The organism is Microbacterium protaetiae (assembly GCF_004135285.1).
In the GTDB taxonomy this organism is placed as follows: domain Bacteria; phylum Actinomycetota; class Actinomycetes; order Actinomycetales; family Microbacteriaceae; genus Microbacterium; species Microbacterium protaetiae.
The window spans coordinates 2,911,025-3,025,579 of sequence record NZ_CP035494.1 but is presented as its reverse complement, the minus strand read 5'-3'; the positions used below and the strand labels follow the sequence as shown (position 1 = coordinate 3,025,579).

The window sequence follows — 114,555 nt, the reverse complement described above, 5'->3', positions numbered from 1 at the left end:
GTGCGGGCGACGAACATCCATGCGCCGTCGAACTCGCCCTGCCGCCAGGCATAGTAGCCCAGCTCATCCAGGTCGGGAATGTCGACACCGGCGGTCTCGCGAAGGATCCGCTCGGCAGCGGGCCCCTGCACGGCGATGAGTGCGAGCTCATCGGTGACGTCTTCGATGCGGGGCGCGTCGCCACCGGCCACGGGCGCGAAATCCCCCGGTTCCGCGCCGTCACGGAACGCGTGTGCCCAGGCCTCAAGCCCGCGCGCAAACGCCGCCGCGACGGCACCCCGATTGCCGGCATTGGCCACCACGAGAAAGTACTGCTCGCCGGTGCGATAAACGATGACGTCATCGATGATGCCGCCGTCGTCGGCGAGCACCAGCGAGTACTTGGCCTTGCCGATCGCCATCGCACTGATGCGCCCGGCCAGCACATCGTCGAGAAAGTCCGCTGCGCGGCCGTCATGCACCCAGAACTCGGCCATGTGTGAGATGTCGAACAGGCCCGCGGCTTCGCGCACGGCACGGTGCTCGCCGAGGTCGGAGGTATAGCGGACTGGCATGGACCATCCGCCGAAGTCGGTGAACGAGGCGCCGAGCGCTTCGTGCCGGTCGTGCAACGGGGTCTCGCGCAATGGTGTGGACATGGGTGCTTTCGAGTCGGCGACGCCATAAGCGCCGGTCGGACTCCCCCTCTGTCATGGGCCTGAGAGTTTCACCGCAGCGGGATGCTGCAGCTTTCACCGTCGGCGGATCTCGAGCGAAGCTCGAAAATCGCTTTTCAGAGTGGCCGGACGCTCGCGGTATGCGGACCTGAGAGATTGGCGGGGAGGCTTGCTCCTTCGGTGTCCGGAGAACCGGACTCTCCCGCGCGCGTCATGCGGCCTGAATGGTGTTCAGTTGCGCACCCAGCATACCGGGGTCACCTGCATGTGACGATCCTCATCGTCGCCGGTATCACCGCGCGCGCGAGCGTGCTCTTCCTCACTGAACGCAACCATCCGGTGGGGAGGACACCATGGCTGTTCGCGAAGAAGCGACAAGAGTCGGGACACGTCGCGCGGTGGTCGACATCGGCTCGGGCGTTGCGGAGTTCGCCCGCGGAGCACTGCCTCGGCTCGACCCGCTCGATCCCTCGGCGGCATCGCTCATCAAGGCACACCCCACGCTGGCCGAAGACGTTCTGCACGACCGTCTGCTCGCGGCCACGCACTTCTCCGACAGTCTGACCAAGATAATCGCCGATCCCGCGTTCGACATCGGTACGCTCGCCTCAGGTCGAGTGCCGGGCCAGCTCACCGGCATCGTCATGCAGCCCGAAGGCGTGCCGGCCACCCGGGTGCAGGTCTCGATAGCCCGCCCGTTCCCGAGCGGGCCGGGTGCGGGCACAGCCATCACCGGCACCGACGGGGTGTTCGCCATCGCGGTGCCCGCCTCGGTGCGATCGGCCGAGGCGCTGAAGACGATAGTGCTGCGCGTGGCGGGAGCCACCGCCACCGTCGACGTCGACATCGCCGTCGCCTCGCTGACCACCACCGGCTCGGTGGGGACGGTGACCCTCGAACGCCCGGTGGACGCGCTGCCGGTCTCGGTGATCAGCCAGCTGGGCACCATCGTGGCCGGGCTCGACGCGAACCTACCCGATCAACCCGCCCCCGACACCTCGGGCACCGCCGTGCAGCTCACGCTGGGTGCCGACACGTGCACCCAGCTGTTCCGCAGCGACTTCTCGGTGGATCGATTCCCCTACGGCGTCTTGGTGCGTCTGGTCGAACCGCGCCCGAGCATGGGGTCGATCGCCGCCGATCTGCACGGACGCAAGGTGTCGATAGCGAATTTCGCGGCCGTCGGATTGCAGGGCCTGGACTACCGCCACGTCGAGCGGGTGCCGGTCGACCAGCCGGTGAGCATCGACGCGTTCCGTGACGGGCTGGCCGGCATCTCGCCACGGGGCATCGGCACCGGCACCACGAACGTGCCGGTGGCCGGCACTCTCGGGCTCGGCTACATCGTTCATCTCGCACAGAGCTGGACGCCGAAGGGCCTGATGCTGGGCGACCTCGTCTATTCGCTGCCGCTGGCACCCGGCGAGCAGCAGCGCATCGCCATCGTCGACCAGCGCTCGACGACATCGGTGACCGAAACCGAACGCCTCGACGTGCAGGAAGCCGAGACATTCCGTCAGGGGCAGGATGCCTCAGCCCGGGCGACCTTCGAGTCCGGCATGTCGCAGTCCGCCTCCGGCGGCAGCAGTTTCAGCACCGAGGCGCACTCATCGTCGTGGGGTGCGGCAGGCGGCATCGGCTTCGCACTCGGCCCCATCGCGATCGGGGGCGGTGCCGCGGGCGGCGGCGGAAGTTCGGATGCCTCTGGCAGCACCAACAACTGGATGCAGGGTGTGAGCGGCTACACCTCCACGGCGGCACAGTCCTCGCACGCGTCCGTCGAGCGCGCCGCCAACGCGCAGCGCAGCCTGCAGCGCATGGGAATGCGGCTGGCGGCGGCATCCGAGCGCAGCGAAGTGGTCACCAAGGTGATCGCCAATCACAACCGCACCCGGGCTCTCACGATGCAGTACTGGGAGGTGCTGCGTGTGTTCGACGTGCGCTCGACGGTCGAGGGCGTCTCACTCGTGTGCTTCGTGCCACTGGACCCGGTGCGTTTCTTGCCCGTCGGAGAGCCCGACACCCTGCCCGACGCCACGCTGAGCCGCACCGACCTGCTGCACAGGTATGGGGAGCTGCTCGAGGCTGCGAGCGTGCTGCGGCGGGTGATCGAGCGGCCGTACCGCAAAGGCCTCGCCCTTCTCGAAGACTTCGCCGGCGACCCACGCGCCACCGTCGAAGCGCCCACCGACTCCGCCGCCGATGTCGTGACAGTGCAGGCCGAAGGCACCTTCCTGCCGTATGACGATGTGCGGGTGACCCTGCTGGCCGCCGGAGGACGCCGGGTCGGACCGTACCCGATGCCCACCACCGGACTGCCCGGCCTGCCCGAGCCGGGCGACCCCGCATCGAGCCTGGCCTCGGAAGCCGAACTCACCGCCTATCTGGCCGGCATGCGCACCGGCGGGACACAGCACGTGATCTCGCGCAGCATCGTCCTGCCCGACTGGCTGCCGCGCACCGACGTCGTCGGTGTCGAGCTGAGTCGGCAGTTCCGCGGCATCCACCATCACTTCCCCTCGACGGCGACGACCGAGTTCGCGCGCCTCGCCCAGGGCGGCTTCACCGCCACAGCCCTGACCGAACTGCTCTCCGGCGGAGTACCGGCGCACGACGTGTGGTTCGACCCCGATCGCCTTGAGCGCGAGGTGGGCGGCCCACGGCTCAATCGTGTGCGGGCTGCGCTGGTGGATGCCTCGACGACTTTGAATTCGCCCGCCCCGGCCGGCAAGACCTACTTCGACGAGCTGCTGGCCGGGGCCGAATTCACCCTCGCGCCCCAGCCGTTCGCCGCCACGCAGCTGCCACCCGAACTGCGGTACTCGGCCGTGCTCGAGATCGAGAAGACCCTGCAGCATGTCGTGGCCAACACGGCCACGTACTCGAAGGCGGTGTGGATGTCGTTGACCGCCGAGGAGCGCGTCATGCTGCTGGAGGGGTACACGATCGGGGTGCAGAACGGGGTGGGCGACGACACGCAGGACATACCACTGCTCGCCTGCGTGGCCAATCAGCTGCTCGGCTTCTACGGCAACTCGATGGTGCTGCCTTTCATGATCCCGGCCGAGCTGGTCGCCACGCGCAAGCCGGTGGATGGCGTGCCGTTCACGACCGCCTCGGTGCAGGATGCCCTCTCGAAGTACCACTCGAGCGCGTTCTCACCGCCGGTGTCGACGATCGCACTGCCTACGCGTGGGGTGCTCGGTGAGGCGGTGCTGGGTCATTGCCCATCGGCCGAGAAGATCGATCTGACCCGCTTCTGGAACTGGCAGGACTCGCCCATGGACGAGGCACCCCAGATCGACACGGTGACCGTGCCCACGGCATCCCTCACCGCCGATGCCACGGCTCCGTCGACCCTCACCGGCGTCGCGCCGATGATCCAGAACTTCAGCACCGCAGGCCCCGCCCAGGATGTGAGCCTGCTGGCCGACCTCATCCAAGCGGGCGCCGCCGCCAAGGGGTTCGACATCGCCTCGCTCACGGGGTCATCGGCGCTGGCCGATCTGGTGAAGTCGACGCTGTCGACCGCGGAGTCGGCGCGCAAGGACGCGCTGTCCAATGCCACCACCATGGCTACCAAGGCCATGGATTCGATTCCGAATGTCATCGCCGCGAAGGCGGCGGCCGGCAAGAAGGATGACGACAAGAAGACCGACGACAAGAAGGATGGCGGCAGCGGCGGTGCCGATGCACCCACGGTCACCGAGCTCTCGCCCACGCACGGCACATCGGGCGCCAAGCTCGCCATCACCGGCACCGGGTTCACCGGAGCCACCGGGGCCACGGTGGGCGGCAAGGCGCTGGCCGCCTTCACCGTCGTGAGTGCCACCCGCATCGAGGGGACCATTCCGGCGGGCCTGACCGCCGGCCAGGCCGTCGAGGTCGCCGTCACCGGCCCGAAGGGCACGAGCGCCCCATCGGCCAAGTCGAGTTTCACCGTGGACGCCTGAGGCGTGAGGGAGGACATCATGGCCGACACATCCGTCGACACCGCTGAGGACCGGGCGCTGGACGCACTCGTCTCTGTGATCCAGTCATCCGCGGGTCCCGGGGCGGCGCAGGCGCAGGCTCTGCTGCTGCGCCGCCTTGCCCTGGACGGCGACATCATCCCGACCCGCATGCCGGCGGTGCGCAACGTCACCGAGGCGGCCGGCTACCTCAATCTGCTGGACACGCTGGGACAACGCCAGACGATGCTCGACGTGCTCTCGGGCGCCCTGGGTGTGGCCAGTGCCTCAGCGCGATCGCTGGAGCAAGCCCTGCCGCCGTTGGCGATGTCGCCCCTGGCCAATGATCGACCGGTCGGCGATGCCGCCGCGACCGCGCCGTCGAACGTGCTGGTGCGCGCCGACCTCATTGCCGGGCTCGTCGCCGCGCGCGACGCCGTGCACGTCTACGGCGCCGTGCTGCCGCTCTGGTCACCACCGGCACCGGTTCCGCCGTCGTTGGCGACCGACGAACTCGACGCGGTGGGTCGCCGGCTGCGCCTCTTGCCCACTGCGGCGCTGGCCGACCCGACCACCGACAGTCTGCTGCTGGCGCGGCCGGTCGGTGGCCTGCCGGGTGCCTTTGCGGTGATGGCGCGTCCTGACCCGGCCGCTGCCGCCACCGCCTCGCTACCCGATGTGGAGTACGAGGCAGTGGTGCGCGACGCCGCGACCAGTACCGCCATGACGATGCCCCTCGGCATCGCCAAGTTGGTGCCCCTGGTGCCGGCCCTGTCGGCGGGCGGATGGCGCAGCCTGACCGTCGATGCGCTCCCGGCCCGGGCCTCCGACCTCGCCTGGGCCGCGGTGACCGCTATCTCGGGGCTGGTGCCGGGCGCGACAAGACTGCGTGACGAGCTGTTGCTGATGCACACGGCCGCCGACGTCGCCGACTCACCGTTCGCGGCCAAACTCGACTGGATCTGGGACGGCACCGCATTCGCCGCACCCGCACCCTGAGGTGTTGCCATGGACCGCGATGCCGCCCTCGCGTCAGCGAAACAGCACTGGTTCCGACCCACCGCCGACGGCGTTGTCTGGGCCAAGAGCTTCGCCATCGATGTCGCTGCCCGCAAGCAGCAGGCTCTGGCACGCAAGGCGATCGGAAGCGACTGGGAGGCCGTTTTCCTGCGCAAGCAGGTCACCGACCTGTCGACGGGCATCACGGGTGAGGCCGACGGCCTGTTCTTCGTCGCTCCCGCGCACGTCGGGGTGCATTTCCACGAGAGGGACATCCCGGCCGACGAACGGATGCTCTCGCAGGACTGGTTCGGCCCGCGCGGAGTGCCGGGCACCCCCGAGGGTCTCAACGACTGCACCGCGTACGTCTCGCACTGCCTCGTCGACGGCGGGGTGAGCTATCTCGGCCCCGCCCACAGCGGCGAGGTCTGGCCCACCCGCAGCGCACAGCAGATCTACCAGATTCTGTCGGCGCGGCCCGCGAACGACGTCAAACGCCTCACCGATATGTGCGCGGCCGAGGCGGCCGGCCGCGTGTTCGCCGCGCTCGCGCACATCATCAAGCCCGCCGACGTGCTGACCTTCGCCGCCGGCGGCCGGAACGGGCATGCGGGGATGCTGGTCACGGTCGACACGAGCACCGGGGAGGCCCGGATGACGTGCCATTCGACCATGGACCACCCCGACCTCGGCCCGAGCGAAGGCACGTGGCAGATCCGCACGCAGGGCGAGGAACACCCGTTCGTGAGCATCCTGCACTTCAGCGACGACGACCCGGCGCCCTCTGCCGCGTTGACCGCCCTGGCCGGCTGGTGGAAGCTCGCCCTGCTCGGCACGAAGACGCTCTACCTGCATCTCACGAAGACCGGCGCCGCCGCCTGGACAGCACGCAAGCCGACCGGAACGGGCGCGCCCTCGAAACCAGCCGCACGCGGGCACTGGTTCGCAGACGCCGCCGGCACCGGACTTGTCATCGTCTGGCAGAACGGCTCGGTCGATGCCCTGACGCCTGCTGCCGACGCGCAGTCGATGGTGGGAACCGAAGATGAGTGGCCGCTGCTGGCCACCCGCGATCTGGGTTGACCCTCACCGCCGCCGCAGCCGCGCTGCCAGCCGGCGACGGAGTGCGGCGACCACCTCACGAGGCGTGCGCTGCGGCGTGTGGATGACGCGCACGCGACCCGCGCGCGTGAGGTGGATGCGCAGGCGAGACCGCACAGAACCGAACTCCACGGCGTAGCGCCCCGGTCGCGGTCGCATCGCTCGTACGCTGGCACTCCCCCCGGCAGACACCAGTCGGCACGCAAGACGTTCGCCCCGGCTCGACACCAGCTCACCTGCCACGTCTGCCTCGGACAGCACAGCCACGTGCGGCAGCGTGATGACCAGCTCATTGCCGGTCAGGGATGCCGCCGCCAGCGGGTCGTCGACGACGGTGAACAGCGTCTGTCCGACGTCGACGCTCAGGCCGCCATCTCGTGCGCTGTACACCGCCACGGGTCGACCGTCGACGATCGCCCAGCTGCGCCCCTGCCATGCGGTGCGCACGCGCCGCACGATGCGCGTGCGCATCACGGCGGTGCGCACATAGAGATCCCACACACCCTCGTGTGCGGTGCCGTCGTCGGCGGCATCCCACATCAGCGGCAGTCGTGCGGCAGCATGCACCGGTCCCCCGTCGCTGCCGGGTCGGGGTTCGGCCCCGACACCGTGACCGAGCATCCAGTCGACCTTCTCGCCGCGCGAGCGGCGGTCCACCGCGTACTCCGCCGCGCCCAGGTCGTCGGTGACATCGATATCGAGCGCGTACTCGGTCGCGAAGCGCGCCACCTCGGGATCGAGATCGAGCATCGCCCGCCCGCCACGCCACACGACGAACCGCTCGTATCGCCAGTCGAGGTCGACCTCGACGGTCAGCCCCTGCTCCCTCCATCGCGGTTCACGTGCGCGGGGCGCACACTCCAGCGGCGGCCAGGTGGGCATGTGCTGTCCGATGAGATCGAACCGCCCCGCGCGCAGCAGTGCGACGCCGATGCGGCGCCACGGGTCGAGGTACTGGTCGGTGTCGGCCGGCACGCGGTCAAGAAGCGCGGCGGCGAAATCGCGGATGCGCGCGCGCTGCGCGTCGGTGCGCTTGTCCCACCGGAACAACGGCAGCAGGCGCATCCGCAGCTGATAAGCCCGAAAACGGGGCAGCAGCTCGGCGAAGCGCGGCTGGGTGAGCTCGTCATCGATCCAGGCGAACACCCGCGCGATAGCGTCCAAGTATTCGTCGAGCGAGTCGTGGAACGTGCCGCTGGTGGTCGCGTGCTCGGGACGGTTCCAGTAGTAGAACGGTGTCTCCACCATCAGCGAGACGACCTCGGCGCGCGCATGCGCGGCGATGTCGAAGCCGATGTCCTCCCAGATCTGCCTGCCGCCTTCGGGAAACCGAATGCCCTGTTCGTGCAGGAAAGCGGTGCGGAACATCTTGTGCGGATTCATCGGCAGCAAGGGATGCGGTTCGATCCAGTCGATGGCGTTCTCGACGTCGGTCGCGATGTCACGCATCGCCCAGCAGGGCGTGTCGCTCTTTGACTCCTTGCCGTCGAGTACGTCGGCGCCGGCACGCGTGGCCAGCGCATGGGCCGCCTGCAGCGCATCGGGAAAGAGGCGGTCGTCGTGGTCGATGAACACGGTGTATTGGCCGCGCGCCTGGTCGATCCCGTGGTTGCGCGGGCGCGATGGCCACCCCGAGGGCGGTAGGCGGAACACGCGATAGTTCGGCCGCGTCTTCGCGAACTGCGCGAGGCGTGCATACGTGTCGTCGGGTGAGCCGTCATCGATCAGCAGCACCTCGAAGTCGTCCTGCGGCATCGACTGGCGATCCAGGCTCGCCACGAGCTCGTCAAGGTGTGCGGTGGACCGATAGGTGGGCACGATGACAGAGACCTTGAGCATCTCGGGGTCCCGCACCCGATTCACACTACTGGGCGCCCGGCGAAACGGCGAGGGGTGGATGCCGCGGCATCCACCCCTCGCATCGTCAGCCCGCCACCCGGTCCCGGCGCGACTCCCCAGTCGCGCCATCCTCTGATGCGAGGCCGCCCCCAGAACGGCCTCACGAGAAGAGACGCGCCCGGTGCCGATCTATGACGCAGGTCGGAAAGACGACGCTCGATTTCCTGTTCTGGTCGCCGTGACTATAAGATCGGAGTCGAGGTTACAGTCACTATGACCAGAACATCCCCCGACATCCGCGTCGCCGTCTCCACGGTGATCTTCACGCTGCGCCCCGCTGCGGGCGGGGCCGCCCTGTCACTTCCCCTGGTGCGGCGCACACGCGATCCCTTCGAGGGGCGATGGGCACTGCCGGGCGGCTGGCTCGACCCCGACGAGGGGCTGGATGCCGCCGCGGCGCGCACGCTCGCCGAGACGACGGGTCTGGCCCCGAACTATCTCGAACAGCTCTACGCGTTCGGTGACGTCGATCGCTCCCCCTCGCGCGTCGTCTCGATCATCTACTGGGCGCTGCTGCGCCACGACCTGGTCGATCAGCAGCGCGCCGCGCACGCGGCGGCCGGCACCGCACCCGAGAATGTGCAGTGGTTCGATGCCGACAGCCTTCCCGAGCTCGCGTTCGACCACAACGCGATCGTCGACTACGCGCTGTGGCGGCTGCGCAACAAGGTCGGCTACTCCCGGATTGCGCACGGACTGCTGCCTGATGAGTTCACGCTCGCTGATCTGCGCGAGGTGTACGAGTCGATCCTGTCTCGCAAGCTCGATCCGGCGAACTTCCGGCGCCAGGTGGAAGCGACCGGCACCCTGATCCCCACCGACCGCTTCCGCACCGGAAGCCACCGCCCTGCCCGCCTGTACCGCTACGACGGCGCCGTCGAGCTCGCCGCCCGCGGCCCCATCTCGACACCAGATTCGACCAACCGGAACGAGGAGCGATGAACACCACACCCCTGCAGCTGACCGCGCCCGACCCGTCGGTCGACCACGTGCTGGCACAGATCGCCGCAGGCGCCAGCGACCAGGAAGCCTGCACGATGGACCTGGTCGCCGCCCCGTGGGACTTCGATCCGGTCCCCGGATACGGACCCGGAGCATCGATGGGCGATGTGATCCCGACCGGGGCGCCGCTGCAGGGTGGACTGCCGCAGGAGTACCGCGACGCGAGCCCCGCCGAGCTCGACGCCCGAGTGCGCGCGGCCAAGAAGGCCCTCGGCGATCGCGTCGTCATTCTGGGGCACTTCTACCAGCGCGAAGAGGTCGTGGTCCACGCCGACTACCTGGGCGACTCCTTCCAGCTCGCCGGCGCCGCCAAGGCCCACCCTGAGGCCGAGGCCATCGTGTTCTGCGGCGTGCACTTCATGGCCGAGACCGCCGACATGCTCTCCGGGCCCGACCAGGCCGTGATCCTGCCCAATCTGGCCGCCGGCTGTTCGATGGCCGACATGGCCTCGATCGACGATGTCGAGGAGTGCTGGGAGCAGCTGACCGAGCTCTACGGCGACCTCGACACGCCCGACGCCGAGGGGCTGCTGCCGGTCATCCCGGTGACCTACATGAATTCCTCGGCGGCGATCAAGGGTTTCGTCGGCCGACACGCGGGCATCGTGTGCACGTCGTCGAACGCCCGCACGGTTCTCGAGTGGGCGTTCGCGCGTGGTCGCCGGGTGCTGTTCTTTCCCGACCAGCACCTCGGCCGCAACACCGCGAAGGCGATGGGTGTGGATGCCGCGCAGATGCCGATGTGGAATCCGCGCCGCCCGCTGGGCGGGGCATCCCCTGACGAACTGCGCGATGCCCGCGTGATCCTGTGGCACGGCTTCTGCTCGGTGCACCGGCGGTTCACGGTCGATCAGATCGAGAAGGCACGCGTCGACTATCCGGGCGTGCGGGTGATCGTGCACCCCGAGTGCCCGGCTCCGGTGGTGGATGCCGCCGACGAGGCGGGCTCGACCGACTACATCCGCAAGGCGATCGAGGCCGCCACCGAGCCAACCGTGTTCGCCATCGGCACCGAGATAAACCTGGTGCAGCGGCTGGCGGCCGAACACCCGCAGCACACCATCTTCTGCCTCGACCCGGTGGTGTGCCCGTGCTCGACCATGTACCGCATCCACCCCGGGTACATCGCATGGGTGCTCGAAGGGCTCCTGGACGGCGAGGTGCGCAACCGCATCACGGTGCCCGAAGACGTCGCCACCCACGCCCGGGTGGCGCTGGAGCGGATGCTGGCTGCCAAGCCGCCGGCCGCGCCGGCCGCCGCCTGGGAGCAGGCCTCGTGACGCACGTCGTCGTCATCGGCAGCGGCATCGCCGGCATCACTGCCGCGCTGCACGCGGTCGCCGCGGGCTGCGAGGTGACACTGGCGACCAAGGCCGCCCTGGCCGACGCGAACACGACCCAGGCACAGGGCGGGATCGCCGCCGTGACGTTCGCCGACGACGACTTCGGCGCCCACGTGCGCGACACCCTCACCGCGGGCGCGGGAGCGAACGACCTCGCCGCGGTGCGGGCATTGGTCGCCGCGGCGCCGGCCCGCATCGACGAGCTCGTGGCCGCGGGCGTCGCGTTCGACCGCGCGCCCGACGGCACGTACCTGAAGGGTCTGGAGGCCGCCCACTCCTATCCCCGCATTCTGCATGCGGGCGGCGATGCCACCGGCCGAGCCATCGAACAGGCTCTGATAGCGCGCTTGCGGGCAAGCACGGCGCGCGTCATCGAGCACGCGTTCCTGGTCGACGTGGTCGTCGATGACCTCGCAGACGGCGGGAGCGGCCAGAACACGGCTCGGCGGGTGACCGGTGTCGACCTGCTGTTGACCGGTGGCCACCACGTCGTGACCGCCGATGCCGTCATCCTGGCCACCGGCGGCGCCGGGCAGCTCTATGCGCACACCACGAATCCGGCCACCGCCACCGGCGACGGCATCGCGGCGGCGCTGCGCGCGGGCGCCGCGATCGGCGATCTCGAGTTCGTGCAGTTCCACCCCACCGTGCTGGCCGCCGGCGGTGCGTTCCTCGTGTCTGAGGCGGTCCGCGGCGAGGGCGCGACCCTGATCGACGAGCATGGACGGCGGTTCGTGTTCGACACCCACCCCGACGGCGAACTGGCCCCCCGCGACGTCGTCGCCCGCGCGGTGGCCCGCCGCATGCGCGAGCAGGGCGGACGCCCGGTGCGCCTGGACGCCACCGCCGTGCGCGCGCACGGCGTGGCCGGGTTCCTCGCCCGGCGCTTTCCCTCGATCGATGCGGCCGTGCGCGAGCGCGGCCTCGATTGGGCACACGAGCCGATCCCGGTCACCCCGGCCGCGCACTACCTGATGGGCGGGGTGCGCACCGATCTCGAGGGCCGCACGAGCGTGCCCGGGCTCTACGCCGTGGGCGAGTGCGCATGCACCGGCGTGCACGGAGCGAACCGGCTGGCCTCGAACTCGCTGCTCGAAGGCGCCGTTTTCGGCGCCCGTGCCGGCGACGTCGTCGCCCGGGATGCGGCATCCGGAACCTGGCCGGTGACCATGTGGGCGCCGGCGATTCGCGCGGTCGCCGCGCCGATCGACGCGCCGACCTTCTCGCGTGAGGCGCTGCAGCAGCTGATGTGGACACAGGCGGGATTGGTACGGGATGCCGCGGGCCTGGCACGCGCCGCGGGGGTGCTCGACGCGTGGCAGACCCAGCCCCGCACCCCGCACACGGTGGCCGCACGCGAAGACGAGAACCTGCTGCAGCTCGCGCAGGCCGTCGTCGCGGCCGCATCGGCGCGCACCGCATCGCTCGGTGCGCACTTCCGGCTCGACGACGACGCGTTCAGAACTCCGTCTATTCGCAACGCCGAAGCCTCAAACCCGACCGAATCACCCCTTTTCGACGCGAACAGGCTGCGTTCTGAACGCGTGCTCACGGAGGCCCGCTGATGCTCACCCCGACCCTCATCGACCGCGCCGTATCGGCGGCCCTCGACGAAGACGCCCCGTGGGGCGATGCGACCAGTGCCGCGCTGCTCCCCGACTCCGCCACCGCGCGCGCCGATCTGATCGCCCGCGAGCCCGGTGTGCTCGCCGGCGGCGAGGTGTTCGCCGCCGCGTTCCGGCTCACCGATCCGAGCGTGCGCGTGGAGCTGAGCCGCGCCGATGGCCAGAGCTTCGCGCCCGGCGATGTGCTGGCCACCGTCACCGGCCCTGCCCGCGCGGTGCTGACCGCCGAGCGGGTGGGACTCAACTTCGTGCAGCGGATGAGCGGGGTGGCCACCCTCACTGCGCGCTACGTCGCCGAGGTCGCGCACACTGCTGCCCGCATCGTCGACACCCGCAAGACCACTCCCGGACTGCGCGCGTTCGAGAAGCACGCGGTCGTCTGCGGCGGTGGCCGCAATCATCGCCACTCGCTCTCGGACGCCGTGATGGCCAAGGACAACCACCTCGGCGTGCTCACCGCACAGGGCCTCAGCGTCACCGAGGCGCTGCGGCAGGCCAAGGCCCGGCTGCCGCACACGACGCACATCGAGGTCGAGGTCGACCGGCTCGACCAGATCGAGCCGGTGCTGGCCGCCGGGATCGGCACGATCATGCTCGACAACTTCTCACTCGACCAGCTGCGCATCGGCGTGGAACAGGTCGCCGGCCGCGCGATCGTCGAGGCGTCGGGCGGTGTGAGCCTCGACACGGTGCGGGCCATCGCCGAGACGGGCGTCGATGTCATCTCGGTGGGCGCCCTCACGCACGGCGCCCGGGCGCTCGATCTCGGGCTGGACCTGCGCATTCAGGGATGATGCTCTACCTCGACAACGCCGCCACCACCCCCGTGCGCCGCGAGGTGCTCGAGGCGATGACCCCATTCCTCACGCGCACATTCGGCAACCCGTCGAGCCATCACACCGTGGGTGAGGCTTCGGCCCGGGCTCTCGACGACGCCCGGGCCCGCGTCGCCCACATTCTGGGCGTGCGCGCCGGCGATGTCGTGTTCACCTCCGGTGGCACCGAGGCCGACAATCTCGCGGTCAAGGGCATCGCTGTGGCCGCGCACCTCGCACGCGGCGCACGACACCTCGTGACGCTGCCGATCGAACATGAGGCCGTGTTGCAGTCGGCCGACTTCCTCGCGCGCGTGCACGGCTTCGAGATCACGCTCGTGCCCGTCGACGGCGGCGGTCGCGTGTCGCCGTCGGCCATCGCCGACGCCCTGCGCGACGACACCGCCCTGGTCTCGGTCGGCTACGCGAACAACGAGGTGGGCACCGTGCAGGACGTCGCCGCCATCGCCGCCGTCTGCCGCGAACGCGGCATCCCGCTGCATCTTGACGCCGTGCAGGCCGCCGGCTGGCTGCCGTTGGGCGGCACCGGCGCCGACGCCCTTTCGATCGCCGGGCACAAGCTTGGCGCGCCGAAGGGCACCGGGGCGCTCGCGGTGCGCGGTCGCATTCCGCTCGAGCCGCTCGTGCACGGGGGCGGGCAGGAGCGCGGCCGGCGCAGCGGCACCGAGAACGTGGCCGGTGCCGTGGCACTGGCCACGGCCCTCGAGCTCGCCGAAGCGGAGCGGGAAGAGGATGCCGCCGCCGTCGCCGCGCTGCGTGACGCCTTCATCGCCCGGGTCTTGGCGGCGGTGCCGCGCGCCCGCCTGACCGGAGACCGTGTGCACCGTCTGCCGGGTACGGCGTCGTTCACCTTCGCGGGCACCAGCGGAGAAGCGGTGCTGCTCGAACTCGAGCGGCGCGGAGTGGTCTCCTCATCGGGCTCGGCGTGCGCGGCCGGCGCCGACGAGCCCTCGCATGTGCTGACGGCGATGGGCATCGACCGCGAAACGGCACAGACGGCCGTGCGTTTCACGTTTCCGCATGGGCTGCGGCAAGATCTCGATGCCGTGGCCGCCGCGGTCGCGGCATCCGTCGCCGCCGTCACCGGGTGAGGGTACGCGGCTCAGGCGCGCGGCTGCACGTCGCCGAGCGCGGGCGGCCACCGTGTGGCATCGGCGTCGGCCACCAGGCCAGCCGCGACGCGCAGCGGAATCGTGTCGGGCCCCGCTGATGTCGGCGCGGGGGCCTCGTCGTCGGGTGCCCGGTCAGCGCGTCGGCGCGGATGATCGACGGCGCCGGTGCGCTGATCTTCGTCCTCCGTCTCCAGCACCTTGTTGGCCGCGAGCTGCTGGGCGGCAAGCTCGGCGTACAGCCCGTTCTGAGCGATCAGCTCGGAGTGCGTGCCCGATTCGACGATGCGGCCGGCATCGACCACGTGGATCATGTCGGCCCCGATGACCGTCGACAGCCGGTGCGCTATCGACAGAGTCGTGCGGCCGCGGGCGGCGGCCTCCAGGGCCTCCTGCACGATGCGCTCCGAGACGGTGTCCAGCGCCGAGGTGGCTTCGTCCAGCAGCAGCACCGGGGGGTCCTTCAGCAGCACGCGTGCGATGGCGATGCGCTGCTTCTCGCCGCCCGAGAGCCGATACCCCCGCTCGCCGACGACGGTGTCGTAGCCGTCTTCGAACCCCTCGATGATGTGGTGGATGTTGGCTGCCCGGCATGCATCGACGATCTCTTCATCGCTCGCCTCGGGCTTCGCATACCGCAGATTCTCGCGGATCGTCGCGTGGAACAGGTACGTCTCCTGCGACACTATCCCGACATTGTCGATGATCGACTCCATCGTCAGCCGGCGCACATCGACGTCGGCGAACAGCACCTCGCCGCCGGATGCCTCGTACAGCCGGGGGGTGAGATACAGCACGGTCGTCTTTCCGGCGCCGGAAGGGCCCACGAATGCTATGTGCTGGCCCGGTTCGGCCACGAACGAGATCCCATCGAGGGTCGGCCGCGTCTCGGGTGCGGCATCCGGGTACCGGAAGACCACATCGCGGAACTCCACACGCCCTGCCCCGCCGGGCGGGACGGGCACGGCACCGGGGGCGTCGGCGATCGCCGGCACCAGGTCGAGGTACTCGAAGATGCGCGCGAAGACGGCTCCCGAGGTCTGCAGGTCGAGTGCGACGCGCATGAGTCCCATCAGCGGCTGCAGCAACCGCGCCTGCACGGTGGTGAAGGCGACGATGGTTCCGGCGGTGATGGCCCCGGTCCCGCCGGCGATGAGCCAGCCCGACACCAGGTAGATCACGGCGGGCACGCTGGAGATGAGCACCTGAACGAGCGCGAAGAACCCCTGCCCGCTCATCGCGCGGCGCACTTGCAGGCGGATCTGGTTGCGGTTCTCGTCGCGGTAGCGCGCCGACTCGGTGCGCTGCCGGTTGAACGACTTGGACAGCAGGATGCCCGAGACGCTGAGGGTCTCTTGGGTGATACTGGTCAGCTCTGACAGCGACTCCTGCGTCTGCCCGGCGATGCGCGCGCGCACCTGTCCGACCCGCCGCTGCACGAGGGCGAGGATCGGCATCAGGATGACGGCGATGATGGTGAGCCGCCAGTCGATGAGGATCATCGCGACCAGCGACGCGATGACGGTGACGATGTTGCCGATGATGCTCGTGACGGTGTTGGTGAGCACACCCGACACGGCGCCGACGTCGTTCTGCAGCCGCGATTGGATGACGCCGGTCTTGGTGCGGGTGAAAAACCCCAGCTCCATAGCCTGCAGGTGCTCGAAAAGACGCACCCGCAGGTCGCCGGTGACGCTGTTTCCCACCGTCGAGGTGAGCCACGTCTGCGCGATCCCCAGTCCCGCCGAGGCGAGGAAGAGCACCACCATGATGATCACGAGACGTAACAGCAGCCCCAGATCGGGGCCGCTTCCGGCGGAGGGGAACAGCGCGTCGTCGAAGACGCGCTGCACGATCAGCGGCGGCACGACGGCTATCGACGCACCGGCGATCACGAGCAGTCCGGTGATGATGATGCGCCCGAGGTAGGGGCGGAACATGGCGACGATGCGCCGGCCGAGGTGCGCGATGACGGGGGCTTGGGCGTTCTTCTTGCGCTGCGCCTCGAAGTCCACTCCGCGGGGTCCACCGCCGCCTCGGCCTGCCATGCTCACGCGGTCAGCCTAGTCAGGGGTGGATGTCGTTCACAGGCCGGCGAGCAGATTTATCACGGTACCCAGGATCACCGCGCCGAACAGGTACCCGAGCAGGGACTGACCGATCACGATGCGCCGCATCCGGTTGGTGGTGAGATTCGTGTCGGCCACCTGATAGGTCAGTCCCACACCGAAGGACACATACACGAAGTCGGTGTAGGCCGGGTCTTCGGCGAACTGGATGCCGCCGACCGGGCCTGCGTAGTACTCGTCGGCCAGCCGCAGCACATACGTCGTCTGAATCACCAGCCACGACGCGGCGACGCTGACCAGCGCTATCCCCGCCAGCACGAACGAGAGCCCGCCCTGCGCGGCACGCGTCTCGGTGAGCACTATCACCACCGCCGCGATGCTGGCCACGCTGCCCAGCAGCGCAATCAGGCGGCTCACTCGGCGGCCGGGGTCTTCCGAGGTGGCGTGCGATCGGGTCTGGGCGGCATCCATCGGCCACACGACCAGGAGCATCCATCCTGCGGCGACCGCGGCCGCGGTGCCCCACCCGGCCAGGAGCGCAGCGGCGATCCCGATGCCGCCCAGCGTGGCCAGTGCGACCACCGCACCGATGATGAGTGCTATCACGCCGCGCAACGCGACGCGCGCATGCCATGCCGGAGCTGTCATGTCGTCATGGTGGCACGCGCGCGGGAATGCCGTGTCGGACCTCGCCGTTATCCTGAGAGTTCGCTCAGGCGGGCCGGTGAGATCCGCGCCGTGCGCCCGCTTCCCTTCCTTTTCTCCGCCGCAGACCAGAGGAGCCCTCTCGTGGCCGTCACCGACGCGAGCACCACCGTCGCTTCCCCTTCCGACGTCACCCGCGAGCAGTCGCGCGTGATCTGGCTGCTGCTGGCGGCCGCCTTCGTCGCCATTCTGAACGAGACGACCATGGGCATCGCCATTCCGCATCTGAACGCCGACCTGGGGCTGCCCCCCGAGCTCGGTCAGTGGATGACGAGTGCGTTCATGCTGACGATGGCGGTGGTCATTCCCACCACCGGCTTCCTGCTGCAGCGGTTCACGACACGCCAGATCTTCATGGCGGCGATGATCGCCTTCTCGATGGGCACGCTCATCTGCCTTCTCGCGCCGGGCTTTGTCGTGCTGCTGGCCGGACGGGTCGTGCAGGCGGCCGGCACCGGCGTTCTGCTGCCGCTGCTGATGACGACGATCATGGAGGTCGTCCCGCCCGCGTCACGGGGCCGCATGATGGGCCGTGTCGGAATGGTCATCTCGCTCGCGCCGGCGATCGGCCCGGTCGCCGCCGGTGCGGTGCTCGACCACCTCAGCTGGCGATGGCTGTTCGGCATCGTGCTGCCGATCGCCCTTGTCGCCCTGGCCATCGGCACGAAGTGGATGACCGATCTGAACGAGACCCGCCGGCTTCGGCTCGACGTGCTGTCGATCCCCCTTGCCGCGCTCGGTTTCGGTGGCATCGTGTTCGGCCTGAGCCAGTTCGGCGGCGAAGCAAGCGGGGCGGTGACCGCCGGGGTGGTCGCGCTCGTGGTCAGCATTGTGGCCCTGGGGCTGTTCGTCTGGCGCCAACTCGTGCTGGCACGTGCCGACGACGCCCTGCTCGACCTGCGCGTGTTCCGGTCAGCGAACTTCACCGTGTCGGTGATCGTGATGTCGGTGCTCGCCCTGTCGATGTTCGGGACCTTGACCCTGCTGCCGCAGTATCTGCAGAACGTCGTCGGCCTCGATGCGTTCGAGTCGGGGCTGACGCTGCTGCCCGGGTCCATTCTGATGGGCGTCATGGCACCGCTGATCGGCCGGATCTATGACGCTCGCGGACCGAAGACGCTGCTGGTGCCCGGCACGATCCTCGTGGCAGGCTCGCTGTTCTTCTATGCCACCGTCGGCGCGCACACGCCGTGGTGGGTACTCATCGTCGTGCAGACGGTGATGTCGGTGGGGCTGGCCGCGTCGTTCACGCCGCTGTTCTCGGCGTCACTGGGCTCGCTCGACCGCCATCTGTACTCGCACGGCTCGGCCGTGCTGAACACGCTGCAACAGGTGGCTGGGGCCGCCGGCGTGGCGGTGCTCACCGTCACCTATGCGTCGCTGCTGCATTCCGGAGCGTCGGTCGGACTCGACATCGCGAGCGCCGGCGCGTCAGGTGCGCGGTTGGCGTTCTTGATCGCGGCGTGCATCTCGCTGGCGGCCGTGGTGCTCAGCTTCTTCATCCGCAAGCCCGACGAGAGCGGGGCCGACGCGCCGGTCGGCCACTGACGGGTACTCAGTCGATCGAGCAGCAGCCGTCGGCGCCGCAGCACGAGGCTGTCTCGTCGATCACCGTGAGCAGCTTCGCGTCGGTCGGCACGGGCTGCAGGGTCGGGGTGGGCAGGTTATCGGTGGCCATGAAGCCATCGTAATCCGGTCCACGGGGCACGGCTCCGACACGCGGGTGCACGCCGGAGCCGCGCCGTCAGGCGAAGCCGAACACGGGCGGGAAGACGAGCACGACGACAGCCGCCCACGCGGCATACACCGGCAGATATCCGGTCTGCCAGCGCTCGACGGCGGCGAACGTCGAGCGACGCATGATGAATCGCAGATGCCACCAGGCGCCGCCGGCGAGGTTCACGAACAGCACGAGGTTCACTCCGAGCGTCGCGAGCTTGTTGGCACTCGCACCGAACTCGCCGATCCGCCCCATGATGGCGACCAGCACGAGCACGTCGACCACGAGCGCTGCGACGATCATCAGCAGCTGCAGCCGGTCGAACCAGCCCACGCGCTGCTGCGGATCACGTGCCGAGATGGAGTACAGCAGCAGGGCGACAACGACGAGCAGCACGATGTCGAACATGATGAGAAGTTCCCGCCCCTCCTCAATGAAGCTGCCATGGATGCCGGCGGACACGATCAGCGCGAGCAGAAGCGCCGTGAACAACGGGGTGAAAACGCGGGTGAGCACGGGGGCGATGTTCTCGATGACGCTCTGCTTGATCTCCACGAGCCAGGCCGCGATCACGACGGCGCCGGCGGCGCCGCAGGGGATCATCCACTCGCTGACAAAGACGTCCAGGTTCGTTCCGACCGCTGAGAAGACACCCAGGGTGAGACCGGCAAGAAGACCACCGCCGAGCGCGATCAGCGCGAGGTAGACGAACCACTCCCCCGTGAATCGGAGGAAGTCCATGCGCGCGGTGTGCGAACGCCACGCGCCGTTCATGTACGCGATGCCGGTGGTGAGCCATAGACCCACGATCACGTGGATCGCCGCCAACACCAGCGTCGTGCCGTTCAGCGCGAACGGGAACACGTTCATCACCGTGAATGTCACGGCGAACGGCACGGCAACGATGATCCAGGTGCGTACCGAGGCCCTGCGCCGCAACAGCAGATAGCCGGCAAGGAAGACGAGCACGAGTGCGGGTGCGTTGCGCAGGATGAAGTCCGCCGAGTCGTAGCCCCACAGCCCGAGCAGCCACGGCAGTTTGACGGCCAGTCCCGCGCCCACGGCCATCGCGAGCGCGAGCACGAAACTTCGTCGCTCGCCCCGCTGCGCCGTTGCGGCCTGCTCATCCGGTCCGATGAGCTGTTTCCACAGCCGGTCGGAGTGCTCGCGCGCGTACTCGCGGGACACCTCGTCGATCTTGCCGATGCGACCCACGGCGATGAGGAACGCCTCGTCTTCGCTGAGTCCTCCAGACTGAAGCCCGTCGATCTGGTCGCGCAAGTGCGCCTCGAGCTCGCGGACGTCGTCGGGACGCAGCGCCGGGCGCCGCGAGAGATACCCGCGCCATTGGCCGATGCGGGTCTCGATGTCGGTGTCCATGTGCGTCATGCCTCCCCCAGTGCCGGCGACGGCCCGTTCTGCCAGACGTTGCGCAGCGCGTCGCTGACCACGCTCCATTGCCTGCGCTGTTCGACAAGCGCTGACCTTCCCTCGCGAGTCAGCCGGTACAGCTTGCGCGCGCGCCCGGTGGGCGACTGCGCCCAGTTCGATTCGATGTGCCCCAGCCTCTCGAGCCGGTGCAACAGCGGGTACAGCATCCCGTCGCTGAAGTCGAGCTGTCCGCCCGAGAGCTCACCGATCCGCTGCAGGATCGCGTAGCCGTACGATTCACCGTCGGCCAGGATGCCGAGAACCAGTGGTGTCGCGGACGCCGCGACGAGATCTTTGCCGATCCGCATTCCATACCTCTCAGTCTTAGGTATATAGAGCTGCAAGGTATCACGATTCTTCGCCCCGTTGAACTCGTCTGCGCGCGCGTCTAGCGTCGGAACATGCTCGTCATCGGCGCGGTCGTCATCCGGGTCACTGATCTCGAGGGTCAGATAGGGTTCTGGACGCGCGCGCTCGATTACGTCGTGCGCGAGCCGGTCGATGACGACTTCGCCCTGCTCCGCCCGCGTGAGGGCGAAGGACCGGCCGTCTCCCTCGACGCCCACCACTCCGAGCGGGTGCTCCCGCCGCGTATCCACCTCGATCTGTATGCCGAAGACCAACGCGCCGAGGTCGCCCGTCTCGCCGAACTCGGCGCACGCGAGGTGCCGTGGGATCGCCGTCCGGTCGACGCCGATTACGTGATCATGGAAGATCCCGAGGGCAACCGCTTTTGCGTCATCGACGCCGAAGGGTGGACGGGGTGGGCGGCGCGGCGGTTGCGCTGACCGCACACGTCACTCGAGCAGTTCGCCGCCGGTCTGGCAGGTCGGACAGTACTGCGCGCTCGTGCCCCCGAACCGGAAGTCGCGGACGATACCGGCGCAGACGGGGCACGCCGTGCCGCCGCGACCGTGCACCCGCATCGCGTCGGTCTTCGCCTGCGTGAGCTTGTCGATCGGGATGCCGCGGCGCGCCGCCGCCGCATCCCGCAGCACATCACGCATCGCCGTGAACAGGTCCGCCCGCTGCCGGGCCGACAGTCGGTCGCCGTGCACGACGGGCGACAGGCGTGCTCGGTGGAGGATCTCATCCGAGTAGGCGTTGCCGATGCCGGCGAACGACTCCTGTTCCTGGAGGATGGCCTTCAACTGCTTGCGCCGACCGGCGACCGCGGCATCCACCGCCTCCTGAGCGAAGCCAGGGTCGAGCGGGTCGGGGCCGAGCTTCGCGACGCCGGACACATTCGTCGGCTCATCGACCACCCACAGTCCGAGCGAGACCCAGGTGCCGGCGTCCGTGAACAAGATCGTGCCGGCGTCCACCGTGAGGCTCGCCAGCGCCGGAGCCTGCGCATCGACGACGACCGGCTCACCCTGGGCAACCCACTGCACCCAGCCATGCCGCCCGAGCGAGACCACCAGGTGCTCACGCTCCAGACGCACGTCGAGATACTTGCCCACGCGACGCACACCCTCGATCCGCTCCCCCACGAGAGTCGCGAGGCTGCGAGTGCGCGTCTTGACGGCCCGGAACTCGATGAGATCGACCTCGCGGATGCGGCATCCCGTCACCTGCTCGTCGAGCCACTCGGCGAGCGCCTGCACCTCCGGCGACTCCGGCATACCGTCATCCTGTCACTTTCGATCAGCGCACATCGCCGTCGACGTAGAACCAGCGTCCGTTCTCGCGCATGAACCGCGAGCGCTCCTGCAGCACGCCCACGCCCCCACCGTCGGCGAGATACGTCGCGCGAAACTCGACGATGCCGTCATGGTCGTCGGGGCCGCCACCGACCACATCGACGATCTGCAGTCCCCGCCAGCGGGGATTATCCGACAGGTCCATCGTGGCCGGACGAGTGCTCGGATGCCACGTCCGCAGCAACCACGCGGCATCGCCGTCACGGAACGCGGCGAAGCGCGAGCGCATGAGATCCTCGGCGGTTCGCGGCTCGTGCACACCCTCAATCTAGAGCCCGACCTCACACCGTCAACCCCGGGTCGGTGAGAAAGTGTTGATCCCCTCGGAATCCGATCCTCACCATGGCGAAACCGTCGGCGGCTTGTCTGGAGACCCGACGACCGCTGAGGGAGTGCCCGTGACCGCAGTCGAGACCACGACCGTGAAGTCCGCGTGCTCGTACTGCGGCGTCGGCTGCGGGATGCTGCTGCAGATCACCACCGATCCGCAGACGGGCCGGCGCAGGGTGACCAAGGCGATCGGCGACAAGCAGCACCCTGCCAACTTCGGCCGACTATGCACGAAGGGCGCGACCAGCGCCGACATGCTCGGCGCCGGCGGTCGGCTCGAACAGGCGCAGGTGCGGCCCGAGCGCGGCGCGCCCCTGGAGCCGCGGACGACGAGCGAGGTCATCACCGAGACCGGTCATCGGCTGCGCGCGATCATCGACGAGCACGGGCCCGATGCGTTCGCGCTGTATGTGTCGGGGCAGATGTCGCTGGAGGCGCAGTACCTGGCCAACAAGCTGGCCAAGGGCTTCATCGGCACCAACCAGATCGAGTCGAACTCCCGGCTGTGCATGGCCAGTGCCGGCACGGGATACAAGCTGTCGCTGGGTGCCGACGGCCCGCCCGGCTCGTACCAGGACTTCGACCACGCCGATGTCTTCCTGGTCACCGGCGCCAACATGGCCGACTGCCACCCGATCCTGTTCCTGCGCATGATGGACCGGGTCAAAGCCGGTGCCAAGCTCATCGTGGTCGACCCCCGGCGTACCGCGACTGCCGACAAAGCCGACCTGTTCCTGCAGCTCAAGCCCGGGACAGACCTGGCACTGCTGAACGGACTGCTGCATCTGCTCGTCGAGAGCGGTGACATCGATGCGGGCTTCATCGCGGACTGCACCGAGGGATGGGAGCAGATGCCCGCCTTTCTCACCGACTATCCGCCGGCGAGAGTCGCCGAGCTGACCGGGCTGCGCGAACAGGATCTGCGCACCGCGGCGCGGTGGATCGGCGAAGCCGGCACCTGGATGTCGTGCTGGACCATGGGTCTGAACCAGAGCACGCACGGCACCTGGAACACCAATGCGCTCATCAACCTGCATCTGGCCACCGGTGCTATCTGCCGCCCCGGCAGCGGACCGTTCTCGTTGACGGGCCAGCCGAACGCGATGGGCGGTCGCGAGATGGGGTACATGGGTCCGGGGCTGCCCGGTCAGCGCAGTGTGCTCGACGCCGAAGACCGGCGGTTCACCGAGCAGGCCTGGGGCATTGCACAGGGAAGCCTGCGCACCGATGTCAGCGGTGGCACGATCGACATGTTCCGCCGCATTGCCGACGGCGACATCAAGGCGTGCTGGATCATCGGAACGAACCCGGTCGCCTCGGTCGCCGGACGCGGTGTCGTCATCGAGGGACTCGAGCGGGCAGAGCTGGTGATCGCCCAGGACGTCTTTCTCGAGACCGAGACCAACGCCTACGCCGACATCCTTCTCCCGGGCACGCTGTGGGCGGAGTCCACTGCAGTCGCCGTCAATTCCGAGCGGAACCTCACGCTGCTCGAACAGGCTGTCGACCCCGTCGGCGAGGCGATGCCCGACTGGCGGATCATCGCCGACATCGCCGCCGCGATGGGATACGGCGAGGCTTTCGCCTACGACACCGTCGAGCAGGTCTTCGACGAGCTCACGCGGTTCGCGAACCCCCAGACGGGATACGACCTGCGCGGCATCAGCTATGACCGCCTGCGCCGCACGTCCGTGCAATGGCCGAGCGGTCCACAAGACGCGGGGCGGGATGCCGCAGACGACGACGGCCGCAACCCGATCAGGTACCTCGGCGACGGCCCACGCCCCCGGTTCGCAACCCCGTCGGGACGGGCCGTCTTCTTCGCGCGCCCCCACATGGACGCCAAGGAGATGCCCGACGACGACTACCCGTTCATCCTCAACACCGGCCGATTGCAGCACCAGTGGCACACCATGACCAAGACGGGCAAGGTCGCCGCGCTCATGAAGCTCAGCCCCGGGCCGTTCGTCGAGATCCATCCGCAGGATGCCGCGCGGCTGGAGGTCTGCGACGGCGATACGCTCGAACTCGCCTCACGTCGCGGACGCGCCGTGCTTCCTGCCGTGGTGACCGAGCGGGTGCAGGCCGGCAGCCTTTTCGCACCGTTCCACTGGAACGACAGTTTCGGCGAGTATCTCGCGGTCAATGCGGTGACCAACGACGCCGTCGATCCGCTCTCGTTTCAGCCAGAGTTCAAGATCACCGCGGTGTCGGTGACGCGGGTCGCGGCGCCGCCCACCTCCATCGGCGACGCACCCGGCGTCGAAGCGCACCCCCGCGCCCACGAACCGGCAGTCACGGTCGGTGCGACCGTGCTGGGCGCCCTCGCACCCGCGCGCGTCGACCCGCCGGTGCTCTCCAACGCCCAGATCCACTACCTGCACGGGCTGGTCTGGGCGCTGGAGCGCACCGCGACACCGGTGACCCCGACACTGCCGCACAGCGCCCCCTTCGACTCCCCAGTGCGCGAGTGGATCGACGGCATGCTCGCCGGGCTGTTCGCCGACGCGCAGGGCGGGTCTTCGCCCCGTGCAGCGACGCCGGCTGCGGCATCCTTCCCGCGCGCGCCCCGATCGAAGATCCTCGTGCTCTGGGCGTCGCAGACCGGAAACGCCGAAGAACACGCCGTCGCCTACGCCGACCGCTTGCGCGAGGGCGGATACGACGTCGACCTGGTCGGAATGGACGCGTGCGATCCGACCGCGCTGTCCACGGCAGGCGTCGTGCTTGTTGTCACCAGCACGTTCGGCGACGGGGACTCCCCCGACAACGGCGAAGCCTTCTGGGCGGCCCTGGCAGGCGATACCGCACCGGCGCTGAACGGCGTTCGCTACGCGGTGCTGGCGTTCGGCGACTCGAGCTATGACCAGTTCTGCGGTCACGGCAAACGACTCGACGACCGGTTGGCCGAGCTCGGCGCCCGGCGGCTGACCGCCCGTGCCGACTGTGAACCCGGCGACGAGGCACCGGCCGACGCCTGGCTTGAGCGCGTGCTCGAGCAGCTGCGCTCGACACAGCCGGCGTCGGCGGTCGTCGGCGCGCGCACGTCAACATCCACCCCGGCGACCGGGTACTCGCGGCGAGCGCCGCTCATCACCCGTGTCGCGCTCAATCGGGTGCTCAGCGCCCGCGGGTCGACGAAAGAGGTCCGCCAGTTCGGCTTCGCCACCGAGTCCGGCTTCTCCTACCGCGCCGGTGACGCGCTCAGCGTGCGACCACGCAACAGTGCCGACGCTGTCGCGTCGTGGCTGGCGGTCACCGGCCTCGACGGCGAGACCGTCGTCGAGCTCGACGGGGTGGGCACCCTCTCACTGGCCGAGGCGGCGACTCATCACCTCGAGATCGTCAACATCGGCCGCGACCTGCTGCGCTTCGTCAACGAGCATGCGGGTGACCGCGACCTGGCGACGCTCTTGCGCTCTGACAACACACTCAAGCTGCAGCAGTGGCTGTGGGGGCGTCAGGCCATCGATGTGCTCGCGGAGTATCCCGTCACCGCATCGGCCGACGCGTGGCTGACAGCACTCAAGCGTCTGCAGCCGCGGCTGTACTCCATCTCATCGAGTCCGCTGGCCCACCCCGACGATGTGCAGCTGACGGTATCGGCGGTGCGCTTCGCCTACGAGGGGCAGCAGCGCAACGGCGTGTGCTCGACGTTTCTCGCCGACCGCAGCGACACGGCAGAGGTTCCGGTGTTCGTGCAGCAGACCTCGCACTTCCGCCCTCCCGATGACCCCCGCGTGCCGATGATCATGGTGGGACCCGGAACGGGTGTGGCACCGTTCCGCGCCTTTCTGCAGGAGCGCCAGGCTCTGGGCCACACCGCGGCGAACTGGCTGTTCTTCGGCGAGCGCAACTCCGACACCGATTTCTACTACCGAGACGAGCTGCAGGGCTGGTGCGACGACGGCGTGCTCACGCACCTCAGCCTCGCGTTCTCGCGCGATCAGCGTCAGAAGATCTATGTGCAAGACCGCATGCGCGAGCAGGGCGCCCGACTCTGGTCGTGGCTGCAGGACGGCGCGCACTTCTACGTCTGCGGCGACGCGCGCCGCATGGCCAAGGATGTCGATCGTGTGCTGCACGATATCGCCCGGCAGCACGGCAAGCTCTCGGCAGAGGATGCGGCCGCCTACGTCACCGATCTGGCCAAACAGCGACGGTATGTGCGCGACGTCTACTGACCCGCCGGCCGCCTCTCGCTAGCATGCAGCTATGGCCGCGGCATCCCGATCCTCATCCCGCGGCGAGAACCGCGCCCTCGCGGTGAGCATGGCGGGCTCGGCTGTTCTCGGCACCGGAGGCGTCGTGTGGGGCGTGATCATCGGGTCGCAGATAGTGCTCTTCGACGGCGTCGTGACGCTGGCCGGCATCATGCTCGTGCTCGTCTCGATGATCGCCGCACGCGTCGCCGCTTCACGTCCGACCACCGACTACCCCTACGGGCGGCACGCTGCCACACCGCTGGCGGTGACCTTGCAGGGCGCGGCCCTGGTGGGCGCCCTCGTCTATGGAGCCAGCGAGGCCGTCACCGTGATCGTCGCCGGTGGGTCGGCTCCTGCCGGCGTCGCCGTCGCCGCCTACGGCGTGGTCGCGGCCCTGGCCAGTGTCGTGGTCATCATGCTTCTCGCGACGCACGCGAGATCATCGCCGTTGGCCCACGCCGAGCTGGTCTCTTGGCGGTCGGGCGCCTACCTCAGCGGGGTGGTCGTGCTCGGCGGGGTCGCATCGGCCGTGCTGACGGCGAACGACCTCGACACCGTGGCCGGATTCCTCGACCCGTCGCTGGTGCTGCTTGCCACGATCCTGATGCTGCCGATGGCACTGGGACTGGTGCGCGAGGGGGGACGCGAGCTTCTCGAGGCCGCCCCACCGCGAGAGTTGGCCGAGCAAGTGGATGCCGCGGTCGAACGCGTCCGCAGGCGTCATGACTTGCCCGTACCGGTCGTGCGCTCCACCAAGCTCGGTCGGCGGCTGTATGTCGACGTGGGCTTCGTCGTGCCCGATTCAGATTGGGATGTCGCACACGAAGACGAGGTGCGGCACGAGCTCACCGACGAGCTCGGCGGTTTGGATTACGACGTGATCGCCGGTGTGATCATCACCCGCGACCCTCGCTTGTTCGAGTGAACGATGAGGCCGGGCACGATCTTGCGAGACGATGAGGTCATGGCACGCATCGTGATTCTGCACCCGGGCGCCATGGGCGCCGCTGTCGGCCGCGCTGTGCACGACGCCGGTCACGACGTGGGCTGGATCGCCGAGGCACGCAGCCCCGCCACGGCCGACCGTGCCGCTGCGGCCGGTCTGCACGCGTGGTCCGGCGTCGATGAGGCGGACGTGGTCATCTCGCTTGTTCCGCCGGCGGTCGCTCTGGCCACAGCACGCAGCGTCGCCGGCTTCGCCGGTGTGTATATCGATGCCAACGCGATAAGTCCTGCACGCGCGGCCGAGGTGGCGGGCATCGTCCGCTCGGGTGGAGCGGAATACGTCGATGCGAGCGTCGTGGGCCCGCCGCCGGTGCAGGAAGGAACCACACGCCTGTACCTATCGGGGTCGGCGGCACCGCGCGCGGCCGAGCTGTTCGCCCAGTCGCGTCTGGAGCCCGTCGTCCTCGACGGGGTGGAGTACGCAGCGTCGGCGCTGAAGATGGCGTACGCGTCGTGGACCAAGATCAGCGCGGCCCTTGTCCTGGCCGCCGAGGGCACCGCTCGCGCACACGGGGTCGCCGACGCCCTGCACGCAGAGTGGCGCCGGTCGCAGCCCGATCTCGAGCAGCGCGGGGAACGCGCCGCCATCAGCGCCGAGCAGAAGGGCTGGCGCTGGGTGGACGAGATGCGTCAGATCGCCGAGACCTTCGATGCCGCCGGCGAGCCCGCCGGCTTCGGCGACGCCGCTGCGGCGGTCTACAAGATGTTTCCGCGACCCTGATCGGGTCTCGTGCGCTCCCGAGCACCCGGCGGCGATGCCGCGGATGGCGCAATCGTTGGTTGAGGAATGCTCGACGGTGCGACGACGGGCCCCGGATAGCATTGAAAGTCGTGCGCGATACATCTCGAACTCCTGGGCGAACAAGCGTCGTCGACGACGTGACGCTGCCCGGGCCGCGTGCGCGCCCCTCCAAGATGCCCGCACCCGACGCGCGGGCATGGACGCTGAAAGTCGCCCTCTCGCAGCGCCCGTGGAGCTTCGTCGCCTCGATCGGAATGGCGGCCTCTTTCGTCTGCAACGGCCTCACGCCGGTCATCGTCGGCAAGGCTGTGGACGAGGCCGTCGCCACGTCGTCGTTGATCCGACTCGTCATCTGGATAGCGGTGCTGGCGGGCGTCTTCTTGCTCGCCATCGCCACGAACTTGATCTCACGCTTCATGCTGGTGCGCTCCCAGCAGCTGGTGAGCCATGATCTGCGCACCATGGTCACCGATCGCATCCAGGACCCCCGCGGCATCGCCGGCCGAGACCGCACCGCCGGAGGGCTGCTGTCGATAGCGTCGGCCGACACCACCAGGGTCGGCGAGATCGTCATGATGACGGTGATGCCGGTCGGCGAGGCCTCGGCCATCGTGTACGGCGCCATTCTGATGTTCACCATCAACCCGTGGCTGAGCGTGGCCACGTTGCTGGGCGGCGTATACCTGGTGATCGTGGCTATCCGAGTGGCGCGGCCGCTGCAGCGCCGCTCGGTGGCACGCCAGCAGGCGATTGCCGAGGCCGCGGCGACCGCCACCGATGTCGTGCAGGGGTTGCGCATCCTCAAGGGACTGGGGGCGATCCTTACCGTTCGTGGCCGCTACGACGAGGTCTCCGACATCGCGTACCGCAAGACCATCCATGCCAACGCCGCCGAAGCGCGCCTCAACGGAACCACCGAGGCCATGGGCGCGTTGTTCGTCAGCGGCCTGGGCATCGCCGCCGGCGCTCTGGCGCTGAACGGGCTGATAAGTGTCGGCCAGCTCATCACGGTCGTCGGTCTGAGCCAGTTCCTCATCACGCCGATGACGATGTTCGGCAGGAACCTCGCTTCGCGCTGGGCGTCGGCCGAGGCATCCGGAAAGCGCATCCGCGAGCTGCTCGGCGCCGACTTCGAGAGCACTGCGCACGCGGACACCGCCAGCACCGATCGTCTGCTGCAGTCCCTTCCGACCGGCTTGAGCGTCGTACGCGGCACCGACCCCGAGCTGATGGCACTCCTGGAGTCACTGCCCCGGAACCGCGTCATCGTCACCCCGCACGCCGCCGATCTGTTCGATGGCAGCGTCGCCGACAACGTGCACCCGGTCTGGACCATCGCCGAGGAAGCCCTCCATGTCGCCAGCTGTGATGACATCCCCGAAGGCCCCGACAAGCGCGTGGGCGAGAACGGGCGGATGCTCTCGGGCGGGCAACGGCAGCGCGTTGCGCTGGCCCGCGCCATCGCGTTCGATCCCGAAGTGCTCGTGTTGCAGGATCCGACCACCTCGGTCGACTCGGTCACGGAGCAGATCATCGCCGAGCGCGTGGGCGCCCACCGGGGCGAGAAGATCACGCTCGTGTTCAGCCAGGCCCCGGCGTGGAACGCCGTGGCCGACCATCACTTCGAAGTGGCACAGGTGCGAGCGATGGCCGACGAGCATCTGATCGTGGTGAGCCGATGAGCAGCGTCCCACCGGACAAGGCCGCGACCGGTCTTCGGTTCCCGCTGGCGACCCTGCGGCAGGTACGCCGCGAGGTGAGCCGTCAGCTGAGCGGGGTCCGGTACGCGAAGCTGTTGTTCCTGCTCGCGCTCGTGCTGCTCGGGCTCGGCTCATATGCGGGCGTTCTGGTGCCGCAGCTGATGGGGCAGATCATCGACCTGGTGGCCGGTCACCCCGCCCGATCGCTGTGGCTCATCGGCGCGGAGCTGGTCGCGGCGGGTACGGTGGGCGCGGTCCTCAGCGCCGGCGGTTTCTACCTGGTGGCGCGGCTATCCGAGAGGGTGATCGCCAATCTGCGCCAGGACATGGTCGGCACCGCTCTGGGACTTCCCACTCATCGGGTCGAGGATGCCGGTGCGGGCGATCTTGTCAGCCGCTCCACCGACGATGTCGCCGAGCTGTCGGCTGCGGTGTCCGAGACCGTGCCGACCCTGGCCACCTCGCTGTTCACGATCATCGCGACGGTGGTCGCGCTGTTCACGCTCAACTGGCAGTTCTTGATCATCCCCCTGCTGGTTGCCCCGGTGTATTTCCTCGGCGCACGCGCCTACCTCGCCAAGGCGCCGCAGCGGTATGCCGACGAACGAGCCGCCATGGGCGAGCGCGCACGACGAGTGCTCGAGGCCATCCGCGGTCGCGCGACGGTGCGAGCGTTCTCGATGGAAGAGAAAATGCACACCGAGATCGGAAACGCCTCTTGGGGGGTGGTTCTGAAGGGTGTCAGAGCGCGCACCACGATGCTCGTCCTGAACATCTGGATGCTCGTCGCCGAGTTCTTGATGCTCGCCATCGCGCTGGCGACCGGATATCACCTGGTGGCCACCGGCTCGCTCACCGTGGGCGCTGTGACCGGGGCTGTGCTGATGATCATCCGGCTGCGCGGCCCCTTGAACATCTTCATGCGTGTGCTCGACGTGGTGCAGTCCGGTTATGCCTCGCTGGCGCGCATCGTGGGCGTCGTCTCCGATCCGCCTGCCCCGGTGCCCGACAGCGGCGCCGGAGTCCCGCAGGGGCGCGTTCAGCTGCGCGATGTCAGCTTCAGCTACGGCGGCGGATGGGCCGTGCGCGATGTCGATCTGACCATCGAGCCGGGCGAGACCGTCGCGATCGTGGGTGCGTCCGGCGCCGGCAAGACCACTGTGGCGGCGCTGCTGGCGGGGCTGCGCGTCCCCGACCAGGGCGAAGTGCTCGTCGACGGCTATCCCGTCTCGTCGCTGTCCGACCGTGAGCGCATCGCCCGTCTTGCCATGGTCAGCCAGGAGGTGCACGTCTTCTCGGGCACTCTGCGCCAGGACATGACCCTTGCCAAATCGGATGCCACGGACGACGAGCTTCTCGCCGTGCTCGACCGGGTTCATGCGGGCGCCTGGCTCAACCGGCTTCCGCGCGGACTGGACACCGTCGTCGGCGCTCGCGGCATTCAACTGGAACCTGTGGCCGCCCAGGAGCTGGCGCTGGCTCGTGTGCTGCTCCTGGATCCGGCCATCGTCATCATGGACGAGGCGACGGCCGAGGCCGGCTCTGCCGGAGCGGAGGCGCTCGAGGATGCCGCTGACGAGGTGACCCGCGGCCGGTCGGCCCTGGTGATCGCACACCGCCTGGATCAGGCATCGCGGGCCGACAAGATTCTCGTCATGGACGCCGGTCGGGTCGTCGAGCAGGGCAGCCACGACGAGCTGCTCGTGCGCGGGGGGATCTATCACCGCCTCTGGTCGGCCTGGAGCGCCGGTCGGAGTGCGGTCGGCGATGCCGACACCGAAGCGGTCAAGGACGAGGTCGACGAGATCATCGGGTGAACGCTCCCGCGCCGATCACGCGGGGCGGATCTGGATGCGGCACACTCGTCGTGTGGACGATCTGCACGTGGCCCCGGGGCCGGGCGCACCGCACGGACTGACCGTGCCGGCGGCCGAGCTCGTCGAGCAGTTCTCCCATGCCTCCGGCCCTGGTGGCCAGGGCGTGAACACAGCCGACTCCCGCGTACAGCTCAGCCTCGACCTGGCGACGACGACAGCGTTGACCGATCGACAGCGCGCACGCGTGCTCAAGGTCCTGGCGGTCAAGCTCGCCGGCACCGTGCTCACCGTCAGCGCCGCCGAGCATCGCTCGCAGCGCCGCAACCGCACCGCGGCACGAGAACGACTCGTCGCGCTGCTGCGTGACGCTCTCGTACCGCCTGCGCCCCGGCATCCCACCCGTCCCACGAACGCCTCGCGACGTCGGCGCATCGAGGCGAAGCACCGGCGCTCTGTGACCAAGCGCAACCGCGAGCGGCCCGAGCCGGAGTGATCGTCCCCGGCGCGGGCCCCGGCTGTGTCGGCCTGCTCAGTGCCCGAGGTTGACGTGCGCCCGGTGGTGTGCGCCGCGCTCGATCAGGTCGACGAACCCGAGGGCATAGTCCGCAGCAGAGATCGCCCCGCCATCGGGCTGAACCGCGACGTCGTCTCCGAGCCGATAACGGCCGAGCACTTCGCCGGGCAGATGCGCACCGAAGCGCAGCGCCGGGCTCACGAAGACCCAATCCAGCGTTGCGGGGGTGGCCGGCAGATCTTCGGTGATGAATGCAGCGCCCGAGCGGATCTCTTCGTGCAGCTCCTCGGGGATTCCGGTCAGATCCGAGACGAAGCGGGCAGCGCCCGGTGCAGGGCGCAGCGAGGACGCGCCGCCGACGATGTACAGGCGAACGCCTGCGGCATCGGCTGCGCGCGCAATGATGCGATGCACGTCACGCCAGCCGGCGGCTGCCGCGCCGCGCGGCGCAAGAGCGTCCACCACGACCTCGGCGCCTTCCAGGAGTGCCGGAAGTGTCGCCTCCTCGGTCGCATCGCCGTACACGTAGGTCACGTTCGGGACGGGTGTGTCGGTCGCCGAGCGACTCAGCACTGTGACCTGGTGGCCGCGCCCGGAGGCCTCCTTGACAATGGCCGAGCCGGCATATCCAGTGCCGCCGATGACGGTGATGCGAGACATGAAGTTCCTCTCCTCGAGAACAGTGGCGTCGAACGACGCCCCTGGTTACCATAAGAGAGCACGTCACCAATAGGAAGAAGGCACTTTGTGGTAACCACCTCGTCCGAGTCGCAACTCCCGAGCAGCCCCTACCGTGCCGACTGCCCGACCCGCCGCATCCTCGATCGCATCGGCGACCGCTGGACGGTGCTGATCGTGGGCGCTCTCTGGGACGGCAGCGCGCGGTTCTCCGAGTTGCGGCGGCGCATCGAAGGCGTCTCACAGAAGATGCTCACCCAGACCCTGCGCGCGCTCGAACGAGACGGACTGGTGCAGCGCACGGTCTACCCCGAGGTGCCAGTGCGCGTCGAATACACGCTCACCGAGGCGGGTCGTACCCTGCGCGAGCCGCTCCGCGCGCTCGAAGAGTGGTCGATCACTCACCTGAGCGATGTGTCCGCATCGCAGAAGGCCTACGACCGCGCCGCCTCGTAACGCACCACGGCGCGCCGACGCGCCCAGCGGATGCCGTGTGATGGCAGCCGTGACACCGCCGAGACTCACTCCAGCGCGCGAAACACTGCGCATTGCGGCGAGTCTCGCGCGCCACGGTGAGTCTCGCCCGCCCACCGCGCGCGTAGGCGCGCCGCGCCCGCATGCCGCAGCGGGCCGGACCTCCCCCGCGCCCCGTCTGTCATCCAGTACCAGAACCAGCCGGTCTTATTCCCCTCGTCGACCGTCACGCACACCAGCCCCACGAGCGCATCCCACTCGGTCACAGCCCACGCCTCGTGGCGTACGACGCGGCATCCGAAGCTCAGATGCCCCACGTGCCATCCACGATGTGGGTCTGATCAGACGACGTCAATCCCGACGGTGACGGCTTCGCGCAGCGCGTTGAATGTCTGGCCGACCAGCCGGTAATACGCCCACTTGCCGCGCTGCTCACGCGTGACCAGCCCAGCCTGCACCAGCAACCTCATGTGATGGGAAACCGTCGGTTGGCTCAGCCCGACCGGATCGGTCAATTCGCAGATGCATGCCTCGGCTCCCTCTGCCGCCGCGATGAGCGAGATGAGGCGGACGCGGGTGGGGTCGCCGAGCGCTTTGAACACCCGCGCCAGCTGCGCGGCCGAGGCGTCGTCGATCACGCCCGCCGTCAGCGGAGAGCAGCACGCTGCGATCCCGACGGGAGTGATCGGCAGCTCGGTCCTGGTGCTCATGAGATTCATCCTAGGTGACGCATTGACGAACGTCGATGGGTGCGGCAGGATCGATGCATCGACGTTCTTCAATAGGAGGTACGACCATGACCGACACCGGTGACGAGACCCGCGAGCGGGTGCGGGCCAGGTATGCCACGGCGGCCACCGCGGTCTCCCGCGGCAACCGCGACGCGTTGGCCCTGATCGATGCCGATCAATCCTGCTGCAGTCCGAGCGAGAACGCGTCCTGCTGCGGCGGTTCCGGCGAGCTGGACGATGCTTTCGGCGCGTCGCTGTACTCGGCAGACGAGCAGGGCGAGTTGCCGGCTGAGGCAGTCGCCGCATCACTGGGCTGCGGCAACCCGATGATGGTCGCCCGACTGAACGAGGGCGAGAAGGTACTCGATCTGGGCTCCGGAGGCGGCATCGACGTGCTGCTCTCGGCACGCCGCGTCGGCCCGACTGGCTTCGCCTACGGTGTGGACATGACCGACGAAATGCTCGAGTTGGCCGAAGCGAACAAGGCAAAGGCTGGTGCCGTGAACGTGGAGTTCCTCAAAGGCACCATCGAGGACGTGCCTCTGCCGGACGGGGCGGTGGATGTGGTGATCTCGAACTGTGTCATCAACCTTTCCATCGACAAGCCGACCGTGTTCGCCGAGATGTTCCGGGTCTTGGTGCCCGGTGGTCGCATCGGCATCTCGGACGTCGTTGCGGAGGACCACCTCACCCCGGCCGAGCGCGCCGAGCGCGGCTCCCATGTCGGCTGCATCGCCGGTGCGCTCTCGCGCACCGAGTACCTGGACGGGCTCGCCGCGGCCGGATTCATCGACGCGGCAGTGGAATTCACACACGAGGCAGCGCCGGGCATGCACTCCGCACTGGTCCGCGCGGTCAAGCCCGCCGCAGCCTGACCCGATGACCGACGCCGGCCTGCGTAAGCGCTGCAGCGCCGCCCCATCCACAGACCCCATCGAAAAGACCCATGACTGAGAAAAAGCCGTCGGTGCTGTTCGTCTGCGTTCACAACGCCGGCCGATCCCAAATGGCGGCGGGCTGGCTGCGCCACCTGGCCGGCGACCGTGTAGAGATCCGCTCCGCGGGCTCTCTGCCCGCCGACCGGATCAATCCCGTCGTCGTCGCCGCGATGAACGAGCAGGGCATCGACATCGCTGCCGAGCATCCCAAGATCATAACGACCGAGGCAGTACAGCATTCAGACGTCGTGATCACAATGGGCTGCGGCGATGCCTGCCCGTTCTTCCCGGGGAAGCGCTACGAGGACTGGAAGCTCGACGACCCTGCCGGCGGCGACCTCGGGGCCGTTCGTCAGATCCGTGACGAGATCCGGAGCCACGTGGAAGAACTGATCACCAGCCTGCGTGAGGACTGAGAGCGCGCCGCGGGTGGCAGAGGATCGGCGCACTCGCGCGGCCCGGTTCGTGCCGGTCTTGCTGACGATGGATGCTGCGCCAGTGACCATGCACTGCTTCTCCGATGATCTGCTGGTTACGCTCGATCGCGTCATCGTGGGTGAAGACGAGCAGCTCGGGCGTCCGGTCACACGTTGAAGCGGAACTCCACCGCGTTACGTCAGCGTTAGCGGTGTGCGCCTGCGAGCGGGCACAACCTGTCAAGCCGGTGTCGAAATATGCCGCGCCCGTTCGTGGTCCTGATAGCCGGGATGCAACGATTCCGGCCCGATCAGGAAGGGCATCCTCCATGTATATCGATCCGATGTGGACGATCACCCACCACCAGGCCGAGATCCAGCGGGCCATGGTCGAGGCGGAGCGGCGTCGCGTTGCCGCTGAACGCAGGGCGGCCGCCAAGGCCGAGGTCCCGCTGCGGAAGTCTTCCGACCGCACTCCGATTCTGCGGCTTTTCCGGAAGACTGTCGAAAGCTGAACGACCCGCTCGAAGAGCAGATGTAACGAGGAGATGATGACCATGCCCGAACCCCGGGACGACACTCGGGATGTCGCGACGGTGATCACGCGCACGCATCGCGAGGAGTGGGCGCGGATCGTCGCGGGACTCACGCGGCGGTTCGGAGACCTCGACCTGGCCGAGGAGATGACCGCGGAGGCGTTCGCGGCCGCCGTCGAGCACTGGCCGGCACACGGCATACCGCCGAACCCTGCCGGGTGGGTGACCACGACAGCGAATCGCAGGGCGATCGACCGGCTGCGACGTGAAGCGCGTCGAGACGAGAAGCACCGGGAGGCGCTGCTGCTGCACGATCCGGAACCCTCCGCCCCGACCGGCGCCATCGAGGATGATCGGCTTCGGCTGCTGTTCATCTGCTGCCATCCGGCACTCTCGCTCGACGCGCGCGTCGCGCTGACCTTGAGGATCGTCGGCGGGCTCACCGTCGCCGAGATCGCCCATGCGTTCCTCGTGCAGGACACGACCATGGGTCAGCGGATCAGCCGGGCCAAGGCGAAGATCAAGGCGGCCGGCATCCCCTTCGCGATCCCCGCGGCGGAGGACCTCCCCGCGCGCATCGATGCCGTCCTCGTGGTGCTGTACCTCGTCTTCAACGAGGGATACCTCGCTTCCGGTCCCGACACGCCCGCGATCCGGCGCGATCTGACCGCCGAGGGGATCCGCCTCACTCGGCTCGCACATGGACTGCGGCCTGACGATGCCGAGGTGGTCGGTCTGCTCGCGTTGATGCTGCTCACCGACGCCCGCTCTCAGGCCCGTGTCTCGGCCGACGGTGAGCTGGTGCGGCTCGATGAGCAGGATCGTGGGTCCTGGGACCGAGAGCTGATCGCTGAGGGTCTGCAATTGCTCGGATCACGGGAGGTTGATGAGCCCTCGGGCAGGTACCGGCTGCTCGCGGAGATCAATGCCGCCCACGTCACCGCCCCGCATCCGCGTGACACCGACTGGGCGCGCATCGCGAGCCTTTACTCCCGGCTCGAGGAGATCGACCCGAGTCCACTCGTCACCCTCAATAAGGCCATCGCGCTCTCCGAGCACGATTCACCCGACCTCGCTCTCGCGATCGTCGACCGACTCACCGACAAGCTCGACGGCCACCATGCCTTCCACGTCACCCGTGCGGAACTGCTGCGCGCGACCGGCCGCTCCGCCGACGCCCGAGCGGCCTATGACCGCGCAATCGATCTGGCCGGGAACACCGCCGAGACTGCTCACCTCATCCGCCGACGAAATCAGCTCGCACCATCGAATGGAGAACTCTCATGAGCAGCAAGTACCTCGTCATTCACATGTCCGACCCCACCGGCACCGATCTGACCCAGTCCGAGGACCAGGCGATGCTCGAACGCTGGGCTGCCGAGGGCGAAGCGGCGGGACGTCTCGGCGAGGGGGCACCTGTCGCGGGTCCCGAGCAGGCGAAGTCCGTCGTCGTCCGTGACGGCCGAGCCCTGATCACCGACGGCCCGTTCCCAGAGTTCAAGGAGTGGTTCGCCGGCTACGATCTCATCACCGCCGATTCGATCGACGAGGCCGCCGAGTACATGACGAAGCATCCGGTCGCGACCCTCGGCCGGATCTACATCCTGCCGCAGGTGAGACTGCCGTGGGATGAGGAGTGACCGGCAACAAGACACCCCGAGCCCTGTGGGCACTCTTCGGTGCAGTAAGCATCGATTGCGGAAGACCTCTCCGCATTTGACGGCCGAATGCCTGGGCGGCTTCGTACCACTCCCCGGGACGAGCGGAGCCCCGTGGTTGCGCGGCCAGGACACGTGGGAGCCTCGGAATGTCATACGGCAACTTCACGTTGCCGTGCGCGGACGAAATGGTCATGGTACCCGTATCTCTCTCGAGCGCACCGTTCAGTTGCAGCACCTGACGGGCCAATCCAGACTCGATGGATGAGCCTTTTCCGGACTCCTCAGATCGTCCTGTTCACGCGTGATATCGATCGTGCACTGGTCTTCTATACCGCGCTCGGCTTCGAGGAGGCGTTTCGCACGCCAACAGCAGGTACCCCGATCCACGTCGATCTCGTCCTCGACGGATACCGGCTCGGCCTCGCCGCCGAATCGAGCACGCGCAACGACCACGGCCTCGACCCGGTCACTGAAGGCCAGCGCGCAGCTGTGATCCTCTGGACTGACGACGTTCGTGCTGGCTATGCGCGGCTCGTCGAACTCGGCGCAAAGCCGATCAAGACGCCGGAGGCATGGCTCGGTCGCCTGCTCATCGCGTGGGTCGAGGACCTCGACGGACATCTGATGCAGGTCGTGCAAGCCGTCGGCTGACGAGATGTTGAACCGGAACGCGACTAGATGAGTGAGTCCTATTGGTTGATCGTCGTTGATCGGCGTGGGCGCTGTTAACGAGGGGCGGAGGGTGTTAACCCCAATGTGTGAAAACCGAGCTCAACACCCTCCTTGTCACACTCTACGTGCACCTCGATGACCGGATTCTCCCGGCGCTCGGGTTCACCAGGGACCACCGGCCGGGTCGTAAGCCCGCGCTCAACGATGTCGAGTTGCTGTGTCTACTGGTCGCGCAGCACCTGCTGGGCATCGCGTCCGACAGGAAGTGGATCCGTTACGCCCGCGCACACCTGCGGGGCATGTTCCCGAACCTGCCCGCCCAGTCCGGGTGGGGCAAACGCGTCCGTCAGGCGACCGGACTGCTCTCCGCTGTGATCACCGAGCTGGCCCGCGATACCCCTACCTTCGGTGAGGTGACCCGGCTTGTCGATTCCACACCGGTCCCTTGCGGCAAGTCCCGGGAGACAGTGAAACGCTCCGATCTGGCCGGGCATGCCGGCTACGGGTACTGCGCCTCCCACTCCCGGTTCTTCTGGGGATTCCGGCTCTACCTGATCTGCACGCCAGAGGGGATGCCGATCATCTGGGGGCTGGCCAACCCGAAGATCGGAGAGCGAGAAGTCACCGAGCAGCTGCTGCGTCACGATCGGCACCTGATCGCACCCGGGCAGGTGATCGTCGGCGACAAGGGCTTCGCCGGCCGCCAGTTTGAGACGTTCGTCACCGAGGAGCTGGGCGCTCACCTGATCCGTCCAGACCGCAAGGACGAGCACAAACGTTTCGGGAAACTCGGCGGCATCCGGCAATGGGTCGAGTCCGTGTTCGACACATTGAAGGGCCAGCTCACACTCGAAGAACACGGCGGCCGAACCGTCGCCGGCGTCTACTCCCGCGTCGCGGCCCGCCTACTCGCCCTCGCCGCCGGCATCTGGCACAACTGGCTCACAGGCGCACCCTCAAAGAGATCCCTCATCGCCTACGACCACTAAAGACAATCGGACTCACTCATCTAGACGTCAACCCGGAGCTCCACCGGGTTACGTCACGATTAGCGGTATCACTGGGTGTCCGGGACAATCTCGCCGAGACGCGCTCCGAACCCCGCACACAGCACGTGAGCCTGTTCGAATGGAATCCAGCGGAACGTCCACCGCTGAACATCACCGCCATCGGAAGGATATTCCTCACCGGCAGACCATCGCTCGGGTAGATCATCCTCCACAGGCGCCAGTTGGAAGAAATGCCGCTCGTGCACTTCGGGTTTCGAGGGCCGTATGTCGTATCGCGCCGTACCCAGGGATCTGACGACGCGAAGAGCAAGACCAGTCTCTTCCAGTACCTCACGCACGACTGCGGCGTCTGGCGCTTCCTCCTTCTCGATCGTCCCGGCTGGCACCTGGACTCCCGCAATCTCGAGCGGGACATCATCGTGAGTGAAGACGAGCAGCTCCTGGTCACGCATGACGTAGCCGACGACCTTGCGAACGAGTCGGCGTTCCGGGCCCCCGCTCACGCAACCTTCAGCGGGGTGATCGCGGCGATCTGCTCGGCGATCCGATCCTCGGCAAGGTCCAACTCGTAGCGCGTCTGCAGGTTGAGCCAAAACTGCGCCGAGACACCGAAGTAGCGCTCCAAACGGAGTGCCGTATCGGCCGTGATCCCGCGCTTACCGTGCACGATCTCGTTGATGCGGCGTGGCGGCACGCCGATGGCGACCGCGAGCTTGTTCTGAGTAATCTCGAAGCCCTCAATGAAATCTTCCATGAGGACCTCGCCCGGGTGAATCGGGGGAATCTTGTCAGTGATAGTCAACGATCTCCACCTCCTCCGGTCCGGCGGGCGTCCACACGAAGCAGATCCGCCACTGGTCGTTGATCCTGATGCCGTGCTGGCCAACCCTGTCACGTTTCAGCGCTTCGAGCCGGTTGCCGGATGGGACGCGGAGGTCATCGAGCGACTCAGCGGATCCGACCTGACGCAACTTGCGCAGCGCGACCCGATGGATCCCCGGATCGATCGAGCGCACACGTTCGCGTCGCCACAGCCGTTCGGTTTCCTTGCTACCGAACGATCTGATCACACGAGCACTGTATAACGCAGAGCGTCAATAACGTTATACGTTAAACCGGAACTCCACCACGTCGCCTTCCTGACATTACCTATGCGGTCCGGGACTCCATGTCACACTCAGAAGCATGACACTCCCCCTGTGGTTGCAGATCGTGGCACTGGTTATACCGGCGGCTGTTGCCATCTTCTCCGCGCTCTGGGCCTCAAAATCAGCCCGTCGCGCTCAACGCGCCGAACACGAATCGGCCAGACTTCGAGCGTTAGAAGACCGAGTCGCCCAGAAGAAGTACGAGCTCTACCAGCCGTTTCTACAGACTTTGGGCGACATGCTTACCCCCTCGCGCAATGCTGCGGCGACCAAGAAGCTTGAGGACGTGATCGCTGACTTCCAAACCTTCGTCACAGTTTGGGGGTCAGATGAGGTCGTTGAGGCCTTCTACAGGTATCGCACTGCAGCGAACTCGTCGCCCCCAACGTTGGTCATCATGCGACTCATGGCGGATTTCCTGGTTGCAGTTCGGCGAGATGTCGCCTGGCCTGAAACACACATTCTCAACCTTCACGCAATCGGCATGCGGATAAACGACCTCGCGGAACACCCGGAAATGGTCGAGGCGCTCGCCATGCCCCTGAATGAGCTCTTTGAGCGCGAGAAATGGGAAGCACCCTTTGACCTGCCCAGCGCACGGTAGCAGCGTGTCGCCTCTGCCAAATGCCTGACTGTGGCGGAACTCCACGACGTACTGTTCGTGCAGATAGATGTTCGACGCTGTCCGGCGGGGCAAGACCTGGGTCCGCCACCTACCAGGGGCGGAAAGGGATACCCGGCATCCCAACGCCAACGTGGTGGCCCATCTGGTTGATGTACTTCAGGAGTGCCGAGCTCGCAAGATCACCGTTCGGCCCCGGACCGACCCCGAACCCCACGATGACGCCGGAGTCTGCTTGCGGTAACGGGAACTCAAGATATGGCACTAGAAAACTCGCACCAGAGCGCCACTTGATCGCCGTCGGGTCAACGTCGGGCGGCGAGATCAAGCGCCACTCTTGCTCGGCATCGAATGCATCGTGCTTCAGAGTAGGAGCCACCTCGAACAGCACATCCTGGAACCCACGGAATGCAGACTCGGCGTCAGCGTATATGCCGTCGTCTAGCTTTCGAAAGGTGGCTTCAACCACGGCTGCGACCGCGCCGCTGCCCTCGTACTGGACCGGAACGAGGCGCCAGCCCAGAGCGTTTGCGTGGTCCCGGAGCTTCTCAGCGTCAAATAGAACCGTGTATCCGTCGCCGGCGCTTGTGTATCCCCGCCACTGACTGAGATCTTCTGTCTTCGTCGTCAGAGATGTCACGAAGACGTCCGGGAGACTCCCCCGCTCAAGGTGCGTGCTTTCGTGAGTGATGAGTTCGGCGAGCTTCGGATACCGCGGGGCCCAGTCTTCACGGAGCGAGTTGATTCTCTCGATGATCTCGCGAGCGAGAGTGAACGCGTACTCAAACTCCGAGGCATCATTGAGGAAGGCGACGTGGCTAGCCCACAGCGACTTTCCTTCGACGATGCCACGGACGCCAGTACCGCTGGTGTAGTGCGCAAGGACTGAGAACACTGCGACTCCCCTCTACCTGATGCCTAACTGTGGCGGAACTCCACCACGTCGCCATCCTGCATGACGTAGTCCTTGCCCTCCAGGCGCGCCTTGCCGTGCGCACGTGCCTCGACGACCGACCCCAGTGAGACCAGGTCTTCGAACGAGATGACCTCGGCCTTGATGAAGCCCTTCTCGAAGTCGGTGTGGATGACTCCCGCCGCCTGCGGCGCCTTCCACCCCTTGCCGATGGTCCAGGCGCGGGCCTCCTTCGGGCCGGCTGTCAGATACGTCTGCAGCCCAAGGGTGTCGAACCCGATCCGGGCGAGTTGGTCCAGCCCCGACTCGTCCTGCCCGGTCGACTCCAACAGTTCCTTCGCGTCCTCCGGGTCGAGGTCGATGAGCTCAGACTCGATCTTCGCGTCGAGGAACACCGCGTGCGCGGGAGCCACCAACGCCTCGAGCTCAGCCTTGCGCGCGGCATCCGTCAGCACCGCCTCATCAACGTTGAACACGAAGATGAAGGGCTTGGCCGTCAGCAGCCCCAGTTCCTTGATCGGGGCAAGGTCGACGCCCGCTGCCGAGAGCAGCACACCACGGTCCAGAGCATCCTTGGCTGCCACGGCAGCCTCGAGAACAGCAGGATCGAGCCGCTTGCCCTTGACTTCCTTCTCGTACCGCGGCAGCGCCTTCTCGATGGTCTGCAGATCGGCCAGCATGAGCTCGGCGCCGATCGTCTCGAGGTCATTGCGCGGGTTGACCCCGCCTTCGACGTGCACCACGTCGTCGTCCGAGAACCCGCGCACCACCTGCGCGATGGCATCGGCCTCGCGGATGTTCGCGAGGAACTGGTTGCCCAGCCCCTCACCCTCGCTCGCGCCGCGCACGATACCCGCGATGTCGACGAACGACACTGTCGCGGGCACGATCCGTTCGCTGTGGAACAGCTCGGCCAGTCGATCCAGCCGCGCGTCAGGCAGGTTCACCACCCCGATGTTGGGCTCGATCGTCGCGAACGGGTAGTTCGCCGCGAGCACCTGGTTGCGGGTCAGGGCGTTGAACAGGGTGGACTTGCCGACGTTGGGCAGTCCGACGATTCCGATGGTGAGGGCCACGGGCATCCAGTCTACGGGGGCGGATGCCGCGACCCGGCCTATGGCCGGAGCGCGCGGAACGCCGTGGTCACGTACGGCAGGTCAACCGGCGCATCGCCGACCGCTCCGATCCGGTCGAACAACGCACCAAGCTCACGGTCGATGCGCTCACGCTCGGTCGGCTCTGCCGTGATGACATAGCTGCGTGAATGCGCCATGTCGAAAAGCTGTTCTCGGGTCATCGGGCGCGCCCACCGCCACGAGCGGGACTCGAGACCATCGAAGGGAGCGCTCACTTCGGGCCCGCCCTCGGCCATCATGATCTCGGCGTTGCTGCCGTGCATGATCTCGCCGAGCTCGACCACCCACGGCACGTCAGTGTCCCGGATGTTCCACACGAGCCCGAGCACGCCGCCGTGTCGCAGTACGCGGCCCACTTCGGCTGAGGCTGCCACCGGGTCGACCCAGTGCCAGGCCTGGCCGAAGACGACTGCATCGAATGCGGCATCCGGTAGCGGCAACGACTCCCCCGTCCCCACATACGTCGTCACGCCCGGCAGGCCACCGCGCAGCGCGGCGAGCATCGCGGCATCCGGATCTGCGGCGACCACCTGGGCGCCGGCGTCGACGAGCGCACGCGTGAGCTTGCCGGTGCCCGCGCCCACATCGGCCACGCGCACCAGGCCATCGGCGCCGCGCACGGGCTGCAGCATCCACTCGACCGCCTCGGCCGGGTACTGCGGCCGCCCTGTCTCATACACGTCAGCAGCACCGCCGAACGACCGTGACATCTCTTCGCGCGTGGCCATGTCACGAGCCTACGACGCGCCCCGGCCGACACCGGCGCGCCTCACCGTCTGGCAGCGCGCGCCGGGCGAGAGTGGGGTCGTGGCCCTGGATTTCACTGCGATCGATTTCGAGACGGCGAACTCCAGCAGTGCGTCGGCGTGTGCGGTGGGCCTGGTGCGTGTGCGTGCGGGCGCCGTGGTGGCCAAGACCGGGTGGCTCATCCGACCGCCGGCCGGCCATGACCGGTTCTTCGACGTGAACATCGGCATCCACGGCATCCGACCACACGACGTCGCGCACGCCAAGACGTGGAGCGAGCAACTCGGCGACATCGCGGCGTTCGCGGGTGCCGACGTGCTCGTCGCGCACAACGCGGGCTTCGACATGTCGGTGCTGCGGCGCGCGTGCGAGGCCACCGGCCAGCTGTGCCCGCCGTACCGATACCTGTGCAGCCTGCAGCTGGCGCGCCGGGCCTACGACCTGCCCTCGTATCGGCTGCCCTCGGCGGCGGCTGCAGCCGGGTTCACCGATTTCACGCACCACGAGGCCACGGCCGATGCGATGGCGTGTGCTCACATCATCATCGATGCGGCACGGCGCGTCGATGCCGCCGACCTCCATGCGCTCGCCGGCGCGCACGGGCTGAGAGTGAAGACGATCGACGTTACGGTGCCCGCGCGCGAGCCGGTTTTCGCGGCATAAGACCTCGGCTCGGCCGAGGAGATTGGCCGAAGCGAGGGCCGAATCGGGCAGAACCCTCCTCTCCTGCGCAGATCTCCTCGGCTCGGCCGAGGGCTGGGCTGGGCTCGGCTCGGCCCGGCTCCCCGAAGCCCGACGCGAAAGCTCCGCTTTCTTGAAGGGCGAGAACGCGATGTCGGAGGCCTGGGTCATGATGTCGACATGGACTTCTTCTGGGCTGCGGTGATCGGTATTGGATGCCTCATAGCCGGGGTACTCGCCGGCGGGGCATTGCGCGCCTTACGCGGAGCGGATGAGCGCGCACAGCTGATCGCTCGCGCCGCAGCGGCCGAGAGCCGGGCACACAGCCTCGGCGAACAGCTCGCGCGGCAGGAAGATCTGCACCGTGGTTTCGCCGAGCAGGCCCGTGCCGATCAAGCCGCCCGCGATGAGCGCGAACGCCGCGAGCAGTCGGTTCTGCGTGCGCTCGAGCCGGTGCGCGAGACGCTGCAAGAGATGGGCCACAAGGTCGATGTGCTCGAGCGTGATCGACACAGCCAGTACGGCACCCTGGCCGAGCAGCTGCGTCGCACCAACGAGGTCGAAGAGGCCCTGCGCTCCACGACCGAGTCGCTCGCCGGCGCACTGCGCTCGGGCACCACGCGCGGTGTCTGGGGCGAGACGCAGCTGCGCCGCGTCGTCGAGGCGGCCGGTCTCATCCGTTTCGTCGATTTCGATGTGCAGACATCGATCACCTCCGATGCGGGCGCAGGGCGCCCCGACATGGTCATCCGCCTTCCCGGCGACAAGGCCCTGGCCCTCGATGCGAAGGTTCCCTTGGATGCCTACCTCGAGGCCAGCGCGATACCGGTGACCGCCGCGGGTGAAGAAGCAGCGCGCCGCGCCACGCTGATGGGTAAGCATGTCAAGGCCGTCCGTGCACACATCGACGCCCTCGCACGCAAGACGTACTGGGCGGGAATGACCTCAAGCCCCGAGTTCGTCATCTGCTTCCTGCCCAGCGAGTCGCTGCTCGCCGCCGCCCTGGATGACGATCCGACGCTTCTTGACTACGCCTTCGGCAAGCGCGTGGCGCTCGCCTCACCGGTCAACCTCTGGGCCGTGCTGAAGACCGTCGCGTACACGTGGACCCAGCAAGACGTCTCGCACGAGGCGCGGGCGCTCTTCGACCTCGGCAACGAGCTGTACAGCCGGCTGTCCTTGCTCGCCGGCCATGCCGACGATCTGCGCAAGGCCATCGAGCGCACCGTCGATACCTACAACCGCTTCGCCGGGTCGCTCGAGACGCGAGTGCTGGTCAGCGCGCGACGCTTTCCCGGCATTGATCAGACCAAGCTCGATGCGCTGGGCGAGGCATCCGTCATCGAGAAGACGACCCGGCGGCTCACCGCACCCGAACTCATCGACGGCGTGCCTCTGGCGCCCGCCGATCTCGGCGAGGTCCGCGAGCGACTCGAAGGCGTCAGCCGCCCGGAATGAAGCGGAAGAGCACGATGGCCACACCCGAGACGACGACGAAGGCGCCGATCATCCACCAGGCGCTGACCACCTCGCCCTCTTCTTTGCGCTTGCGAAACAGCACGTCGGGGCGACGGGCAGGGTCGACCTCGATCTTCGGATGCGAGCCGGTGCGCGACAGAGCGTCAGCGACGACGGCATGCGCGCCCGTGTGGGCGGGGGGTTCCGACGAGGGTGCGCCGCTGCGAACGTCCATGACCGGCTCCCTTTGCTGACGGATGCTGCGCCCGTGCGGGCGGCTCTATTCTCCCACGTCGAACCGGCGTTGCCCGGCAACGGCGCGGGCGCGCAGCACCCGGAGTCAGTTCAGAGCCACTTTGAGACGAGGTGCTCCGAGGAGATACGGCGCAGTGTTCCAGAGACTCCGCGCAAGACCACGCTCTCGGTGTAGACGTAATTCGCGTCACGACGTACCCCGGCCACCAGTCCGCCATCGGTCACGCCGGTCGCCACGAAGATCGTGTTGTTCCCCTGCACGAGTTCATCGGCCTCGTACACGTATCCGTCGACCTTCAGGCCGGCGTCCAGCGCGCGCTGCTTCTCGTCATCGTCGCGCGGCCACAGCCGCCCCTGGATGTGTCCCCCGAGCGCCTTGATCGCACACGCGGTGACGATGCCCTCCGGACTTCCACCGACTCCCACGCACATGTCGGTGCGCGCGTTGTAGCGGGCGGCGTTGATACCGCCGGCGACGTCACCGTCAGTCATCAACCGGGTGCCCGCGCCGGCCTCGCGGATCTCGGCGATGAGCTTCTCATGACGGGGACGGTGCAGGACCGAGACGACCATCTCGTCGACGGGCTTGCCGAGCGCCTTGGCCAGCAGCCGGATGTTCTCACCGATGGGCAGACGGATGTCGACGACGCCGACGCCGGCCGGCCCGGTCACCAGTTTGTCCATGTAGAAGACGCTCGAGGCGTCGAGCATCGTGCCGTGATCAGAGACGGCGATCACCGACAGCGCGTTGTTGCGTCCGGCCGCGGTCAGCGTCGTGCCGTCGATCGGGTCGACGGCGATGTCACACTTGGGGCCCCGGCCGTTGCCGACCTGTTCTCCGTTGAACAGCATCGGAGCGTGATCCTTCTCACCCTCACCGATGACGATGGTGCCGTCGCAGCTGACGGTCGTCATGAACGCGCGCATGGCGTCGACGGCCGCCCCGTCGGCACCTTCTTTGTCGCCCCGGCCGATGAAGGGCACCGCGCGGATCGACGCGGCCTCGGTGGCCCGAACGAGTTCGAGCGCAAGGTTGCGGTCGGGACGCAGCGGCGCTGCGTGCCCGGATGCATCGGAAGGAGCGGGATTGTTCATGTCGGCCGTGAGACTCACCATGTGCCCACCATATCTGCGTGCCGCGCAGAAATCGTCCCAGTTCACACCACACTCGGTGGAAGAAGATGCATTTCTTTCCGTCTTGTCACACGGACCTGCTCTGTGCACGCCGACGCCCCCTGCTCGCGCGCCAGCCCCTTCGCTAGAGTGAGGAGTCGACCCACCTACGACCAAGGAGCGCACGCCATGCCCGTCGCCACCCCCGACCAGTACGCAGAGATGCTCGACCGCGCAAAGTCGGGCGGCTTCGCGTACCCGGCCATCAATGTCTCCAGCTCACAGACGATCAACGCCGTCCTTCAGGGTCTGACCGAGGCCGGATCGGACGGCATTCTGCAGGTGACCACCGGCGGCGCCGACTACTTCGCCGGGCAGAGCGTGAAGGCCCGCGCCACCGGAGCCATAGCGTTCGCGAAGTTCGCCACCGAGGTCGCCAAGAACTATCCGATCACCGTCGCCCTGCACACCGATCACTGCCCGAAGCCGGCGCTGGACGACTTCGTGCTGCCGCTGATCGCCGCCTCCGAAGAAGAGGTCAAGGCCGGCCGCAACCCCCTCTTCCAGTCGCACATGTGGGACGGATCGGCCGTGCCGCTCGCCGAGAACATCGATATCGCCAAGGAGCTTCTCCCCCGCGTGAAGAACATCAACGCGATCCTCGAGGTCGAGATCGGCGTCGTCGGCGGCGAGGAAGACGGCGTCAAGCATGAGGGCTCGAACGAGGCGCTCTACACGACGACGGGCGACGTGGCCAAGGCCGTCGAGGCGCTCGGGCTCGGTGAGGCCGGCCGCTGGATCGCTGCCCTCACCTTCGGCAACGTGCACGGCGTCTACAAGCCCGGCAATGTGAAGCTGCGCCCCGAACTGCTCGGCGAGATCCAGGCGGGTATCGCCGAACGCTTCGGCACCGGCGCCAAGCCGCTCGACCTGGTCTTCCACGGCGGGTCCGGTTCGTCCGACGAAGAGATCGCCACGGCCGTGGCCCACGGTGTCATCAAGATGAACATCGACACCGACACCCAGTACGCGTTCACGCGCTCGATCGCCGGCTACATGTTCAGCAACTACGACGGAGTGCTGAAGGTCGACGGCGAAGTCGGCAACAAGAAGCAGTACGACCCGCGTGCCTGGGGCAAGGTCGCCGAGTCAGCCATGGCCGCCCGGGTCGTCGAAGCGACCAAGCAGCTGGGCTCGTTCGGCAAGAGCCAGTCCTGATCTGACGACGATGAAGGATGCCTCGGCGCGAGCCGGGGCATCCCTCATTTCAGCCGCGGATCTCCGTGCCGTCCGCGCCGAGCACCCACCAGATGCCGCCGACACCCTGCCCGTTCACGTCTCCGGCTCGGCGATCGCCGGCGTAGTAGTACAACGGCCAGCCGTCCAGCGTGACCTGCTTCTTCCCGGTGGCGGCGTCGATGAGACCGACCTGTCCGCTCACTCCTCGAAGCGACGGCACGCTCCCATCGGTGAGTACCGGCGGCCAATTCACGAGACATGTGCCCGTACACGCCGATGTGGTCGTGCCTTTCGTGTCGTCATCGAACATGTACACGGTCATCCCCGAGCCGTCGATGACGATCGTGCCCAGCGATGAGTCGGCGGTCGACAGGACGGCACTGCCCGAGGCGGACGACGACGTCGCCGGCCCATACGCATTCGCCCCTCCGCCACCCGCGGTATCCGCCGGCCCCGATGATCCCGCGCATCCGGCGAGCGCGAACAAGACGGCAAGACCCCCTGCCGTCGCCGCTGCTTTGATGTGGTGCATGGTCGCCCTCCGCTCTGTGCCGCCGTGGAGTGCGGCGTCGTCGGTGACACGAGAGCGGGTGGACTTCGGTTCACTCCGCCCCGCGATCGAGCGCGTGCTGCATCAACACGACGCCGTCAGCCGACCGGATCTCGATGGCGTCGATTCGCGACAGTGGAGTCGCCGTCGCCGCTCTCAGCCGTGCGTCTGACCCCGGACCGGCCCGCCAGGTGGACACCGTCGTCGTCAGCCCATCCGCGTCCACGACAGCCAGCACGTACTCCCGTCCCCCGGAGGGAACGTACCCGTCGGATCCTGCGGCGTACCGGCAGTCCAGATCGATCTGGGTCCCCCAGTCGGCGCGGGTGAGTCGCACCGAGGCGGTCAGCGGTACATCCCGCACCTCTTCCAGAGCGAACGTCGCCGCCGGAGACGAGACGGCGGCGATCGTCACCGGAGTGGCGACGGCGGCCACGACGAGCACGACCGCGGCCGCCGAAGCTATCCACCATGCGCGCCGACGGCGACGCTTGCGCGCGTGCGCGAGCGAGGCGAGGTGCGCTCGAGCGGCGGCATCCACCTCGACATCGGGGTCCTCCTCGTGACGCTCGAGTGCGCCGACCTCGCGCTCTGACAGACGCGGCAGCAGCGCCACCGTCGGTGCCAGGTCGGCGACCGCCTGCCGGCACCGCGCGCACCCCTCCAGGTGTGCCTCGAACTCACTGCGCTCGGCCACCGAGAGAGCGCCGAGGATGTACGCCGCGTCCCACTCCGCATAGCGCGTGTGCTCGCTGGTCATCGCATCACTCCCTTCTCCTGCAGCGCGAGCCGCAGCGCCCGAAGCCCGTAATGCAGGCGCGACTTCACGGTTCCTTCGGGGATCTCGAGTTCGGCGGCCGTCTGCGCCACACTGCGGCCGCCGTAATACGCGGCGATGATGACGGCACGGTGCTCGGCGCTCAGCGTGCGCAGCGCTTCTTCGATGAGAATGGCCTCGAGCAGCCGCTCCGTGTCGTCGGCGACCTGGCGATCGGGCGGGTCCGCCACCTGCCGCTCGTGACGGTGCCGAGCACTGCGCACGTCGTCGACGACGAGATGCCGGGCGACGGTGATCATCCACGCGCGCGCCGTCGCCGGGTCCTGCGCGAGGATGCGGGGGCTGCGCCAGGCACGCAGCAGCGTCTCCTGCACGATGTCGTCGGCACCCGACCGGTCGCCCGTCAGCGACACGACGTAGCGCCAGACGGGCCGCGCGTGGGCCTCGTAGAGTGCTGTGAGCCGTTCGTCCGCCGCCGACATCCCCACCTCCTCGTCAGGGGAACGACGCAGAACCGCCGTGGGTTCACCAGAACCGTCCAGGCCGCCGTGCCGTTGCTCCGAGTATGGGTGGTGGTCTGCCCCGCGGTCAGCGCCCGATGTCGGTGATGCGCTGCCCGTCGGGGGCGAGCAGCCACCACACGCCGCCGATCCCCTGCCCCTTGATCATCTTCGGCGCGGTATCGCCGTCGAAGTAGTACAGCGGCCATCCATCGAGCGTGACTTGGTAGCCGCCACCGGCGGCGGGGATCTCACCGATCTCTGCGGTCAGCCCGTCGCCCTGTGGGTCCTTCGACGATGTCGTCACCGCGGGCCAGGCCGCCAGGCACGTCCCCTCGCACGCGCTCTGCCCCGCCCCCTGCTCGTCGTCACTGTAGAGGTAGACCGCCCGCCCATCGGCGTCGGTGACGATCTCTCCCGCGCTGGTCTGAGCCGTGGCCAGCACCGTCGCGGGTCCGGCGTCGGCGCTGCAACCGCTGAGTGCGGTTCCGGTGGCCAGCAGGACGACGACGGCTGCCAGTGTGGCGATACGGAAAGAGCGCATGAGTCCAGTCTGCCGTGCCGTCGGCTATTGCGGATTCTCGAGAAGCCCCGACAGGTACTCCTGGAAGGCCGGATCGCCGTAGACGGGCACGGTCAGCAGCACCGAGACCACGGCGTAGGTCACCACAGCGCCGACCAGGGGGATCCACCAGGAGCGCCGTCCGGCGCGCATCGCCAGGACCGACACAAGTGCGGTGACGAGGTAACCACCGATGAGCACCACGAGAGATATCGTCAGCCAGGGCTGGACCGCCGACGTAGCGCTGAACGAGCCGGGCACGCCGATCATCCGGTACAGAGCGTCGTACGTCGCCGTCGGGTCGAGGAAGCCGAAAACGCTGCGCACCACTTCGAAGGCTCCGTACGCCAGCAGCGCGATCGTGATCATGCGGTTGACCGACTGCCGTGCGGCCGTCTTCTGCGCATCCGACGATGCCCACCTGGCCGGCGGCGTCAGGGCCGGGCGAACCGGGGCCGGCGTCGGTGATGCCGCCACGGGTTCGTCGTACAGCGGCGTGCGAATGCGTGCCCGCTGCTCCTGGGCGCTCGCGTATTCGCCGTACTGCGGACGCGGACGCTCCGGTCGTGGGGTCGAGTCACTCATCGACGTGCCCTCCCCGACCGCCCGCGGCTGCCCGGTCCGCGGCATCCGTTCGCAGTTCCTTGGGCAGGGCGAAGGTGAGGTCCTCTTCAGCGGTGTGCACTTCTTCGACGTCGACGTAGCCGGCGTCGGCGAGCGCAGCCAGTACCTCGTTCACAAGCACCTCGGGCACCGAAGCGCCGCTGGTGACCCCGATGGCCGCGGCCCCGTCGAGCCATTCCTGGGCGATCTCGTCGGCGTGATCGACCCGGTATGCCGCGCGAGCCCCGTATTCCCGGGCCACCTCGACGAGGCGCACGCTGTTCGACGAATTGGCCGAGCCCACCACGATGACGACATCGGCATCGGCGGCTACCTTCTTGATCGCGGTCTGCCGGTTCTGCGTCGCATAGCAGATGTCGTCGGTGGGCGGATCGGCCAGCTCGGGGAACCGCTCACGCAGTCGACGCACGGTCTGCATCGTCTCGTCGACCGACAGCGTCGTCTGCGACAGCCACACGACCCGCGACGGGTCGCGCACTTCGACGGTGTCGGCGTCTTCGGGCGAGTTCACGACAGTGACGTGTCGGGGCGCCTCGCCGGCCGTGCCCTCGACCTCTTCGTGTCCGGTGTGCCCGATGAGCAGGATCTCGCGGTCATCCCTCGCAAAGCGCACGGCCTCGCGATGCACCTTCGTCACCAGTGGGCACGTGGCATCGATCGTCTGCAGCTGGCGGGCCTGCGCGGCGTCGCGCACGGCGGGTGAGACCCCGTGCGCGCTGAAGACGAGGCGCGCACCGACGGGCACCTCGTCGACCTCGTCGACGAACACGGCCCCACGCTGTTCGAGCTCGCGGACCACATGAACGTTGTGCACGATCTGTTTGCGCACATACACCGGCGCGCCGTACTGCTCGAGCGCGCGCTCGACCACCGCGACCGCCCGATCAACGCCCGCGCAGAAACCCCGCGGAGCGGCCAGCAGCACGCGCTTGTGTCCGTCGACCGGGATATCCTGGAGCGGCGCACGACGCCGGGCGGCCCGGGGCGCGGGAACGCGCGGCACGGGCAGGCGGACCTCGGGGGTGCTCATCCCCTGATTGTACGGTCGCCCTCGCTGTGAGCGGCCTGCCCGCGACGGAAGGACTCCATGACCTCGTTCCTGCCCGACACGTCGGCGGATGCCGCGGCCGCACCGGTTCCCTCCGACTCGATCCATCCGCGCGATTCGTCCAGTGACGGCCCCACCTCGGTCTCACGCCTGAACGAGACCATCCACGGCTTCGTGCAGAAGTGGGGGTCGGTGTGGGTCGAGGGCGAGATCACATCGTGGAATGTGCGCGGCGGATCGGTCTACGGGCGGCTGAAAGACCTGTCCGGCGACTCCGTTCTGTCGTTTCGACTGTGGTCAAGTGCGCGCGCGCGCATCACCGACGATCTCACGGTGGGCGATCGGGTCGTCACCTGCGTCAAACCCGACTATTACGCCAAGGGCGGCGACTTCAGCTTCGTCGTCTCGCAGATGCGGCACGACGGCTTGGGTGCTCAGCTGGAGCGACTCGAGCGCCTGCGCGCGCAGCTGCGCACCGAAGGGCTCTTCGATCCCACGCGCAAGCGGCCGCTTCCGTTCCTGCCGCACTGTATAGGTCTGATCACCGGCGAGCTCAGCGACGCCGAGCGCGATGTCCACCGCAATGCGGAACTGCGCTGGCCGCAGGTACGGTTCCGCACCGTGCATGCCGCCGTGCAGGGTGACCGGTGCGTGCCTGAGATCCTCGCCGCGCTGGCGCAACTCGAGGCCGATCCCGAGGTCGATGTGATCATCATCGCTCGAGGCGGCGGCGACCCCCAGACGCTGTTGGGATTCAGCGATGAGCGACTCGTGCGGGCCGTGGCTGCAGCATCCACGCCGGTGGTCAGCGCCATCGGCCACGAGAATGACCGACCGCTGCTCGACGACGTGGCCGATCTGCGCGCATCCACGCCCACCGACGCCGCCAAACGCGTGGTACCGGATGTCGGCGAGCAACGGGCCCTGGTCGCCCAGCTGCGTTCCCGCCTGAGCACCCGCCTGACCACCCGCATCGCGCACGATGCCGCCCAGCTCGAGCAGCTGCGCAGTCGGCCGGTGCTGCGCGATCCCGAATCGCTCCTGATCCCACGCACACATGACCTGATGCTGCTGGCTGCGCGCGGGCGCGACACCGTCGACCGTCAGCTGCAGAGCCAGTCGCGTCACGTGGCCGAACTGCGCGCGTCGCTGCGCGCGCTGTCGCCGGCGTCAACCCTGGCACGTGGCTATGCCATCGCCCACCTGCACGATGGCACTATCGTGCGGGACGCCGCCCAGGCGCCGACGGGCACGCTCCTGACCGTCACCGTCGACCGCGGCTCGGTCGCTGCGGTCTCGGAGGGCGAGGTCTCGGAGTCGGCGCCCGCTGAAGGCGGAACTAAGCTGTAGAGCATGACGGATCCCACTCCCGCCGCCGCTGACGTCGCCGCTCTCACCTTCGAGCAGGCACGCGACGAGCTGGTGCGCGTGGTCACCGAACTCGAGCAGGGCGCCCCCACGCTCGAGCACTCGCTGGCGCTGTGGGAGCGCGGCGAAGCACTCGCGAACCGGTGCGAACAGTGGCTGCTGGGCGCCAAGCGCCGGCTCGACGACGCCCGTACGCACGTGGAGAACGACGGCTGATGTCGCCCTCCGAACGCATCGTCGCCGAACTCGGGCGCCCCGAGACGCCCGAGGAGACGGCCACCCGCAAGGCCGAATCCTCGCGGGTCTACCGATCCAGCCAGACGGTACGCAACCTCGCGGCCGCACTCATCGCGATCCTGGCCGTCGTCCTGCTGATAGTTCTCATCGTGCCGCGAGGCTCGATGGATGAATCCGCGCCGGTCGACGTCGCCTCCGTGGCGAACGAGGCGATGTCGTCATACGACCGTGCGATCGTCGTGCCGCAGGTGCCCGACACGTGGCGGGCCAACGCGGCCCGTGTCACAGGCGACGCCACGCCCACCTGGTCGATCGTGTACGCCACCGGCGAGAAGTCCGGCTTTCTGAACATCGCGCAGGGCTTCGATGCCGACAGCGCGTGGGATGCCCGGCTGCTCTCGGGCGCCACCGCCGACGGCACGGTGACCATCGACGGCCTCGAGTGGACGCACTATGCGATCCGCGATTCCGAGCGGGCCGGCAACGTCAGCTACGCGATCGCCACCGACGCCGGTACCGACCGCATCCTCGTCTACGGCGCCACCGATGCGAAGACCGCAGCGGTGGCAGCCACGGGCATGACCGATCAGATCGAAGCGATGCGAGAGGAAACGAAATGACATCGACGCGCGTGCAGCTGAACCCGCAGCAGGCCTGGGACAGGCTCGCCGAGGGGAATGCACGTTTCGTCGAGGGGACGGTCCTGCACCCCCGTCAGAGCGCCGACCGACGTCGCGAACTGACCGACGGCCAGCATCCCCACGCTGTCGTCTTCGGGTGCTCCGATTCGCGCCCCGCCGCCGAGATCGTCTTCGACGAGGGACTCGGCGACATGTTCGTGGTCCGCAACGCCGGTCAGGTCGTCTCCCCCTCGATGGTCGGCAGCATCGAGTTCGCCGTCGCGATCCTCAATGTGCCGATTCTGGTCGTGCTCGGGCATGAGGCGTGCGGCGCCGTGCGCGCCGCTATCGACAGCACGCGCCCTGACGCGCCCGAGCTGCCGGCGAAGATCTGGCGCCTGATCGCCCCCATCGTGCCCACGGTGCACCGTGTCGCCCGCACCCACCAGACGGTGCCGCACGATGCCGACGCCGATGCAGTGGGCATCGAGCACATCCGCGAGACCGTCGACGAGCTGTTGCAGGCCTCGAGCATCCTCGCCGCGGCCGTCGCCGAAGGCCGCGTGGGCATCGTCGGTGCGGTGTACCGACTCGGCGAGGGAACCGTCGTCCCGCACGTCGTCGAAGGCGCCGTGTCGATCCCCGGGCTGTGAGCCCGTTCATATTCAGGAGGAACGAAGAAGTGATTGAGACCGAGTACCGCGTCGAGCACGACACCATGGGTGAGGTGCGGGTTCCCGCAACGGCGCTCTACGGAGCCCAGACCCAGCGCGCCGTGGAGAACTTCCCCATCTCGGGCTCGGGGCTCGAGCCGGCACAGATAGCGGCACTGGCCCGCATCAAGAAGGCCGCCGCCCTGGCGAACAAAGAACTCGGAGTGCTCGACGGCGGAGTCGCTGACGCTATCGCTGCCGCCGCCGACGAGGTCGTCAGCGGCGCGTTCGACGACCAGTTTCCGGTCGACGTGTACCAGACGGGTTCGGGCACCAGCTCGAACATGAACATGAACGAGGTGCTGGCCACCCTGGCCACGCGCACGCTGGGCTCGCCGGTGCATCCCAACGACCATGTGAACGCCTCGCAGTCGTCCAATGACGTGTTCCCCACGTCGGTGCATATCGCCGTGACCCAGGCTCTCATCGACGACCTCATCCCCGCGCTGGACCACTTGGCGGTCGCCTTCGAGGCGAAGGCGGAGCAGTGGAAGGATGTCGTCAAGTCGGGTCGCACCCACTTGATGGATGCAACGCCGGTCACCCTCGGGCAGGAATTCGGCGGCTACGCGCGGCAGATGCGCCTGGGCGTCGAGCGCGTGCGCGCCGCCCTCCCCCGCGTCGGCGAGGTTCCCCTGGGCGGCACGGCCGTCGGCACCGGAATCAACACGCCGCTCGGCTTTCCGCAGAAGGTCATCGAACTGCTGGCCGCCGAGACCGAGTTGCCGATCACCGAAGCCAAAGACCACTTCGAGGCCCAGGCGAACCGGGACGGTCTCGTCGAGGCCTCCGGCGCACTGCGCACTATCGCGGTCTCGCTGACCAAGATCAACAACGACCTGCGGTGGATGGGGTCGGGTCCGAACACCGGGCTCGGGGAACTGCACATTCCCGACCTTCAGCCGGGCTCGTCCATCATGCCGGGCAAGGTGAATCCCGTTCTGCCCGAGGCGACCCTCATGGTGTGCGCGCGCGTGATCGGCAACGATGCGACCGTCGCGTGGGCCGGTGCGTCGGGCGCCTTCGAGTTGAACGTCGCCATCCCGGTCATGGGCACCGCTCTGCTGGAATCCATCCGGCTTCTGTCGAACGCCATGCGCACCCTGGCCGACAAGGCCGTGGACGGCTTGGAGGCCGACGTCGAGCGTGCGGCCGCCTATGCGGGCATGTCGCCGTCGATCGTCACGCCGCTGAACAAGATCATCGGTTACGAGGCCGCCGCCGCGATCGCCAAGCACGCGATCGCGAAGGGTATCACGATACGCGAGTCGGTGATCGACCTCGGATACGTCGAGCGCGGCGAGATCACCGAGGCGCAGCTCGACGAGAAGCTCGACCTTCTGTCGATGACGCACGCGGGCTGACGACCACCCGAATGCGTGAGATCGGGCGGCGGGGGCGATAATGGCACCGTGCACCGCTCGCGCCGACCGATCTCCGCGCGCACCCGGATTCTGGGGGCGATCCTCGCCGTGGCGTGCGTCGGCCTCTCGGTCGTCGGCAGCGTGACGTTCCTCGTCCAGCGCGAGCGCGTGCTCTCCGGCGTCGATGCTCGTCTGTACAGTCAGGTCGATGCGCTGCGCACGGTGGCTGCCGAAAATGAACCGGCCACTCCCGCCCCGACACCGAGCGCCACGATGACCACCGCGACCGAGCGACTCGACATCACCGACTACACCTCGGTGGCCGCCTACCTGCACGATGCCGTCGCTCGCCTGGTTCCGGCCCAGAACGAGGCATCCGTGGCCGTCATCGACGGCCGCGCCCGCTACCAGCCGCGCACGCTGAGCGGCTTCGACATCTCGAACAACACGGTACTCATCGACCGTGCCGTCGCCGAGGCAGAAGCGGCCGGAGAGGGCGTGCGCGGGACCGTCGCCACCCCGCAGGGATCGCTTCGCTACATCGCCATCCCGGTGACGATGCAGGGCGATCCCGCGCAGGGCGTCTACATCCGGGCCATCGACCTGGGCGCCGAGCTGCGGCCGGTCAACGCATCGATGCTCACGTACGCCATCGCCGCCCTCGTGGTGCTCGCCGCGATCGGCGGTGTCGGGTGGCTGGTCACCGGCCGGTTGCTCTCTCCGATCCGGCACCTGCGCGACACGGCCGATTCGATCACCATCGCCGATCTCGGAGCGCGCATTCCCACTCAGGGCAACGATGACATCTCCGACCTGACGCGCACCGTCAATTCCATGCTCGACCGTCTGGAGGGCTCCGTCGACGTGCAGCGTCAGCTGCTCGACGACGTGCGCCACGAATTGAAGACCCCGATCACGGTGGTACGCGGCCATCTTGAATTGATGGATGCCACAGACCCGGCCGATGTCGACAACACCCGCGCCCTCGGCATCGCCGAGCTCGACCGGATGACCCGCCTGGTGGCCGACATCGACATGCTCGCCTCGGTGGAAGGCGGAGACGCCGTGACCATGCGCGACATCGACGTGGCCGCTCTCACACGCCGTCTGGGCGAACTTGTCGAGGTCATCCCGGGCCACACCTGGCACATCGAGGCGGTCGCCGAAGGAGAAGTCCGAGGCGACCCCGACCGCCTGCTGCAAGCGTGGCTGCAACTGGCCGACAACGCGGCCAAGTACACCCCCACCGGTGCGCCCGTCGAGGTCGGCAGCAGCGCCGTCGACGGCGAAGTACGACTGTGGGTGCGTGACCACGGGGCCGGTATCGCACCGGCCGCGCGCCACCGCATCTTCCGACGCTTCGATCGTGGCGGCGGGCGCCGGTCGGTGGGCGGCTCGGGACTGGGGCTGGCCATCGTCGATGCCATCGTCAAGGCGCACGGCGGCACCTGCGACATCGCTGACACCCCCGGAGGCGGGGCGACCTTCGTGCTGCACATCCCGGTACGCGCATCCGGACCGTCGCTGCCGCAGCCGGTGCGGGCGGGCGATGTGGTCCTGCAACGAGAGGCGGCGGAATGACACGTATCCTGATCGCGGAAGACGAGCCACAGATCGCGTCGTTCATTCGGCGCGGCCTGGAGTCTGCCGGATATGAGGCTGTGGTCGCCGAAGAAGGCGACCGCGCGCTGGAGATCGCGCTCTCCGGCGACGTCGACCTCGTCCTGCTCGACATCGGTCTCCCCGAGATGGATGGCTTCGAGGTTCTCCGAGCGCTTCGCGGCGGCGGATCGACCATTCCGGTGATCATGCTGACGGCACGCACCAGCACGCGCGACACCGTCGAGGGTCTGGAGTCGGGCGCCAACGACTACATTCCGAAGCCTTTCGCGTTCGAGGAGCTTCTGGCGCGGGTGCGTTCACGACTTCGCGAATCCACGCCCAAGCGCGGATTCATGCTCGCCCAGGACGACGTCGAACTCGACCTGCTTGCCCGCCGCGCGACGGTGGGGGGCCGTGATGTGGAGCTGTCGGCCCGGGAGTTCACTCTGGCCGAGCAGTTCCTCCGGCACCCCGGCGAGGTGCTCAGTCGCGAGTGGCTGCTGCGCGAAGTCTGGGGTCTGAACTTCGACCCTGGCTCCAACGTCGTCGATGTGTACGTGCGATACCTGCGCAGCAAGATCGGACACGACCACATCGTCACCGTGCGCGGCGCGGGCTACCGCTGGGGCTGAATGCAGAAACCCCCGGCGCTGGGGGACGCCGGGGGTGGGGTGGTGAGCATGTGGGGTCGCTCGCCACATCAATCGCCACTGTCTGGGGAACTGTGCGATTGCCCTTTCTGCGATCCGGATCGAAGACGGGGATGCCCCGACCCGGAGTTCCACTCCGTCGAGTCGACGGAATTCTTCGTGACGTTGTTCGTGTACCGGGAATGCTCGCCCAGTCGCTCCTGCCACTTCTTGGCCAGCTGTTCCAACCGGTCGCGAATTCGTGCCGCGGTCGCATCGGACACCTTGCCGCCCGTGTGCGCGGTCTCGCGACCGGCAGCGGTCTGCTTCGCGGCCTCTGACTTCTTTGCCGCGGCCTCGGCCTTCGCCTGCGCCGCAGCCTTGCTCGCAGCCGCTGCCTTCGCCGCATCCGCAGCCTTCGCGTCGTTCTGGGCGGTGTCAGCCTTCTTCGCGTCGGACCTCGTGTCTGGGGCCTGGGTCTTCGTGGTCGACGTCTGCTCAGAGCGGGGTTGCGTCGTCACGGGCGGGGCGGCGATGTCTTTCGGGGCGGGGGCGGCAACGGTCTCGGGTGCGGTGGCGGCAGGTGCGGGTGCCGCCGTCGCATCGGGATGCCCGTGCACGATGATCACCGCGTCGGCCACCGGTGACCCGGCCTTGTCGGCCAGCGCGCTCGCGCTGGTGAGCGCGAAGCCACAGGTCATCGCCACTGCCGCCGCGACCGCGGTGCCGGTACCCACCAGCAACGCCGCTCGTGCGTCCACGATCCCTCCCGTTCACGGCAGACACTGCCGCACTTCCATCGTGCCCCGTCTCGGAGGGTTTGACTGCCTCAGCGGGGTGAGACTCTTCTCACGTTCGCTCTCAGGTCACGAGATCTCGCCGGCTTCGAGCAGGTCCGTGACCAGTGCCGCGATGGGCGAGCGTTCCGACCTGACCAGTGTGACATGTCCGAACAGGTCGTGCCCCTTCAGCGTCTCGATCACCGAGGCGACGCCGTCGTGCCGCCCCACTCGCAGGTTGTCGCGCTGCCCCACGTCGTGGGTGAGCACCACCCGGGAGTTCAGCCCGATCCGGCTCAGCACCGTCAGCAGCACATTGCGCTCCAGCGACTGGGCCTCGTCGACGATGACGAAGGCGTCGTGCAGCGATCGACCGCGGATGTGCGTGAGCGGCAGAACCTCCAGCATCCCCCGCTCCATCACCTCGTCGATGACGTTCGTCGACACCACCGACCCGAGCGTGTCGTAGACGGCCTGACCCCACGGGTTCATCTTCTCCTGCTGGTCACCGGGCAGGTAGCCCAGTTCCTGGCCCCCGACCGCGAACAGCGGGCGAAAGACGATGATCCGCCGCTGCTGCTGACGTTCGAGCACCGACTCCAGCCCGGCGCACAGGGCCAGCGCCGACTTGCCGGTGCCCGCGCGGCCGCCCAATGACACGATCCCGACCTCGGGGTCGAGCAGCAGATCGATCGCTATGCGCTGCTCGGCGCTGCGCCCGTGCAGGCCGAAGACCTCACGGTCGCCGCGCACCAGGCGGAACTCGCCGTCACCGGTGACGCGTCCGAGCGCCGAGCCGCGCTCGGAGTGGATCACCAGCCCGGTGTTCACCGGAAGACCGCGGACGTCTTCGCTCAGGGCGACCTCGCTCTCGTACAGGTCACTCACGTCATCGCCCGACACGTCGATCTCGGCGATGCCCGTCCAGCCCGAATCCAGAGCCTGCTCGGCGAGGTATTCCTCGGCCGCGATGCCCAGCGACGCCGCCTTGACTCGCATCGGCAGGTCTTTCGAGACGACGGTCACCTCTTGGCCGTCGTCCATCAGATGCTGGGCGACCGCCAGAATGCGCGTGTCATTGTCGCCGAGCCGCATGCCTGCCGGCAGCACCGAGACGTCGGTGTTGGCCAACTCGACCCTCAGAGTGCCGCCGTCGCCCACCGGCACGGGAAAGTCGAGGCGCCCGTGTTCGACGCGCAGATCGTCGAGATGACGCAGCGCTTGACGTGCGAAGTAGCCGATTTCGGGGTCGTGCCGTTTTCCCTCCAGCTCGGTGACGACCACGACCGGAATGACGACCGAATGCTCGGCGAAGCGGAACAGCGCCCGCGGATCGCTCAGGAGCACGGAGGTGTCCAGGACATAGGTGCGCAGTGCCTGATCCTGTCGGGTGAGAGGTCCGTCGGTCCTCTCGAGGGTGTCGGCTGCGGAGTACTGCTGCTGTGAGGCTCGCGTGGTCACGACCTGCTCCCGCCCCGGGAGGGATGTCCCGGTTCCCACGAGTCGACCCAGGGTCACGAGTCGCGATCCGATCGGTCGACTCGACCGGGCACCTTGCCCGATGCCACGACCGTACGACGAGGGCAGCCCACCCGGCGCACTCGACACGCCCAGCGCGGGTTAACGATCGATGACGTCAGCGCGATCGCTCGGTGACGAAGACCCCGAGTGCGTCGCGCAGCAGCTGCAGAGTGCTCGCGTCGGTGCCGGCGTGCGGCGCGAGCCGGATCAGGCCCGACCGCGCGGTGAACGTCAACCCGCTGTTGGCCAGCGCCGCCGAGAGCCCGGCAGCTTCGGTCGGCTCGGGCGCCAGGGCGACGATGCCCGCGCGCCGCGCGCGATCGTGCGGCGTCACGACGGCGATGCCGTACTCGTCGGCGGCGGCGATGATCTCATCGGCACGATCGGCCACCGCGTCGGCGATCCCCGCCACTCCGGCATCCCGCACCTCCTCGAGCCCGGTGGCAAGCCGGCCGGCGGCGAGGATGTCACTGCCGGTGACGGTGAAAGCCTGGGCGGTGGATGCCGCAGCCGGCACCTCGTCGACGGGAAGGTCGACCGTGGTCCCGGCGAAGCCCGACAGCACCGGCTCGATCCTGGTGCGCGCGCGTTCGCTGAAGCGCGCCCAGCCTGTGCCTCGAGCCGCCCTCAGCCATTTGTACCCGTTTCCGCAGACGACGTCAGCGGCGGCGTAATCGGCGTCGACCACGCCGAACCCCTGGATGGCATCGACGATCAGCATCCTGTCGCCGATGGCCTCGCGCAGTGCCGAGAGATCGGCGAGAAATCCGGTGCGGAAGTCGACGAGGCTGACAGCGACCGCGGTGACCTCATCGGTCAGTGCCGAGCGCACGGCATCGGCGGTGACAAAACCACCGTCCGGGTCCATCCACTGAACCCGCAGGTCGTCGCGCAACGATGCCGCCCGGGTGGCAGTGACGGTCAGACTCGGGAACTCGGCGCGCGAGAGCAGAACCCGGCCCCGCAGTCCGTAGAGGGCCTGCATGAGGCCATATGAGGTCGAGGGCTGCAGCACCACTTGGTCGGTCGGGGCGTCCAGCAGCTCGGCCAGCAGCTCTCGTGCGACACCGACATGCCCACTCACCAGATCGATCCCCGAACGGCGGCCGGTTGCCAGCAGCTCGGCGTCTGCGTGCATCTCGGCGCGTACGCGCGCAGACAGCGGGCCGAACGCCGCCCAGTCAAGATAGCCCGGCTCGGTATCGAACGACGCGATGTACGCTTCCAGATCGCTCACGCAGTCATTCTGACACGGACACCCGGTGCCGCCTATCCGCCGAATCGCCGATCGCGGTCGGCATAATCGCGGATCGCCCGAAGAAAGTCGACCTCGCGCAGATCGGGTCCCAGCGCCTCGACGAAGTAGAACTCGCTGTGCGCAGACTGCCACAGCAGAAAGTCGCTCAGGCGCTGCTCCCCCGAGGTGCGGATCACCAGATCGGGATCGGGCTGCCCGCCGGTGTAAAGGTGCTCGCCGATCTGTTCGGGGGTGAGGCTGGCGGCGAGCTCTTCGAGTGTGCCGCCGCGTTCATCATGCTGCTGGATGATGCTGCGCACCGCGTCGACGATCTCGCCGCGCCCGCCATAGCCGACGGCGAGGTTGACGTGCAGCCCGCGGTGGTCCTTCGTGCGCTCTTGCGCGTCGGCCAGAACCCGGGCAAGCTCGTCGGGCAGTGCCTCTCGGCGCCCCACATGCTGTACCCGCCAGTCGCCGACACGCGAGAGGCTGTCGGCGAGTTCGGCGATGATTTCGATGAGATCGGAAAGCTCCTGTGGCTCGCGCTTGCGAAGGTTGTCCAACGAGAGAAGATACAACGAGACGACCTTCACGCCGACGTCGTCGCACCAGCCCAGGAATTCGCGCATCTTCGCCGCGCCGGCGCGGTGCCCCTCGGCGGCCGTGCGATAGCCGAGCTGACGCGCCCACCGCCGATTGCCGTCGATCATCATGGCGACATGGCCGGGGACCGTCGCCGGGGCGAGCTGCCGGCGCAGCCGTCCGATGTACAGGCGATAGAGGGGCCCCTGACCTTGGCTGGACCGCGCGGACGTCACGGGACAACGCTACCGCGCACGGGCGCGGCCCCGCCGCATGTGCCGGCCACGGCATGCAGCGGGGCCTAGGCTCAGAGAATGAGCCGCCGTCCCCGCCACTCCGACACTCCGACTCAGCCGGAAGACGGTCAGGCCGACATGCCACAGCTGCCGTTGCTGGAGGCCGCCTCTGCTGATGCGGGCGACGACATCAAGCCCACCTGGCGCGGCTGGATCCATGCCGGCACCTTTCCCGTCGCGATAGCGGTCGGCATCGTTCTCATCGTGCTCGCCGACGGTGCGCCGGCCAAGTGGGCGGCCGCCGTTTTCATGGCCACCTCACTGCTCTTGTTCGGCAACTCGGCGCTCTACCACCGCTTCAACTGGAAGCCCACGACCAAGGCTGTTCTCAAGCGCATCGATCACGCCAACATTCTGCTGTTGATCGCGGGAACCTACACGCCCCTGGCGGTGCTGGCTCTGCCGACGCACAAGACCGTGCTGCTGCTGTCGATAGTGTGGACGGGCGCCATCCTCGGCATCCTCTTCCGCGTGTTCTGGATCAACGCGCCCCGCTGGCTCTACGTCGCGCTCTATCTGGCGCTGGGCTGGGCCGCGGTGATGTATATCGTGCCGTTGTTCCAGGCGAGTGTGGCGATGATGATCCTCGTCATCGTCGGCGGATTGCTCTACACCGGCGGTGCCATCGTCTACGCGCTCAAGCGTCCGAACCCGTGGCCCGGACGATTCGGCTTCCACGAGATCTTCCACGTGTGCACCGTGCTGGCGTTCCTGTGCCACTGGACGGCGTCGCTGCTCATCTCGCTGCATCCGGCCTTCCACGGCGGTTGACCGCCGGCGGCCGGTCTAATGGCGTTCGTCCTCCCCGGAGGCGTCGACGTCCTGGGTATCGGTGCGCGTAGCGCGGGCAGCGGCGGCGCCTTCTGCCTGTTCCGCGTCGAGTTCTTCACGCACCTGCGCGCGGTATCGCGCGCGGCGGATGCGCCGCATCATGTCCCACAGCAGCACCACGACGGCCAGCGCGAGGAACGCCACGGCGACGAATCCCCACGGCCCGGGAGTCACCGTCGCAGGATCGGGCCCGGTGGGCGTCGGGCTCGGGGTGGCGGCGGCGAGGATCGCGAGCTCGGCGATCACTGCGTGCATTTTTCCTCATTTCGCGCGGGAGCGCATAGCCTGGAATTCCAGCCTATTCCCCCGACGGAGCCGGTATGACAACGCAGCAGATGCTCGATGATCGATATGGTCGCACGCGTTCGCCGCGCGCCCGACTGTGGCGATGGATCGCCGGGGTCGTCGCTGCCGTCGTGGTCGGCGCGGTGCTTGTGTGGATGGCGTTCGGCAACACCGCCGACGCGGTCGACGCCGATGCGACCGGGTATCAGGTCGTCGACGCCCGCACGGTCGCTGTGACGTTCCAGGTGACCGCTCCCACCGGCAGCGCTGTGGTGTGCGTTTTGGAGGCAGACGACGAGGAACACGGCATCGTCGGCTGGAAGGTCGTGCGGCTTGCGGCATCCACCACCCACACCCACGCCTACAGCGAGTCCATCCCCACCGTGGGGCCGGCGACGACCGGTTTGGTGAACACCTGTTGGGTGTCATAAGGTGACGTGCGAAGACAGACGCCCTGGCCGGTGCCGGGGCGTCTCGGCTTATCCGTGAGACCTGCGTTCACATCGACTGAAGGAGAAGACGTGTCCGATGATGCTGCGGTGACCTTTCTCACCCAGGAGGCCTACGACCGTCTCGCTGCCGAGCTGGAGCACCTCTCGACCACGGGTCGCGAGGAGATCGCCAAGCGCATCGAGGCGGCACGCGAAGAGGGCGATCTCAAGGAGAACGGCGGCTATCACGCGGCCAAAGACGAGCAGGGCAAGCAAGAGGCGCGCATCCGCACCCTGCAGTCGCTGCTGAAGAACGCCGTCGTCGGTGAAGCCCCCGCCAGCAACGGCGTGGTTGAGCCCGGCACCGTCGTGACCGCTCTCGTCGCCGGCGACGAAGAGGTCTTTCTGCTGGGCAGTCGAGAGATCGCCGCCGGTGGCGACCTCGACGTCTACAGTGAGGCCTCGCCCCTGGGTAGCGCGATCATCGGCCTCAAAGAAGGCGAGAAGGCCTCGTACACGGCGCCGAACGGTCGTGAGATCGGGGTCGAGATCGTCAAGGTCGAGACCTACTCGCCCAGCTGACAGCACTCAGTCTTCGACCACCATCGGGTCGAAGCCCGCGCCGCGCAGCGTGTCCATCACGTGCGCCCGGTGCTCGGCACCGCGCGTCTCGACGCTCAGCTGAAGGATCACCTCGCTGATCTGCAGCCCTTGGCCGTGCCGGGTGTGCAGCACCTCGATGACGTTCGCGCCCGCCTGGGCGAGCAGCTCTGACACCTGGGCGAGCTGTCCCGGACGATCGGGCAGTGGAATGCGCAAGCTCATGTAGCGATCGGATGCCGCAAGCCCGTGGGCCACCACCCGCTGCAGCAGCAGCGGGTCGATGTTGCCTCCCGACAGCACCGTCGCGGTGGTGCCGGTGGCCGTCACCTTTCCGGCCAGGATCGCTGCCACGCCCACCGCGCCGGCAGGTTCGACGACCTGCTTGGCGCGCTCCAGAAGAACCAGCAGGGCGCGGGCTATATCGTCTTCGCTGACCGTGACGACCTCGTCCACGAGGTCGTGGATGATCTCGAACGGGATGTCGCCGGGTCGGGCGACCGCGATGCCGTCGGCGATCGTCGGGGTGGTGGCGACCTCGATCGGGTGGCCGGCGGCAAGCGAGGGCGGGTAGGCGGCAGAGTTCTCGGCCTGCACGCCGATGACCCGCACCGTGCGCCCGTCGGCTGCCGCGCGCGCCTTCACCGCCGCGGCGACGCCCGCGATGAGCCCGCCCCCGCCGATGCCCACGATCACGGTGTCGAGATCGTGCAGGGCGTCCCACAGTTCGAGCCCCAGCGTGCCCTGCCCCGTGATGATGTCGCGGTGGTCGAACGGGTGGATCAGCACGGCGCCGGTGCGTTCGGCGAATTCGGCCGCCAGTCGCAGCGGCGTCTCGACGGTGGCGCCCTCGAGCACGACGTCGGCACCATATCCGCGGGTGGCCAGCAGCTTGGGAACCGGAACCCCGAGCGGCATGAAGATCGTGGCGGCGATGCCCAGCTGCTGCGCGGCCAGCGCCACTCCCTGCGCGTGGTTTCCGGCGGATGCCGCCACCACGCCGCGTGCTCGCTCTTCGGCCGTCAGCCGGGAGAGTCGGTAGCTGGCTCCGCGGATCTTGAATGAGCCGGTGCGCTGCAGGTTCTCCAGCTTCAGATGCACCGGAACGCCCAGAAGTTCGGACAGATACAGCGACTGGTCGATCGGCGTCTGTGTGATCACTCCCCTCAGCGCCGAGGCTGCGTCAGTGAATTCGGCGAGGGTGGGAGCGGTCATGCGCTTCCTTTCCTGGTGCGGGGCACCGTGTTCCAAATGAGATCGACGCCGTCGAGCGCCTTGTCGCCCTCCCACGCACGATTGGTGAGATAGACCGCGGCGACGTTGATGAAGGCAGCCAGGGGTACGGCGAACAGCGCACCCGGAATTCCGCCGATCATCGCGCCGCCGGCGACCACGAGCACGACGGCGAGGGGATGGACTTTCACGGCAGATCCCATCAGCAGCGGCTGCAGGATGTGCCCTTCGAGCTGCTGCACGCCCAAGACGACCACCAGCATCCACAGCGCGATCCACCAGCCGTTGTAGACCAGGGCGAGAAAGACCGCCAGCGCTCCGGTGACGACCGCACCGACGATGGGCACGAACGAGCCCAGGAAGACCAGGACGGCCACCGGCACAGCCAGCGGAACACCGAGCAGAAAGGCCCCCAGACCGATGCCGACGGCGTCGATCGTGGCCACCAGCATCTGTGTGCGCGCGTAGTTGACCAGGGTGTTCCATCCCGCACGCCCCGCGCCGTCCACGGCGAGCCGCGCGCGTTGCGGGAACAGGCGCACCATCCAGCGCCAGATGCCGGCGCCGTCGGTGAGCAGGCACAGCAGGATGAACACCGACAACACGAATCCGGTGCCGATGTGCCCGACGGTGCTGCCGATGGCCAGCGCCCCCGACCAGAGCAACTCGGCCTGCTCCTGCGCGACCTTCCACACCTGCGCCAGCATGTCGTCGATCTGCGCCTCGGTCAGGCCCAGCGGCCCGTGCACCAGATAGGCGCGCAAAGCGTCGACGGCGCCGGTGGTGCGTTCCTTGACCTGGTCCCACTGCACGCTGACCTGCCAGCCGACCAGCCACATCAGCCCGGCGACGATGGCGAGGGTGCCGATCACGGCAATGATGATGGCGGGCACCCTCGGCATCCCATGTCGCAGCATGAACGAGAACGCCGGCCACAGCAGCGCGGTCACGAGAATCGCCACCAGCAGCGGAATCACAAGCAGCTTCAGCTCGATGATCAGCCAGATGGCCAGCGCCAGCGCGGCGGCCACCAGCAGCAGGCGCCAGGCATACGCGGCGGCGATGCGCAACGACGTCGGCACGGTGGCACCCGACTCGGTGCCCACGATGCGCTGCGTCAGGGCCTCCCGCAAGGAGGGGCGAGGTTTACCGTCGGACTCTGCCACTCGGCCAGTCTAGAACCCGCCGCTCCCGCCTCGCCGACGCACCGGCGCCGACTCAGAACGAGCCGCCCATGGTGTGCAGACGCTCGATCCGGTCGGGAATCGGCGGATGGGTCGCGAACATCCGCTGCATCGCGCTCGGGCGCAGCGGATCGGCGATCCACAGGTGTGCCATCGACGTGTTCGCCTTCTGCAACGGGCGACCGTAGGTCTGCAGCTTGCCCAGCGCCGACGCGAGCGCGTCGGGATCGCGCGTGGTCATCGCGCTGGTCGCATCGGCGAGGTACTCGCGTTGCCGTGAGATCGCGGCCTGCACCACACCGGCCAGCAGAGGCGCGACGATGGCAGCCACGATGCCCAGAAGCAAGAAGATGAGTTGCGCCTGTCCCCCGCCCGAGCTGTTGTTCGACCGGCGTGCGCCGCCGAAGAAGGTCATGCGCAGCAGGATGTCGGCGATGATGCCCACGGCGACCACCAGGCCGAAAACGATCATCGACACGCGGATGTCGTAGTTGCGGATGTGGCCGAGCTCATGCGCCAGCACGCCTTCGAGCTCACGGTCTGTCATCAGCTCGAACAGGCTCGTCGTGACAGTGATCGCGGCCCGATCAGGCGTACGCCCGGTCGCAAAGGCGTTGGGGGCGGCGTCTTCGACCACGTACAGCTTGGGCATCGGCGTGCCGGTCGTGATGCACAGGTTCTCGACGATGCGGTAGTAGCGCGGGGCGCTCTGCTTGTCGACCTCGAACGCGCCCGACAGCGCGAGTGCCTGTCGGTCGGCGGTGAAGTACTGCACCGTCGCATACGTGCCGGCGAACAACAGGATGAATGCGGTGATCCACCAGTTGTTGCCCGCCAGCCACCCGATCAGGGCGCCCAGCAGCCCGAGGACGACGATGAACGCGATGAGGATGAACCAGGTGTTGCGCTTGTTGCGCGCTATCGCCGAGTACAACGGTCAGGTGGTCAGAATTGAACCCTGGGCGGCTCGGCGATGGCCGCACCGTCGACGACCTCGAAGAACTCGCGTTCGTGGAAGCCCAGGTTGCGAGCGAACAGGTTGTTGGGGAACACCTTGATCTTGGTGTTCAGCTCGCGCACACCGCCGTTGTAGAACCGGCGCGACGCCTGGATCTTGTCTTCGGTGTCGACGATGTTCTGCTGCAGCTGCAGAAAGTTCTGGCTGGCCTGCAGCTGCGGGTAGGCCTCGGCGACGGCGAAGATCGACTTCAGCGCCTGCTGCATGTGTCCCTCGGCCACACCTGCCTCGGCCGGACCCGACGCGCCCAGCGTCTCGGCGCGCGCCTGTGTCACATTCTCGAACACCGCTTTCTCATGCGCGGCATACCCCTTGACCGCTTCGATGAGGTTGGGCAGCAAGTCGGCACGGCGCTTGAGCTGCACGGTGATGTCGCTCCACGCCTCGTCGACGCGCACGTTCAGCTGGACAAGCGAATTGTAGGTGGCCCACAGATAGATCCCGATGATGAGGATCACTGCGACGACGACGATTACCGGGATCAGCCATTCCATTGCAGGGAACTCTCCGTTCGATTTGCACCCATCCTAGCTTCGGCCCTCGGACAGTCCGCAGCGATCAGGGGTACTCCCAGCCGTTACCCACCGAGCACGCGGCGCAGGTATGCGTTCTCGAACATGCGCTCGGGATCCAGCCGATCGCGCAGCCGCACGAAGTCGTCGAATCGCGGGTAGCGCTCACGCAAGGCCGCGGCATCCAGCGTGTGCATCTTGCCCCAGTGCGGGCGCCCACCCAGCTCGAGCATGATCTGCTCGACCGCCTCGAAATAGTCGGTCGGATTCTCACGCCAGTACCGGTGCACGGCGATGTACGCGCTGTCACGGCCGTGCGCGGTCGACAGCCACAGCTCGTCGGCGGCCGCGAAGCGCACTTCGACCGGGAACGAGATGCGCCAACGCTGCTCGGCGATGAGCGCACGCAGCCGGTCGAACGCGGTGCGCACGTGCTCGGCCGGAAGCGCGTACTCCATCTCGCGGAACCGCACGCCCCGGTGCTGCGTGAAAACGCGGTGCGACCAGTCGGTGTATTCGCGGTCGCCCGTGAGTCGCACCGCCAGGCGCGAGAATCGCGGGACAACCGGGGGTAGCGCGGTACCCAGCGCGCAGGCTGCACTGTAGACGCCGTTCGAGAGCAGCTCTTCATCGACCCACCTGCCCATCGGGGCCAGCGGATGCCGCGGCGCGGTCGCCGGCAACCGGGTGTTGGTCTTGGTCAGCCCGACCTCGGTGTGCGGAAACCAGTAGAACTCGAAATGGTCGGCATCGGCGACGCGCCCGGGAATGGACTCGAGCACCGCGGCCAGCGGTCCCGGCTCGTCGACGGCGTGCAGGATGAAGGCCGGCACGCATTGCAGCGTGACCTCGACGAGCACGCCGAGGGCACCGAGCCCCAGCGCGACCGCCGGCAGCAGCTCGGGCTCGTGTTCCTCGTCGACTCGCAGCAGTTCGCCGTCGGCGGTGACCAGCACGGCTCCCACGACCTGTGTGGCAAGGCCCCCGAACCGGGCCCCGGTGCCGTGGGTGCCGGTCGAGATGGCGCCCGAGATCGTCTGCCGGTCGATGTCGCCGAGGTTCTGCATCGCCAGGGAGTACGGCGCCAGCAGGCGTGGGATCTCGAAGAGTCTCGTTCCCGCGCGCAACGTGACCCGGCTGCGCTCGCGATCCACGCGCACCACGCCGGTCAGGTCGCGCAGATCCAGCAGCACGCCGGGCGCGGCGGCGATGCCGGTGAAACTGTGACCGGCGCCGACGGCCTTGACCTTGAGCCCGCGGCGGCGCGCGGACTGCACCGCCCGGCGCACGGCATCGGTGCTGTTCGGATACTCCACCCGCTGCGGGTGGATGCGTGCCGATCGTCCCCAGTTGCGCCATTCGCCGCCCGGTCGTGTCACAGAAAGGCCCTTCCCTCACCGCGATACGTCGGCGCCTCGCCGACGATGCGATCCGACTCGATCAGCTGATACGCATCGACGCGTTCGGCGAGCTCGCCGCTCTTGGCGTGCCGGAACCAGACGCGATCGCCGACCTGCAACGAGCGCGCGCTCTGTCCCTGCAGCGGAGTCTGCACCTCACCCGCACCCTCGCGAGCGAGCGTGTGCAGTCCCTGCGGCCAGACCGGCAACGGCTGACGCGAGGCGACGGGCGGGCCCGAGGCTATCCACCCACCGCCGAGCACCGTGACGATGTCGGGCGCCGGCTTGCGCACCACTTCGAGGGCGAACGCCGCCGCCGGGGCCGGATCGAAGATCCGGTAGCGGTCGAACAAGTGGCCTGCCAGCAACCCGCTGCCGGCGGTGACTTCGGTGACCGACTGGTCAGAGGCGGTCAACTCCAGCGAACCGGTGCCTCCCCCGTTGACGAACTCGAGCGGAGCTATCTCACGCAGGGCATCGACGATCGCCGCCCGCCGGGCCAGCAGCTCATCGGCCGAGCGCCGCTGCATCCAGCGGATGACCGGGTCGGAGGCCCCGTCTTTGTCAGGCTGCCCGGCGATCTGCGCCTCATACATCATCAGCCCGACGAGCTGGAAGCCGGCCCGTGCGGCGATGCCGCGGGCCAGCGTCGCCACCTCCGCGACGTCGTGCACGGGCGAGCGGCGCACCCCGATGTGGCCGAGCGCGGGCGCCCGCCACGACGCATCGGCGTCGATGCACAGCCGGATCGCGGGGCGTGTCGCGGGCGCTGCCACCGCGTCGATGAGGTCGAGCTGGGCGAGAGAGTCGACCATGAGGGTGATGCGGGATGCCGCAGCCGGGTCACTCGCCAGCTGGGCGATGGCGGCACGATCGGCGGTGGGATATCCGACGACGATGTCGTCGTGGCCGTTGCCTGCGAGCCAGAGCGCCTCGGGAAGTGTGAAGGCGAGGATGCCGCGGTACCCGGCGACGGCGAGCGTGGCTTCCACTATCGCCCGCACACGGACCGACTTGCTGGCCACACGGATCGGAACGCCGCCGGAACGCACCACCATGTCCAGCGCGTTGTAGCGCAGCGCAGCCAGGTTGACGGCGGCGACAGGACCGGACAGTTCGGCGACAGCATCCGTCATCGCACCCCAATATTCCGCGGGGTCGGACCACGGGCGCGTGGCAGCGCCATCGGGGGCTGCGAGCAAGTCGAGGCTCATCGGTTCGGGCTCCTTCGCGCATCGACGTTACCGTCCAGCTTAGAGCGCTCGTCCCGACGGTGGCGTCGCACCGAACAGCTGGTGGCCGGCCGGTTCACGTCGGCGCGTCGGCTTGTGCCGTGATGCTCTCGCGGGCGGTCTTGGCCCACGATCTGCGTCCGGCCAGCTGGCGCACCAGAGCGACGGCGAGAACCGGAAAGATCACCCACGCATACACGGTGTAGGGAATGACCAGGACGATCGCCAAGGGAACGGTGTACCAGCGCTCGGCCCGCAGAAGCATCGTGATCAGCCCGGGGCCGAAGGCGAGAACCGCGAAAGCTGCGATCACCCACCAGACGCTCGATTCGTAGGGGGCGATGCCGAACGCCCACAGCACTATCGCCGCGAGGAACGCGAGCCCCGTCAGCAGCTGCAACGCCGGTGTGAGCAAGTAGAACACCGCATCCAGGCGTCCGAAGAACGCCAGTCGGGGCCGGCCGATGCCACGCAGCAGCGACAGCGACTGCCAATTGCCCTGCGCCCAGCGCACCCGCTGCCGGTACAACCGGCGCAACGAGTTGAGCCCCTGCTGGCGCACACGAGTGTCGTTGTTCTGCACACCGCGCCAGCCCGCCTGGATCATCCGCACCCCGAGGTCCTGGTCCTCGGTGAGGCGATCCCGCCACGGACCGTCGCCATCGTCGACGGCTCGCAGCGCCGACAGGCGCGTGAACTGCCCGTTGCCGCCCATGTTCGCCGTGCCCCACCACGATCGTCCGGCCTGAAACACCCGACCGAACGACGAGAACTCGACGTCTTGCGCCCAGGTGAGGGGCGTGCGCCGGTTGTAGATCTCAACCAGCACCTGCGCTCCCCCGACCTGCGGGTCGGTGAAATCCCCGCTGATGGCCGCCGGTGCGCGCGGGTCGAGTCGGCCGTCGGCATCCACCACCGCGACGATGACATCCTCATCGCGCCAATCAGCCAGTTCCGGCTCCGCGAGGATGTCGGTGCGCAGATGCTTGTATGCGGCGTTCAATGCCGCTGCCTTGCCGACCCGGGCGGCCGGAGCGATGCGGGTCAGCACGCGCAGACGGGGGTCGTCGATGCGCGCGAGGATCGACCCCGTCGCGTCATCCGACCCGTCGTCGATCACAAGGAAGACGGCATGCGTCGCCGCGGTCGCCCGCAGCCGAGAGACGCTGTCGGCGATGGTGACCTCTTCGTTGAGGGCAGGAACCAGGAACACCCAGAGAAAGTCGCTCTCCTGGCGGGCCCGCCCCTCGCGCTGCCGCCGGCGCACGCTGCGGCGATATCTGGCTGCCACGACGACGAGCGTGAGCAGCGAGATCGCCGCGGCGATGATGATGGCCAAGACGATCCAGTCCAGCACCTGATCCCACGCCGGCAGGTTGTCGTAGAGGTCTGCCATGAGCTCAGGCGTCCTCTGCGGGAAGCGGCCAGCTCGACACCCAGCCCGATTCGACCGGGTCGCCGCTGCCGCCCGCAGCCAGCACCGCGGTGCGGTCGAACCCGGGCCCGAACGGAGCAGGTGCGGGCGCGTTGAAGACTATGTGCTCGAGGGCGCGCAGAATCCGTGATGACGCCTGACCGTCACCGTACGGGTTGGCCTTCAGGCTACGGCGGTTCAGCTCGCGGGGGTCGTCGAGAAGCGCCCGGACGGCGGCCACGATCCGTTCGGTGTCGGTACCCACGAGTTCCACGGTGCCGGCGTCCACGCCCTCTTGTCGCTCGGTCGTCTCGCGCACGCAGATGACCGGCGTGCCCAAGGCCGGTGCCTCTTCTTGGATGCCGCCCGAATCTGTGATCGCGATCGTCGCGATGTCGAGCAGGTGGGCGAATTCGATATAGCGCATCGCCGCGACGAGCGTGATGTTCGGACGGTCGCCCAGCCGTGCGGTGAGAATGCCGGCGACTGCGGGATTCGGATGGAGAGCGACGACGAACCGAACGTCGGGATACTCCCGGGCACAGGTGGCCACTGCGTCGGCGATCCTTTCCAGGGGTGCGCCCCAGTTCTCGCGGCGGTGCGCGGTGACCACCACGAGCCGGGGTGCCGACGGCCCGTCGAGGTCGGCCAGGCGTGGGTCTTCGAAGCGCGGGTTCTCGGTGACGGCGAGGCGCAGGGCGTCGATCGCGGTATTGCCGGTGACGAACACGCGCCCGAACGGAATGCCCTCCCCCACCAGATTCGCCTTGTTGCGGAACGTCGGTGCCAGATGCAACGCCGCGATGCGGGAGATGAGCTGTCGGTTCAGTTCCTCGGGGAACGGCGACAGCGTGTTGGAGGTGCGCAATCCGGCTTCGACATGGATCACCGGCAAATGCAGGTGGAAGGCGGCCAGCGCCGCGGCGGCCGCACTCGTGGTGTCGCCGTGCACGAAGCACGCGGCGGGGTAGCCGCTTGCATAACTCGCTTCGGCCGGCGGCAGCGGCGGGCCGAAGCGATCACCGAGGTAGTCCTCGAGCTGTTCCAGGATGAAGGCGAACAGATCGTTCAGCGACCGCGGACCATCAGGCAGCTCGAACGTCACATCGGGGATGATGCCGCCGATGGAGAGCACCGAGGCCACCATCTCGGCGTGCTGGCCCGTCGAAACGACGACCGGCTCGAAATGGGCGCTGTCACGAACAGCGACGATCAGCGGCAGCATCTTGATGGCTTCGGGCCGCGTGCCCACGATGAACACGGCACGAAGTCGCTGAGCGGGAACGATTTGCATGTTTCGACGCTAGTGAACGTCGGCGAGCTTGTCACCAGGTGCTACCGGCATGCTTGCATCGCCCCTCTCGCGGCGGCCCTCCCGGAACCAACCACCAACAAGACGAGGTGTTACACGATGCACCACCCATGTATCGGCAATAGCTCACCGGCCGTCCGGGCGCGTGGGCCCGAGCCCACGTCTCACCGAGCACGGGCATGTTCAGCGCCGCCTCACGGGCGACGCTGAGCGTGCCCCCACTGGGATTCGAACCCAGACTGAAGCGAATTGAGGCTGTAGCTCGCATTCCTTGAGATTATGCATAATGACCGGCCATTTTCTACGGATCACTACGGAGCAATACCGAGCAATACGCGGCCAAGAGGGGCGATCTGCACTGCATCCGCAGCCCCAATTTCTGACATATGTCGGACATTCAGAGCCAGCCATGAATGCATCCGAGGGCGATGCGTCCACGTGACGCGGCAACGGCACGCGGTGATCACGCAGTGGCGTGCTCGAAGGCGTCCAGGACGGCCTGGCCGAGTTGGGTGGGGTGGGTCATCGCGGCGCTCCCCCATGAGCAGCGTGCCCACACGATCAACCCGTTCGACAATTCGTGGTGGACCTTCGCCGGCCAGCTTGATCCGGGCCCTGTCGTCGTACACCATCTCGATGCGTGGCATCAGCTCCGCTCACTCGTCGCTCTGCGCGCCGGCGGACTGGAGGCGGTCGAGCCTTCAACGATCCGCACGGGCGATCTCATGACGCTCCGCGGCAACGGCGAGGTGGCATGTACGTCAGAGATCATCACGATCGTCGAGGGTCAGGCCCTCGCATCCGGGCTGGACGGGCGCGAGCTGGTGCTGTTCTGCCGGTCGTGACCCCGCTCACTCTGATCACGCGCTCTTGCGGTACCGGTGACCACTAGGTTGTTCCTATGAAACGTACTGGGGTCGCCGTTCTCATTTTTGTCCCGCTTCTCCTGGCTGGCTGCGCAGGCAATCCCGGGCCAGCGGATACGCCTGAAACCTCCGCAAACATCACAGTGCGCCCGTCAATTGACACGTCGAATGTCCTCACGATCACAACTGCGCCTGAACCGGGAGACGCGTGCACGGCCGGGATGGAGCCATCAATCGCGGCCGGCGGCCAGGTAGTGCTCCTCGATAGCAAAGGTGCCGTCGTAGGCACCGGGACGCTGAGTAACGGAGAAGTCGTGGCATCCGTACCGGGGAAAAATCTGAATGTTCGATGTGCCATGACCACGACCATCGACTTCACGAGCACCGACGATTTCTTCACGCTGCGGTTCGGCAGCCACGGGTTCGAGTACACGGCTTCCCGTGCCGATCTGGTCGCCGGCCCCGTTATCGACGTGGGCCAGGACTACTGGCACTAAGACCAGGGGAGGTCGGACATCTGCCCACACCCTCTGCTCTTCAACTAGCCGAGAGCGTCGACGACGATGTAGGTGCGGAACTCGGGCCTGCCGGCGACCCACGCCTGGGCGGCCGCGACAGCCTCAGCCTTCGACGGGTAGACACCGACCGGCCCCGGCACACTGACCGCCCACGCCGGCATGTACTGGAGCCGCTGCTCGTCGAAGCTCATCCCGTGGTTAACCACGACGATGTGGCGGCCGGTCTTGGCACCCTCCTCGTGCTGGATCTTCTCCATCGCGATCGCGGCGTCGTTGAGGACCTCCGAATCCGTGGAGGCGATCCCTCGCATCCCCTTCTCGGCCCTCTTCTCGATGACCTTGATGACCTTCTCCGGCAGGGGCGCCTTGGTGGAGATGTAGACATACTCTCCGCCGGGCATCTGGTAGGCGCGGTCACCGCCGTGGCCCCCGCGTAGGTGTTCAGCTTCTTCGCGGTGGCCTCGTCGATGGGATCCCCCGCCTTTGCGTCCACCGTCGGGGCCTGGTCGGCAGGCTGGACCGTACTGGTGGAGGATGCGCTGGTGGGTGCGGGGCTTGCGGTGGTGGTCGTGCAGCCTGCCAAGGCAATGCCGGCGGCCATCAGGACGGCTGCGAGTGTGGGGGTGGACTTCAGGGTCATGCGGGGCTCCCGGATCGAGGTGGACAGCCCCGCTATGCGCGGGCGTCGACCTCCTCTGCCGCACCCTGCCATACCCAGCACCTCACCCGCTTGCCCGCTGCCTCGAACTCGATCCCCACGGCCTGGGCCGTCCAGCGGCACGCCACGGCCTCAACCCGGATCGGCGTGTCCCCGAACCGCACCCACGCGCGCACGCGCCGGCTCGGCGACGGATCAATCGTCAATGGCTCGCGATCCAGCGCCAGCTCCGCTGGCGTCAGTGACTGGAGCGGGCCATCACCGGAGACGCGGTCAAGAATCTTCGTGTCTATGCCGGCATCCACGCGCTGTGCATACCGTCGATTCGAACCCATGACCGACCACCTTGAAACTCGCCCCGGCCATTCCGTCGATTATATGCGCGACGGGCTACTGGCGGCCGTCAGCGACCGAACATCTGCGAGGTGACGCCATCGAGCAGCTGCCCAGCCTCGACGCCCAGTGCCTCCGCGATGCGCACCAGCGACGGCAGGCTCATCAGCGCCCGGCCGGACTCGTAGCTGCGGATGTTCGACGAGTCGATGCGGCTGGCCACGCCGAGCTGGTCAACAGTCATGTGCTGAGACTTGCGGACTGCGGTGATGCGCGCCCCTATGTGCTCGGACGCCGGCGAGGAGATTCGGGCCATAGTCCCAGGGTACTCGTACCACTTATCGGTGACGGTCCCTCAGGTCTGGGCCGTCGAACTCTGCCGGCATCTCGATCTGCGGAATCAGCTCGCGGTGGCCACAGGCGGGGCAGACGAAGGCATCGCGTTGAGCGTGGAGCACGATCCCGCAGTCCGGGCAGTGCGGCTGCACTGCAGCGTCGAGGCCGTCATCGCCCATTTAACTCCTCCGGCTTGGCCAGGATCCCGGCGTTGCGGACGCCGACCTGATTCAGACAATCGACCGCGAGCGTGTATGCGGCATCGCGGAGACCTCTCGAAGAGGTACGTGCGTTCAGCGTGGTCTCGACAGGCACGAACCGTCGTGTCTGAGCTCCCGGAGCAAGCTGTCCGAAAGGGCCCACCTCACCAATCTCGATCGGCTCCGAGCCTTCCCACGCGAGCCCGACGCGCACGTCGTATTCGTCATTGGCTGTCACCGCGGCATTCGCCGCGATAAGTCCCACCAGATCAGCCACGGCCGTCTCGATCGCCCAGGAGCGACCGACCCACGCGCCCGCCCACCGATCCGAATCCAGCCGCACTGCTCCGATCGCCTTCGCCACAGTCACCGAGCCGTCGTCGTGCACGCCCACGATTGCATCCCACGCCGCCTCGTGAGGAGGACGGCCGTACGCGATCCAACGCCGCAGTCCGGCCCGGAGATGACTCGGCTCCACGTTCTGAATCGGAAACTCCGCGCCGCGATAACTGGGAGCCATCCCGATCGCGGTTCGCCCGCCACGCTGAATGATGTCGGATGCTTCCGCGCGCTTCATGCGGCGCGGCTGCTGAGGTATTCGGGGGTGCGCCACGGCGACGAGCCACAGCCTCTCGCTGCTATCACAGTCGACGAGCGCATCCTCATACAGGCGATCCAGCGCTTGGGTGGCATTCCGCCGCTCATCGAACCGAGCACGATACATCGCCTCGATCTGCCGCTCCCGCATCCAATCCGTGTACGCGTTCACGCGGTATGGCGCGGCGAAATAGTCCTTCTTGTAAATCAGATGCGGCGCATCCAGGCTCGGCGGCACCGCCACGACGATTGCCCGGTTCCCTCCGCCATCCAGATGCACGATGTGGAGACCCAGCACCGGCGGTGTGATCGCATTGATGGCGACGCGTCGCAATGCCTGTTCGACCCCCTCATCGAGCGCGCCCGCGTCGACGCGCTCAGCTGCGGCCTTACCCTCCGCACGCACGCCGAACACAATGACCCCGCCGCCGCTGTTCGCCATCGCGGCGATGTCTTTGGGCATGTCGCCGTTGGGAAGCTCTTTCGTCGGCGCCATCTTTCGTTTCCAGTCGAGGTCGTCAGCCTCCTCGGCACGAGCCGCGACTGCCGCGTCCAGAAGTGCGTCCGTGATCGGGCCCGGTTCAGACCCGGCGGCACGGTGCAGGGCGGTGAAGAGCATGAAGACAGGTTATTGCCCCCACGGTTCCTCGTGCGCAAGCGAGATCGTGGTGACCAAGCCACCGCATTGACGCCCGACCGCCGCGACCTGCACTGCTCGCCGGCCCGTCACAGGCAGAGTTTCCGACCAACCCCGCACCACCTTTCGGCCCACCGCGGATACCGTGACACGTCGCGACACGCCGACGTGGCTTGTCCACAGGAAATCGGATGTCGGACGTCCTAAAAGCTCCGCGCCTGTGGAGAGCGGAACCTCTCACCTACAATTCCGCGGATTTCGGCGGACTGTCTGTCGTACATGTCTGTGGATGGAGCGGTGGACAACCTGTGCTGCACGTGGGGACGCCTGTGGAAAACTACACAAATGTAACTACTAAGTCTTGTGGTGCTTCCCAGTGTTGGTGCCCATATGTAGTATTGGGCTGCCGTTCAACGCAGAGAAAAGCGACCCACGTCGGACGGTGCCGGGTCGCAGGTCGCAGTTCTCTCTGATCGGAGTACTGACAGACTAACCCTTCCCGGCAATCTTGGGTCAAGGTCGGGAGACCAAAATGAAAGAACGGATGAGTCCCGGAGACCGCGCACCGCGCTCCGGACAGTACGAGCAGGTCGGTCCGCGTGGCGGACGGACAGGACACGAGCGGACCGTCACCCGCGGCGAGCCACTCCCGCCCACTCCCAGGTCGGGAATGGGCTACGTCCTCGTCGATCCGACGAAGAACTGAGGCGGCGAGATGGCTACCAGGCGTGTCCCCGGTCTCATCTACGTCCCCTGTCCGAAGTGCCGGCGGAAGTTGGGTCCGTTCACCCGGCTGACGTCCGGCTGGGCGCGCTGCGCACACTGCGGCGCTCAGTTCGCTATCCGCTAGCCGGCTGAGAGAGGGTGCGTCGCGGCCGCGACGCACCCTCTCCTTGCGGAGGATCGATGTCCTTCGCGTCTACCCGGCTCGGCGAGTATCCATCTGTCCTCAATGCACCTCGACGCGCTCCGAAATGAGCAACGGGTGGTCCGCCGGACCTGCTTCATGCTCCTCTATCCACTTCGGCCTGTGGATCTGCTCACTCGGGTACCACTGGCGCCGGTAGTGACCTTGCACCTTCCAGCGATGATCCGGGCGCCGTCGGCTACGTTCGCCCGCGCCTTCCACGTCGGCCGATCGACGCGAGTAATACGTGACAACGACATCTCGCACTTCGGACGGCACGTCGGCTGCTCCCGACATCTCGTTCGCCAGACTCGCCACTCTCCGCCCGCGCTCACTCCCGAGCGGGCGGGTACGGCGTACTGCGAATCGATCGAGGAACGTCGCTGCACCACCACGCTCCTCAGCCGCACTACCAACATCCCAATGCTCGATCCGCTGACCCATCGTGACCAACTTGCGTGGCGTGAGCGAGGCGAATCCGCCGCGGGTCACAAGGAGACATCGCACACCGCCACTTCGCCCGGTCATCCAGAAAACCAGGCCGTGGCCAAGGTGATCCCGTTCAGGCATCGTGAGAAAAGCGACCCCGGCCGGCGCTGGAGGTAGGAGAAGATCGTCACTGGCGTCACGCACGCCTGAGGCGAGCTCCTGTACAGCGTCCTCACGAAGGAAGAAGAACCGTCGAGAACCAATCGCCTGGATAATGAGATCGGCTGCCGTCAACCCGTCTCGGTAGAGCTCGGCATCGCCAATGACGCCCTCACAAAGCGCTGTGAGGACTGGACCAGTATGCATCACACCGTGAACCCGCGCGTACGCCGCGAGCAGTGGCGACACGGTACCGTCAGCGCGATAGACCTCCACCTCGCGTCGAAGTTCATGCTGTGCGCGCACCGCTGGGAGAACGGCGTCCACAATCTGCGCCACTGTGTCAGCCGTCGCGACGCAAGAATTCGGCACCCAGGCCATGGAGCGCAGTTCTTGCCCCAGGGTCTTGGCCTGATCTTGCGGCGGAGTATCCCCGGAGATGGTGAGCCTGAGTAGATCCGGGCTCACGTCCGTCAACGAGACGCCCCGGCTGTGCGCAAGTCTCTCTTGGACCCGGAGCGCATTCCCACCGGCGAGGAGCGCGTCGAGGACACGTTGACCATCCGGTCCATCGCCGACGATTAGCTTGAGGTTCTCGGGTGTCAAGCGTGAGGGGTTGGTGCCGCGCCGAGCACTGTCGCGGCACATCGCCGCGATGTGGGCCTTGTCCTCCGGGATGCCCGCGCTGCGCCACGTCGCCTTCTCACGTTCAGAGAGTCCGTATGACGCCCAGTTCGTATCTCGTCGACGAATGACGTCGCGGCGGATTTCAGCGGCAACAGCATCTGGATGAGATGAGCGTGCCGGCTCGATCTTCCCGTCGTTGACCAGAGCGGCCCGTAGCTTCCGTGCAACAGGCGGCTCGATCGTCGAACTGGGCGACCTGACGAACTCACCAAGTTCCCGTAGCTTGCTCAGGGCGACCTTCGCATCGACACCAAGCTCGGTGGCGATTTCGTGCACTCTTGGCTTTGCCATCAGCCCTCCCCAGTGGACACGTTCTGGAGAGAATCTACCGTCTGTGGTAGGCATCGGTCACCAGAGTCATCGGGGCATTCGTCCCCCATGCATCGGATAATAGCGGCCTCGGGTCCGCTCTTCCTCTTGTGAGAGGAGCGACGCCGCTTCAGCGTCAGCTAGCAAGCGCCTGACGGATTTGGGCGAGCACGCGGTCGCGGTCGTAGTCAGGGTGCACCTCGATCAGTTGGCAGCTGTTCTCAGCGCAGAGCCGGCGTTTTCGTGCGTCCCGGGTCTGTTGAGACACGAATGCCACGTCGCCCCCGAACCGACCGACAGGCTGGGAATGCTGAACACCCTGGTATTCGATCCCAACCTTCCGGTCTGGGAGGAAGATGTCCAGGCTCTGGGGCTTCAGCCACTTCGGGCGTCCCTGATGGACCACCCGCTCGTTCGGGAACGCCTCGCGAATCGCGTTCAGGAGAGCAACCTCCGACACCCAGCCCTCGCCCACTCTCGCCAGCCCCTTGGACTCACGGACTCGGTTCTCCGCCAGCCGGTATGCCGCACGAAGTCGGGCCCAGATCAACTCGCCATACCAGTAGCAATTCGGGTATCGATCTGGCCAGGGGATCTCCGCGTTGTAGCCGAGCACCCCTCTGAACGCCATACGCGCTCGGTCGTACAGGTGTGCGCCATGGTCAGCCCACCCGATACGCATGTCCACGTCGGACTGGCACATGAAGCCCAATAGTTCGTCCTCCACAAGCGGTGCGGGCTCGCCTTGCCTGCGTTGGATTGCGAGCCGGTGCCACCAGTCCTCGACAACGCTGCGACCGTTTGCATCATGGAACTCGTCGAGCACGTGTTGGAGCCCATCGTCAACGTCGTCTCGCATGAACATCCCCGTCTGGGTGAGGCCAGGATCGGCTGCAAGCCACGCACGGACATCGCTGGCGACCAGGCGGAGCCCGAGCGGTTGCGCGAGAGCGAGATAGATGTCTAGGGGCAGTCCTATCCGCCTGTGAACCTCGACGCCGCGCGCGAAATCTCCGCGGATGTACGAAAGATCCGCAAGCCATTGGACCGCGTATCGTCCGAGCGATGAGTCGGAGTATGTGTCACTAAACCACTCCAGGACTGATCTAGTCCGTGTCGGCCGCTCGGCGTGCTCGCGAACGACGCCATACAGGTAGGCGAACCCGTATGAGATGCTGCCATCCAGGTCCACGGGGCGGAATGCCTCGAATGCCCGCACGGCCACTTCATCGTAGAAGCGCCGCTGTTCATCGTTCATGTCGTCGCGACTCGAGTGGTGCTTCTTGAACGGCGGTACCGTCGCCCTCTGAGGTAACAGACTCGGCTCCGGCCCGCTGCAGACCATCTTTCCCTCGAAGTGGACCTCACGATTGTCGCGCAGCCAATTCGCGAGCTCCTTCGGACGAGAGACGCCCACCTCGCGGAGACGGCGGCTGAGCGAGGCGAGGGGAACGACGTTCTCGGCATGGACGAGGCGGCGAAGGTGGTCTAGCGACACCGCCAACTCGGCCACATCCGCAATCGAGAAGGCCTCCTTGTCACCAACCGCTTCGATCGCCTTCTCCGCGAACTCGCGACGTTCATCGGTCCAATAGAGTGCTGCCACACGTCGCCCCTTAGCGCGCAGGAACGGGACCCGTCTGCCATACGCATCAACGAACATCGACCGCCACTGGAGCCAGTCCGGCTGCTGCATCAACTCGAACGCACTCATCTGCAAGCTACCTGCGCTCTCCAGATCCGGACGGTCCATCGCCGCTTCGAAATCCTCCAGCACCCGCTGATATGCATCGACGGAGGGTGTGTCGACCTTGACCTCTACTCTCTGTGCCGCGACGACTGGTGACGATGTATGAGTTGCACCACTCGCGCGCAGCAGCACTGCCATACCGCTCCGATACCCTTCTCCAGCCCAGCCGAAGCTCATCCCGCCCTGCCTGACGATGAGATCGCGAGAGATCGGGTCACCGTGAGTCTCCATACGCTCAAACGGCACCCAATCGTGAGCGCCCCACAAAGCCGCCCCCCCGCGCATCATCCGATAGCTGATGCTGAACTCCGCAATCGAGCCGTCCTGAAAGATGAGCTGTTCTACCGTCAGGTCCACGGCACAAAGGTATCGGGGATCGAAGACGCTGACTCCACGTCGTAAGGGAAACTCAATCTCGACCTCCACCCACTTCATGCTCTCGCCGTTTCCGCCCGCCGAAACGCTCCGGAGCCAGCCCGCTCCAGGAGCGGAGGAGGCTCATGAGAGCCACCTCCGCCTCATGACCCGCACGCAGTCGCGACGCCCGTCCATTGCGGTCGGAGAGGCGCTAAGGCCATGACCCGAGCAGACCATCAGTAGTGCTTGCGGATATACCGCCAAGCCGAGTCCATCGGCTCCCCGGTGCGCGGAAGCGCGTACTTCTTGAACAGCGCGTTGAGCTGGCGCTTGACCGCCTTCATGGACGACTCCTTGCTGGTCCACTGCGGGTGCACCGCGTGACTGACCAGTTCATCAACCTCCTTGGCGATCTGGCTGACCATCACCGTCATCCCCGCCGGCGTGTGCTCCTCGAAGATGCGGGTGAGCATGCCCACGTTGGGGTCCGGCAGGTCAGCGAGCACGCCCTGCTCGTCGGCGTCCTCCGCGGTCTTGAGGTCGGTGGCCACCTCGAACAGATTCGTTAGCCACGCGACCGAGTCGTCCGCATCGGCGATCACCCGTTGCCGCAGCTGGTCCAGCCGCTCAGCGATAGACCGGTACGCCGCCGCGTTGGGGCTGGCGCCCTCGAGCTTCTTCTGGATCCGCGTCGAGAGGCTGTCGACGATCTCCTGGGCGGACTTGCCTTCATATTCCTTGGGCACCGGGGGCAGCTGTCCGGACTCCGTCATCTTCTGGATCGTCTCGGCATCGGCGATCACGACCGCGATGTTGCGGTCGTCGACGCGGACGTTGCGCATGTGCTGGTGGACGAGCTCTCGCGTCTTCGGGCCGAGCCGTTCCCAGAGGATATCGTCCTCGTCGCCGTCTGACGGGATCGCGGCGTACACCTGTGCGTACCAGCGGTAGTCGTCCTCCCAGTCCGAGAGTCGCTCGTCGGGGGCGATCGTCTCCCACAGTCCCTGCGCGTAGAGGAACTCTGCGCGGTACTCGATCCGGTCTTCGCTGTCTTGCGGCAGGCGCTCCAAGGCTGACTGCAGAGAGTCCATCGACCCGTCCCGAGTGATGCCCACGAACCGACGACGCATCTCCTTCAGTGCCGCCTCGAGGTTCTCCAGCAGAGCATCCGTCTCGATCTGTCGCTGCGCGTGCTCCGGGTCGCTGGGCGCAATGGCGCGAGCGAACGCGCCGCCCAGACCCACGTAGTCGACGATCGTGCCGTACGCCTTGGTGAACCCGGTGACCGGGTTTCGCCAGGGTCTGTTCGTGCGGGTGATCGTCTGGAACAGCGTGTGCAGCTTAAGAGGCTTATCGAGGTATAGCACCCCTTCGATGGGCGCGTTGAACCCGGTGCCGAGCTTCGCGGTCACGATGAGGAACTTCAGCTTGTCGCCCACATCACGGAACCGATCCAGCAGTGCTTCTTCCTCGCCCTCGCTGAGCTTGTATGGCTCGAACTCGGTCTTTCCGGTGGCGGAGATCACCACAGCGGCCTCGTCGTCGCGTCCGGTCTTCGCCAGCTCAGTGCGCAATGCGTGGTCGTAGAGCAGACACAGCTCCTGGTCGGCGACCACCACCTGTGCCTTCATCCCGTGCGGATCGATGGCCGCGTAGAAGTGAGCGACGATGTCGGCTGCGACTCGCTGGATGCGCTCGGGGTTGTGGAAGATGGCGCGGGCGTTGGCGACCCGGCGAGCGAAGGACTCCTTCTGCGCGTCGCTGAGCTCTTCCTCCTCAGCGAGGGCATCGAACGCCGCGTCGAGCTCGTCCTTGGCGATGTCGAACCTGACGGGCCTGGGGATCACCCTCATCGGCACGGTCGTGCCATCGGCGATCGACCTGTCCGAGTCGTAGGTGTCCAGCGCCCATCCCGGATCGCGCTCGTCCCCGAAGAGCTGGTACGTGTTCCGGTCCAGATCCGCGATCGGTGTCCCGGTGAATCCGTACCGGTGCGCGTTGGGCAGAGCCTGGCGCATGTCGGCACCCAGGGCACCCTCCTGGGTGCGGTGGGCTTCGTCGACGAGCAGCACGATATTCTCCCGCTCGGAGAGGACGCCGGCGCCCTTGAACTTATGCACGGTCGTGGCGATGATGCCGCGTTCGTCGTGGCGAAGCGCCGACTGCAACGCCGCGGTAGATCCAGCCTTCACGGGGGCGGGGACGCCGGCGGAGGCGAACTGCGCGAAGGTCTGCGTCACCAGCTGCGTCCGGTCCGCCACGGCGACGATCGTCGGGTTGTGCATCCGCGGGTCGAAATACAGCCTCGTGGCCACCCACGACATCGTCAGCGTCTTGCCGGACCCCTGCGTGTGGTAGATCAGCCCCCGTGACCTGGGCTCCGCTGTCGCCCGCGCGACGATCTTCTCCACCGACTCGTATTGGAAGTAGCGCGGCAGCAGCTTGATCGTGCGCACCGCACCGTCTTCGGAGAGCCGGTCGTACATCGCGTAGTGCTCGATGAGGTTCAGCACCACCCGCGGATCCAGGAGCCTGTTCACACTCATCACGACCCGGTCCCAGCCCTCGATCGTCGCAGGCACCGAGCTCGAGCCCCACCGCTGCCAGTGGTCAAGCGGCGTGCGGACACCGGCGTAGCGGAAGTCCTTACCCTCGGTGGCGAAGGACAACAGGTTGGTGGAGAAGAACGCCGGATGGTGCTCCTCGTACGCGGTGTAGATGTCCCGGGCGCCGTTGGCCCAGGTTTTGGTGACCGACACTGGGGTCTTGGTCTCGCCCACCACGACGGGGATGCCGTTGACCCAGAGCACCACATCGAACCGGGCGCCCTGGTAGGTCACCTCATCGGCGACCAGGAGCGTGTTCAGCTCCGGGTGCTCGAAGTCGATCAGACGGAACGGCTCGTCATGATTCGTGTCCGGCATCAGCACAGTGCCGCCGCCGCGCAGGAGCGCTGTGAACTCTTCGTTCGCGGCCATCAGCCCCTCGGACGCGGCAGAGAGGGCGACCTGGCGAACCTTCGCAAGCACGGCATCCGTGCGTCCTGCCAACTCAGGATTCAGCCGCTCGATCGCGTCGCGCAGATCGGCTTCAATGAACACCTGCTGAGTCGTGCGCGGGAGGTCCTTGCCTGTGACGTACTGCCAGCCGGCATCGACGAGCAGAGCGACCAGCGCTGCCTGTACGGTGTTCTTCTCGGTGTAGCCGATCATGCTGCGGTCTCCTCGCCGCTGAGCAGCTGGTCGTAGCTGGAGGGGATCTCGTGCTCGCCGGAGAGCAGGACGGTCAGCAGGTTGCTGCGCAGAGTGCGGAGGGCGCTGGCGGTGGCGCGGGCTGCGTCTGCGGCGCCGTCGAACGGCATCAGCACGGCCGCTATTCGGTCTTGCGTCGGAAGGTCGGCGTCAGGCACAGGGAGGGCTGAAGCTCTTCCGAACCCCAATGCCCTGATCGTGATGCCGGTGGCTGCCTTTTCAAATACGCCGGACGCATTGGCATCTCGGACCCATTCGTGTGCGAAGTCCGATGTCGAAACACCCGGGACACCTCGCAATCGGATCACGTGCTTGTCGAACCCAACTACAGAACTGTCGTCCTGATGCCAACGCGCCGATGCGCCAACGGTTCCGCCCTCGGCGAGCAGCACATCGCCGTCTTGGAGCCCGTATTTGGTCTGCTCCGCGGGACTGAAGTTCATTGAGTGGAGGGCACCCGCGACGTTACCGCTCCCCAGGTTGCCCGACCTCACGTATGGAATGACATGGTCACCGACGCTCTGTCGAGCCGATTTCTGGCGGCCAAGGAGCATATCGAACTTCTCGGATGCGGTCACAGATGGAAGGTCGGCGAGTCCTGCAAAAAGCGTTGTGCGCATCTGCGTCGAAGCAGCATTCGACCGTTCAGCCTCTTCCTCCGCCGCCTCGATCGCATCGTCGACGGCCGCGATCAGGTCCACGACCCGCCGCTGGTCGGCGAGGGGTGGGAGCGAGAGGGGGAATGTCGACATGACCTTGGCGCTGGTGCGTGGCATTCGCGTGCCATTTGATCTGGCGTTCGCGTAGTCGACCGACTCGTCCGAACGTAAGACAAGGGCGAGGTAGTCCTGCACCATCACCCGAGGATCGTTTGAGCGCCACACCAGCACCTCGGTACTGCAAAGTGCTGCTTCCTGTACAACAGCGACCTTGTTCAGGTACGGTCTCAACTTGCTGAAGAGGACATCGCCCGGGTACACGAGAATCCCGGATCCCTCCATCGCTGCAGATCGTGCGCCGCGCGTGATCTTTGGTGACCCGCTGTCGAAGTGCTCGAGCCCGATATAAGGAAGATCGACGCTCTTCGTCGATACTGAGGACGATGTGACTGATGCCACATCCCCAAGCCGCACCTGCCGCCACCCGTCACGCATCGTCATCCACCGCCAGCGAGTTGAGGAGCTCCTGCCGATAGGCCGACAGGCGCTTGGAGCCGGCATCCTTCTCGACTGCCCAGAAGTCCCAGCCGTTGGCGTTGCCGCCCTTCACAGCCGCCGCGGCGGCCGACGGGAACGCGAACGACTGTCCGTCGAACTCGATCGTGCCGTCGGCTCTCAGTTGCGCCGTTGCCGGCCACACGGTGTTGACAGAGACGAGCTGCTCAGCCCCGGTGAGCAGGCCAGCCGCGATGATCTTTGCAAGCGTCACGTCGTAGCGAGCTCGCGTCTTATTGTCGCGGGGAAACTGCGTGCTCAGCTCCTCGACGCTGGAGGGGTCGTAGCCGATCAGCCTGAGCACGCGCGAGATCGGGTCGCGGAACGACTCGAGGATGCGGATGTCGTAGGGCGGGACAGTCTTGTCGCCTGGGCGATTCTGGTTGTGCAGGCGGGCCCGTTGCGCGGCGGAGAACAGCTCGAACAGGTCGCCCTCAAGCCACCCCACGTGCGCCGAGCTGAGCCCGGAGTGGTTGTCGCGGCGGATCAGGAGTGCCTTCGACCACCGTCGACTGCGCTCGTGCTCCATGAGCCGGGAGCGGATGCCGCCGGGCGCTTTCCCGACGTACACGCCGTAGCTCCCGTCCGCATCGTGCACGTCCAGCAGCAGGTACACGCCCGCGGCGTCCCAGGCGGTACCCAACTTCGAGATCGAGTTCTTCTCCGCTACGGCCATGTGCAGGGTCACTGACTGGTCGTAGATCTCAATGGGTACACCTGGTTCATCCGGCAGCAGCACGGTGAACGGCAACCGTTCCTCACGCATCGAAGCCCGCCTCCTTCAGCCGCACGTCCAACGCCGCGCGTGCCGTGTCGAGAGCTTCCTGCGCCTCGCGTAGGGCAGCAAGTGCCGCATCGACGTCAGCTTCGGCTCGGGTCTCCGTCTGGATGTACCGGCCGATGTTGAGGTCGTAGCCGTTCTCGCGGATCTTGTCGCGCTCGACGAGCTTGAGTGCGAGCCCGCCCTCGCCGTCGATGTCGTCGCTGTGCTTGTAGGCAGCGTCGATGGCTTCGACGTCGTCGTCGCCGAGTGTGTTCTGGTTCTTGCCGGGCTTGAACCGGGCACGTGCGTCGACGAACAGCACCTGGTGCTCGCGCTCCAGGCTCTTGCGCGCCCGGAAGATCAGCAGGCTCACCGGGATCGAGGTCGAGTAGAACAGGTTGTTGGGCAGGCCGATGACGGCTTCAAGCTTGTCGTTCTCTATGACCCACTGGCGCATCTCAGCTTCGCGGCCGCCGCGGAACAGCACACCGTGCGGCATGACGACGCCGACACGTCCCGTGTGCTCGTCCATCACGGAGAGCATGTGCTGGATCCATGCCCAGTCGCCGTTCTTCGCAGGGGGCACGATGCCGCCCAATGCTCTCTTGTGGGGGTCCTTCGCCCATGTCTGTGACGGCCAGTTGTCCAGCGAGAACGGAGGGTTCGCGATCACCACATTGAACTTGCGCAGCCGGCCGGCCTCGTCCAGGAGCTTGGGCTCGCGGAACGTGTCGCCGCGCTTGATCTCGAAGTCCTCTACACCATGCAGGTACAAGTTCATCCGGGCGATGCCCGCCGTGGTCAAGTTCTGCTCCTGTCCGTACAGGAACAGCGACCGGGGATTCGCGCCCGCCAGCTTGACGGCTTCCACTGTCTCCACGAGCATCCCCGCCGAGCCGCAGGCAGGATCACACACGGAGTCGCCCGGCTGCGGGTCGAGGATCTTCACCAGCAGGTGCACGACAGGCCTGGGAGTGAAGAACTCGCCGGCCTTCTTGCCGGAGGCCTCGGCGAACTCCCGCAGTAGGTACTCGTATGCCGAGCCGAGCATGTCGCCGGAGACGTGCGCGGGGTCGAGGGTGAGCTTGTCGAACACCTGTATGAGCGATCGCAGCGCTTGGAGGGGTATGCGCTCTGTGTTGGCCCAGTTCACGTCCCCGAACACGCCGGCTAGCTTCCCGGGGTTCGCTTCCTGGATCGCGACCAGCGCACGGTTGAGCACCGCGCCGGTGTTCTTGGTGACCTCGTAGGTGTCGTCCCAGTGTGAGCCGTCGGGGATTACGAACGTCTGGTAGTCCTCGTCCTCGAGCTCCTGCGACCAGTCGTCGCCGAGGTCATCGACCGCCTGCTCATGGTGGTAGTCGTAGACGTCGCTGATCCACTTGTAGAAGAGCACCGGGAACACGTACGCCTTGAAATCGCCGGGGTCCACCGGGCCACGCAGAGCGTTGGCCGCAGCCCACAGCGACTGCTCGAGTTCACGCTGCGTGAGATGGTCGGGATTGGCGGGGGCGAGCGTCATCGGATCTCCTTGTCACGTGTGCGGGCGCCGGGTGAGCCACTCACCACACAGGATTACCGTATCGGTAGGCGCGCACACGTGGGGTGCAGAGCCGCACTACCGATGGGGCGAGTGTTTACTCAAGCGGACTGCGTGCCAGAACGAACCAAACGCCGACATCTAGTAGCGTGGCTGGCGACCAGGTCGCTCGACAAGTCCCAGGACTATTGGCGAATACGCCTGCCCAATCTCCACCATTTCGCCTTGGTAAGGACGCCATGAGACAGATCCCGGTTCGGTTCTATTCCTTGCACATCCACTCCGGTGGAGAGGCCGTAGACTACCAACTGTTTTTTCACGCAATGCAACAGTCAATTCGCAGTGAGGTTGCTGTCGCCACCGATTACACAGTTGTTCTGGATGAAGCCCGGTTGACAGACGCCACGACTATCGAGCTCGTGTTCTTCGGTGGCGATCAAAACGGTCAGACCATATATTATGACCGCTCCGAAGGTGCGCCCATTGTCGAGGCCGCGTCGCCCACCCGCTGGTCCGCGAAACCCACCCGAGCCGTGATAAGCGCGAACGACAGTGGTCGCATAGTTGCGCTTGAAAGCGGACGGGGCGGCGTCACTCCCCTCCTACTCGAGCGATTCTTCGAGCGAGTACCGCTCGTCGGATTCTCAGACCGCCGGGTCGAGATTACACCGCTCGCCTCGAAGTCATTCCTCACCGAAATCGACGCGTTCGTGCGCATACGCGTCGCCGCCGTTGAGGTGGCACGCCCAAACTACGACTGGGCCGACCATGCGAATAGGCTATACGAACTCGCGGACGAGTCGAACGCGGCGACGTCGACTGCGGAGGTCAAGGCGGCTCGTGGTGAGTCACTCGATAAGGCGGCTGGATTGGTTGCAGTTATTCGTGATGTGGCCGAGTCTCCGAATCCCAGCATCAGGAACGCGCGGGTCACAGGACGCAAACCCGGCGACACCGCCGAGCAGACCGTCACGCTATCGAAGCACCAGGAACGCTCATTGGTTGCGCTAGACCAGACAATGCCACTAGACGCCCAAACGTCCGGCCTCCTCGACGCGTTTCGTAATCTGATTGCAAGAGTACGAAACAGACACGTCAGCGATCATGACTAGACCCAAGAGGAGTGGGTTCTGGGCACGTTGGATTAGACCACGGTGCCGTGAACTCATTCTCGAGGACTGGACATTCTGGATCAGCATCGTCGTTGGTGCAGTCACGGCCCTCTTGCCGCTCGCGACCCCCTTTCGCCTAGCCCACGGCGTATCGATCGAATCCCTGGCGATTGCTGTCGTCACGTTTGCGGCTATCAGACTTGGTGTGTCAGTGGCACTCGGCGCACTGGTCGTAACTTTCCCGTCGGGGAGGTTGCGCAAGGCCATGCAGTCCCCAAGTTCAGACTCCCCGTCCACTCCATATGCGGACCTCGCCTTTGTTGCGTTCTGGGCGGGAGTATCAAACCTTCTCGCGGCAGCCGCAGCCCTGGCTGCGCTCGTTGGTGCAGGGCCACTCAGAATCCTCGTGGATGACAACCTGGCGCCGGCGATCACGAGCGCCATGCTGTGCGCCACCGCTATATACGCGTTGCTCCAAATGTTGGCTGCGCTCGTCGCTCTCTTGGAGACCGCTGGGCTAAGCGAACGCTTCGACCGAAAGTAGTGCGAGTTCCCGGTGAAGTCGGTCCACGAACTCAGGGCGGTCGCCGCGCATAACCCGCGCATGACCACTCGCCGCCGCTTCGCTGCAGCCTTCGCCTCCACCGCGCTCCCTCGCAGCTCTCACAACCTGCGTGCCCTCCATCCCCACCACCGAGATCCAGACGCTCCTCACGCCCACCAGCGACGGCTGGGTCCGCCCCAACTGCCACTTCGACGGCTAGAGCAATGGCCTGCCGGTGGCCCGCAGCATCTCTGTCGAGCGCATCGTCGCAGTGGACGGCGAGGATCACGCCAACGTCATGCCGGCGCAGACCGCGTGGCTGGCACGCGTCCACTTCGTCGATGTCACGGAGCGCGAGGGAACGGCATTCGTCGCCGTAGCGCGCGATGAGGATGGCGAGCTCTGTGTGGCGACTGCCGGCGACGCTGAGTACACCGACGACGACGTCAAGCGGCTGGTGCGACGAGTGCGAGCCGCGTAAGCCCGGCCGGCACTCACCCAGAACGCATCCAGTAGCTGGGACGTGGTCTCAGGGACCTCCTTGCTCATATGCGCATAGTGTCGCCTTGTGGTGCTCTCGTTCGCATGACCACCAAGCATCGCGGCGGCTGTCGACCCACCGCCGAGTGCGTCGGTGTTCGCTACGAGGGTCAGTGCGGACCTGCGCATGAGGTGCGACGTCGTCTCGGATGCTGGGATGCCGAGCCGTTCGAGCACCTCAGGCCTGGCGGCCCGGAACGCCCGCAGACGCTTGGCCATCCGGTCCTGCGTAGTGTGACCGCCGGAGCGGTTCCGGAACACCGCAGTCGTCGCGGCAGAATCGGCGCCGTCGAGTCGGCGCTCCAGAACCTCGCGGACCCGAGCTGTCATGGGCACGGTGCGCGCCCCGCGCGGGCCGGTCTTGGTGTGCTCCTGACGGATGGTCCCCTGCCCTTTGACGAACACCAGGGTCGACCGAATATGTACGCGCCTGTTTTCAAAATCCAGGTCGCGACGTTCCAGCGCGAGCGCCTCGCCAATTCGCGCTCCAGTTCCGACGCAGACACTGAGCAGGTCCGCCAGTGCTCGTGCATCAGAACGCACTCCCCCGCGATTCTTGGGTTCCGCAGGCTTGCCGGCCCACTCCTCAATCGCCTGGATGAGCTCATGGAACTGCTCGGGTGTCAGGGCGCTCGCTCGAGTTTTCTGTGCCGGCAACGGCGACGTATCCCGAACCGGGTTCGACACGAGAGCTCCGCGCCGGACCGCGACACCACATACGAGGCGCAACGTGCCTTTGAGTGCATGAGCTGCTGCAGAGCCCTCGCGAGCCAGAGCGCCATGGAGAAAATCCTCGACGAAACCCGGGCGGAGGTCAGCGAGTCGGACTGCACCCATCGCCCGCACCAGCCGCCGGCCGGAGACCTCGTGCGTCTGGACGGTCTGTGGAGTGACCCGATTGCCCACACGGACGCCCTCCAGCCACACCTCGACCGCCTCGGCGACGGTGCTCGTTTCGGTCAGCCGTTCTCCGCGCCCAATGGCGACAATCTGACGAGCCTGGCGTTCAAGCTCCAGCCTGGCCTCATCCTCCGTCGCTCCAACCGCGCGCAGGTCGTGCCACACGCCTGCGAGGTCGCGCATCCCGGCCGTCGCGGTGACTCGGCCAGGCGTGCGTTCACGAAACCGGACGACGCCAATATCCCCGGGCGCGAGTTGCTTGCGCGCCATCAGGCAGCCCGCCCGTCGAGCCACTCCAGGAGTTCGTCGCGGCGATAGACGATGCGATGGCCGCCCACGCGGACGTAATGCGGTGCGAACGCGACGCCACGGCGGCCCCAATCCTCCATCGTGCGAGGAGAGACGCGGAGGAGGGCAGCAGCCTCCGGGGTAGTGAGGAGTTCCGGGACCGACCCACGGTGCTCATCGGTAGCTGTCGTGATCATGCCGTGTCTATGCGCGGTCCACGGTGCTGGCCCGTAGACGACCGGCATGGACGCCGCCCAGACACCCTCCCGACGCATCAGCCCGATGGTTTTTCGGACATATTTCGGACATGAGCGCCGATTTGGAGCGGAAATGTTGCCGCTTACCAAGGGAGAATGGCTGGTCAGGTGCTGTTTCCTAGTGCCCCCACTGGGATTCGAACCCAGACTGAAGCGATTTTAAGTCGCCTGCCTCTGCCTTTGGGCTATGGGGGCGTGCCGCGCCCTCAGACGGGGCACGGATGCTGCCGTCAGCCTACCCGGCAGACGCAGAACGCCCGCGCCCCAAACGGGCGCGGGCGTTCATGCGAAGCATCAGGCGCTGGCCTGGACCTTGCTTTCGACGGGCTTGTTGCCCGCACCGGCGGCATCCTTCTTCGGAGCGGCCTCGGTCGGCTGCGGCGAACGCGGACGCGCGGCGAACTGCTCGAAGACGGCGCGCGGCGTCTGCACTGCCTCGAGGCTGACGATGTCGCGACCGAGCCAGAAGTTGTTCCACCAGCCCCAGAGCACGCGCCACTTGCGCTCCCATGACGGCATCGCCAGGCCGTGGTAGCCGCGGTGTGCGACCCAGGCCACGAATCCCTTGAGGGCGAGCTTGCCCGACTGGAACACGCCGCTGTACAGGCCCAGACCCGCGACGGCGCCGAGGTTCTTGTGGACGTACTCCTTCGGCTGCTCACCGCGCAGCACGGCGACGAGGTTCTTCGCGAGAAGCTTCGCCTGGCGCACCGCGTGCTGGGCGTTGGGCACGCAGTAGCCGCCCACACCACCGCCGGTCAGATCGGGCACGGCCGACACGTCGCCGGCAGCCCAGGCGCCCTCGACGAATTCCTCGGGGGTGCCCACGCGCAGGTCTGCACGGGTACGGATACGCCCGCGCTCTTCGACGGGAAGGTCGCCGCCGCGTACCACGGTCGGGTTGGCCATGACACCGGCGGTCCACACGATCAGGTCGGTCGGGTAGACCTCACCCGTCGAGACCTCGACGTTGCCGTCGACCGCGCTGGTGACCTGCGTGTCGAGGTGCACATAGGCACCGCGCTTGGCGAGGGTCTTCAGCACCCACTCGCTGGTGGGCAGCGACACCTCGGGCATGATCCGGCCCATCGCCTCGATCAGGTGGAAGTGCGTGTCGTCGAAGGTCAACTGCGGATAGCTCTTGAGCAGAGCGGATGCCAGAGAGCGAAGTTCGGCGAACGCCTCGATGCCGGCGAACCCGCCGCCGACGACCACCACGGTCAGAAGGCGGTCGCGCTCGGGACCGGCCGGCAGCGCGGCGGCACGGTCGAAGTTCGAGATGAGCTTGTCGCGCACCGCGACAGCCTCTTCGATCGACTTCAGCCCGATCGCGTTGTCGGCGATGCCGGGGATCGGGAAGGTGCGCGAGACGGCACCGGCGGTCACGACGATCTGGTCGTATTCGTGCTGCCAGGTGCTTCCGTCAGGGCCGGTGATGGTGGCGGTCTTGTGCGCGTGGTCGATGCCGGTGATCTTCGCGTTGATCACGGTCGTGCGCTTGAGGTGCCGGCGGTGCGAGACGACAGCGTGGCGCGGCTCGATCGAGCCGGCGGCCACCTCGGGAAGGAAGGGCTGGTAGGTCATGTACGGCAACGGGTCGACCATGGTGACCTCTGCCTCGCCCTTGCGCAGATGCTTCTCGAGCTTCCAGGCGGTGTAGAAGCCGGCGTACCCACCGCCGACGATGAGGATCCGGGGCACAGTGGTCGCGGCGGTGTTCACGGTGTGGAGAACTCCTAGAGATTCTTGCGGCGAGGCGTGCGTGAAGAGCGCGCCGAACGGATACGTCTGGCAGCAACGGTGACGCCCAGCCCCACCAGTATAGCGGGCACCGTGACCGCGATGAGCGGGAGGCTGCCGTAGAGCACCCGATCGCGATCCGGCAGCAGTACCGAGGCCGGCGTCGAGACCGGATCGGCGCGCGGCAGCGGAGGCACTTCGACGGGCTTGGACGTCGGCGTGGGTGCCTTCTCGACCGGAGCACGCCGGTACAGACGAATCCATTCCTTCAGATCGCCCATCGGGTTGGTCGAGACCCGCGCCACCTTGTCGGACACCGCAGCCTCGGCATCCACGAGACCGTAGCCGTACAGCGGACTGGGGGTGTGGGTCATCCCCTTCGCCGGGCGTGCGGTCTTGATGATCCGCTCGATGACGTTGTCGGCATCCAGTTCTGGGTGCGCCGCGCGCACCAGCGCCACCACGCCCGACACGATGGGCGCGGCGCCGCTGGTGCCCTTCCAGATGACCGGCTCACCATCGGCTGAGATACCCAGCAGCTTCTCGCTGGGAGCTGCCACACCGATGGTGATGCCCTGAGTGGATGCCTCGACGCTGGCCTTTCCGCTCGGGTCGACACCGGCGACGGTCAGAACACCGGGGATGGTGGCCGGAGCGCCCACGATTCCGGTGCCGCTGCCGCGGTTGCCCGCGGCGACGACCACCACGACATCGTGGTTGAACGCGTACAGGAAGGCGTCGTCCCAGCTCTGATCCCAGTCGAGGGTGTTCGTCGTGAACGACAAGTTGATGACCTTGGCACCGTGGTCGACCGCCCAGCGCATCGCATTCACTATCTGCTCGTCGAAGGGCACCCGTGCGCTCGAGCCCTCGAAGCCGATCGAGATCGAGAGCAGATCCGCCTCGGGGGCGACCCCGATCATGTCTTCACCCTCGTCGGCATCGCGCGCGGCCGCCAGCGATGCGACCCAGCTGCCGTGATTCGCATCGATGGCGCCGACGGCCGTGCGTCCGTCGGACGACCCGGCTCCCGACACATCGGTGCCGTCGGTCACCGCCGGATCGAGTTCGGGCGCATGCCCCACACCGGTGTCGATGATGGCGATCTTCACGCCTTTGCCCTTGGTGACCTTCCACGCATCCGTGATGCCGTAGTCGTTGAGCCAGTACTCCTGCGCGCGCAGGCTGTCTTGATCGGCGGCGGGGTCGGGATCGGGGGTTGCGGATGCCGCGGTGCAGGCGAGCACGGCGATGGCACCGGCCAGCGCCACGCCCAGAAGGCGGCGGATCATGCCGCTCCCCCGTCGGCGACGACATCGTCCAGCAACGGTCCGGGCTCAGCACAGGCGCACTGACGTGGTGTCCACCGCGAACGCTCCAGCGCGGCATCGCCGATCGGGTTCACGCCCGCACCGGCGGCCAGCGCGTGCGCCGCCAGCGCATGCAGGCACTTCACGCGCGCGGGCATGCCGCCCGCCGAGATGCCGGCGATCTCTGCCACCTCGCCGAACTGCGCGCGGTCGGCGAGGTACGCCTCATGCGCACGCTGGTACGCGGCCTGCAACTCGGCATCGTCGGCCAGCGCGTCTTGCAGCTCGCGCATCACATGGTCGGCTTCCAGCCGCGACATCTCTGCGGTGGCCGCCGGATGCGTCAGGTAGTACAGCGTCGGGAACGGCGTGCCGTCGGGCAGCCGAGGGGCGGTCGCTGCGACGGTGGGGTTTCCGCACACGCAGCGTGCGGCGATTCCGATGACACCCCGGGCAGGGCGGCCCAACTGCGCGCGCAGAACGGCGAGGTCGGCGTCGCTGACAGGGGCGAACGGCGGGGTGGTCACAGTGACCAGGCTATCGGGGCCGTCCGAAAAACCGCTGGGTCACCGTGACGGGGTGGGGCTGGACGACGAGCTCGAGGTGGGGGCCGGCGTCGGCGTCGAATCGCCTGCGGCCGGCACCGCCGTCTTGGCGAGACCTGCCTGGGCAACCGATCTCACGAGCTGCGACATCCAATCGGTGTGCGCGGCCTCGACCTCATCACTGACCGGCGCCTTCTCTTGCGGAATGTCGGTGTCGGGCAGATCGTCGTCGACGAGATAGACCACCTCGCCGGGGTTGGTGAAGTAGAGCCGCTCGCGCGCCTGCGTGGTGATGTAGGCGGGGTCGTCCCAGCGCGCGCGCTGACGCTCGAGCGCGTCGATCTCGTTCTGTGTGACGCGCACGGACTGCTGCAGTGCGGCGATCTGCTGACGCTGGCCGACGTAGGTGCTCACCGTGGGAACGAGCACGAACACCGCGATGACTACCAGGCCCAGCATGATCGCGGTGAAGCCCGAGAGACGGGATCCTGCCAGCCACGCACGCACATCGACGGGACGATGCGTCGGGGAGGCGGCACTGCCCCGCTGCGCATCAGTGCGCGAAGCGGGCTTGGGGGGAACGGAAGAAGGGGGAGTCGGCCTCTTGACCATGACTCCCCCTCTCCTACGCCGTGACGGCGTCAGCCCTTGTAGCGCGGGAAGGCCGCGCGGCCGATGAACTCCGCCGCGTCGCCCAGCTCCTCTTCGATGCGCAGAAGCTGATTGTATTTCGCGACGCGCTCGCTGCGGGCGGGCGCGCCGGACTTGATCTGACCCGAGTTCACCGCGACGACCAGGTCGGCGATCGTGGTGTCTTCGGTCTCGCCCGAGCGGTGCGAGAACATCGTCGTGTATCCCGAGCGGTGCGCGAGCTCGACGGCGTCGAGGGTCTCGGAAAGCGTGCCGATCTGGTTGACCTTGACCAGCAGCGAGTTCGCCACGCCGAGGTCGATGCCCTTGGCGAGGCGCTCGGGGTTCGTGACGAACAGGTCGTCGCCGACCAACTGCACCTGGGTGCCGATCTTGTCGGTAAGGGCCTTCCAGGCGTCCCAGTCGTCTTCGGCCAGGGCGTCTTCGATCGTGACGATCGGGTAGTCGTTCACCAGGCCGGCGAAGTAGTCGGTGAGCTTCTCGGCCGTCCACGGCTTGCCCTCGACGGTGTAGACACCGTCTGCGAAGAACTCGGTGGCGGCGACGTCGAGTCCCACGGCGATGTCGGAGCCGGGTGTGAAGCCGGCCTTCTCGATCGCCTTCACGAGAAAGTCGAGGCCCTCGCGGTTGCTGGGCAGATCGGGGGCGAAGCCGCCCTCGTCGCCGAGACCGGTCGCATAACCGGCAGCCTGAAGCTCGCCCTTGAGAACGTGGTAGGTCTCGGCACCCCAGCGCAGCGACTCCGCGAAGTTCGACGCGCCGATGGGAGCGAGGAAGAACTCCTGAAAGTCGATGCCGTTGTCAGCGTGCTCGCCGCCGTTGATGACGTTGAACAGCGGAATCGGCAGGACGTGCGCGTTCGGTCCGCCCAGGTATCGGAACAGCGGCAGATCGGCGCTGTCGGCGGCGGCCTTGGCCACGGCCAGACTCACACCGAGAATCGCGTTCGCACCGGTGCGCGACTTGTTCTCGGTGCCGTCGGTGTCGATGAGGATCTCGTCGATGACGCGCTGGTCCGCGGCATCCACTCCTTCGATGGCCGGGCCGAGCTCGTCGACGACCGCGGCGACGGCCTTGAGCACGCCCTTGCCGCTGTAGCGGCTCTTGTCGCCGTCGCGCAGCTCGTATGCCTCGAAGGCGCCGGTCGATGCACCCGAGGGGACGGCCGCCCGCTGGACGATGCCGTCGTCGAGGAGCACCTCCACCTCGACGGTCGGGTTGCCGCGCGAGTCCAGGATCTCGCGCGCGTTGACTGCCTCGATAAGTGCCACAGTGACTCCTTGAGTGGTGGGCGGAAGTTCTCGGAGCGACATCGGTCCGGCCACGAGTCTACTCAGCCCGGCATGCCCTCCTGTGCGCTGAGCTTTTCGACGATGGCGGCAACGCGTCGCTCGCGCGTGGCCTGCTGCTTCGCCTCGGTCACCGCGCGCACGTGCTCCTTGCGGTACGTGTAAGCGAGAGCATCGAACCGGGCACGCACCCCGGGGGCGGCGTCCAGAGCGGCCGCCAGATCGTCGGGAATCTCGACCTCGCGCTCGCCGGTATCAAGTTCGATCACGGCGTCGACGGTGTCGGAGATCTCGACGCCGAGTTCGCCGCGCGCCGCCTTCGACATGCCGATGAGATTCTTACCTCCCATGACACCCAGGCGCAGCGAGGCGGTGTGCGCACCGATCGTCACCCGCACAGCTGCACGTTTGCCGCCACCGAGCTCATCGACCTGGGCGTCGGTCAGGACGATCGCCGCCGCGGGGCCCTGCGGCTCGAGAACGGTGCGGATCTGCAGACTCATAAGCCGATCATGCCCGATTCCGCGGCGGCTGTCACCGTCTTCTCACCCGCGCGCGGTTGTCGGCGAAACTGCCCGGTGAGAACGAGCACGACCACGACCACGGCCAACACCGCCCACGAGATGACGCCCAGCGGACCCACGATCGCAAGATCCGGCTGCTCCCCTGCGGCGCGCAGCAAGAGCACCAGCCCGCCCACCGCATTCAACGAGCCGTGCGCGAGCACGGCCGGCCACACCGAGGCACTGCGCAGACGCATCCACCCCAGCAGAACGCCCCACGCGACGCATCCGCCGATCATGAACAGCACCCCGGTGATGTCGGTGCGTCCGAAGTCGTATCCCAAGAGAATGATCGGCGCATGCCAGATCCCCCACGCCACACCCGTGATCAGCAGGGCCGGCCACGTGCCCAGCGGCCGCAACGCCGGCAGCAGCCACCCGCGCCAGCCGAGCTCCTCCCCCGTGGTCAGCACGCTGTTTATCAGCGCACCGCCAGGGATCAGCAGCAGCTGCACCGCGACCAGCAGTGCCATCGGCGGCAGTTGAGCACCGGGCGATGTCGCCTGCACCTGCTCGGCGAAGCCCGAGAAGTCGACCAGATCCAGCTGCACGAGGCCCAGCGCCCCCGCGATGAGCGTCACCGCGACCACCACGACGATCGGCGCGAACAGCGCGATCAGCAGTATCCCGATGAACCGACGCACCGGGCGCAAGGGCCACATCCCGAGAAAGCGCAGCCGGTTCTCGCGCGGCGCGCGCATCACGAAGACGGCGACGAGCATCGCCAGGGTGGGCGTGAGCATCATTGCGGGCAGCAGCAGACCCGCCCACGGCGAGGCCAGACCGTCGCCCGAGAGCCACAGCGGCAGGGCGACGACCCACCCGAGTCCGAGGGCGACGACGAGATAGACGATCACCGCCGGCCACGCGACTCGCACCCGGTCATTCTGCGCAACATCGGTCATCTCGACCCCTCTCGATCGCGGCCGGATGCCGCATCCGCACACACCGCAGACAGCAGCGCGGCACCGGTGGCGGCGTCATCGACCGTGACGACGAAGGTGCGACCGTTCGTACGGGTGACCTCCAGCGCGTCGCCTGCCCGCAGCACGACACCGAACCGACCGTCGGTCGACAGTCGCACACCCCATCCACCGAACTCGGCGAACGGATGCACGTTCGTCGCACGCACCGAGCGCACCTCGTCGGGCCGGATGCGAAAGCGCGGCCATCCCGCCGTCGACCGCACGAGCAGCCCGTCTGAGCCCACCCGCACACGAAAGGTGAGCATCGTCAGCATGGCCGCGACGAGTGCGACGTTGACGATCGCCACAATCCACCAGGCCGGTACCTCCAGCGCCAGCATCACGACCGTCATCACGATCAGAACTCCTGTCAGAGACCCCAGCGTGACGATGCCCGCCCGCGCGGTGGTGGCCGTCGCCACCCATGCCGCCCGTTCCCCGGGCCCCAGCGGCAGAGGCACGGCATCTTGCCTCGTCAGCTCTGCAGGCACGACGGCGGGCTGCAGGAACCAGGCTGCGACGCCCAACACGACGGCGACGCCGAATCCGGCGAACATCCAACCCATGACATCCGGCGCGTCCGCCGCATCGGCGAGCCCGCGCTGCACCCCTACGCTGGCGAGCATCATGACGGCGAACATCCCGGCGATGGCGAGGTTCATCGCACCCAGCAGACGCGCAGTCGGCGACCACTGCGGCCCGTCCGGGTCGCGCGGCGGCAGCCGGTGCGCGTACAGCGCCATCACCGACATCCCGGCGATCAAGACGAGCGGCAGCCCGACGCCGAAGAGCAGATAGGTCCATGCCGGCCCGAAACCGTCGGGCCCGCCGCCGCCCGACCAATGCGTCGCCGCCGGGTCAGGCAGCTGCGGTAGCCAGACGGCGATGACGATCGCCGACAGCAGCGTGACCGCCGTGGGCGCCAGGACACCGACCCAGAGGAAGGCATGGCGGGCACGGCGGACATCGGGATTCATACAGTGGTCTCCTTCACAAGGGCGGCGAGAGTGGCAGAGGACAGTCCGAGGGTGGCCCCGCGAACGACGAGGTCGTGGATCTCGTCGGCCAGCGCGGCCAGGCGGGTGGCGGCGTCTGTCACCACGACTCCGCGGCCGCGGCGCATATCGACGAGTCCTTCGTCACGCAGCATCTGATACGCGCGCAGCACCGTGTGCACATTGATGCCGAGCGATTCGGCGACGTCGCGGGCGGGTGGCAGGCGGTCACCGGCAGACAGCCGCCCGGCGGCGATGTCGGTGCGCACCGACGCGGCGACCTGGTCGAACAGCGCCACACCGTTGACGGGATCGATGCGGAAGAGCACATAGTTATTCTAGGGTAACTAGAACAATATGGGAAAGACAGCCCGCGCTTGTTCCTACGGCACAGTCGATGTCGCGCGCGTGCGACGGATTTGGCACGCTGGTGCCCATGCGCATCACTCCCCGCCGGCTGGCCCTGGGCATGAGTCTGTGGATCCCCAATCTTTTCAGCGGCATCCGCGTGAAGCGGTATGCCGACGACTGGACCAGCGCAACGGTCGAACTGCACGTCAACGTCTTCACGCGCAACTACGTCAAGACAGCGTTCGGCGGATCCATGTCGGCGATGACCGATCCCTACTTCTTCATGCTCGTCATGCATCAGCTCGGCCGCGACTATGTGATCTGGGACACCCGAGGCGAGATCGAGTTTCGCAAGCCGGGTCGTGGCGTTCTCACGGCCCACTTCGAGGTGCCGGCCACCAAGGCACAAGAACTGCGCGAGCGCGCACGGGGCGGCGCGAAGGTCTTGGAATGGTTCGAGACCGACATCACGGATGCCGCCGGCGACGTGGTCGCGCATGTACGACGCGAGGTCTACGTGCGTGAGAAGCGGCGGGTCACGCAGAGTTCGACACCTGCCTGATCACGCTGCGCCGGCAGTCTTCTGGATCGGCAGTCCGGTGTCGCGCACGAGGTACACCCATGGAAACGCGCGGCACCCCACCTGCCAGCCCTCCGCGCGCTCAGCGGCCCCCGACGCGCGCCAGAGAACCCGCCGATGCTGCCACTGGGTCTCGCCGCGAACCATGCGGTGTGAGAGCAGCCCCGCTTCGACGGTGTGCCAGCCGGCGCGACCGGCGATCTCCAGCTCACGCATCTCGTCGAACGCTGTGACCGGGCCGAGCCAGCGTTCGGTCTCGTTCTCGAACTCGTCGATGGCCGCACCGAACCGCTGTTGCGCGGCCTGACGCGTCATGCCGAGCTGCTTGCCGATGCGCGCCCAACTCACGCCGCCCGCGCGAGCGGCGATGACCGACGCGTGCAGCATGTCACGCGCTTCACCCTCGGCGCGGGCGCTGGCCGCGATGATGGCGAGATGCGCGGGGGCGTCGAGGGCATCGCCGTCGCCGACCCCGGCCGCCTCGAGCACCACTCGGCCGACCGCTTCGGCGAGTTCGGTCATCGCCTGACTTCTTCGCCGGGCAGCCAGCGCGCGGATGATCCTTGCCGACGCAGCCCGTTCATCCACCCCCAGAAGTAGGCGCCGACGAGCATGGTGCCGATCCCGGCACCGAGGGCGAGACCGCCCGCGAATCCGTGCCAGTCGAACCCGGCCGAAAGCACGACGACGATCAGACCGACCGCCACGAGACAGATGGCCAGGGCGACGACTCCCCGCGAGAGGCGAGTAGTAGGTGTTCGTGAAGTCCTCATACCGTCAACCTACGCTTGACAGGCGAACCCGTCAAGGAGAAGTTGACATGGCCGTTCGAGATCAGCCCAGCGGCTTCGTCTCCAGGTCGGTCTGTCCCGCGGCCACCGTCGCGAACGCCGTGTACCCATCGGCACGGGCGCGCTCCAGCAGCGCCTTGAGGTTCTTGGTGCGCGTCTCGAGCCGAACACGCCCGCCCGCTGCCACCAGGCGAGCCTTGTGCGCGGCCAGTTCGGCGACGGGCACATCGCGTTCGTGCACCACCACGACGGCCTCGGCCGCGGCATCCTCACCCTGCTCGACCAAGTCGACGATGCGCTCGAAACCGATGGAGAACCCGACGGCGGGCACATCCTGCCCCAGGAAGCGACCGATCATGCCGTCGTAGCGCCCGCCACCGCCCAGCGAATACGAGACGCTCGGGTGCGACAGTTCGAAGATCGTGCCGGTGTAGTAGCCCATGCCGCGCACCAGGAACGGGTCGAAGACCAGCGGCACTCCCCCGAACTCGGTCTCGTGCGAGCGCGCGGCGGCCACGGCCGCACCGATGCCGACAAGGTGGGCGACGACCTCGTCGGGCGCTCCCTCGGGCAGTGCTTTGCGGATCTGCCGCTCGCCGAACGGCACAAACTCGAGCGTCTGCGGGCGTCGCAGGAACGCCTCGAATGCATCCACGGCAGTCGCGGCAGCACCCCGCTCGCGCAGCTCTGCGCCCACACCGTCAGGCCCGATCTTGTCGAGCTTGTCGATCGTGATGAGCACACCAGGTCGCTCGTCGGCGCCGAACCCGAAATGCTCGAGCATCCAGTCCAGCAGCCGCCGGTCGTTGATGCGGATGCCGCCGCCCTCGAGTCCGAGCGCGTCGAGAGTATCGAGCGTCGCCACGGCCAGCTCTGCCTCGGCACGGGCCGATCCGTCACCGATGATGTCGATGTCACACTGCATGAACTGGCGGTAGCGGCCCTTCTGCGGGCGTTCGGCACGCCACACCGGCGCGATCTGAATCGAACGGAACACTCCCGGCAACTCGCCCCGGTGGCTCGCATAGAAGCGTGCGAGCGGAACCGTCAGGTCGTAGCGCAGGCCGAGGTCGGTCAGTGCCGCGGGGTCTTCGGCGGCGGCGCGAATGGCATCGGCGTCCAGACCGCGTCGCAGCACGTTGTAGGCGAGCTTCTCGTTGTCACCGCCGATGCCGGCATGCAGCCGGCCGTAGTCCTCCATCACCGGCGTCTCGATCTCGTCGAAACCGTGCGCCCGATAGCGCTGACGGATGACGGCGAGCACGCGCTCGCGGCGGGCCTTGTCGGCGGGGAGGAAGTCGCGCATGCCGCGCGGCGGATTCACGGAGGGCACGACGGCTATTCTTCCAGGTCGCCTCGACCCGTTGCGACGCGGGTGGATGCCTCGGCCGCGCGTATCTCGTCTTCGAGACGCCGCAGCCGCTCGCGCAGTGCCCGTTCGGCGTCCCACCCGTTCCCGCGGGCGTGGGCGACCAGCGCCAGCAGTTCGTCGCCGAGCTCAGCCTCGGTCGCGGGTGCGTCAGCGCGTTTCGACCCGCTGCGCTCGCTCAACGAACGGGAGCCAGCGCGCCCCAGCAGCTTCTGCGCAAGAGCGAGCGACGGCATCCGTTCGCTCACTCCGTCGAGCACGGAGCGCCGTTCCTGCTTCTCAGCGGCCTTCGCCGCGTTCCACAGCACGAGGACCTCTTCCGGCGTGCGGGCGACAGCATCGCCGAAGACATGCGGATGCCGCCGCACCATCTTCTCGACCAGGCCGTCGGCCACGTCGTCGATGTCGAACGGCTCATCCACATCGCGCGAGGCAATCTCGGCGTGGAACAGCACCTGCCACAGCAGATCGCCCAGCTCTTCGCGCATATCGGCGCGGGAGCCGGCTTCGACGGCGTCGATGAGCTCGGCGCTCTCCTCGACGAGGTACGGCACCAGATCGCGGTGCGTGATCTGCTGCGACCACACGCACCGGTCGCGCACCGCATGCATGACGTCGGCGGCGCGCCGCAGGGCATCGGATGCCGCAGGCACATCGCCGGGAACGCTGCCGGGCTGCGGCATCCTCACTCCCCCTGCCGCAGGAAGGCGACGATGGCCTCACCCCAGGCGCGCGTCTGGGCGAGCGAGTGCGCGACCTGAAACTCGGAGTCGGGAATCAACTCGTGCAGCGTCTCGCCGGTCGACACCGGGTGCCCGGGATCACCGCTCCAGCTGAGGATCAGCGTCGGCACGGGCAAGCCGCGGATCGCCTCCTGCTGCGGCAGGTCTGCCTCAGCGGCACCGCGCAGCACCGTGGGCAGCAGCTGCGGGGAGACCCGCACCGGCAGTGCGGCCGGAAGCTCGGCGAAGATCCCGACCGGCGGCATCATCTCCTGGGCGCGCTCGAGCGCCTGCACCCCGCCGTTCTCGACGATCTGGGCGAGCTGCCGATACATGTCGCCCTGCGCGGCACGCGTCTGCCATGCCGTCGGCGGTGCCGTGAGCACGAGGCGCGCGAAGCGATCGGGGCGACGCACTGCTGCTGTCAGGATCGAGCCGGTTCCCATCGAGCATCCCATGGCGATGACGGGCTCGTCGGGCTGCAGCTCGTCGATCAGGGCGAGGAAGTCGTCGGCCAGGCTCGACCATGTGTACTCGTCAGGATCGGTGCCCCCACCCGACGCTCCGTGCCCGCGCCAGTCGAATCGCAACAGCCGGAACCCCGCGGCCACGAGCGGAGCGAAGTCGAAGATTCCGGCATCCTCCATCGTGTCGCGGTCGTTCGTCAGCCCGTGACCGAAGATCACGAGCGGGCCATCGCCGGCCACCGACCAGTCGATGCGTGCGCCCCGGATCACCGCACTGCCCTCACGTCTGCTCATGCGCTCTGCCTCCTGTGTGCTCGTGCACGCCACGATACGACGAACGCCGACACGACGAGAGCCGTCAACGACCCGCACAGCACCCCGAGCACCGCCTGATCGCGCAGCTCGGGCGCATCGGCGAATGCGAGGCCCGCCAGCAGCAGCGACACCGTGAACCCGATGCCGCCCAGCGCCGCGGCGGCCAGAAGGTCGGCGAACCGGATCCGATCGCTTGGTGCCACCCGCAGCACCCGCTGCGCGAGGAGCGCTGTGCCGGTGATGCCGATGAGCTTGCCGACCGGCAACGCGATGGCGATACCCCAGAAAACCGGCGAGAGCGACCCCGTGCGGGGAATCGTCACGAGTGCCGCCGACAGCGCGAACAGCGGCAGGACCACGCCGTTCACCCAGGGCTCCAGCACGTGCGCGACCCGCATGCCCGGCCGCTGGGATGCGGCAAGTCCCAGCAGCACTCCGGCGATGGTTGCATGCACGCCTGAGGCCAGCATCGCCGCCCACGCGCCGATCGCCAGCACGATCATGGCAGCGACGATCGCGCGAGCCCCACGACCGCCCAGGGCACGACTGAGCACGCCGAACGCCACGACCAGCACGAGAGCGAGCAGCAGCATCCCGACGTTCACATCGCGAGCGAACAGCACGGCGATGAACACTATGCCGATGATGTCATCGAGAATGGCCAGTGCCAGCAGAAAAACCCGCACGCGGGCCGGCAGGCCGCGTCCGAACACGGCGAGAACGCCGAGTGCGAAGGCGATGTCGGTCGCCGTGGGCACCGGCCAGCCCCGGCCGAGCCCCGACGGCGCCGCCACCGCCAGATAGACCACGATCGGCACGAGCACACCACCGGCGGCGGCGATCGCCGGCAGCAGGGCGTTGCGGGCAGAGCGCAGTTGACCTGCGGTCAACTCGAACTGCAGCTCGACGGCCACGGTGAAGAAGAAGAGCGTCAGCAGCCCGTCGGCGATCCACGCTCCGATATCGAGGGCGAACGGGGTGCCCGCCGGCCCGAAGCTGAAATGCTGTACCGCGAAGGCGACCGACGAGGCCGGAGAGTTCGCCAGCGCCAATCCGCATCCGGCCGCGACAAGCAGCAGCACCGCGGCCAACCGGGGAGAGCGCAAGGGGTGGGTCATGGTGTCTCCGTCATCATCGATGTCGCGCGCGCGATCAACGCCGACCAGACTTCCCGGCACACCGGTGTCCATCGTAGCGGCGGGCCTGGTCCGCGATGTCGGAGGGCGGCGTTACCGTCGACACATGACGACGCAGACAGCATCCCCCGCGGCACTGGCCACACCCGAGACCTGCCCGCTGTGCACGTCGGTCGACGTGCGCGTGGTCGACGATGCATGGTTCGTCATCGAGCTCGACCGTGCCGACGATCTGCGCGAGCCCGCGGTTGCGTTCTCATGCCGCGAATGCGGATGGCACTGGGATTGAGTGGCGACCGCGGGCTCAATCGAGCCGGCGGTCGTGTTCGTGGCGTGCCAGGCTGCGCCCGTACCGCTCGGTGAGCTGCACCATCAGGTCGGGCGTCTCGCGGTCAAGTCCGAACACGTAGCCGGGAAAGTCGAGTTCCTGCTGCGCGTTCCAGATGTCTTCGTGCCGGTCGGGCGGCAGCACCTGCACCGGATCGCCCACCGCCACCCATCCGATCGGCACGACGGTGGACTCGGCCAGATGCGTGCGCAGGTGCACGACGGCGTTGATCCGCACCTCGCACCGGGCATCGATGTGCGCGCCGTTGAAGATCCGGGTGCCGGTGGCCAAGAAGACCTCTTCACCGATCGTCGCGCCCGAGATGCTGGCCATCGGCCCGACCAGGGTGTGGTCGCCGATGTGCACGGGGTTGGTGGCACTGGCCCGGATGAGGGCGTTCTCCATCACTATCACGCTGGCCCCGAGCGTGATAGGCCCGCCCTCGGCGGTGATCACCGCACCGTGCAGCACTTGGCAGTCGGGCCCGATGGTCACGTCGCCGCTGACCACCGCGGTGGGTGCGACAACGGCCGTCGGATCGATCCGCGGGCTCGCACCCACATGTTCGAAAAGCATCCTCGCCCCCGTCGTCCGACGATCCGCGCTCGTCATATTTGCGACGACCCGCGTCCGTCACAGACTACCGCCGGGTAAAGTGAAACGGTTCGCACGCCGTGTGCGCAGCCATGCCGCAGGCCAGAAAGCCCCCCATTGTGACCACGACTCTCACTGCTCTTCCCGTCTCCGTCCGCTCTGTGTACGACACCGTCGTCGCCCGAAACCCGCACGAACCCGAGTTCCTGCAGGCCGTGCACGAGGTGCTCGACTCCATCGGACCGGTGCTGGATGAGCACCCTGAGTTCGTCGACACCGGTGTGCTCGAACGACTGGTCGAGCCCGAGCGGCAGATCATGTTCCGCGTGCCGTGGGTCGACGACGAGGGCATCCTGCGCGTGAACCGCGGGTACCGCGTGCAGTTCAACTCCGCGCTGGGCCCCTACAAGGGCGGCCTGCGCTTCCACCCGTCGGTGAACCTGTCGATCGTGAAGTTCCTCGGCTTCGAGCAGATCTTCAAGAACGCGCTGACCGGTCAGGGCATCGGGGGCGGCAAGGGCGGAAGCGACTTCGACCCGCACGGCCGGTCGGATGCCGAGGTCATGCGCTTCTGCCAGTCGTTCATGAGCGAGCTGTACCGCCACATCGGCGAGCACACCGACGTTCCCGCCGGCGACATCGGCGTGGGCGGCCGCGAGATCGGCTATCTGTTCGGCCAGTACCGCAAGATCACGAACCGCCACGAGTCGGGAGTGCTCACCGGCAAGGGCATCGGCTGGGGCGGTGCCGAGGTGCGCACCGAGGCCACCGGCTATGGCGCGGTGTTCTTCGTGCAGGAGATGCTCGCCGTCCACGGCGAGACCCTTGAAGGAAAGCGCGTCGGCGTGTCCGGCTCAGGCAACGTCGCCATCTACGCGATCGACAAGGCCCGCCAGCTCGGCGGCCTGCCTGTCACCGCCTCAGACTCCTCGGGGTACGTCATCGACGACGCCGGCATCGACGTCGACCTGCTGCGCCAGATCAAAGAGGTCGAGCGCGCCCGCATCGCCGAGTACGCGGCCCGGCGCCCGGGCGCCCGCTATGTCGACGGCGGTCGGCCGTGGGAGGTGCCGGTGGATGTCGCCATCCCCTCGGCCACGCAGAACGAGATCGACGCCGACGACGCCCGGGTGCTCGTGGACAACGGCGTGCGCGCGGTCGCCGAGGGCGCCAACATGCCCTCGACCCCCGAGGCTGTGGAAGTGTTCCAGTCTGCCGGCGTGCTGTTCGGTCCGGGCAAGGCCGTCAATGCCGGCGGCGTGGCAACGTCCGCGCTGGAGATGAGCCAGAACGCGGGCCGCGAGCACTGGGGCTTCGCCGACAGCGAGCACAAGCTGCGCGCGATCATGCGCGATGTGCACGCGGCATCGTTCACCGCCGCCCGCCGCTACGGCCAAGAGGGCGACTACGTGGTCGGTGCCAACTGCGCCGGCTTCGAGCGGGTCGCCTCGGCGATGTACGCCCAGGGCGTCATCTGAGCTGTCCTGAGCCGCCGGTCAGGATGCCGCAGATGCGGCACCCGCGGCCTCGGCGACCGGCAGCGGCCACAGCTGGTCGAGCAGCTGCCCGACCCAGGCGATGAGGTCGCCGTCCGGCATCCGCTCGCCCGCCGCAGTCGGCAGGGGCACGACCAGGGCGTCTCCCCCGGCCACGAGCTTCGCCTTCGGGTACAGCCGCTGCAGCCGCACGCGCATCGAGTCGGGCAGCTGCGCCGGCGCAATGCGCAGGTTCGGGCCCATCGCCACGACATCGGCCAGTGCCGACTGCGCGGCCCGTCGCCGTAGGCGTGCGACGGCGACCAGGCCCTCGGCCTCACCGGGCAACTCGCCGTAGCGATCGCGCAGCTCGTCGACGACGAGGTCGATGGCATCGTCTGTGGCAGTGACCGATGCGGCGCCCGACAGCTTCTGATAGGCCTCCAACCGCAGCCGCTCGCTGTCGATGTACGTCTCGGGCAAGCGCGCCTGCACGGGCAGTTCGAGCCGCAGCTCGGTCGGCCCCTCGGTGTCTTCGCCGCGGAATGATGCGACTGCCTCGCCGACCATGCGCAGATACAGGTCGAAGCCGACGCCGGCGATGTGGCCCGCCTGTTCGGCGCCGAGCATGTTGCCTGCGCCACGCAACTCCAGGTCTTTCAAGGCCACCTGCGTACCGCTGCCCAGGTCGTTGTTCACGGCGATGGTCTCGAGCCGGTCGGCGGCCGTCTCAGACAGCGGCTTCATCTCGTCGTAGAGGAAATACGCATAGGCGCGGTCGCGCCCGCGCCCCACCCGTCCGCGCAGCTGGTGCAGCTGACTGAGGCCGTATTTGTCAGCGCGATCGATGATGATCGTGTTCGCGTTGGAGATGTCCAGCCCGGTCTCGATGATCGTGGTGCACACCAGCACATCGGCGCGGCGCTCCCAGAAGTCGTCGACCACGGCTTCGAGCTGGTGCTCGCCCATCTGGCCATGCGCGACGGCGACACGCGCCTCAGGCACCAACTCGGCCAGGTGCGCAGCCACCCGCTGGATCGACTGCACACGGTTGTGCACATAGAAGACCTGTCCCTCGCGCAGGATTTCGCGCCGGATCGCCGCGGCGACCTGCTTGTCGTTGCGCGGCCCGACATAGGTGAGAATCGGGTGCCGGTCTTCGGGCGGGGTCTGCAGCGTCGACATCTCGCGGATGCCGGTGACGGCCATCTCCAGTGTGCGGGGAATCGGGGTCGCGCTCATGGCGAGGATGTCGACGCCGACCTTGAGCTTCTTCAACGCGTCTTTGTGCTCGACACCGAAACGCTGCTCCTCGTCGATGATGAGCAGTCCGAGGTCTTTGAACATGACCTTCTCGGTGAGGATGCGGTGCGTGCCGATGACCATGTCGACGGTGCCGTCAGCCAGGCCCGCCAGCGTCTGTCGCGCTTCTTTGTCGGTCTGAAAGCGCGACAGCGGGCGCACCTTCACCGGAAAGCCGGCGTAGCGCTCGGCGAAGGTCTCGAGGTGCTGCTTGACCAGCAGTGTGGTGGGCACCAGCATCGCGACCTGCTTGCCGTCTTGAATCGCTTTGAACGCCGCGCGCACAGCCACCTCGGTCTTGCCGAAGCCGACGTCGCCCGACAGCAGCCGGTCCATCGGCACGGGCTTTTCCATATCGGCCTTGATCTCATCGATGGTCTGCAACTGGTCAGGCGTCTCGGCGAACGGGAACGCCTCTTCGAGCTCCCGCTGCCACGGCGTGTCAGGCCCGAACGCATGGCCCTTCGAGGCCATCCGCGCCGAATACAGTTTCACGAGCTCGACAGCGATGTCGCGCACGGCCCTGCGCGCCTTGCCCTTGGCCTGTGCCCAGTCGCTGCCGCCCATCTTCGAGAGAGTGGGCGCTTCGCCGCCGACATAGCGCGAGAGCAGGTCGAGCTGATCGGTGGGTACATAGAGCTTGTCCCCGGGATAGCCGCGTTTGCTCGGCGCGTACTCGAGCACGAGGTACTCCCGTGTGCTCTTGACCGGGTTGCGTCCGCCGCTGGAGACCTCGCGCTGGGTCAGTTCGACGAACCGGCCGATCCCGTGCGTGGAGTGCACGACGGCCTCGCCCGGCTTCAGCTGCAGCGGATCCACGACGTTGCGCCGCCGCGAGGCGAGCTTGCGCACGACCCGCGAGTCGGCGGCGACGGTGCGCCCGTAGAACTCGTTCTCGGTCAGCACCGCGAGTTTGGCACTGGATGCCTCGAACCCGCGCTCGAGCGTGGCGACGACCACGTGCACCACACCGGGTTCGGGGGGCTCGAACACCTCGTCGACACGACGGGCGGCGATTCCGCGCTCGCCCAGCACGTCGCGCGCGCGATCGGCCAGCCCCGCACCCGATGCGGCGACCACGACGCGGTACCCGTCGCCGAGCAGCTGGGCGATGTGACCGGTTGCTCCGTCGATGTTGCCCTGGAACGACGGCACCGCCTGGCCGTCGACACGCACGGCACCGAGGTCGCCGGCATCGGCGACCGCCAATCCCTCGGCCGCGGCATCCGCCGCTCCCGAGTCGAAGGCGCTGAACGTCCACCACACACCGTGGCGATCGCGGGTGCGCTCGTGCAGCTCGGGCAGTGTGAGAAAGTCTCCCGAACCGAGGTCGACGGGGCTCTGTCCACCTGCCGTGGCAGCGCTCCACGCCGCCTCGAGAAATTCGCGGTTGGTCTCGGCGAGGGTCAGCGCGCGGGTGACTGCCCGCTCGGGGTCGAGCAGGGCCACCGCCGTCTGAGTCGGAAGGTAGTCCACCAACGCGACCAGATGATCGGCCAGCGCGGGGGTGAGCGATTCCATGCCTTCGGCCGGAATACCCTCGGCCATCTTCTCGAGCATTCCGCGCAACGCCGGGGCTCGTTCGGCGAGTTCGCGTGCACGCTCGCGCACGGTGTCAGTCAACAGCAGCTCACGACTGGGCAGCAGGTCGACCTGTGCGATGTCGCCGGGCAGACTGCGCTGGTCGGCGACCGAGAACGCGCGGATCTGATCCACCTCGTCGCCGAAGAACTCGACGCGGAAGGGATGATCGGCGGTCGGCGGAAAGACGTCGAGAATGCCGCCGCGCACGGCGAACTCACCGCGTCGCGAGACCATATCGACGCGAAGATAGGCACGCTCGACCAGCTGAGCGCTCACCGCCGACAAGTCGTGTCCTCGCGAACCGGCCGCCAGAACGATCGGCACCGCCTCATCGAGGCCGCCGGCCAGCGGCTGCAGGGCCGCACGTACCGAAGCCGTGACGATCAGCGGTCCCCTGTCGTCGCCGGCCGCCGCCCACTCGCGGGCACGGCGCAGCGCGTCGAGTCGTCGCCCGACGGTCTCGGCGCTCGGACTGAGCCGTTCGTGCGGCAGCGTCTCCCACGCGGGAAAATGCAGGACCGTCGCCCCCGGCAGCAGCTCTTCCAGCGCCGGCCCCACCGACTCCGCGCGCCGACTCGTGGGGGTGATCACCAGCAGAGCGGCGGGGTGGCCGCCTTCACGACGCCGTTCGACCAGCGCCGCGAGCACGGGCGCATTCATGCCCTCGACGAGCGAGAAATCGCCGTCGACGGATGCCGCCGCCAACGCGTCTCGCACGGTATCGGCCTGCGCGAGGGCGCGCGCGATCCCGGGAACTGTCACCAGAGGATTCTACGGGGCATCTCAGACACCGGCGCACGGGCCTCTAGGATGAGGCGCGTGAGCTCCGATCTGTTCTCCCCCCTTCCCGAACCGGCCGCCGACCCGTTCGCAGCCGGCACCGACAGCAGTCGCACCCTGGGGGTCGTCGCCCTCATCATCGGCGCCGTGATCGTCGTCGCCGCCACCGTCACCTCCGCGATCGCCGGTTACCCGGTGGG

At 67.5% G+C, this 114,555-nt stretch carries 112 protein-coding genes, 1 tRNA gene, 1 pseudogene and 2 riboswitches (2 of these 116 only partly in view); of the genes and pseudogenes, 46 read left to right on the top strand and 68 right to left on the bottom strand.

Going from position 1 to position 114,555, the window contains the following annotated elements; translation table 11 throughout:
- A protein-coding gene (locus ET475_RS14015; protein ID WP_129391539.1) for a glycine cleavage system aminomethyltransferase GcvT crosses the window boundary here: on the bottom strand, positions 1-638 show its 5' portion. It extends 532 nt beyond the left edge of the window; only the first 638 of its 1,170 coding nucleotides appear in the window; its start codon is at positions 636-638; the stop codon falls past the left edge of the window.
- A 41-nt stretch (positions 639-679) separates the two neighbouring features.
- A riboswitch (glycine riboswitch) is annotated at positions 680-781 on the bottom strand.
- Position 782: 1 nt separating this feature from the next.
- Positions 783-871, bottom strand: a riboswitch (glycine riboswitch).
- 138 nt (positions 872-1,009) lie between these two features.
- Between ET475_RS14015 and ET475_RS14010 the strand changes: the two genes are divergently transcribed.
- Genes ET475_RS14010 through ET475_RS14000 form a run of 3 tightly spaced genes read left to right on the top strand, consistent with a single transcriptional unit; the run spans position 1,010 to position 6,688 of the window.
- Positions 1,010-4,609 carry an IPT/TIG domain-containing protein gene (locus ET475_RS14010; RefSeq protein ID WP_129391536.1) on the top strand — a complete coding sequence of 1,200 codons (3,600 nt, stop codon included), beginning with the start codon at positions 1,010-1,012 and terminating at the stop codon, positions 4,607-4,609.
- Between the two features lie 18 nt (positions 4,610-4,627).
- Positions 4,628-5,605 carry a serine/threonine-protein kinase gene (locus ET475_RS14005; protein ID WP_129391533.1) on the top strand — a complete coding sequence of 326 codons (978 nt, stop codon included), beginning with the start codon at positions 4,628-4,630 and terminating at the stop codon, positions 5,603-5,605.
- 9 nt (positions 5,606-5,614) lie between these two features.
- Positions 5,615-6,688, top strand: coding sequence for a hypothetical protein (locus tag ET475_RS14000; RefSeq protein WP_129391529.1), 1,074 nt, complete (start codon positions 5,615-5,617; stop codon positions 6,686-6,688).
- A 3-nt stretch (positions 6,689-6,691) separates the two neighbouring features.
- On the opposite strand, the gene ET475_RS13995 is transcribed toward ET475_RS14000, so the two are convergent.
- Positions 6,692-8,560 (bottom strand): glycosyltransferase family 2 protein, encoded by a 1,869-nt coding sequence (locus ET475_RS13995; RefSeq protein WP_165310942.1) that lies wholly within the window; start codon positions 8,558-8,560, stop codon positions 6,692-6,694.
- A 258-nt stretch (positions 8,561-8,818) separates the two neighbouring features.
- Here ET475_RS13995 and ET475_RS13990 point away from each other — a divergent pair, with 258 nt between their 5' ends.
- Genes ET475_RS13990 through ET475_RS13970 form a run of 5 tightly spaced genes read left to right on the top strand, consistent with a single transcriptional unit; the run spans position 8,819 to position 14,502 of the window.
- The gene (locus ET475_RS13990) at positions 8,819-9,547 is read left to right on the top strand and encodes an NUDIX hydrolase (protein ID WP_129391523.1); all 729 of its coding nucleotides are present in this window, start codon (positions 8,819-8,821) and stop codon (positions 9,545-9,547) included.
- Positions 9,544-10,887, top strand: a complete 1,344-nt coding sequence (nadA, locus tag ET475_RS13985) for a quinolinate synthase NadA (protein WP_129391520.1) — start codon at positions 9,544-9,546, stop codon at positions 10,885-10,887. The genes ET475_RS13990 and nadA overlap by 4 nt, the downstream gene beginning before the upstream one ends.
- On the top strand, positions 10,884-12,515 hold the full coding sequence (nadB, locus tag ET475_RS13980) for an L-aspartate oxidase (RefSeq protein ID WP_129391517.1): 1,632 nt from the start codon (positions 10,884-10,886) through the stop codon (positions 12,513-12,515). The genes nadA and nadB overlap by 4 nt, the downstream gene beginning before the upstream one ends.
- On the top strand, positions 12,515-13,369 hold the full coding sequence (gene nadC, locus ET475_RS13975) for a carboxylating nicotinate-nucleotide diphosphorylase (protein ID WP_129391514.1): 855 nt from the start codon (positions 12,515-12,517) through the stop codon (positions 13,367-13,369). The genes nadB and nadC overlap by 1 nt, the downstream gene beginning before the upstream one ends.
- Entirely contained in the window at positions 13,369-14,502 is a 1,134-nt protein-coding gene (locus ET475_RS13970) for a cysteine desulfurase family protein (protein WP_129393992.1), read from the top strand. The genes nadC and ET475_RS13970 overlap by 1 nt, the downstream gene beginning before the upstream one ends.
- A gap of 11 nt (positions 14,503-14,513) precedes the next feature.
- On the opposite strand, the gene ET475_RS13965 is transcribed toward ET475_RS13970, so the two are convergent.
- Positions 14,514-16,568 (bottom strand): ABC transporter ATP-binding protein, encoded by a 2,055-nt coding sequence (locus ET475_RS13965; protein WP_129393990.1) that lies wholly within the window; start codon positions 16,566-16,568, stop codon positions 14,514-14,516.
- Positions 16,569-16,604: 36 nt separating this feature from the next.
- Complete coding sequence (locus tag ET475_RS13960; protein WP_129391511.1) at positions 16,605-17,237, bottom strand: DUF1345 domain-containing protein; 633 nt, start codon at positions 17,235-17,237, stop codon at positions 16,605-16,607.
- Positions 17,238-17,378: 141 nt separating this feature from the next.
- On the opposite strand from ET475_RS13960, the gene ET475_RS13955 reads away from it, so the two are divergent.
- The gene (locus ET475_RS13955; protein WP_242497647.1) at positions 17,379-18,842 is read left to right on the top strand and encodes an MDR family MFS transporter; all 1,464 of its coding nucleotides are present in this window, start codon (positions 17,379-17,381) and stop codon (positions 18,840-18,842) included.
- Between the two features lie 7 nt (positions 18,843-18,849).
- Here the strand turns inward: ET475_RS13955 and ET475_RS18290 are convergent, their stop codons facing one another.
- From ET475_RS18290 to ET475_RS13945, 3 genes are all read right to left on the bottom strand, one after another.
- Positions 18,850-18,972 carry a hypothetical protein gene (locus tag ET475_RS18290; protein WP_277985759.1) on the bottom strand — a complete coding sequence of 41 codons (123 nt, stop codon included), beginning with the start codon at positions 18,970-18,972 and terminating at the stop codon, positions 18,850-18,852.
- Positions 18,973-19,038: 66 nt separating this feature from the next.
- Positions 19,039-20,394, bottom strand: a complete 1,356-nt coding sequence (locus ET475_RS13950; protein ID WP_207205357.1) for a permease prefix domain 1-containing protein — start codon at positions 20,392-20,394, stop codon at positions 19,039-19,041.
- A 5-nt stretch (positions 20,395-20,399) separates the two neighbouring features.
- A complete protein-coding gene (locus tag ET475_RS13945; RefSeq protein ID WP_129391502.1) occupies positions 20,400-20,753 on the bottom strand; it encodes a PadR family transcriptional regulator in 354 nt (117 codons plus the stop codon).
- Between the two features lie 93 nt (positions 20,754-20,846).
- Here ET475_RS13945 and ET475_RS13940 point away from each other — a divergent pair, with 93 nt between their 5' ends.
- Positions 20,847-21,233, top strand: a complete 387-nt coding sequence (locus ET475_RS13940; RefSeq protein WP_129391499.1) for a VOC family protein — start codon at positions 20,847-20,849, stop codon at positions 21,231-21,233.
- A 9-nt stretch (positions 21,234-21,242) separates the two neighbouring features.
- On the opposite strand, the gene ET475_RS13935 is transcribed toward ET475_RS13940, so the two are convergent.
- Both ET475_RS13935 and ET475_RS13930 read right to left on the bottom strand, forming a co-directional pair.
- A complete protein-coding gene (locus ET475_RS13935; protein ID WP_129391496.1) occupies positions 21,243-22,070 on the bottom strand; it encodes a DNA-formamidopyrimidine glycosylase family protein in 828 nt (275 codons plus the stop codon).
- Between the two features lie 22 nt (positions 22,071-22,092).
- The gene (locus ET475_RS13930; RefSeq protein WP_242497646.1) at positions 22,093-22,407 is read right to left on the bottom strand and encodes a YchJ family protein; all 315 of its coding nucleotides are present in this window, start codon (positions 22,405-22,407) and stop codon (positions 22,093-22,095) included.
- A gap of 139 nt (positions 22,408-22,546) precedes the next feature.
- On the opposite strand from ET475_RS13930, the gene ET475_RS13925 reads away from it, so the two are divergent.
- From ET475_RS13925 to arfB, 6 genes are all read left to right on the top strand, one after another.
- Complete coding sequence (locus ET475_RS13925; RefSeq protein ID WP_242497645.1) at positions 22,547-26,662, top strand: bifunctional nitrate reductase/sulfite reductase flavoprotein subunit alpha; 4,116 nt, start codon at positions 22,547-22,549, stop codon at positions 26,660-26,662.
- A 31-nt stretch (positions 26,663-26,693) separates the two neighbouring features.
- Positions 26,694-27,608: a cation efflux transmembrane domain-containing protein gene (locus tag ET475_RS13920; RefSeq protein WP_129391493.1), complete on the top strand. Its 915-nt coding sequence runs from the start codon at positions 26,694-26,696 to the stop codon at positions 27,606-27,608.
- A 39-nt stretch (positions 27,609-27,647) separates the two neighbouring features.
- Positions 27,648-28,409, top strand: a complete 762-nt coding sequence (locus ET475_RS13915) for an NAD(P)-dependent oxidoreductase (protein WP_129391490.1) — start codon at positions 27,648-27,650, stop codon at positions 28,407-28,409.
- Between the two features lie 110 nt (positions 28,410-28,519).
- On the top strand, positions 28,520-30,112 hold the full coding sequence (locus tag ET475_RS13910) for an ABC transporter transmembrane domain-containing protein (RefSeq protein ID WP_207205356.1): 1,593 nt from the start codon (positions 28,520-28,522) through the stop codon (positions 30,110-30,112).
- A complete protein-coding gene (locus ET475_RS13905) occupies positions 30,109-31,947 on the top strand; it encodes an ABC transporter ATP-binding protein (RefSeq protein ID WP_129391486.1) in 1,839 nt (612 codons plus the stop codon). Before ET475_RS13910 ends, ET475_RS13905 begins: the two co-directional genes overlap by 4 nt.
- A gap of 52 nt (positions 31,948-31,999) precedes the next feature.
- Complete coding sequence (arfB, locus tag ET475_RS13900; protein WP_129391483.1) at positions 32,000-32,440, top strand: alternative ribosome rescue aminoacyl-tRNA hydrolase ArfB; 441 nt, start codon at positions 32,000-32,002, stop codon at positions 32,438-32,440.
- Positions 32,441-32,476: 36 nt separating this feature from the next.
- Here arfB and ET475_RS13895 read toward each other — a convergent pair whose 3' ends face one another.
- Positions 32,477-33,121 (bottom strand): NAD(P)-dependent oxidoreductase, encoded by a 645-nt coding sequence (locus tag ET475_RS13895; protein ID WP_129391480.1) that lies wholly within the window; start codon positions 33,119-33,121, stop codon positions 32,477-32,479.
- An 87-nt stretch (positions 33,122-33,208) separates the two neighbouring features.
- On the opposite strand from ET475_RS13895, the gene ET475_RS13890 reads away from it, so the two are divergent.
- Positions 33,209-33,595: a winged helix-turn-helix transcriptional regulator gene (locus ET475_RS13890; protein WP_129391478.1), complete on the top strand. Its 387-nt coding sequence runs from the start codon at positions 33,209-33,211 to the stop codon at positions 33,593-33,595.
- A gap of 359 nt (positions 33,596-33,954) precedes the next feature.
- Here the strand turns inward: ET475_RS13890 and ET475_RS13880 are convergent, their stop codons facing one another.
- Positions 33,955-34,323: an ArsR/SmtB family transcription factor gene (locus tag ET475_RS13880; RefSeq protein WP_129391476.1), complete on the bottom strand. Its 369-nt coding sequence runs from the start codon at positions 34,321-34,323 to the stop codon at positions 33,955-33,957.
- Between the two features lie 86 nt (positions 34,324-34,409).
- Here ET475_RS13880 and arsM point away from each other — a divergent pair, with 86 nt between their 5' ends.
- The 8 genes from arsM to ET475_RS13840 all read left to right on the top strand — a co-directional run bounded on the left by arsM (position 34,410) and on the right by ET475_RS13840 (position 39,556).
- Entirely contained in the window at positions 34,410-35,219 is an 810-nt protein-coding gene (gene arsM / locus ET475_RS13875; protein ID WP_129391474.1) for an arsenite methyltransferase, read from the top strand.
- A 71-nt stretch (positions 35,220-35,290) separates the two neighbouring features.
- Complete coding sequence (locus ET475_RS13870; RefSeq protein WP_129391471.1) at positions 35,291-35,698, top strand: arsenate reductase ArsC; 408 nt, start codon at positions 35,291-35,293, stop codon at positions 35,696-35,698.
- A complete protein-coding gene (locus tag ET475_RS13865) occupies positions 35,688-35,876 on the top strand; it encodes a hypothetical protein (RefSeq protein WP_129391468.1) in 189 nt (62 codons plus the stop codon). Before ET475_RS13870 ends, ET475_RS13865 begins: the two co-directional genes overlap by 11 nt.
- 151 nt (positions 35,877-36,027) lie before the next feature.
- Positions 36,028-36,213 carry a hypothetical protein gene (locus tag ET475_RS13860; RefSeq protein WP_129391466.1) on the top strand — a complete coding sequence of 62 codons (186 nt, stop codon included), beginning with the start codon at positions 36,028-36,030 and terminating at the stop codon, positions 36,211-36,213.
- Between the two features lie 36 nt (positions 36,214-36,249).
- Positions 36,250-37,521: an RNA polymerase sigma factor gene (locus tag ET475_RS13855; RefSeq protein ID WP_207205355.1), complete on the top strand. Its 1,272-nt coding sequence runs from the start codon at positions 36,250-36,252 to the stop codon at positions 37,519-37,521.
- Complete coding sequence (locus tag ET475_RS13850; protein ID WP_129391459.1) at positions 37,518-37,874, top strand: YciI family protein; 357 nt, start codon at positions 37,518-37,520, stop codon at positions 37,872-37,874. Before ET475_RS13855 ends, ET475_RS13850 begins: the two co-directional genes overlap by 4 nt.
- Before the next feature lie 282 nt (positions 37,875-38,156).
- The gene (locus tag ET475_RS13845) at positions 38,157-38,546 is read left to right on the top strand and encodes a VOC family protein (protein ID WP_165310940.1); all 390 of its coding nucleotides are present in this window, start codon (positions 38,157-38,159) and stop codon (positions 38,544-38,546) included.
- Positions 38,547-38,653: 107 nt separating this feature from the next.
- Positions 38,654-39,556 (top strand): IS982 family transposase, encoded by a 903-nt coding sequence (locus tag ET475_RS13840; RefSeq protein WP_129389508.1) that lies wholly within the window; start codon positions 38,654-38,656, stop codon positions 39,554-39,556.
- A 68-nt stretch (positions 39,557-39,624) separates the two neighbouring features.
- Here ET475_RS13840 and ET475_RS13835 read toward each other — a convergent pair whose 3' ends face one another.
- The 3 genes from ET475_RS13835 to ET475_RS13825 are packed head-to-tail and all read right to left on the bottom strand — an operon-like array spanning position 39,625 to position 40,647.
- A complete protein-coding gene (locus ET475_RS13835; RefSeq protein ID WP_242497644.1) occupies positions 39,625-40,080 on the bottom strand; it encodes an NUDIX hydrolase in 456 nt (151 codons plus the stop codon).
- On the bottom strand, positions 40,077-40,379 hold the full coding sequence (locus ET475_RS13830; protein WP_129391450.1) for a HigA family addiction module antitoxin: 303 nt from the start codon (positions 40,377-40,379) through the stop codon (positions 40,077-40,079). Before ET475_RS13830 ends, ET475_RS13835 begins: the two co-directional genes overlap by 4 nt.
- A complete protein-coding gene (locus ET475_RS13825; RefSeq protein ID WP_129391447.1) occupies positions 40,366-40,647 on the bottom strand; it encodes a type II toxin-antitoxin system RelE/ParE family toxin in 282 nt (93 codons plus the stop codon). Before ET475_RS13825 ends, ET475_RS13830 begins: the two co-directional genes overlap by 14 nt.
- A gap of 115 nt (positions 40,648-40,762) precedes the next feature.
- On the opposite strand from ET475_RS13825, the gene ET475_RS13820 reads away from it, so the two are divergent.
- On the top strand, positions 40,763-41,329 hold the full coding sequence (locus ET475_RS13820; protein ID WP_129391444.1) for a hypothetical protein: 567 nt from the start codon (positions 40,763-40,765) through the stop codon (positions 41,327-41,329).
- 109 nt (positions 41,330-41,438) lie between these two features.
- Here ET475_RS13820 and ET475_RS13815 read toward each other — a convergent pair whose 3' ends face one another.
- From ET475_RS13815 to ET475_RS13805, 3 genes are read right to left on the bottom strand one after another with little or no spacing between them, the layout of a single operon-like run.
- The gene (locus ET475_RS13815) at positions 41,439-42,242 is read right to left on the bottom strand and encodes a DUF2971 domain-containing protein (RefSeq protein ID WP_129391441.1); all 804 of its coding nucleotides are present in this window, start codon (positions 42,240-42,242) and stop codon (positions 41,439-41,441) included.
- A gap of 23 nt (positions 42,243-42,265) precedes the next feature.
- Complete coding sequence (gene ychF / locus ET475_RS13810) at positions 42,266-43,336, bottom strand: redox-regulated ATPase YchF (RefSeq protein WP_129391438.1); 1,071 nt, start codon at positions 43,334-43,336, stop codon at positions 42,266-42,268.
- Positions 43,337-43,374: 38 nt separating this feature from the next.
- Entirely contained in the window at positions 43,375-44,124 is a 750-nt protein-coding gene (locus ET475_RS13805) for a class I SAM-dependent methyltransferase (RefSeq protein ID WP_129391435.1), read from the bottom strand.
- A gap of 79 nt (positions 44,125-44,203) precedes the next feature.
- Between ET475_RS13805 and ET475_RS13800 the strand changes: the two genes are divergently transcribed.
- Complete coding sequence (locus ET475_RS13800) at positions 44,204-44,806, top strand: exonuclease domain-containing protein (RefSeq protein ID WP_129391432.1); 603 nt, start codon at positions 44,204-44,206, stop codon at positions 44,804-44,806.
- Between the two features lie 198 nt (positions 44,807-45,004).
- Positions 45,005-46,282, top strand: coding sequence for a DNA recombination protein RmuC (locus tag ET475_RS13795; protein WP_129391430.1), 1,278 nt, complete (start codon positions 45,005-45,007; stop codon positions 46,280-46,282).
- Here the strand turns inward: ET475_RS13795 and ET475_RS13790 are convergent.
- Positions 46,266-46,517, bottom strand: a complete 252-nt coding sequence (locus tag ET475_RS13790) for a UDP-N-acetylmuramyl pentapeptide phosphotransferase (protein WP_129391427.1) — start codon at positions 46,515-46,517, stop codon at positions 46,266-46,268. The genes ET475_RS13795 and ET475_RS13790 overlap by 17 nt on opposite strands.
- Positions 46,518-46,627: 110 nt before the next feature.
- Positions 46,628-47,653, bottom strand: a complete 1,026-nt coding sequence (gene glpX, locus ET475_RS13785) for a class II fructose-bisphosphatase (protein ID WP_422879916.1) — start codon at positions 47,651-47,653, stop codon at positions 46,628-46,630.
- Between the two features lie 186 nt (positions 47,654-47,839).
- Here glpX and fbaA point away from each other — a divergent pair, with 186 nt between their 5' ends.
- Positions 47,840-48,868: a class II fructose-bisphosphate aldolase gene (gene fbaA / locus ET475_RS13780; protein ID WP_129391424.1), complete on the top strand. Its 1,029-nt coding sequence runs from the start codon at positions 47,840-47,842 to the stop codon at positions 48,866-48,868.
- Between the two features lie 49 nt (positions 48,869-48,917).
- Here the strand turns inward: fbaA and ET475_RS13775 are convergent, their stop codons facing one another.
- From ET475_RS13775 to ET475_RS13750, 6 genes are all read right to left on the bottom strand, one after another.
- Positions 48,918-49,421 carry a COG4315 family predicted lipoprotein gene (locus ET475_RS13775; protein ID WP_129391421.1) on the bottom strand — a complete coding sequence of 168 codons (504 nt, stop codon included), beginning with the start codon at positions 49,419-49,421 and terminating at the stop codon, positions 48,918-48,920.
- 70 nt (positions 49,422-49,491) lie between these two features.
- A complete protein-coding gene (locus ET475_RS13770; protein WP_129391418.1) occupies positions 49,492-50,199 on the bottom strand; it encodes an anti-sigma factor family protein in 708 nt (235 codons plus the stop codon).
- Positions 50,196-50,699, bottom strand: a complete 504-nt coding sequence (locus tag ET475_RS13765; protein ID WP_129391415.1) for a sigma-70 family RNA polymerase sigma factor — start codon at positions 50,697-50,699, stop codon at positions 50,196-50,198. The genes ET475_RS13770 and ET475_RS13765 overlap by 4 nt, the downstream gene beginning before the upstream one ends.
- Positions 50,700-50,805: 106 nt before the next feature.
- Positions 50,806-51,261 carry a COG4315 family predicted lipoprotein gene (locus ET475_RS13760; protein WP_129391412.1) on the bottom strand — a complete coding sequence of 152 codons (456 nt, stop codon included), beginning with the start codon at positions 51,259-51,261 and terminating at the stop codon, positions 50,806-50,808.
- A gap of 24 nt (positions 51,262-51,285) precedes the next feature.
- A complete protein-coding gene (locus ET475_RS13755) occupies positions 51,286-51,864 on the bottom strand; it encodes a DUF6264 family protein (protein ID WP_129391409.1) in 579 nt (192 codons plus the stop codon).
- Positions 51,857-52,933 carry a 4-hydroxy-3-methylbut-2-enyl diphosphate reductase gene (locus ET475_RS13750; protein ID WP_129391406.1) on the bottom strand — a complete coding sequence of 359 codons (1,077 nt, stop codon included), beginning with the start codon at positions 52,931-52,933 and terminating at the stop codon, positions 51,857-51,859. Before ET475_RS13750 ends, ET475_RS13755 begins: the two co-directional genes overlap by 8 nt.
- 57 nt (positions 52,934-52,990) lie before the next feature.
- Between ET475_RS13750 and xseA the strand changes: the two genes are divergently transcribed.
- Genes xseA through ET475_RS13715 form a run of 7 tightly spaced genes read left to right on the top strand, consistent with a single transcriptional unit; the run spans position 52,991 to position 59,487 of the window.
- Positions 52,991-54,301 (top strand): exodeoxyribonuclease VII large subunit, encoded by a 1,311-nt coding sequence (gene xseA / locus ET475_RS13745; protein WP_129391403.1) that lies wholly within the window; start codon positions 52,991-52,993, stop codon positions 54,299-54,301.
- A gap of 3 nt (positions 54,302-54,304) precedes the next feature.
- Positions 54,305-54,535, top strand: a complete 231-nt coding sequence (locus tag ET475_RS13740; protein ID WP_129391400.1) for an exodeoxyribonuclease VII small subunit — start codon at positions 54,305-54,307, stop codon at positions 54,533-54,535.
- Positions 54,535-55,176, top strand: a complete 642-nt coding sequence (locus ET475_RS13735; protein WP_129391397.1) for a DUF4245 family protein — start codon at positions 54,535-54,537, stop codon at positions 55,174-55,176. The genes ET475_RS13740 and ET475_RS13735 overlap by 1 nt, the downstream gene beginning before the upstream one ends.
- Positions 55,173-55,829: a carbonic anhydrase gene (locus ET475_RS13730; RefSeq protein WP_129391394.1), complete on the top strand. Its 657-nt coding sequence runs from the start codon at positions 55,173-55,175 to the stop codon at positions 55,827-55,829. The genes ET475_RS13735 and ET475_RS13730 overlap by 4 nt, the downstream gene beginning before the upstream one ends.
- A 29-nt stretch (positions 55,830-55,858) precedes the next feature.
- A complete protein-coding gene (locus tag ET475_RS13725; RefSeq protein ID WP_129391391.1) occupies positions 55,859-57,253 on the top strand; it encodes a class II fumarate hydratase in 1,395 nt (464 codons plus the stop codon).
- A gap of 48 nt (positions 57,254-57,301) precedes the next feature.
- Complete coding sequence (locus ET475_RS18010; RefSeq protein ID WP_207205354.1) at positions 57,302-58,834, top strand: sensor histidine kinase; 1,533 nt, start codon at positions 57,302-57,304, stop codon at positions 58,832-58,834.
- Complete coding sequence (locus ET475_RS13715; RefSeq protein ID WP_129391388.1) at positions 58,831-59,487, top strand: response regulator transcription factor; 657 nt, start codon at positions 58,831-58,833, stop codon at positions 59,485-59,487. Before ET475_RS18010 ends, ET475_RS13715 begins: the two co-directional genes overlap by 4 nt.
- A gap of 68 nt (positions 59,488-59,555) precedes the next feature.
- Here ET475_RS13715 and ET475_RS13710 read toward each other — a convergent pair whose 3' ends face one another.
- The 4 genes from ET475_RS13710 to ET475_RS13695 form a co-directional block, all read right to left on the bottom strand.
- Positions 59,556-60,245 carry a hypothetical protein gene (locus ET475_RS13710; protein WP_129391385.1) on the bottom strand — a complete coding sequence of 230 codons (690 nt, stop codon included), beginning with the start codon at positions 60,243-60,245 and terminating at the stop codon, positions 59,556-59,558.
- Between the two features lie 105 nt (positions 60,246-60,350).
- Positions 60,351-61,724: an RNA 5'-3' helicase PhoH2 gene (locus ET475_RS13705; protein ID WP_129391382.1), complete on the bottom strand. Its 1,374-nt coding sequence runs from the start codon at positions 61,722-61,724 to the stop codon at positions 60,351-60,353.
- Positions 61,725-61,899: 175 nt separating this feature from the next.
- On the bottom strand, positions 61,900-63,021 hold the full coding sequence (locus ET475_RS13700) for an aminotransferase class V-fold PLP-dependent enzyme (RefSeq protein ID WP_129391379.1): 1,122 nt from the start codon (positions 63,019-63,021) through the stop codon (positions 61,900-61,902).
- A 32-nt stretch (positions 63,022-63,053) separates the two neighbouring features.
- Positions 63,054-63,839 (bottom strand): isoprenyl transferase, encoded by a 786-nt coding sequence (locus tag ET475_RS13695; RefSeq protein ID WP_129391376.1) that lies wholly within the window; start codon positions 63,837-63,839, stop codon positions 63,054-63,056.
- A gap of 138 nt (positions 63,840-63,977) precedes the next feature.
- Here ET475_RS13695 and trhA point away from each other — a divergent pair, with 138 nt between their 5' ends.
- Positions 63,978-64,670: a PAQR family membrane homeostasis protein TrhA gene (gene trhA, locus ET475_RS13690; protein WP_129393979.1), complete on the top strand. Its 693-nt coding sequence runs from the start codon at positions 63,978-63,980 to the stop codon at positions 64,668-64,670.
- Between the two features lie 15 nt (positions 64,671-64,685).
- Here the strand turns inward: trhA and ET475_RS13685 are convergent, their stop codons facing one another.
- The gene (locus ET475_RS13685) at positions 64,686-64,985 is read right to left on the bottom strand and encodes a DUF4381 family protein (protein WP_129391373.1); all 300 of its coding nucleotides are present in this window, start codon (positions 64,983-64,985) and stop codon (positions 64,686-64,688) included.
- Positions 64,986-65,050: 65 nt separating this feature from the next.
- On the opposite strand from ET475_RS13685, the gene ET475_RS13680 reads away from it, so the two are divergent.
- Positions 65,051-65,446: a DUF4307 domain-containing protein gene (locus ET475_RS13680; RefSeq protein ID WP_129391370.1), complete on the top strand. Its 396-nt coding sequence runs from the start codon at positions 65,051-65,053 to the stop codon at positions 65,444-65,446.
- Positions 65,447-65,536: 90 nt separating this feature from the next.
- Positions 65,537-66,028, top strand: a complete 492-nt coding sequence (greA, locus tag ET475_RS13675; RefSeq protein WP_129391367.1) for a transcription elongation factor GreA — start codon at positions 65,537-65,539, stop codon at positions 66,026-66,028.
- Positions 66,029-66,034: 6 nt separating this feature from the next.
- Here the strand turns inward: greA and ilvA are convergent, their stop codons facing one another.
- The 8 genes from ilvA to wecB form a co-directional block, all read right to left on the bottom strand.
- Positions 66,035-67,261 (bottom strand): threonine ammonia-lyase, encoded by a 1,227-nt coding sequence (gene ilvA / locus ET475_RS13670; protein WP_129391363.1) that lies wholly within the window; start codon positions 67,259-67,261, stop codon positions 66,035-66,037.
- A complete protein-coding gene (locus ET475_RS13665) occupies positions 67,258-68,445 on the bottom strand; it encodes an AI-2E family transporter (RefSeq protein ID WP_129391360.1) in 1,188 nt (395 codons plus the stop codon). Before ET475_RS13665 ends, ilvA begins: the two co-directional genes overlap by 4 nt.
- 52 nt (positions 68,446-68,497) lie before the next feature.
- Positions 68,498-69,397: a M48 family metalloprotease gene (locus ET475_RS13660; RefSeq protein ID WP_129391357.1), complete on the bottom strand. Its 900-nt coding sequence runs from the start codon at positions 69,395-69,397 to the stop codon at positions 68,498-68,500.
- Positions 69,398-69,408: 11 nt separating this feature from the next.
- The gene (locus ET475_RS13655; protein ID WP_129391354.1) at positions 69,409-69,975 is read right to left on the bottom strand and encodes a LemA family protein; all 567 of its coding nucleotides are present in this window, start codon (positions 69,973-69,975) and stop codon (positions 69,409-69,411) included.
- A gap of 83 nt (positions 69,976-70,058) precedes the next feature.
- Complete coding sequence (locus ET475_RS13650) at positions 70,059-71,372, bottom strand: D-arabinono-1,4-lactone oxidase (protein ID WP_129391351.1); 1,314 nt, start codon at positions 71,370-71,372, stop codon at positions 70,059-70,061.
- Positions 71,369-72,607, bottom strand: coding sequence for an alanine racemase (locus tag ET475_RS13645; protein WP_129391347.1), 1,239 nt, complete (start codon positions 72,605-72,607; stop codon positions 71,369-71,371). The genes ET475_RS13650 and ET475_RS13645 overlap by 4 nt, the downstream gene beginning before the upstream one ends.
- A 94-nt stretch (positions 72,608-72,701) precedes the next feature.
- Positions 72,702-74,021 carry a glycosyltransferase family 2 protein gene (locus tag ET475_RS13640; RefSeq protein WP_129391344.1) on the bottom strand — a complete coding sequence of 440 codons (1,320 nt, stop codon included), beginning with the start codon at positions 74,019-74,021 and terminating at the stop codon, positions 72,702-72,704.
- Between the two features lie 4 nt (positions 74,022-74,025).
- A complete protein-coding gene (gene wecB, locus ET475_RS13635; RefSeq protein WP_129391341.1) occupies positions 74,026-75,333 on the bottom strand; it encodes a non-hydrolyzing UDP-N-acetylglucosamine 2-epimerase in 1,308 nt (435 codons plus the stop codon).
- 530 nt (positions 75,334-75,863) lie between these two features.
- Here wecB and ET475_RS13630 point away from each other — a divergent pair.
- Together ET475_RS13630 and ET475_RS17905 are read left to right on the top strand one after the other, a co-directional pair.
- Complete coding sequence (locus ET475_RS13630) at positions 75,864-76,196, top strand: hypothetical protein (RefSeq protein WP_129391338.1); 333 nt, start codon at positions 75,864-75,866, stop codon at positions 76,194-76,196.
- Between the two features lie 377 nt (positions 76,197-76,573).
- Positions 76,574-76,714, top strand: coding sequence for a hypothetical protein (locus ET475_RS17905; RefSeq protein ID WP_165310938.1), 141 nt, complete (start codon positions 76,574-76,576; stop codon positions 76,712-76,714).
- A gap of 44 nt (positions 76,715-76,758) precedes the next feature.
- Here the strand turns inward: ET475_RS17905 and ET475_RS13625 are convergent, their stop codons facing one another.
- The 10 genes and pseudogenes from ET475_RS13625 to ET475_RS13575 all read right to left on the bottom strand — a co-directional run bounded on the left by ET475_RS13625 (position 76,759) and on the right by ET475_RS13575 (position 90,844).
- Complete coding sequence (locus tag ET475_RS13625) at positions 76,759-77,136, bottom strand: hypothetical protein (RefSeq protein ID WP_129391335.1); 378 nt, start codon at positions 77,134-77,136, stop codon at positions 76,759-76,761.
- A gap of 271 nt (positions 77,137-77,407) precedes the next feature.
- Positions 77,408-77,698 (bottom strand): hypothetical protein, encoded by a 291-nt coding sequence (locus tag ET475_RS13620; RefSeq protein WP_340638584.1) that lies wholly within the window; start codon positions 77,696-77,698, stop codon positions 77,408-77,410.
- A gap of 98 nt (positions 77,699-77,796) precedes the next feature.
- Complete coding sequence (locus ET475_RS13615; protein WP_129391329.1) at positions 77,797-78,042, bottom strand: helix-turn-helix domain-containing protein; 246 nt, start codon at positions 78,040-78,042, stop codon at positions 77,797-77,799.
- 188 nt (positions 78,043-78,230) lie between these two features.
- Positions 78,231-79,478: an AlbA family DNA-binding domain-containing protein gene (locus ET475_RS18285; protein WP_129391326.1), complete on the bottom strand. Its 1,248-nt coding sequence runs from the start codon at positions 79,476-79,478 to the stop codon at positions 78,231-78,233.
- Positions 79,479-81,765: 2,287 nt separating this feature from the next.
- Positions 81,766-81,969, bottom strand: a pseudogene (locus ET475_RS18435) (translation initiation factor IF-2 N-terminal domain-containing protein); the annotation flags it as partial.
- A gap of 154 nt (positions 81,970-82,123) precedes the next feature.
- Entirely contained in the window at positions 82,124-84,094 is a 1,971-nt protein-coding gene (locus ET475_RS13595; RefSeq protein WP_129391319.1) for a PDDEXK family nuclease, read from the bottom strand.
- Positions 84,095-84,330: 236 nt separating this feature from the next.
- Positions 84,331-87,306, bottom strand: coding sequence for a type I restriction endonuclease subunit R (locus tag ET475_RS13590; RefSeq protein WP_207205352.1), 2,976 nt, complete (start codon positions 87,304-87,306; stop codon positions 84,331-84,333).
- Entirely contained in the window at positions 87,303-88,505 is a 1,203-nt protein-coding gene (locus ET475_RS13585) for a restriction endonuclease subunit S (protein WP_165310934.1), read from the bottom strand. The genes ET475_RS13590 and ET475_RS13585 overlap by 4 nt, the downstream gene beginning before the upstream one ends.
- Positions 88,492-89,325: a restriction system modified-DNA reader domain-containing protein gene (locus ET475_RS13580; protein WP_129391313.1), complete on the bottom strand. Its 834-nt coding sequence runs from the start codon at positions 89,323-89,325 to the stop codon at positions 88,492-88,494. The genes ET475_RS13585 and ET475_RS13580 overlap by 14 nt, the downstream gene beginning before the upstream one ends.
- On the bottom strand, positions 89,318-90,844 hold the full coding sequence (locus ET475_RS13575; protein WP_129391310.1) for a type I restriction-modification system subunit M: 1,527 nt from the start codon (positions 90,842-90,844) through the stop codon (positions 89,318-89,320). The genes ET475_RS13580 and ET475_RS13575 overlap by 8 nt, the downstream gene beginning before the upstream one ends.
- Positions 90,845-91,101: 257 nt before the next feature.
- Between ET475_RS13575 and ET475_RS13570 the strand changes: the two genes are divergently transcribed.
- On the top strand, positions 91,102-91,974 hold the full coding sequence (locus tag ET475_RS13570; RefSeq protein WP_129391307.1) for a DUF4747 family protein: 873 nt from the start codon (positions 91,102-91,104) through the stop codon (positions 91,972-91,974).
- An 829-nt stretch (positions 91,975-92,803) separates the two neighbouring features.
- Here ET475_RS13570 and ET475_RS13565 read toward each other — a convergent pair.
- From ET475_RS13565 to ET475_RS13510, 12 genes are all read right to left on the bottom strand, one after another.
- Positions 92,804-94,228, bottom strand: a complete 1,425-nt coding sequence (locus tag ET475_RS13565) for a tyrosine-type recombinase/integrase (RefSeq protein ID WP_129391303.1) — start codon at positions 94,226-94,228, stop codon at positions 92,804-92,806.
- Complete coding sequence (locus tag ET475_RS18280; protein WP_129391300.1) at positions 94,228-94,443, bottom strand: helix-turn-helix transcriptional regulator; 216 nt, start codon at positions 94,441-94,443, stop codon at positions 94,228-94,230. The genes ET475_RS13565 and ET475_RS18280 overlap by 1 nt, the downstream gene beginning before the upstream one ends.
- Positions 94,444-94,625: 182 nt before the next feature.
- Positions 94,626-94,698 (bottom strand) — tRNA-Leu (locus ET475_RS13555).
- Positions 94,699-94,797: 99 nt separating this feature from the next.
- On the bottom strand, positions 94,798-96,204 hold the full coding sequence (locus ET475_RS13550; RefSeq protein WP_129393975.1) for an NAD(P)/FAD-dependent oxidoreductase: 1,407 nt from the start codon (positions 96,202-96,204) through the stop codon (positions 94,798-94,800).
- Between the two features lie 35 nt (positions 96,205-96,239).
- On the bottom strand, positions 96,240-97,535 hold the full coding sequence (locus ET475_RS13545) for a S8 family peptidase (protein WP_129391297.1): 1,296 nt from the start codon (positions 97,533-97,535) through the stop codon (positions 96,240-96,242).
- A complete protein-coding gene (locus tag ET475_RS13540) occupies positions 97,532-98,080 on the bottom strand; it encodes a DUF501 domain-containing protein (RefSeq protein ID WP_129391293.1) in 549 nt (182 codons plus the stop codon). The genes ET475_RS13545 and ET475_RS13540 overlap by 4 nt, the downstream gene beginning before the upstream one ends.
- A gap of 39 nt (positions 98,081-98,119) precedes the next feature.
- Positions 98,120-98,557: an FtsB family cell division protein gene (locus ET475_RS13535; RefSeq protein WP_242497642.1), complete on the bottom strand. Its 438-nt coding sequence runs from the start codon at positions 98,555-98,557 to the stop codon at positions 98,120-98,122.
- Positions 98,558-98,739: 182 nt separating this feature from the next.
- Positions 98,740-100,020 carry a phosphopyruvate hydratase gene (gene eno, locus ET475_RS13530; protein ID WP_129391287.1) on the bottom strand — a complete coding sequence of 427 codons (1,281 nt, stop codon included), beginning with the start codon at positions 100,018-100,020 and terminating at the stop codon, positions 98,740-98,742.
- A 62-nt stretch (positions 100,021-100,082) separates the two neighbouring features.
- Entirely contained in the window at positions 100,083-100,541 is a 459-nt protein-coding gene (locus tag ET475_RS13525; protein ID WP_129391284.1) for a YdeI/OmpD-associated family protein, read from the bottom strand.
- Positions 100,538-101,506: a CPBP family intramembrane glutamic endopeptidase gene (locus tag ET475_RS13520; RefSeq protein WP_129391281.1), complete on the bottom strand. Its 969-nt coding sequence runs from the start codon at positions 101,504-101,506 to the stop codon at positions 100,538-100,540. Before ET475_RS13520 ends, ET475_RS13525 begins: the two co-directional genes overlap by 4 nt.
- The gene (locus tag ET475_RS13515; protein WP_129391278.1) at positions 101,503-102,543 is read right to left on the bottom strand and encodes a DUF1648 domain-containing protein; all 1,041 of its coding nucleotides are present in this window, start codon (positions 102,541-102,543) and stop codon (positions 101,503-101,505) included. Before ET475_RS13515 ends, ET475_RS13520 begins: the two co-directional genes overlap by 4 nt.
- Positions 102,540-102,890 carry a GntR family transcriptional regulator gene (locus ET475_RS13510; protein ID WP_129391275.1) on the bottom strand — a complete coding sequence of 117 codons (351 nt, stop codon included), beginning with the start codon at positions 102,888-102,890 and terminating at the stop codon, positions 102,540-102,542. The genes ET475_RS13515 and ET475_RS13510 overlap by 4 nt, the downstream gene beginning before the upstream one ends.
- Before the next feature lie 107 nt (positions 102,891-102,997).
- Between ET475_RS13510 and ET475_RS13505 the strand changes: the two genes are divergently transcribed.
- The gene (locus ET475_RS13505) at positions 102,998-103,474 is read left to right on the top strand and encodes a PaaI family thioesterase (protein ID WP_129391272.1); all 477 of its coding nucleotides are present in this window, start codon (positions 102,998-103,000) and stop codon (positions 103,472-103,474) included.
- Here ET475_RS13505 and ET475_RS13500 read toward each other — a convergent pair whose 3' ends face one another.
- The 6 genes from ET475_RS13500 to ET475_RS13475 all read right to left on the bottom strand — a co-directional run bounded on the left by ET475_RS13500 (position 103,475) and on the right by ET475_RS13475 (position 108,274).
- Positions 103,475-104,014 carry a hypothetical protein gene (locus ET475_RS13500; protein ID WP_129391269.1) on the bottom strand — a complete coding sequence of 180 codons (540 nt, stop codon included), beginning with the start codon at positions 104,012-104,014 and terminating at the stop codon, positions 103,475-103,477. It lies immediately after the preceding gene.
- Positions 104,011-104,265 (bottom strand): hypothetical protein, encoded by a 255-nt coding sequence (locus ET475_RS13495; protein ID WP_129391266.1) that lies wholly within the window; start codon positions 104,263-104,265, stop codon positions 104,011-104,013. Before ET475_RS13495 ends, ET475_RS13500 begins: the two co-directional genes overlap by 4 nt.
- Positions 104,266-104,326: 61 nt before the next feature.
- Positions 104,327-105,589 carry a histidine--tRNA ligase gene (gene hisS / locus ET475_RS13490; RefSeq protein ID WP_242497857.1) on the bottom strand — a complete coding sequence of 421 codons (1,263 nt, stop codon included), beginning with the start codon at positions 105,587-105,589 and terminating at the stop codon, positions 104,327-104,329.
- 32 nt (positions 105,590-105,621) lie between these two features.
- Positions 105,622-106,335: a nucleoside triphosphate pyrophosphohydrolase gene (locus ET475_RS13485; RefSeq protein WP_129391258.1), complete on the bottom strand. Its 714-nt coding sequence runs from the start codon at positions 106,333-106,335 to the stop codon at positions 105,622-105,624.
- Positions 106,336-106,337: 2 nt separating this feature from the next.
- The gene (locus tag ET475_RS13480) at positions 106,338-107,135 is read right to left on the bottom strand and encodes an alpha/beta fold hydrolase (protein ID WP_129391255.1); all 798 of its coding nucleotides are present in this window, start codon (positions 107,133-107,135) and stop codon (positions 106,338-106,340) included.
- Positions 107,132-108,274: a Na+/H+ antiporter NhaA gene (locus ET475_RS13475; RefSeq protein WP_129391252.1), complete on the bottom strand. Its 1,143-nt coding sequence runs from the start codon at positions 108,272-108,274 to the stop codon at positions 107,132-107,134. Before ET475_RS13475 ends, ET475_RS13480 begins: the two co-directional genes overlap by 4 nt.
- A 124-nt stretch (positions 108,275-108,398) precedes the next feature.
- Here ET475_RS13475 and ET475_RS13470 point away from each other — a divergent pair, with 124 nt between their 5' ends.
- Positions 108,399-108,581, top strand: coding sequence for a hypothetical protein (locus ET475_RS13470; protein WP_129391249.1), 183 nt, complete (start codon positions 108,399-108,401; stop codon positions 108,579-108,581).
- 15 nt (positions 108,582-108,596) lie between these two features.
- Here ET475_RS13470 and ET475_RS13465 read toward each other — a convergent pair whose 3' ends face one another.
- On the bottom strand, positions 108,597-109,196 hold the full coding sequence (locus tag ET475_RS13465; protein WP_129391246.1) for a gamma carbonic anhydrase family protein: 600 nt from the start codon (positions 109,194-109,196) through the stop codon (positions 108,597-108,599).
- 110 nt (positions 109,197-109,306) lie between these two features.
- On the opposite strand from ET475_RS13465, the gene gdhA reads away from it, so the two are divergent.
- Positions 109,307-110,692, top strand: a complete 1,386-nt coding sequence (gene gdhA, locus ET475_RS13460; protein WP_129391243.1) for an NADP-specific glutamate dehydrogenase — start codon at positions 109,307-109,309, stop codon at positions 110,690-110,692.
- A gap of 18 nt (positions 110,693-110,710) precedes the next feature.
- On the opposite strand, the gene mfd is transcribed toward gdhA, so the two are convergent.
- On the bottom strand, positions 110,711-114,337 hold the full coding sequence (mfd, locus tag ET475_RS13455; RefSeq protein WP_129391240.1) for a transcription-repair coupling factor: 3,627 nt from the start codon (positions 114,335-114,337) through the stop codon (positions 110,711-110,713).
- A 57-nt stretch (positions 114,338-114,394) separates the two neighbouring features.
- Between mfd and ET475_RS13450 the strand changes: the two genes are divergently transcribed.
- Positions 114,395-114,555, top strand: the start of a protein-coding gene (locus ET475_RS13450; RefSeq protein ID WP_129391237.1) for a hypothetical protein. It continues 295 nt past the right edge of the window; only the first 161 of its 456 coding nucleotides appear in the window; the start codon lies at positions 114,395-114,397; its stop codon lies beyond the right edge, outside the window.

Coding starts and splice junctions, on each gene's coding strand:
- ET475_RS14010 (WP_129391536.1), top strand. CDS start 1,010: ATGGCTGTTCGCGAAGAAGCGACAAGAGTCGGGACACGTCGCGCGGTG.
- ET475_RS14005 (WP_129391533.1), top strand. CDS start 4,628: ATGGCCGACACATCCGTCGACACCGCTGAGGACCGGGCGCTGGACGCA.
- ET475_RS14000 (WP_129391529.1), top strand. CDS start 5,615: ATGGACCGCGATGCCGCCCTCGCGTCAGCGAAACAGCACTGGTTCCGA.
- ET475_RS13990 (WP_129391523.1), top strand. CDS start 8,819: ATGACCAGAACATCCCCCGACATCCGCGTCGCCGTCTCCACGGTGATC.
- nadA (WP_129391520.1), top strand. CDS start 9,544: ATGAACACCACACCCCTGCAGCTGACCGCGCCCGACCCGTCGGTCGAC.
- nadC (WP_129391514.1), top strand. CDS start 12,515: ATGCTCACCCCGACCCTCATCGACCGCGCCGTATCGGCGGCCCTCGAC.
- ET475_RS13970 (WP_129393992.1), top strand. CDS start 13,369: ATGCTCTACCTCGACAACGCCGCCACCACCCCCGTGCGCCGCGAGGTG.
- ET475_RS13965 (WP_129393990.1), bottom strand. CDS start 16,568: ATGGCAGGCCGAGGCGGCGGTGGACCCCGCGGAGTGGACTTCGAGGCG.
- ET475_RS13960 (WP_129391511.1), bottom strand. CDS start 17,237: ATGACAGCTCCGGCATGGCATGCGCGCGTCGCGTTGCGCGGCGTGATA.
- ET475_RS18290 (WP_277985759.1), bottom strand. CDS start 18,972: ATGGCCACCGATAACCTGCCCACCCCGACCCTGCAGCCCGTGCCGACC.
- ET475_RS13950 (WP_207205357.1), bottom strand. CDS start 20,394: ATGGACACCGACATCGAGACCCGCATCGGCCAATGGCGCGGGTATCTC.
- ET475_RS13945 (WP_129391502.1), bottom strand. CDS start 20,753: ATGCGGATCGGCAAAGATCTCGTCGCGGCGTCCGCGACACCACTGGTT.
- ET475_RS13940 (WP_129391499.1), top strand. CDS start 20,847: ATGCTCGTCATCGGCGCGGTCGTCATCCGGGTCACTGATCTCGAGGGT.
- ET475_RS13935 (WP_129391496.1), bottom strand. CDS start 22,070: ATGCCGGAGTCGCCGGAGGTGCAGGCGCTCGCCGAGTGGCTCGACGAG.
- ET475_RS13920 (WP_129391493.1), top strand. CDS start 26,694: ATGGCCGCGGCATCCCGATCCTCATCCCGCGGCGAGAACCGCGCCCTC.
- ET475_RS13915 (WP_129391490.1), top strand. CDS start 27,648: ATGGCACGCATCGTGATTCTGCACCCGGGCGCCATGGGCGCCGCTGTC.
- ET475_RS13905 (WP_129391486.1), top strand. CDS start 30,109: ATGAGCAGCGTCCCACCGGACAAGGCCGCGACCGGTCTTCGGTTCCCG.
- ET475_RS13895 (WP_129391480.1), bottom strand. CDS start 33,121: ATGTCTCGCATCACCGTCATCGGCGGCACTGGATATGCCGGCTCGGCC.
- ET475_RS13880 (WP_129391476.1), bottom strand. CDS start 34,323: ATGAGCACCAGGACCGAGCTGCCGATCACTCCCGTCGGGATCGCAGCG.
- arsM (WP_129391474.1), top strand. CDS start 34,410: ATGACCGACACCGGTGACGAGACCCGCGAGCGGGTGCGGGCCAGGTAT.
- ET475_RS13870 (WP_129391471.1), top strand. CDS start 35,291: ATGACTGAGAAAAAGCCGTCGGTGCTGTTCGTCTGCGTTCACAACGCC.
- ET475_RS13860 (WP_129391466.1), top strand. CDS start 36,028: ATGTATATCGATCCGATGTGGACGATCACCCACCACCAGGCCGAGATC.
- ET475_RS13855 (WP_207205355.1), top strand. CDS start 36,250: ATGACCATGCCCGAACCCCGGGACGACACTCGGGATGTCGCGACGGTG.
- ET475_RS13850 (WP_129391459.1), top strand. CDS start 37,518: ATGAGCAGCAAGTACCTCGTCATTCACATGTCCGACCCCACCGGCACC.
- ET475_RS13845 (WP_165310940.1), top strand. CDS start 38,157: ATGAGCCTTTTCCGGACTCCTCAGATCGTCCTGTTCACGCGTGATATC.
- ET475_RS13820 (WP_129391444.1), top strand. CDS start 40,763: ATGACACTCCCCCTGTGGTTGCAGATCGTGGCACTGGTTATACCGGCG.
- ET475_RS13805 (WP_129391435.1), bottom strand. CDS start 44,124: ATGGCCACGCGCGAAGAGATGTCACGGTCGTTCGGCGGTGCTGCTGAC.
- ET475_RS13795 (WP_129391430.1), top strand. CDS start 45,005: ATGGACTTCTTCTGGGCTGCGGTGATCGGTATTGGATGCCTCATAGCC.
- ET475_RS13790 (WP_129391427.1), bottom strand. CDS start 46,517: ATGGACGTTCGCAGCGGCGCACCCTCGTCGGAACCCCCCGCCCACACG.
- glpX (WP_422879916.1), bottom strand. CDS start 47,653: ATGGTGAGTCTCACGGCCGACATGAACAATCCCGCTCCTTCCGATGCA.
- fbaA (WP_129391424.1), top strand. CDS start 47,840: ATGCCCGTCGCCACCCCCGACCAGTACGCAGAGATGCTCGACCGCGCA.
- ET475_RS13775 (WP_129391421.1), bottom strand. CDS start 49,421: ATGCACCACATCAAAGCAGCGGCGACGGCAGGGGGTCTTGCCGTCTTG.
- ET475_RS13770 (WP_129391418.1), bottom strand. CDS start 50,199: ATGACCAGCGAGCACACGCGCTATGCGGAGTGGGACGCGGCGTACATC.
- ET475_RS13765 (WP_129391415.1), bottom strand. CDS start 50,699: ATGTCGGCGGCGGACGAACGGCTCACAGCACTCTACGAGGCCCACGCG.
- ET475_RS13760 (WP_129391412.1), bottom strand. CDS start 51,261: ATGCGCTCTTTCCGTATCGCCACACTGGCAGCCGTCGTCGTCCTGCTG.
- ET475_RS13755 (WP_129391409.1), bottom strand. CDS start 51,864: ATGAGTGACTCGACCCCACGACCGGAGCGTCCGCGTCCGCAGTACGGC.
- ET475_RS13750 (WP_129391406.1), bottom strand. CDS start 52,933: ATGAGCACCCCCGAGGTCCGCCTGCCCGTGCCGCGCGTTCCCGCGCCC.
- xseA (WP_129391403.1), top strand. CDS start 52,991: ATGACCTCGTTCCTGCCCGACACGTCGGCGGATGCCGCGGCCGCACCG.
- ET475_RS13740 (WP_129391400.1), top strand. CDS start 54,305: ATGACGGATCCCACTCCCGCCGCCGCTGACGTCGCCGCTCTCACCTTC.
- ET475_RS13735 (WP_129391397.1), top strand. CDS start 54,535: ATGTCGCCCTCCGAACGCATCGTCGCCGAACTCGGGCGCCCCGAGACG.
- ET475_RS13730 (WP_129391394.1), top strand. CDS start 55,173: ATGACATCGACGCGCGTGCAGCTGAACCCGCAGCAGGCCTGGGACAGG.
- ET475_RS13715 (WP_129391388.1), top strand. CDS start 58,831: ATGACACGTATCCTGATCGCGGAAGACGAGCCACAGATCGCGTCGTTC.
- trhA (WP_129393979.1), top strand. CDS start 63,978: ATGCCACAGCTGCCGTTGCTGGAGGCCGCCTCTGCTGATGCGGGCGAC.
- ET475_RS13685 (WP_129391373.1), bottom strand. CDS start 64,985: ATGCACGCAGTGATCGCCGAGCTCGCGATCCTCGCCGCCGCCACCCCG.
- ET475_RS13680 (WP_129391370.1), top strand. CDS start 65,051: ATGACAACGCAGCAGATGCTCGATGATCGATATGGTCGCACGCGTTCG.
- ilvA (WP_129391363.1), bottom strand. CDS start 67,261: ATGACCGCTCCCACCCTCGCCGAATTCACTGACGCAGCCTCGGCGCTG.
- ET475_RS13655 (WP_129391354.1), bottom strand. CDS start 69,975: ATGGAATGGCTGATCCCGGTAATCGTCGTCGTCGCAGTGATCCTCATC.
- ET475_RS13645 (WP_129391347.1), bottom strand. CDS start 72,607: ATGAGCCTCGACTTGCTCGCAGCCCCCGATGGCGCTGCCACGCGCCCG.
- ET475_RS13640 (WP_129391344.1), bottom strand. CDS start 74,021: ATGGCAGACCTCTACGACAACCTGCCGGCGTGGGATCAGGTGCTGGAC.
- wecB (WP_129391341.1), bottom strand. CDS start 75,333: ATGCAAATCGTTCCCGCTCAGCGACTTCGTGCCGTGTTCATCGTGGGC.
- ET475_RS17905 (WP_165310938.1), top strand. CDS start 76,574: ATGACCACGACCATCGACTTCACGAGCACCGACGATTTCTTCACGCTG.
- ET475_RS13625 (WP_129391335.1), bottom strand. CDS start 77,136: ATGCCCGGCGGAGAGTATGTCTACATCTCCACCAAGGCGCCCCTGCCG.
- ET475_RS13615 (WP_129391329.1), bottom strand. CDS start 78,042: ATGGCCCGAATCTCCTCGCCGGCGTCCGAGCACATAGGGGCGCGCATC.
- ET475_RS18285 (WP_129391326.1), bottom strand. CDS start 79,478: ATGCTCTTCACCGCCCTGCACCGTGCCGCCGGGTCTGAACCGGGCCCG.
- ET475_RS13590 (WP_207205352.1), bottom strand. CDS start 87,306: ATGATCGGCTACACCGAGAAGAACACCGTACAGGCAGCGCTGGTCGCT.
- ET475_RS13585 (WP_165310934.1), bottom strand. CDS start 88,505: ATGACGATGCGTGACGGGTGGCGGCAGGTGCGGCTTGGGGATGTGGCA.
- ET475_RS13580 (WP_129391313.1), bottom strand. CDS start 89,325: ATGCGTGAGGAACGGTTGCCGTTCACCGTGCTGCTGCCGGATGAACCA.
- ET475_RS13575 (WP_129391310.1), bottom strand. CDS start 90,844: ATGACGCTCGCCCCCGCCAATCCCGACCATCTCACGCAGCGTGAACTC.
- ET475_RS13570 (WP_129391307.1), top strand. CDS start 91,102: ATGAGACAGATCCCGGTTCGGTTCTATTCCTTGCACATCCACTCCGGT.
- ET475_RS13565 (WP_129391303.1), bottom strand. CDS start 94,228: ATGGCGCGCAAGCAACTCGCGCCCGGGGATATTGGCGTCGTCCGGTTT.
- ET475_RS18280 (WP_129391300.1), bottom strand. CDS start 94,443: ATGATCACGACAGCTACCGATGAGCACCGTGGGTCGGTCCCGGAACTC.
- ET475_RS13545 (WP_129391297.1), bottom strand. CDS start 97,535: ATGATCCGCCGCCTTCTGGGCGTGGCGCTGGCCGGTGCCATCGCCGTG.
- ET475_RS13535 (WP_242497642.1), bottom strand. CDS start 98,557: ATGCTGGGCCTGGTAGTCATCGCGGTGTTCGTGCTCGTTCCCACGGTG.
- ET475_RS13525 (WP_129391284.1), bottom strand. CDS start 100,541: ATGAGTCTGCAGATCCGCACCGTTCTCGAGCCGCAGGGCCCCGCGGCG.
- ET475_RS13520 (WP_129391281.1), bottom strand. CDS start 101,506: ATGACCGATGTTGCGCAGAATGACCGGGTGCGAGTCGCGTGGCCGGCG.
- ET475_RS13515 (WP_129391278.1), bottom strand. CDS start 102,543: ATGAATCCCGATGTCCGCCGTGCCCGCCATGCCTTCCTCTGGGTCGGT.
- ET475_RS13505 (WP_129391272.1), top strand. CDS start 102,998: ATGCGCATCACTCCCCGCCGGCTGGCCCTGGGCATGAGTCTGTGGATC.
- ET475_RS13500 (WP_129391269.1), bottom strand. CDS start 104,014: ATGACCGAACTCGCCGAAGCGGTCGGCCGAGTGGTGCTCGAGGCGGCC.
- ET475_RS13495 (WP_129391266.1), bottom strand. CDS start 104,265: ATGAGGACTTCACGAACACCTACTACTCGCCTCTCGCGGGGAGTCGTC.
- hisS (WP_242497857.1), bottom strand. CDS start 105,589: ATGCGCGACTTCCTCCCCGCCGACAAGGCCCGCCGCGAGCGCGTGCTC.
- ET475_RS13485 (WP_129391258.1), bottom strand. CDS start 106,335: ATGCCGCAGCCCGGCAGCGTTCCCGGCGATGTGCCTGCGGCATCCGAT.
- ET475_RS13480 (WP_129391255.1), bottom strand. CDS start 107,135: ATGAGCAGACGTGAGGGCAGTGCGGTGATCCGGGGCGCACGCATCGAC.
- ET475_RS13475 (WP_129391252.1), bottom strand. CDS start 108,274: ATGACCCACCCCTTGCGCTCTCCCCGGTTGGCCGCGGTGCTGCTGCTT.
- ET475_RS13470 (WP_129391249.1), top strand. CDS start 108,399: ATGACGACGCAGACAGCATCCCCCGCGGCACTGGCCACACCCGAGACC.
- ET475_RS13465 (WP_129391246.1), bottom strand. CDS start 109,196: ATGCTTTTCGAACATGTGGGTGCGAGCCCGCGGATCGATCCGACGGCC.
- gdhA (WP_129391243.1), top strand. CDS start 109,307: ATGCCGCAGGCCAGAAAGCCCCCCATTGTGACCACGACTCTCACTGCT.